The sequence below is a fragment of the Streptococcus sp. SK643 genome, from assembly GCF_000259505.1.
Classification (GTDB): domain Bacteria; phylum Bacillota; class Bacilli; order Lactobacillales; family Streptococcaceae; genus Streptococcus.
Genome location: NZ_AJMM01000019.1, coordinates 55,832 through 171,174 on the forward strand (window position 1 = coordinate 55,832; position 115,343 = coordinate 171,174).

At 38.4% G+C, this 115,343-nt stretch carries 108 protein-coding genes, 1 tRNA gene and 4 pseudogenes (2 of these 113 running past the window's edge); 88 read left to right on the top strand and 25 right to left on the bottom strand.

Going from position 1 to position 115,343, the window contains the following annotated elements:
* From glmU to HMPREF1117_RS07480, 7 genes are all read left to right on the top strand, one after another.
* Positions 1-808, top strand: partial view of a bifunctional UDP-N-acetylglucosamine diphosphorylase/glucosamine-1-phosphate N-acetyltransferase GlmU gene (glmU, locus tag HMPREF1117_RS07450; RefSeq protein WP_000073748.1) — the 3' portion only. 572 nt of this gene lie to the left of the window's left edge; 808 of the gene's 1,380 nt are visible here — the last part of the coding sequence; its start codon lies off the left edge, out of view; its stop codon occupies positions 806-808.
* A gap of 9 nt (positions 809-817) precedes the next feature.
* Positions 818-1,363 carry an NUDIX hydrolase gene (locus HMPREF1117_RS07455; RefSeq protein ID WP_000393821.1) on the top strand — a complete coding sequence of 182 codons (546 nt, stop codon included), beginning with the start codon at positions 818-820 and terminating at the stop codon, positions 1,361-1,363.
* Positions 1,364-1,374: 11 nt separating this feature from the next.
* Positions 1,375-1,689 carry a cell wall synthase accessory phosphoprotein MacP gene (gene macP / locus HMPREF1117_RS07460; protein ID WP_000517858.1) on the top strand — a complete coding sequence of 105 codons (315 nt, stop codon included), beginning with the start codon at positions 1,375-1,377 and terminating at the stop codon, positions 1,687-1,689.
* Positions 1,690-1,702: 13 nt separating this feature from the next.
* Entirely contained in the window at positions 1,703-2,395 is a 693-nt protein-coding gene (locus HMPREF1117_RS07465; protein ID WP_000689797.1) for a 5'-methylthioadenosine/adenosylhomocysteine nucleosidase, read from the top strand.
* Positions 2,396-2,471: 76 nt separating this feature from the next.
* Positions 2,472-2,963 carry a chromosome segregation protein RocS gene (gene rocS / locus HMPREF1117_RS07470; RefSeq protein WP_000021244.1) on the top strand — a complete coding sequence of 164 codons (492 nt, stop codon included), beginning with the start codon at positions 2,472-2,474 and terminating at the stop codon, positions 2,961-2,963.
* A gap of 78 nt (positions 2,964-3,041) precedes the next feature.
* The gene (locus HMPREF1117_RS07475) at positions 3,042-3,632 is read left to right on the top strand and encodes a 3'-5' exonuclease (protein WP_000440289.1); all 591 of its coding nucleotides are present in this window, start codon (positions 3,042-3,044) and stop codon (positions 3,630-3,632) included.
* Between the two features lie 8 nt (positions 3,633-3,640).
* Positions 3,641-5,404, top strand: coding sequence for a glycerophosphoryl diester phosphodiesterase membrane domain-containing protein (locus HMPREF1117_RS07480; RefSeq protein ID WP_000801734.1), 1,764 nt, complete (start codon positions 3,641-3,643; stop codon positions 5,402-5,404).
* A 76-nt stretch (positions 5,405-5,480) separates the two neighbouring features.
* Here HMPREF1117_RS07480 and HMPREF1117_RS07485 read toward each other — a convergent pair whose 3' ends face one another.
* Complete coding sequence (locus HMPREF1117_RS07485; RefSeq protein ID WP_000981525.1) at positions 5,481-5,780, bottom strand: YbaB/EbfC family nucleoid-associated protein; 300 nt, start codon at positions 5,778-5,780, stop codon at positions 5,481-5,483.
* A gap of 184 nt (positions 5,781-5,964) precedes the next feature.
* On the opposite strand from HMPREF1117_RS07485, the pseudogene HMPREF1117_RS11640 reads away from it, so the two are divergent.
* The 23 genes and pseudogenes from HMPREF1117_RS11640 (at position 5,965) to HMPREF1117_RS07600 (ending at position 29,354) form a co-directional block, all read left to right on the top strand.
* A pseudogene (locus HMPREF1117_RS11640) lies at positions 5,965-6,837 on the top strand (EfeM/EfeO family lipoprotein).
* Between the two features lie 5 nt (positions 6,838-6,842).
* Positions 6,843-7,007, top strand: a pseudogene (locus HMPREF1117_RS07500) (twin-arginine translocation signal domain-containing protein); the annotation flags it as partial.
* A 337-nt stretch (positions 7,008-7,344) separates the two neighbouring features.
* Entirely contained in the window at positions 7,345-8,052 is a 708-nt protein-coding gene (locus HMPREF1117_RS07505; protein WP_000638491.1) for an IspD/TarI family cytidylyltransferase, read from the top strand.
* A gap of 4 nt (positions 8,053-8,056) precedes the next feature.
* Positions 8,057-9,079, top strand: coding sequence for a ribitol-5-phosphate dehydrogenase (locus tag HMPREF1117_RS07510; protein WP_000610165.1), 1,023 nt, complete (start codon positions 8,057-8,059; stop codon positions 9,077-9,079).
* A 16-nt stretch (positions 9,080-9,095) separates the two neighbouring features.
* A complete protein-coding gene (locus tag HMPREF1117_RS07515; protein WP_000411196.1) occupies positions 9,096-9,965 on the top strand; it encodes a phosphotransferase family protein in 870 nt (289 codons plus the stop codon).
* Positions 9,955-10,833, top strand: coding sequence for a DMT family transporter (locus tag HMPREF1117_RS07520; protein WP_000791848.1), 879 nt, complete (start codon positions 9,955-9,957; stop codon positions 10,831-10,833). Before HMPREF1117_RS07515 ends, HMPREF1117_RS07520 begins: the two co-directional genes overlap by 11 nt.
* A gap of 11 nt (positions 10,834-10,844) precedes the next feature.
* Positions 10,845-11,534 carry a sugar phosphate nucleotidyltransferase gene (locus tag HMPREF1117_RS07525; protein WP_000643945.1) on the top strand — a complete coding sequence of 230 codons (690 nt, stop codon included), beginning with the start codon at positions 10,845-10,847 and terminating at the stop codon, positions 11,532-11,534.
* Positions 11,535-11,618: 84 nt separating this feature from the next.
* Positions 11,619-12,467 carry a DNA-processing protein DprA gene (gene dprA, locus HMPREF1117_RS07530; protein WP_000705344.1) on the top strand — a complete coding sequence of 283 codons (849 nt, stop codon included), beginning with the start codon at positions 11,619-11,621 and terminating at the stop codon, positions 12,465-12,467.
* Positions 12,468-12,583: 116 nt separating this feature from the next.
* Entirely contained in the window at positions 12,584-14,671 is a 2,088-nt protein-coding gene (gene topA / locus HMPREF1117_RS07535; protein ID WP_000179621.1) for a type I DNA topoisomerase, read from the top strand.
* 106 nt (positions 14,672-14,777) lie between these two features.
* Positions 14,778-15,137, top strand: coding sequence for a YbaN family protein (locus HMPREF1117_RS07540; RefSeq protein WP_001237211.1), 360 nt, complete (start codon positions 14,778-14,780; stop codon positions 15,135-15,137).
* 90 nt (positions 15,138-15,227) lie between these two features.
* Positions 15,228-15,860, top strand: coding sequence for a copper homeostasis protein CutC (locus HMPREF1117_RS07545; RefSeq protein ID WP_000638810.1), 633 nt, complete (start codon positions 15,228-15,230; stop codon positions 15,858-15,860).
* 43 nt (positions 15,861-15,903) lie between these two features.
* On the top strand, positions 15,904-16,560 hold the full coding sequence (locus HMPREF1117_RS07550) for an MmcQ/YjbR family DNA-binding protein (protein ID WP_000461572.1): 657 nt from the start codon (positions 15,904-15,906) through the stop codon (positions 16,558-16,560).
* A gap of 313 nt (positions 16,561-16,873) precedes the next feature.
* A complete protein-coding gene (locus HMPREF1117_RS07555; protein WP_001261086.1) occupies positions 16,874-18,436 on the top strand; it encodes a 2-isopropylmalate synthase in 1,563 nt (520 codons plus the stop codon).
* Between the two features lie 11 nt (positions 18,437-18,447).
* Positions 18,448-19,485, top strand: a complete 1,038-nt coding sequence (leuB, locus tag HMPREF1117_RS07560; protein WP_000162315.1) for a 3-isopropylmalate dehydrogenase — start codon at positions 18,448-18,450, stop codon at positions 19,483-19,485.
* Positions 19,482-19,751, top strand: coding sequence for a DUF1294 domain-containing protein (locus tag HMPREF1117_RS0102180; protein WP_000762440.1), 270 nt, complete (start codon positions 19,482-19,484; stop codon positions 19,749-19,751). Before leuB ends, HMPREF1117_RS0102180 begins: the two co-directional genes overlap by 4 nt.
* Positions 19,752-19,754: 3 nt before the next feature.
* On the top strand, positions 19,755-21,137 hold the full coding sequence (gene leuC / locus HMPREF1117_RS07565; protein ID WP_000907578.1) for a 3-isopropylmalate dehydratase large subunit: 1,383 nt from the start codon (positions 19,755-19,757) through the stop codon (positions 21,135-21,137).
* A gap of 9 nt (positions 21,138-21,146) precedes the next feature.
* Positions 21,147-21,740, top strand: coding sequence for a 3-isopropylmalate dehydratase small subunit (gene leuD / locus HMPREF1117_RS07570; RefSeq protein WP_000410625.1), 594 nt, complete (start codon positions 21,147-21,149; stop codon positions 21,738-21,740).
* Between the two features lie 27 nt (positions 21,741-21,767).
* A complete protein-coding gene (locus HMPREF1117_RS07575; RefSeq protein ID WP_000160514.1) occupies positions 21,768-22,547 on the top strand; it encodes an L-threonylcarbamoyladenylate synthase in 780 nt (259 codons plus the stop codon).
* Positions 22,548-22,746: 199 nt separating this feature from the next.
* On the top strand, positions 22,747-23,733 hold the full coding sequence (locus tag HMPREF1117_RS07580) for a GMP reductase (protein WP_000931138.1): 987 nt from the start codon (positions 22,747-22,749) through the stop codon (positions 23,731-23,733).
* A 66-nt stretch (positions 23,734-23,799) separates the two neighbouring features.
* Positions 23,800-23,871 (top strand) — tRNA-Arg (locus HMPREF1117_RS07585).
* 184 nt (positions 23,872-24,055) lie between these two features.
* Positions 24,056-24,754 (top strand): ribonuclease III, encoded by a 699-nt coding sequence (rnc, locus tag HMPREF1117_RS07590; protein WP_000661492.1) that lies wholly within the window; start codon positions 24,056-24,058, stop codon positions 24,752-24,754.
* Complete coding sequence (gene smc / locus HMPREF1117_RS07595; protein ID WP_000280971.1) at positions 24,745-28,284, top strand: chromosome segregation protein SMC; 3,540 nt, start codon at positions 24,745-24,747, stop codon at positions 28,282-28,284. Before rnc ends, smc begins: the two co-directional genes overlap by 10 nt.
* A gap of 143 nt (positions 28,285-28,427) precedes the next feature.
* Positions 28,428-29,354, top strand: coding sequence for a bifunctional riboflavin kinase/FAD synthetase (locus HMPREF1117_RS07600; RefSeq protein ID WP_000633420.1), 927 nt, complete (start codon positions 28,428-28,430; stop codon positions 29,352-29,354).
* A gap of 72 nt (positions 29,355-29,426) precedes the next feature.
* Here the strand turns inward: HMPREF1117_RS07600 and HMPREF1117_RS07605 are convergent, their stop codons facing one another.
* The 3 genes from HMPREF1117_RS07605 to HMPREF1117_RS12055 are packed head-to-tail and all read right to left on the bottom strand — an operon-like array spanning position 29,427 to position 31,276.
* Positions 29,427-30,242: a TIGR03943 family putative permease subunit gene (locus HMPREF1117_RS07605; RefSeq protein WP_000617855.1), complete on the bottom strand. Its 816-nt coding sequence runs from the start codon at positions 30,240-30,242 to the stop codon at positions 29,427-29,429.
* Positions 30,239-31,144 carry a permease gene (locus tag HMPREF1117_RS07610; protein WP_001019930.1) on the bottom strand — a complete coding sequence of 302 codons (906 nt, stop codon included), beginning with the start codon at positions 31,142-31,144 and terminating at the stop codon, positions 30,239-30,241. Before HMPREF1117_RS07610 ends, HMPREF1117_RS07605 begins: the two co-directional genes overlap by 4 nt.
* A complete protein-coding gene (locus tag HMPREF1117_RS12055; RefSeq protein ID WP_000268683.1) occupies positions 31,145-31,276 on the bottom strand; it encodes an SPJ_0845 family protein in 132 nt (43 codons plus the stop codon).
* A gap of 196 nt (positions 31,277-31,472) precedes the next feature.
* Between HMPREF1117_RS12055 and HMPREF1117_RS07620 the strand changes: the two genes are divergently transcribed.
* The 6 genes from HMPREF1117_RS07620 (at position 31,473) to HMPREF1117_RS07645 (ending at position 42,012) form a co-directional block, all read left to right on the top strand.
* Positions 31,473-35,654, top strand: coding sequence for an NACHT domain-containing protein (locus tag HMPREF1117_RS07620; protein ID WP_000791089.1), 4,182 nt, complete (start codon positions 31,473-31,475; stop codon positions 35,652-35,654).
* 117 nt (positions 35,655-35,771) lie between these two features.
* Positions 35,772-37,901 carry a Tex family protein gene (locus HMPREF1117_RS07625; RefSeq protein WP_000359166.1) on the top strand — a complete coding sequence of 710 codons (2,130 nt, stop codon included), beginning with the start codon at positions 35,772-35,774 and terminating at the stop codon, positions 37,899-37,901.
* Positions 37,888-38,337, top strand: coding sequence for a SprT family protein (locus HMPREF1117_RS07630; protein ID WP_001054535.1), 450 nt, complete (start codon positions 37,888-37,890; stop codon positions 38,335-38,337). Before HMPREF1117_RS07625 ends, HMPREF1117_RS07630 begins: the two co-directional genes overlap by 14 nt.
* A gap of 57 nt (positions 38,338-38,394) precedes the next feature.
* Positions 38,395-38,667: a PspC domain-containing protein gene (locus HMPREF1117_RS07635; RefSeq protein WP_001085041.1), complete on the top strand. Its 273-nt coding sequence runs from the start codon at positions 38,395-38,397 to the stop codon at positions 38,665-38,667.
* Positions 38,668-39,263: 596 nt separating this feature from the next.
* Positions 39,264-40,022, top strand: a complete 759-nt coding sequence (locus tag HMPREF1117_RS07640; protein ID WP_000173374.1) for an ABC transporter ATP-binding protein — start codon at positions 39,264-39,266, stop codon at positions 40,020-40,022.
* 1 nt (position 40,023) lies between these two features.
* Positions 40,024-42,012, top strand: a complete 1,989-nt coding sequence (locus tag HMPREF1117_RS07645; RefSeq protein ID WP_000489413.1) for an ABC transporter permease — start codon at positions 40,024-40,026, stop codon at positions 42,010-42,012.
* A gap of 42 nt (positions 42,013-42,054) precedes the next feature.
* Here HMPREF1117_RS07645 and HMPREF1117_RS07650 read toward each other — a convergent pair whose 3' ends face one another.
* A complete protein-coding gene (locus tag HMPREF1117_RS07650; protein WP_000005262.1) occupies positions 42,055-42,750 on the bottom strand; it encodes a VIT1/CCC1 transporter family protein in 696 nt (231 codons plus the stop codon).
* 209 nt (positions 42,751-42,959) lie between these two features.
* Here HMPREF1117_RS07650 and HMPREF1117_RS07655 point away from each other — a divergent pair, with 209 nt between their 5' ends.
* From HMPREF1117_RS07655 to ftsY, 3 genes are read left to right on the top strand one after another with little or no spacing between them, the layout of a single operon-like run.
* Positions 42,960-43,751: a Cof-type HAD-IIB family hydrolase gene (locus tag HMPREF1117_RS07655; protein ID WP_000594110.1), complete on the top strand. Its 792-nt coding sequence runs from the start codon at positions 42,960-42,962 to the stop codon at positions 43,749-43,751.
* Entirely contained in the window at positions 43,751-44,569 is an 819-nt protein-coding gene (locus HMPREF1117_RS07660) for a Cof-type HAD-IIB family hydrolase (protein WP_000763446.1), read from the top strand. Before HMPREF1117_RS07655 ends, HMPREF1117_RS07660 begins: the two co-directional genes overlap by 1 nt.
* 3 nt (positions 44,570-44,572) lie before the next feature.
* A complete protein-coding gene (gene ftsY, locus HMPREF1117_RS07665) occupies positions 44,573-45,862 on the top strand; it encodes a signal recognition particle-docking protein FtsY (RefSeq protein ID WP_000522304.1) in 1,290 nt (429 codons plus the stop codon).
* A gap of 44 nt (positions 45,863-45,906) precedes the next feature.
* Here the strand turns inward: ftsY and zwf are convergent, their stop codons facing one another.
* The 3 genes from zwf to HMPREF1117_RS07680 all read right to left on the bottom strand — a co-directional run bounded on the left by zwf (position 45,907) and on the right by HMPREF1117_RS07680 (position 50,449).
* The gene (gene zwf / locus HMPREF1117_RS07670; RefSeq protein WP_000096119.1) at positions 45,907-47,394 is read right to left on the bottom strand and encodes a glucose-6-phosphate dehydrogenase; all 1,488 of its coding nucleotides are present in this window, start codon (positions 47,392-47,394) and stop codon (positions 45,907-45,909) included.
* A 149-nt stretch (positions 47,395-47,543) separates the two neighbouring features.
* Positions 47,544-48,284: an amino acid ABC transporter ATP-binding protein gene (locus tag HMPREF1117_RS07675; RefSeq protein ID WP_001096310.1), complete on the bottom strand. Its 741-nt coding sequence runs from the start codon at positions 48,282-48,284 to the stop codon at positions 47,544-47,546.
* Positions 48,284-50,449: an ABC transporter substrate-binding protein/permease gene (locus tag HMPREF1117_RS07680; protein WP_000726278.1), complete on the bottom strand. Its 2,166-nt coding sequence runs from the start codon at positions 50,447-50,449 to the stop codon at positions 48,284-48,286. Before HMPREF1117_RS07680 ends, HMPREF1117_RS07675 begins: the two co-directional genes overlap by 1 nt.
* 173 nt (positions 50,450-50,622) lie before the next feature.
* On the opposite strand from HMPREF1117_RS07680, the gene HMPREF1117_RS07685 reads away from it, so the two are divergent.
* The 5 genes from HMPREF1117_RS07685 (at position 50,623) to HMPREF1117_RS07705 (ending at position 55,676) form a co-directional block, all read left to right on the top strand.
* Entirely contained in the window at positions 50,623-51,576 is a 954-nt protein-coding gene (locus tag HMPREF1117_RS07685; RefSeq protein ID WP_000653471.1) for a CPBP family intramembrane glutamic endopeptidase, read from the top strand.
* A gap of 76 nt (positions 51,577-51,652) precedes the next feature.
* Complete coding sequence (gene uvrB, locus HMPREF1117_RS07690; RefSeq protein ID WP_000610435.1) at positions 51,653-53,641, top strand: excinuclease ABC subunit UvrB; 1,989 nt, start codon at positions 51,653-51,655, stop codon at positions 53,639-53,641.
* 41 nt (positions 53,642-53,682) lie between these two features.
* Positions 53,683-54,552 carry a hypothetical protein gene (locus HMPREF1117_RS07695; RefSeq protein WP_000709955.1) on the top strand — a complete coding sequence of 290 codons (870 nt, stop codon included), beginning with the start codon at positions 53,683-53,685 and terminating at the stop codon, positions 54,550-54,552.
* A gap of 108 nt (positions 54,553-54,660) precedes the next feature.
* Positions 54,661-55,188, top strand: a complete 528-nt coding sequence (locus HMPREF1117_RS07700) for a hypothetical protein (protein ID WP_000681976.1) — start codon at positions 54,661-54,663, stop codon at positions 55,186-55,188.
* 20 nt (positions 55,189-55,208) lie between these two features.
* Positions 55,209-55,676: an 8-oxo-dGTP diphosphatase gene (locus tag HMPREF1117_RS07705; protein ID WP_000091541.1), complete on the top strand. Its 468-nt coding sequence runs from the start codon at positions 55,209-55,211 to the stop codon at positions 55,674-55,676.
* Here HMPREF1117_RS07705 and HMPREF1117_RS07710 read toward each other — a convergent pair.
* Together HMPREF1117_RS07710 and HMPREF1117_RS07715 are read right to left on the bottom strand one after the other, a co-directional pair.
* On the bottom strand, positions 55,673-56,188 hold the full coding sequence (locus HMPREF1117_RS07710; protein ID WP_000164967.1) for a transcription repressor NadR: 516 nt from the start codon (positions 56,186-56,188) through the stop codon (positions 55,673-55,675). The two genes, HMPREF1117_RS07705 and HMPREF1117_RS07710, sit on opposite strands and share 4 nt — an antisense overlap.
* 11 nt (positions 56,189-56,199) lie before the next feature.
* Positions 56,200-56,727, bottom strand: coding sequence for an ECF transporter S component (locus HMPREF1117_RS07715; protein WP_001026215.1), 528 nt, complete (start codon positions 56,725-56,727; stop codon positions 56,200-56,202).
* A 133-nt stretch (positions 56,728-56,860) separates the two neighbouring features.
* Between HMPREF1117_RS07715 and HMPREF1117_RS07720 the strand changes: the two genes are divergently transcribed.
* A complete protein-coding gene (locus HMPREF1117_RS07720; RefSeq protein WP_000478343.1) occupies positions 56,861-57,229 on the top strand; it encodes a hypothetical protein in 369 nt (122 codons plus the stop codon).
* Between the two features lie 40 nt (positions 57,230-57,269).
* Here HMPREF1117_RS07720 and HMPREF1117_RS07725 read toward each other — a convergent pair whose 3' ends face one another.
* The 3 genes from HMPREF1117_RS07725 to coaB are packed head-to-tail and all read right to left on the bottom strand — an operon-like array spanning position 57,270 to position 59,069.
* Complete coding sequence (locus HMPREF1117_RS07725; protein WP_000747415.1) at positions 57,270-57,833, bottom strand: ECF transporter S component; 564 nt, start codon at positions 57,831-57,833, stop codon at positions 57,270-57,272.
* Positions 57,817-58,368, bottom strand: coding sequence for a phosphopantothenoylcysteine decarboxylase (gene coaC / locus HMPREF1117_RS07730; protein ID WP_001284121.1), 552 nt, complete (start codon positions 58,366-58,368; stop codon positions 57,817-57,819). The genes HMPREF1117_RS07725 and coaC overlap by 17 nt, the downstream gene beginning before the upstream one ends.
* An 11-nt stretch (positions 58,369-58,379) precedes the next feature.
* On the bottom strand, positions 58,380-59,069 hold the full coding sequence (gene coaB, locus HMPREF1117_RS07735; protein WP_000699525.1) for a phosphopantothenate--cysteine ligase: 690 nt from the start codon (positions 59,067-59,069) through the stop codon (positions 58,380-58,382).
* Positions 59,070-59,295: 226 nt separating this feature from the next.
* Here coaB and HMPREF1117_RS07740 point away from each other — a divergent pair, with 226 nt between their 5' ends.
* The 3 genes from HMPREF1117_RS07740 (at position 59,296) to radC (ending at position 64,161) form a co-directional block, all read left to right on the top strand.
* Positions 59,296-60,966, top strand: a complete 1,671-nt coding sequence (locus tag HMPREF1117_RS07740; protein ID WP_000845246.1) for a formate--tetrahydrofolate ligase — start codon at positions 59,296-59,298, stop codon at positions 60,964-60,966.
* A gap of 180 nt (positions 60,967-61,146) precedes the next feature.
* Positions 61,147-63,438 (top strand): DNA helicase PcrA, encoded by a 2,292-nt coding sequence (pcrA, locus tag HMPREF1117_RS07745; protein WP_000992894.1) that lies wholly within the window; start codon positions 61,147-61,149, stop codon positions 63,436-63,438.
* 42 nt (positions 63,439-63,480) lie between these two features.
* Positions 63,481-64,161 carry a RadC family protein gene (gene radC / locus HMPREF1117_RS07750; RefSeq protein ID WP_000286950.1) on the top strand — a complete coding sequence of 227 codons (681 nt, stop codon included), beginning with the start codon at positions 63,481-63,483 and terminating at the stop codon, positions 64,159-64,161.
* Here radC and HMPREF1117_RS07755 read toward each other — a convergent pair.
* From HMPREF1117_RS07755 to HMPREF1117_RS07785, 7 genes are all read right to left on the bottom strand, one after another.
* A complete protein-coding gene (locus HMPREF1117_RS07755) occupies positions 64,158-64,847 on the bottom strand; it encodes a gamma-glutamyl-gamma-aminobutyrate hydrolase family protein (RefSeq protein ID WP_000743340.1) in 690 nt (229 codons plus the stop codon). The two genes, radC and HMPREF1117_RS07755, sit on opposite strands and share 4 nt — an antisense overlap.
* Before the next feature lie 17 nt (positions 64,848-64,864).
* Positions 64,865-65,506 carry a redox-sensing transcriptional repressor Rex gene (locus tag HMPREF1117_RS07760; protein ID WP_025171589.1) on the bottom strand — a complete coding sequence of 214 codons (642 nt, stop codon included), beginning with the start codon at positions 65,504-65,506 and terminating at the stop codon, positions 64,865-64,867.
* Between the two features lie 82 nt (positions 65,507-65,588).
* Complete coding sequence (locus tag HMPREF1117_RS07765) at positions 65,589-65,804, bottom strand: DUF4649 family protein (protein ID WP_000462414.1); 216 nt, start codon at positions 65,802-65,804, stop codon at positions 65,589-65,591.
* A gap of 7 nt (positions 65,805-65,811) precedes the next feature.
* The gene (locus tag HMPREF1117_RS07770; protein ID WP_000863537.1) at positions 65,812-66,159 is read right to left on the bottom strand and encodes a DUF1831 domain-containing protein; all 348 of its coding nucleotides are present in this window, start codon (positions 66,157-66,159) and stop codon (positions 65,812-65,814) included.
* A 4-nt stretch (positions 66,160-66,163) separates the two neighbouring features.
* Positions 66,164-67,279, bottom strand: a complete 1,116-nt coding sequence (locus HMPREF1117_RS07775) for a cysteine desulfurase family protein (protein ID WP_000639646.1) — start codon at positions 67,277-67,279, stop codon at positions 66,164-66,166.
* 9 nt (positions 67,280-67,288) lie between these two features.
* Entirely contained in the window at positions 67,289-68,248 is a 960-nt protein-coding gene (locus HMPREF1117_RS07780) for a ribose-phosphate diphosphokinase (protein WP_001280885.1), read from the bottom strand.
* Positions 68,249-68,358: 110 nt separating this feature from the next.
* Positions 68,359-68,928: a CYTH domain-containing protein gene (locus HMPREF1117_RS07785; protein ID WP_000681270.1), complete on the bottom strand. Its 570-nt coding sequence runs from the start codon at positions 68,926-68,928 to the stop codon at positions 68,359-68,361.
* A gap of 126 nt (positions 68,929-69,054) precedes the next feature.
* Between HMPREF1117_RS07785 and HMPREF1117_RS07790 the strand changes: the two genes are divergently transcribed.
* From HMPREF1117_RS07790 to dapA, 6 genes are all read left to right on the top strand, one after another.
* Entirely contained in the window at positions 69,055-69,726 is a 672-nt protein-coding gene (locus tag HMPREF1117_RS07790) for a GTP pyrophosphokinase (protein WP_000151562.1), read from the top strand.
* Positions 69,710-70,528, top strand: a complete 819-nt coding sequence (locus tag HMPREF1117_RS07795) for an NAD kinase (protein WP_000799047.1) — start codon at positions 69,710-69,712, stop codon at positions 70,526-70,528. Before HMPREF1117_RS07790 ends, HMPREF1117_RS07795 begins: the two co-directional genes overlap by 17 nt.
* Positions 70,525-71,421: an RluA family pseudouridine synthase gene (locus HMPREF1117_RS07800; protein ID WP_001210017.1), complete on the top strand. Its 897-nt coding sequence runs from the start codon at positions 70,525-70,527 to the stop codon at positions 71,419-71,421. Before HMPREF1117_RS07795 ends, HMPREF1117_RS07800 begins: the two co-directional genes overlap by 4 nt.
* Positions 71,422-71,467: 46 nt before the next feature.
* Positions 71,468-72,442, top strand: coding sequence for a phosphate acetyltransferase (gene pta, locus HMPREF1117_RS07805; protein WP_000451574.1), 975 nt, complete (start codon positions 71,468-71,470; stop codon positions 72,440-72,442).
* Positions 72,443-72,762: 320 nt separating this feature from the next.
* The gene (locus HMPREF1117_RS07810) at positions 72,763-73,839 is read left to right on the top strand and encodes an aspartate-semialdehyde dehydrogenase (RefSeq protein ID WP_000542458.1); all 1,077 of its coding nucleotides are present in this window, start codon (positions 72,763-72,765) and stop codon (positions 73,837-73,839) included.
* Positions 73,840-73,895: 56 nt separating this feature from the next.
* Positions 73,896-74,831 carry a 4-hydroxy-tetrahydrodipicolinate synthase gene (gene dapA, locus HMPREF1117_RS07815; protein WP_000121623.1) on the top strand — a complete coding sequence of 312 codons (936 nt, stop codon included), beginning with the start codon at positions 73,896-73,898 and terminating at the stop codon, positions 74,829-74,831.
* Positions 74,832-74,874: 43 nt separating this feature from the next.
* Here dapA and mnmE read toward each other — a convergent pair whose 3' ends face one another.
* The gene (gene mnmE, locus HMPREF1117_RS07820; protein WP_000632752.1) at positions 74,875-76,248 is read right to left on the bottom strand and encodes a tRNA uridine-5-carboxymethylaminomethyl(34) synthesis GTPase MnmE; all 1,374 of its coding nucleotides are present in this window, start codon (positions 76,246-76,248) and stop codon (positions 74,875-74,877) included.
* A gap of 131 nt (positions 76,249-76,379) precedes the next feature.
* Positions 76,380-76,562, bottom strand: a complete 183-nt coding sequence (locus HMPREF1117_RS07825) for a 4-oxalocrotonate tautomerase (protein ID WP_001117401.1) — start codon at positions 76,560-76,562, stop codon at positions 76,380-76,382.
* A 123-nt stretch (positions 76,563-76,685) separates the two neighbouring features.
* Between HMPREF1117_RS07825 and HMPREF1117_RS07830 the strand changes: the two genes are divergently transcribed.
* From HMPREF1117_RS07830 to HMPREF1117_RS07865, 8 genes are read left to right on the top strand one after another with little or no spacing between them, the layout of a single operon-like run.
* Positions 76,686-77,276 (top strand): thymidine kinase, encoded by a 591-nt coding sequence (locus tag HMPREF1117_RS07830; protein ID WP_000068119.1) that lies wholly within the window; start codon positions 76,686-76,688, stop codon positions 77,274-77,276.
* Positions 77,273-78,352, top strand: coding sequence for a peptide chain release factor 1 (gene prfA, locus HMPREF1117_RS07835; RefSeq protein WP_001028821.1), 1,080 nt, complete (start codon positions 77,273-77,275; stop codon positions 78,350-78,352). Before HMPREF1117_RS07830 ends, prfA begins: the two co-directional genes overlap by 4 nt.
* Positions 78,352-79,188: a peptide chain release factor N(5)-glutamine methyltransferase gene (prmC, locus tag HMPREF1117_RS07840; RefSeq protein WP_000761861.1), complete on the top strand. Its 837-nt coding sequence runs from the start codon at positions 78,352-78,354 to the stop codon at positions 79,186-79,188. The genes prfA and prmC overlap by 1 nt, the downstream gene beginning before the upstream one ends.
* Positions 79,172-79,774: an L-threonylcarbamoyladenylate synthase gene (locus HMPREF1117_RS07845; protein ID WP_000969304.1), complete on the top strand. Its 603-nt coding sequence runs from the start codon at positions 79,172-79,174 to the stop codon at positions 79,772-79,774. Before prmC ends, HMPREF1117_RS07845 begins: the two co-directional genes overlap by 17 nt.
* A 1-nt stretch (position 79,775) precedes the next feature.
* The gene (locus HMPREF1117_RS07850) at positions 79,776-80,207 is read left to right on the top strand and encodes a GNAT family N-acetyltransferase (RefSeq protein ID WP_000942926.1); all 432 of its coding nucleotides are present in this window, start codon (positions 79,776-79,778) and stop codon (positions 80,205-80,207) included.
* 60 nt (positions 80,208-80,267) lie between these two features.
* Positions 80,268-81,524 (top strand): serine hydroxymethyltransferase, encoded by a 1,257-nt coding sequence (glyA, locus tag HMPREF1117_RS07855; RefSeq protein WP_000575532.1) that lies wholly within the window; start codon positions 80,268-80,270, stop codon positions 81,522-81,524.
* Positions 81,525-81,531: 7 nt separating this feature from the next.
* Entirely contained in the window at positions 81,532-82,506 is a 975-nt protein-coding gene (locus HMPREF1117_RS07860; RefSeq protein WP_007556959.1) for a nucleoid-associated protein, read from the top strand.
* Entirely contained in the window at positions 82,506-83,129 is a 624-nt protein-coding gene (locus HMPREF1117_RS07865; protein WP_025171591.1) for a lysozyme family protein, read from the top strand. Before HMPREF1117_RS07860 ends, HMPREF1117_RS07865 begins: the two co-directional genes overlap by 1 nt.
* 36 nt (positions 83,130-83,165) lie before the next feature.
* Here HMPREF1117_RS07865 and HMPREF1117_RS07870 read toward each other — a convergent pair whose 3' ends face one another.
* Entirely contained in the window at positions 83,166-83,513 is a 348-nt protein-coding gene (locus HMPREF1117_RS07870) for a thiol reductase thioredoxin (RefSeq protein ID WP_000434633.1), read from the bottom strand.
* A 111-nt stretch (positions 83,514-83,624) separates the two neighbouring features.
* The gene (locus HMPREF1117_RS07875) at positions 83,625-85,343 is read right to left on the bottom strand and encodes a phospho-sugar mutase (protein ID WP_000121683.1); all 1,719 of its coding nucleotides are present in this window, start codon (positions 85,341-85,343) and stop codon (positions 83,625-83,627) included.
* Between the two features lie 334 nt (positions 85,344-85,677).
* On the opposite strand from HMPREF1117_RS07875, the gene HMPREF1117_RS07880 reads away from it, so the two are divergent.
* From HMPREF1117_RS07880 to HMPREF1117_RS07935, 12 genes and pseudogenes are all read left to right on the top strand, one after another.
* The gene (locus HMPREF1117_RS07880) at positions 85,678-86,832 is read left to right on the top strand and encodes a DUF4352 domain-containing protein (RefSeq protein ID WP_000722922.1); all 1,155 of its coding nucleotides are present in this window, start codon (positions 85,678-85,680) and stop codon (positions 86,830-86,832) included.
* Positions 86,833-86,909: 77 nt separating this feature from the next.
* Positions 86,910-88,811 carry an ABC-F family ATP-binding cassette domain-containing protein gene (locus tag HMPREF1117_RS07885; protein WP_000584860.1) on the top strand — a complete coding sequence of 634 codons (1,902 nt, stop codon included), beginning with the start codon at positions 86,910-86,912 and terminating at the stop codon, positions 88,809-88,811.
* Between the two features lie 2 nt (positions 88,812-88,813).
* Positions 88,814-89,677 carry an Rgg family transcriptional regulator gene (locus HMPREF1117_RS07890; RefSeq protein ID WP_007556940.1) on the top strand — a complete coding sequence of 288 codons (864 nt, stop codon included), beginning with the start codon at positions 88,814-88,816 and terminating at the stop codon, positions 89,675-89,677.
* Between the two features lie 76 nt (positions 89,678-89,753).
* The gene (locus tag HMPREF1117_RS07895) at positions 89,754-90,932 is read left to right on the top strand and encodes an MFS transporter (RefSeq protein WP_001083009.1); all 1,179 of its coding nucleotides are present in this window, start codon (positions 89,754-89,756) and stop codon (positions 90,930-90,932) included.
* A 91-nt stretch (positions 90,933-91,023) separates the two neighbouring features.
* A complete protein-coding gene (gene ligA, locus HMPREF1117_RS07900; protein WP_001042607.1) occupies positions 91,024-92,982 on the top strand; it encodes an NAD-dependent DNA ligase LigA in 1,959 nt (652 codons plus the stop codon).
* A 65-nt stretch (positions 92,983-93,047) separates the two neighbouring features.
* Positions 93,048-95,327 carry a type I pullulanase gene (gene pulA / locus HMPREF1117_RS07905; protein ID WP_000283087.1) on the top strand — a complete coding sequence of 760 codons (2,280 nt, stop codon included), beginning with the start codon at positions 93,048-93,050 and terminating at the stop codon, positions 95,325-95,327.
* A 320-nt stretch (positions 95,328-95,647) separates the two neighbouring features.
* Positions 95,648-97,576: a 1,4-alpha-glucan branching protein GlgB gene (gene glgB, locus HMPREF1117_RS07910; RefSeq protein ID WP_000370298.1), complete on the top strand. Its 1,929-nt coding sequence runs from the start codon at positions 95,648-95,650 to the stop codon at positions 97,574-97,576.
* Positions 97,566-98,708 (top strand): glucose-1-phosphate adenylyltransferase, encoded by a 1,143-nt coding sequence (locus tag HMPREF1117_RS07915; RefSeq protein WP_000787283.1) that lies wholly within the window; start codon positions 97,566-97,568, stop codon positions 98,706-98,708. Before glgB ends, HMPREF1117_RS07915 begins: the two co-directional genes overlap by 11 nt.
* Complete coding sequence (gene glgD / locus HMPREF1117_RS07920) at positions 98,698-99,837, top strand: glucose-1-phosphate adenylyltransferase subunit GlgD (protein WP_000687042.1); 1,140 nt, start codon at positions 98,698-98,700, stop codon at positions 99,835-99,837. Before HMPREF1117_RS07915 ends, glgD begins: the two co-directional genes overlap by 11 nt.
* Positions 99,834-101,267: a glycogen synthase GlgA gene (gene glgA / locus HMPREF1117_RS07925; protein ID WP_000697283.1), complete on the top strand. Its 1,434-nt coding sequence runs from the start codon at positions 99,834-99,836 to the stop codon at positions 101,265-101,267. Before glgD ends, glgA begins: the two co-directional genes overlap by 4 nt.
* Positions 101,268-101,336: 69 nt before the next feature.
* Positions 101,337-101,969, top strand: a pseudogene (serB, locus tag HMPREF1117_RS07930) (phosphoserine phosphatase SerB); the annotation flags it as partial.
* Between the two features lie 9 nt (positions 101,970-101,978).
* Entirely contained in the window at positions 101,979-103,094 is a 1,116-nt protein-coding gene (locus HMPREF1117_RS07935) for a glycerate kinase (protein ID WP_000706317.1), read from the top strand.
* On the opposite strand, the gene HMPREF1117_RS07940 is transcribed toward HMPREF1117_RS07935, so the two are convergent.
* Complete coding sequence (locus tag HMPREF1117_RS07940; protein ID WP_000131167.1) at positions 103,091-103,537, bottom strand: DUF1694 domain-containing protein; 447 nt, start codon at positions 103,535-103,537, stop codon at positions 103,091-103,093. The genes HMPREF1117_RS07935 and HMPREF1117_RS07940 overlap by 4 nt on opposite strands.
* A gap of 163 nt (positions 103,538-103,700) precedes the next feature.
* On the opposite strand from HMPREF1117_RS07940, the gene eno reads away from it, so the two are divergent.
* The 14 genes and pseudogenes from eno to HMPREF1117_RS07995 all read left to right on the top strand — a co-directional run.
* Entirely contained in the window at positions 103,701-105,005 is a 1,305-nt protein-coding gene (eno, locus tag HMPREF1117_RS07945) for a surface-displayed alpha-enolase (RefSeq protein WP_000022813.1), read from the top strand.
* Positions 105,006-105,379: 374 nt separating this feature from the next.
* Positions 105,380-106,354, top strand: coding sequence for a DUF1002 domain-containing protein (locus tag HMPREF1117_RS07950; protein ID WP_001227553.1), 975 nt, complete (start codon positions 105,380-105,382; stop codon positions 106,352-106,354).
* A gap of 73 nt (positions 106,355-106,427) precedes the next feature.
* Positions 106,428-107,786: a 23S rRNA (uracil(1939)-C(5))-methyltransferase RlmD gene (gene rlmD, locus HMPREF1117_RS07955; RefSeq protein ID WP_007556972.1), complete on the top strand. Its 1,359-nt coding sequence runs from the start codon at positions 106,428-106,430 to the stop codon at positions 107,784-107,786.
* A gap of 402 nt (positions 107,787-108,188) precedes the next feature.
* Entirely contained in the window at positions 108,189-108,806 is a 618-nt protein-coding gene (locus HMPREF1117_RS07960; RefSeq protein WP_001205792.1) for a TetR/AcrR family transcriptional regulator, read from the top strand.
* A gap of 109 nt (positions 108,807-108,915) precedes the next feature.
* Positions 108,916-109,626 (top strand): ABC transporter ATP-binding protein, encoded by a 711-nt coding sequence (locus HMPREF1117_RS07965; RefSeq protein WP_000889774.1) that lies wholly within the window; start codon positions 108,916-108,918, stop codon positions 109,624-109,626.
* A complete protein-coding gene (locus tag HMPREF1117_RS07970; protein WP_000065936.1) occupies positions 109,619-111,178 on the top strand; it encodes a putative ABC transporter permease subunit in 1,560 nt (519 codons plus the stop codon). The genes HMPREF1117_RS07965 and HMPREF1117_RS07970 overlap by 8 nt, the downstream gene beginning before the upstream one ends.
* Positions 111,179-111,196: 18 nt before the next feature.
* On the top strand, positions 111,197-111,418 hold the full coding sequence (locus HMPREF1117_RS0102200; RefSeq protein ID WP_000842301.1) for a DUF1648 domain-containing protein: 222 nt from the start codon (positions 111,197-111,199) through the stop codon (positions 111,416-111,418).
* Complete coding sequence (locus HMPREF1117_RS07975; RefSeq protein WP_231160765.1) at positions 111,384-111,707, top strand: GntR family transcriptional regulator; 324 nt, start codon at positions 111,384-111,386, stop codon at positions 111,705-111,707. Before HMPREF1117_RS0102200 ends, HMPREF1117_RS07975 begins: the two co-directional genes overlap by 35 nt.
* Before the next feature lie 222 nt (positions 111,708-111,929).
* Positions 111,930-112,673: a CPBP family intramembrane glutamic endopeptidase gene (locus HMPREF1117_RS07980; protein ID WP_000569636.1), complete on the top strand. Its 744-nt coding sequence runs from the start codon at positions 111,930-111,932 to the stop codon at positions 112,671-112,673.
* A gap of 286 nt (positions 112,674-112,959) precedes the next feature.
* Complete coding sequence (locus tag HMPREF1117_RS07985) at positions 112,960-113,778, top strand: alpha/beta fold hydrolase (protein WP_000668476.1); 819 nt, start codon at positions 112,960-112,962, stop codon at positions 113,776-113,778.
* The gene (locus HMPREF1117_RS11650) at positions 113,778-113,906 is read left to right on the top strand and encodes a hypothetical protein (RefSeq protein ID WP_000900070.1); all 129 of its coding nucleotides are present in this window, start codon (positions 113,778-113,780) and stop codon (positions 113,904-113,906) included. Before HMPREF1117_RS07985 ends, HMPREF1117_RS11650 begins: the two co-directional genes overlap by 1 nt.
* 104 nt (positions 113,907-114,010) lie before the next feature.
* Complete coding sequence (locus HMPREF1117_RS07990; protein WP_000573113.1) at positions 114,011-114,628, top strand: SAP domain-containing protein; 618 nt, start codon at positions 114,011-114,013, stop codon at positions 114,626-114,628.
* A pseudogene (locus HMPREF1117_RS11655) lies at positions 114,627-114,800 on the top strand (hydrolase); the annotation flags it as partial. The gene HMPREF1117_RS07990 and the pseudogene HMPREF1117_RS11655, both read left to right, overlap by 2 nt.
* A 113-nt stretch (positions 114,801-114,913) precedes the next feature.
* Positions 114,914-115,343 carry the beginning of a diacylglycerol/lipid kinase family protein gene (locus HMPREF1117_RS07995; RefSeq protein ID WP_000710089.1) on the top strand. 455 nt of this gene lie beyond the right edge of the window, so the window shows 430 of its 885 coding nt (coding positions 1-430); it begins with the start codon at positions 114,914-114,916; its stop codon lies beyond the right edge, outside the window.

A 115,343-nucleotide genomic window follows, 5' to 3' on the forward strand; every position in this document is an offset into this window, starting at 1 on the left:
TGCTCAAGGTGAATACTATATTACAGATGTGATTGGTATTTTCCGTGAAGCTGGTGAAAAAGTTGGAGCCTATACCCTCAAAGACTTTGATGAAAGCCTTGGTGTCAATGATCGTGTGGCTCTTGCAACTGCAGAAGCAGTCATGCGTCGCCGTATCAATCAAATGCATATGGTCAATGGTGTTAGTTTTGTCAATCCAGAAGCAACTTATATCGATATTGATGTGGAAATCGCTCCACAAGTCCAACTCGAAGCTAATGTTACCTTAAAAGGACAAACCAAAATTGGTGCTGAAACTGTCTTGACAAATGGTAGCTATGTAGTGGACAGCACTATCGGATCTGGAGCTGTGATAACGAACTCTATGATTGAGGAAAGTAGTGTTGAAGATGGTGTGACTGTCGGCCCTTATGCCCACATTCGACCAGGTTCAAGTCTGGGTGCCCAAGTCCATATCGGTAACTTTGTTGAGGTTAAAGGTTCTTCAATCGGTGACAATACAAAAGCTGGTCATTTAACCTATATCGGAAACTGTGAAGTGGGTAGCAATGTTAATTTCGGTGCAGGGACAATCACTGTAAACTATGATGGGAAAAATAAATACAAGACAGTCATTGGAGACAATGTCTTTGTTGGTTCAAATTCAACCATTATTGCGCCAGTAGAACTAGGTGACAATTCCCTTGTTGGTGCAGGTTCAACCATTACCAAAGACGTACCAGCTGACGCCATTGCTATTGGGCGTGGTCGCCAAGTCAATAAAGATGAATATGCGACTCGCTTGCCACACCATCCTAAGAATCAATAGGAGTTTATCATGGAATTTGAAGAAAAAACCCTTAGTCGAAAAGAAATTTACCAAGGTCCCATTTTCAAACTAGTGCAAGATCAGGTAGAGCTACCTGAGGGCAAGGGAACAGCACAACGAGATTTGATTTTCCACAATGGTGCAGTTTGTGTTTTAGCTGTTACAAACGAAGAAAAGATGATTTTGGTCAAGCAATATCGAAAAGCTATTGAGGCAGTATCCTATGAAATTCCGGCAGGAAAATTGGAAATCGGTGAAAATACAGATCCTATGGCTGCTGCTCTTCGTGAATTGGAGGAAGAAACAGCCTATACCGGCCAGTTAGAACTCTTATATGATTTTTATTCTGCCATTGGCTTTTGTAATGAAAAGTTGAAGCTATATGTAGCAAGTCATTTGACAAAAGTGGAGAATCCTCGTCCCCAAGATGAAGATGAGACCTTGGAAGTTATTGAAGTTAGTCTGGAAGAAGCAAAATCTTTCATTCAAACGGGTCACATCTGTGACGCAAAAACTATTATGGCAGTCCAATACTGGGAATTACAAAAAAACTAAAGGAGGGTCCTATGGGGAAACCTTTATTAACGGATGAAATGATTGAAAAGGCTAATAGAGGAGAAAAAATTTCTGGTCCACCCTTGTTAGACAATGAAGAAACTAAAATTTTATCGACTTCTTCTCGATCTTTTGGTTATGAAAGACCAAAGGGACATGGTTTTAGCCAAGAAACGTTAACGATTGAAGTAGAACCATCTATTCATAAGAGCCGTCGTATCGAAAATACTAAGAGAAATGTTTTTAATTCCAAGTTAAATAAAATCTTATTTACAATTATTTTTCTCTTGATTTTATTAGTGTTAGCCATTAAATATTGGCGTTAGAAAAGGAATTAACATGAAAATTGGAATTATTGCGGCCATGCCTGAAGAACTGATTTACCTTGTCCAGCATTTAGAAAAAGCTCAAGAGGAGCTTGTTTTAGGGAATACCTATCATACTGGTTCAATCTCTTCAGTTGAAGTGGTTTTAGTAGAGAGTGGTATTGGTAAGGTCATGTCTGCTATGAGTGTAGCGATTTTAGCAGATCATTTTCAAGTCGATGCTATTATCAATACAGGTTCTGCAGGGGCAGTAGCAGATGGTATTGCAGTGGGTGATGTGGTCATTGCGGATAAACTTGCTTATCATGATGTTGATGTGACTGCTTTTGGCTATGATTATGGACAAATGGCTCGACAACCTCTTTATTTCGAATCAGACTCAAACTTCATTTCTAAAATAAAAACTAGTTTGTCTCAACTTGAGCAGACTTGGCACCTTGGTTTGATTGCAACAGGGGATAGTTTTATTGCAGGAAATGATAAGATAGAAGAAATCAAATCACATTTTCCAAATGTCTTAGCAGTAGAAATGGAGGGGGCAGCTATCGCTCAGGCGGCTCATTCACTTGACTTACCTTTCTTAGTTATCCGTGCTATGAGCGATAACGCTAACCATGAAGCAAACGTTACTTTTGATGAGTTTATTATTGAGGCGGGACGACGCTCTGCACAAGTACTCTTGGCCTTTTTAAAGGCTTTAGATTAAGTGGAAATTTGACAGTTTTTCTAGCTTATGATAATATTTAAATAACGAAAAGTTAGAAAACGTTTCAGGGGATATTATGAGTATTGAAATGACCGTCAGTGAGATTGCAGAGGTTTTAGGTCTATCTCGCCAAGCAATCAATAATCGTGTCAAGGAATTACCAGAAGAAGACACAGATAAAAATGACAAAGGTGTAACAGTCGTTACCCGTAGTGGCTTGATTAAGCTTGAAGAAATCTATAAAAAAACTATTTTTGAAGATGAACCAGTTAGCGAAGATGTTAAGCAACGGGAACTGATGGAAATTTTAGTCGATGAAAAGAATGCTGAAATCCTTCGTCTCTATGAACAATTAAAAGCCAAGGATCGTCAACTTTCAGAAAAAGATGAGCAAATGCGCATCAAAGACCGTCAAATTGCTGAGAAAGACAAACAACTGGATCAGCAACAACAATTGACTCTTCAAGCCATGAAGGATCAAGAGACTCTGAAGTTAGAGTTAGACCAAGCAAAAGAAGAAGTTCAATCAACTAAGAAAGGCTTTTTTGCTCGTCTATTTGGAGGATAATCGAGGAGCTGTTTAGGTTAATCTTAACCTGATAGCTTCTTTTATTTCTATGATGCATGACCCCAGGAGAAGGATAAAATGGAAAGACTAAAAGATTACATTGCTTTTGATTTAGAATTTAACCAACACGAAGGACAAACACACTTAATTCAGGTATCAGCAGTGCGCTTTCAAGATGGGAAGGAAGTTGCTAGCTATGATTCTTATGTACATACTGAGGTGCCTCTCAAGAGTTTCATTAATGGTTTGACTGGAATTACTGCAGAAACCTTAAAAGATGCTCCATCTGTAGAACAAGTATTGCAGAAATTCCAAGAGTTTGTTGGTTCTTTACCTATTGTAGGTTACAATGCAGCTAAAAGTGATTTGCCTATTTTGTTGGAACATGGAATAGATTATAGTCCACAATACAAGGTGGATCTTTATGATGAGGCCTTTGAACGGAGGAGTTCAGACTTACATGGTATCGCTAATCTTAAACTCCAAACGGTTGCAACTTTTTTAGGTTTTCAAGGTCAGTCACATAATAGTTTAGAAGATGCTCGTATGACGGCGCGTGTTTATGAGTCCTTCCTTGAGTCTGATCAAGCAAAACTCTTATTAGAATCACAAAGTAGCTTATCAAATAATCCTTTTGGTGGATTGGACTTATCACAATTCTTTGATTAGGAGTGCCTATGAAACCAGAAAAACCAAAACTTCTAGGTTTTAAGCAGATTTACTATAACCTAGATAAAATTCTTTTTTTATTTTTCTTAACATTCTTGTTGATAGAGTTTGTTTGGCTACCCTTAAATTCATGGCTTGCAGGACTTTTATTGAGGCAGTCTGGTTATCTTTTTCTTTCGTACAATAATATTTTTGCGATTATTAAAGGCTCTCCCTTGATTAGTTTGGGCTTATTGATTTTGGTGATAATTAATTTGTTGGTTGCTTATTTCCAAATGGGTCTCCTTTTAACCGGAGCTAGACATCTTCTCTATCATGAAAAAAGAACCTTACTCGAATACAGTCATAAGGTCTTTGGTCAAAGTTTTATGATTATGAAAGAAATAACCATTCCCAAGATGACCTTTATTTTCTTTTATGTCATGATGCTCTTTCCCTTTATTAGAAAGATTCTCAAGATTTACTATCTCAATAAAATTGTGATTCCAAAATTTGTTGTTTCTTATGTTGAAGAACGGTATTGGTTGGTCGGTATCATTGTCATTCTTTTGTCGTTGATTATGTTTTACGTCTCGGTACGCTTGATGTTTGCGATACCTCAGCTTCTTTTTGAAAAGAAAACAGTAAGACAAGCAGTTTCTTATAGTATCGAAAAGACAAGGAGACAAAATTGGTTTTATACTTGGAACCTTCTTTGGATTGTGATTAAAACCTATCTGTTTTTCTTTCTCCTTTTAGTGCCAGTTATCCTTAGTCAAACCTTAATGGATGTCCTTACTCAAAGAGAATCCCTGGTTCTTGGAATAATCAACTATGTTTTGATTCGTAATTTTCACTATATGGTTCTGACTTATTTCCTAATCAAGTTTGTTTCTCTGTTAACAGGAGAAGGGCTTGAGATTATTCCTAGGAGAAAAAAAGACCACTGGATGCGATGGGGAGTACTGGGGTGTGCCTGCATCATCTTTTCTATAGAGGGCTATGTTTATCTTGAAGCTCCAGTAGCCCATAAACCTTTGGTTATTTCGCACAGAGGTGTCTCCAATAAAAATGGAGTTCAAAATACAGTCCAATCTTTAGAAAAAACAGCGCAATTGGAACCAGACTTTGTTGAAACCGATGTTCAAGAAACCAAAGACGGACAGTTTGTCATGATGCACGATGCCAATATTTGGGATTTAACAGGTGTGAATGCAAGTTCCCAAGATTTGACCTTGGAAGAATTGACCAAACTTGATATCTCAGAAAATGGGTATCATAGTAAGGTTACAAGTTTTGATGAATATCTTAAAAGAGCCAATGAATTGCATCAAAAACTCTTAATTGAAATAAAGACCAGTAAAAAAGATAAGCCGGATATGATGAAACGTTTCTTAGAAAAGTACGGTGAGACTTTGAAACAAAATGGTCATCAAATTCAATCTTTGGATTATCATATCATTGATCAAGTTCAATCTATTGTCCCTGAAATACCAGCCTACTTTATCCTGCCTTATAATAGTATTTTTCCTAGAACTAATGCTACAGGTTATACGATGGAATATTCAACCTTAGACGAAAATTTTGTCAACAAACTTTGGAATACAGACCAAAAATTGTACGTCTGGACTATTAATAGCTCAGATTCTTTTGATAAATCGATTCATCTAGGAGTAGATGGTATGATAACGGATAATATAGAGCTAGTGCAAGAACTAGTTACGATTGCCCAAGAAGATCCAGAGTATACGGACTTACTCTTAAAGCGGGCCTTAGAGTTTTTTAATTTTTAATAAAATAAAAAGAGGAACAAATGTTCCTCCAAGTTGTAGGCAAGTATCCATTTTGGGTGCTTGCATTTTTTGTTGCCTAGAATGGTAATTTTCCAGCGAAAGCACCCAATTTTTTCTTAGTTGTTTGGTCAATTTCTTCAAGTGCAGCGTTAATAGCTTGAACAGTCATATCAGAAAGAGTTTCGAGGTCTTCTGGATCCACAACTGCAGGGTTGAAGTCGATGCTGACAACCTTTTTATCTCCTGTCAAGGTCGCTTGAACAAGGTCTTGAGCAGATTTACCAACAAACTGCATAGCAGCAAGTTCAGCTTGGCTTTGTTCCATTTGTTTTTGAAGTTTTTGTGCTTGGCGCATCATGTTTTGCATGTTCATCATGGTGATTTTGTTTTCCTTTTCTCTTATTTTCCATATTATTTTATCAATTTTAAGACTAAAAGTCTAATGTTTGTTTAAACTATCACAGATTGAATTTTCAGAAAATTCATTGAAAAATTAGAAATAGCGTGTTTTAATAGAGTGTAAAATTAATTTAGGTTTTCTGAACCGATAGGAGTATACAATGAAAAAACTAGGTTTTGTCCTTTTATCTTCAGCCTTGCTATTGACAGCTTGTGCTACTAACCAAACTAAGCCAAGCAATACGAGTAATTCAGCAAAGGTGACAGCCTTGTCTGAAGACAAGCAAAAAATGCTTGATAAGGCCACTGCTGACTATAAGATTTTTGTGCAAGAGTAAATTGATAAACTGTTGACAGATACGGAAGGTTTTGTCAAACTGTTGAAAGAAGGTAAGTTAGAAGAAGCTAGGAAGGTTTATCCACTGATTCGTATGTCCTATGAGCGTTCAAAACCGATTGCCGAGAGTTTTGCTAAGTCAGATGTCAATATTGACTTCCGTATGGCAGATTATATGGATGAAAACAAGACAGAGGAAGGTTGGTCTGGTTTCCACCGTATCTAACGTATCCTTTGGGAAGACAATATCACTAAAGGAACTGAAAGCTGTGGCGATTAGTTGGTCAATGATATCAAGGAATTGAAAGCCAAGATTGCAACTGTAGATGTGGACTACAAGGTTATGTTGACTGGGGCAGTTGACTTGCTTAATGAAGTGGCAACAAGCAAGATTACAGGTGAAGAGGAAATTTATTCTCATGCAGACTTGTATGACTTTCGTGCCAATATCGAGGGAGTAGAGAAGATTTTCCAACTTTTTAAACATTTACTTGAAAAATCAGACGCTAATCTAGTTAAAGAATTGGAAGCTGATTTCAAATCTGTTAATAGCTTGTTGGACAAACACATGACCGACAAGGAACACTACAAACTCTATACTGATTTGACAAAAGAAGATACTAAAGAATTATCAGAAGCTGTGACAAAGCTTGGTGAACCTCTGTCACAAATGGGTAAATTTCTTAGTGGAGAATAAGAGTCATGACTGATAAAGATGAAAAGTTTTTTGAGAAGAAAATGGACCGTCGAGAATTTCTAAAAAAGGCAGGGTTTGGAGGGGCTAGTTTAGCGCTAGGACTCTCTGGTGCTTCTGCTTTTTTCGCACCTAAGCTAGGAAGTCAGGAAAAAATCTCGTACGGAAATGAAAATCAGGACAAGGAAGACTAGATTTTTTCTCAACCATTTTAGAATACAAAGTTAGGACTTAAATCAGTTCAAGCCGATTTAAGTCCTATTTTTTGTATAGTTGGAATTTTCTTTAAGTTTTTTTTAAGGAAACTATATTATTCTGAAGAACTCTAAAATTTCACAGTCATATCTATGTAATAACGATAGAATTCCTCGTAATTACTGTGATTTGATGGATAAAAACAATAAATGAATTGCTATTCTAGAACGGGAAGTCTGCAATTTTTGTTAGATAGGTCTAGATTGTGGTATAATAGAGAGAAATAGTTTTTTTGTATGATAAAGGAGAAAATAGATGATATATGCTGGAATTCTTGCCGGTGGAACTGGTACGCGCATGGGAATCAGTAATTTACCCAAACAATTTTTAGAGCTAGGTGATCGGCCTATCTTGATTCACACAATTGAAAAATTTGTTTTAGAACCAAGCATTGAAAAAATTGTAGTTGGAGTTCATGGTGATTGGGTTTCTCATGCAGAGGATCTTGTAGATAAATATCTTCCTCTTCATAAGGATCGAATTATCATTACAAAAGGTGGATCTGACCGCAACACAAGTATTGAGAAAATCATTGAAGCCATTGATGATTATCGTCCGCTTACTCCAGACGACATCGTTGTTACCCATGATTCTGTCCGTCCTTTTATCACACTTCGCATGATTCAAGATAATATCAAACTAGCGAAAGAACATGACGCTGTAGATACAGTAGTAGAAGCGGTGGATACTATTGTGGAAAGTACCAATGGTCAATTCATCACAGATATTCCAAATCGTGCACACCTTTATCAAGGCCAAACACCACAGACTTTCCGTTGTTTAGACTTTATGGATTTGTATGGTTCCCTTTCGAATGAAGAAAAAGAAATTCTGACAGATGCTTGTAAGATTTTCGTTATAAAAGGAAGAGATGTAGCCTTGGCTAAGGGTGAATACTCTAATCTTAAAATCACAACTGTAACAGATTTGAAGATTGCTAAAAGTATGATTGAGAAAGACTAGAGAAATGATTAATCAAGTTTATCAACTAACTAAGCCTAAATTTATCAATGTGAAATATCAGGAAGAAGTGATAGATCAGGAAAATCATATCCTTATCCGTCCAAACTATATGGCGGTTTGTCATGCAGATCAGCGTTATTATCAAGGAAAACGTGATCCCAAGATCTTATCTAAAAAACTTCCCATGGCTATGATTCATGAATCCTGTGGAACGGTCATTTCAGATCCAACAGGAACTTACAAGGTTGGACAAAAGGTTGTCATGATTCCTAATCAACCTCCTATGCAAAGCGACAAGGAGTTTTATGAGAACTACATGACAGGAACTTATTTCTTGTCTAGTGGTTATGATGGATTCATGCGAGAATTTGTTTCTCTTCCTAAAGATCGTGTGGTAGCATACAATGATATTGAAGATACTGTTGCAGCTATTACGGAATTTGTAAGTGTTGGTATGCATGCTATGAATAGATTTTTGACTTTAGCTCATAGCAAACGGGAGCGAATCGCCGTCATAGGTGATGGTAGTTTGGCCTTCGTTGTTGCAAATATTATTAACTATACACTTCCAGAAGCAGAGATTATTGTTATTGGTCGTCATTGGGAAAAATTGGAACTCTTCTCGTTTGCGAAAGAGTGCTATATTACAGATATGATTCCTGAGGATTTGACTTTTGACCATGCTTTTGAGTGCTGTGGTGGCGATGGTACTGGACCCGCAATTAATGATTTGATTCGTTATATTCGCCCACAAGGAACTATCCTAATGATGGGAGTCAGTGAATACAAAGTTAATATTAATACACGCGATGCCCTTGAAAAAGGCTTACTCTTAATTGGATCATCACGTTCTGGTCGAATCGATTTTGAAAAAGCTATCCAGATGATGGAAGTTAAGAAATTTGCCAATCGTCTAAAAAATATCCTTTATCTAGAAGAACCTGTAAGAGAAATCAAAGATATTCACCGTGTCTTTGCTACTGATTTAAATACTGCTTTTAAAACAGTATTTAAGTGGGAAGTGTAAGATTTGGAGGTTAATTGTGGAGAAAATCATTAAAGAAAAAATTTCTTCCTTACTTAGTGAAGAAGAGGAAGTCCTCAGTGTTGAACAACTTGGGGGTATGACTAACCAAAACTATTTAGCTATAACAAGCAAGAAGCAGTACATTGTTAAATTTTTTGGTAAGGGAACAGACAAGCTCATCAATCGTCAAGATGAAAAGTATAATCTTGAACTGTTGAAGGATTTAAACCTAGATGTAAAAAATTATCTTTTTGATATTGAAGCTGGTATAAAAGTAAATGAGTATATCGACTCTGCTATTACACTTGATGCAACTTCAATTAAGACAAAATTTGATAAAATTGCTCCTATTTTACAAACTATTCATGCTTCAGGCAAAGAACTAAGAGGAGAATTTGTTCCATTTGAGGAAATCAAAAAATATGAATCCTTAATTGAAGGTAGCCTTCCCTATCCTAATTATGAAGAAGTTAGAAGAAAAGTTTTTTCACTAGAGAAACGCTTAAATGATTTGGGGATTAACAAAAAATCTTGTCATATTGATTTGGTTCCTGAAAACTTTATCGAGTCCCCTCAAGGTCGTTTGTATTTGATTGACTGGGAATATGCCTCTATGAATGATCCTATGTGGGATTTAGCAGCCCTCTTCTTAGAGTCTGATTTCACAAGTCAAGAAGAAGAAACCTTCCTTAGTTATTATGAGAGCAATGAAACCCCCGTATCTCGTGAAAAAATTCGCATTTATAAAATTTTACAAGATACCATTTGGAGTTTGTGGACTGTTTATAAGGAAGAACAAGGGGCTGATTTTGGTGATTATGGAATTGACCGTTATCAAAGAGCGGTTAAAGGTTTAGTATATTATGGAGGAACTGATGAAAAATAAGAATGGTGTTTCTTTTGGTCTTCTTTCAGGTGTTTTCTGGGGGCTAGGACTGACTATTAGTGCAATTATCTTCTCTATTTTTACAGATTTGTCTCCCTTTGTGGTAGCTGCAGCTCATGATTTTTTAACAATCTTTATCTTGTTAGCTTTTCTTTTAATTAGAGAAGGGAAAGTTCGCTTATCAATTTTTACTAACATTCGAAATGTTAGTGTTATAATTGGAGCGCTCTTAGCTGGACCTATTGGAATGCAGGCTAATCTTTATGCAGTTAAATATATAGGTAGTTCCTTAGCTTCTTCAGTTTCAGCCATCTATCCTGCAGTTTCTGTGTTACTAGCCTTCTTCTTTTTAAAGCATAAGATTTCAAAAAATACAGTATTTGGTGTCTTTTTAATCATTGCAGCGATTATTGCCCAGACTTATAAGGTAGAACAAGTGAATTCGTTTTATATTGGAATTCTTTGTGCCTTAGTCTGTGCTATTGCTTGGGGTAGTGAAAGTGTCTTAAGCTCCTTTGCCATGGAAAGTGAATTAAGTGAGATTGAAGCCCTTTTAATCCGGCAAGTAACTTCTTTCTTATCCTATCTAGTAATTGTACTATTCTCTCATCATACATTTGGAGAAGTAGCTAATCTACAATTATTGGGACTAATGCTTGTCTTCGCTACATTCAATATGATTTCTTACTTGGCTTACTATATTGCTATTAATCGTTTGCAACCTGCTAAGGCAACGGGATTGAATGTTAGTTACGTAGTTTGGACAGTATTATTCTCAGCCCTTTTCTTGGGGACACCTCTTGATTGGCTGACAATTATTACATCACTTGTAGTGATAGCTGGTGTTTATATTATTATTAAAGAATAAAGGAGATTCGAGTGAAAGCAATCATTTTAGCGGCGGGATTGGGAACTCGTCTGCGTCCTATGACGGACAATACCCCAAAAGCCTTGGTGAAAGTAAATCAAAAACCCTTAATAGAATATCAGATTGAGTTTCTTAAAGAAAAAGGAATCCATGATATAATTATTGTTGTAGGTTATTTGAAAGAACAATTTGACTATTTGAAAGAAAAGTATGGTGTTCGACTTATCTTTAATGACAAATATGCTGATTATAATAACTTTTATTCTCTTTATATAGTAAAAGAGGAGTTGGCCAATAGTTATGTTATTGATGCTGATAATTATCTTTTTAAGAACATGTTCCGCAATGATTTGACTCGCTCAACATACTTTAGTGTCTATCGTGAAGACTGTACCAATGAATGGTTCTTAGTTTATGGAGATGACTACAAGGTTCAAGATATTATTGTTGATAGCAAAGCTGGTCGTATTTTAAGTGGTGTTTCTTTCTGGGATGAATCGACTGCAGAAAAGATTGTCAGCTTTATCGATAGAGCATACGAAAGCGGTGAATTCGTAGACTTATATTGGGACAATATGGTTAAGGATAATATCAAGGAATTAGATGTCTATGTTGAAGAATTAGAAGGCAATAGCATCTATGAAATCGATAGTGTCAAAGATTACCATAAATTAGAAGAAATTCTAGCAAATGAAAATTAAATTTTTCAGCATCTGACAAAATTGTTGGATGTTTTTATTTTTTTACGAATAAATAAATGAATAGAAAAAGAATTGGAGTAAGTTATGAAAATTACAAACTATGAAATTTATAAATTAAGAAAATCAGGGTTAACTAATCAGCAAATTCTGACTGTCTTAGAATATGGAGAAAGTTTTGATCAGGAACTTTTATTGGGAGACATAGCTGAGGTTTCAGGTTGCCGTAATCCGGCTGTGTTTATGGAACGCTATTTTCAGATAGATGATGCACATCTGGAGAAAGAATTTAATAAATTCCCTTCATTTTCAATTCTTGATGATTGTTACCCTTTTGATTTATGTGAAATATATGATGCACCTGCTCTCTTATTTTATAAAGGAAATCTAGATCTCTTAAAATTACCTAAGGTCGCAGTTGTAGGTAGTAGAGACTGCAGTAGCCAGGGAGCCAAAGCAGTTCAAAAAGTTATTCAGGGATTGGAAAATGAATTGGTTGTTGTTAGTGGTTTAGCCAAGGGAATCGATACAGCTGCTCACATGGCTGCCTTGAAACACGGTGGAAAGACAATAGCAGTCATTGGGACTGGGCTGGATGTTTTTTATCCAAGATCCAACAAACGCTTGCAAGAATATATTGCTAATGATCATTTGATTTTAAGTGAGTATGGACCTAGTGAACAACCTCTTAAATTTCATTTTCCAGCTCGCAACAGAATTATTGCTGGACTCTGTAGAGGTGTCATTGTAGCAGAAGCTAAGATGCGCTCTGGAAGTTTAATAACTTGTGAACGAGCTATGGAAGAAGGAAGAGACGTCTTTGCTATACCTGGTAGCATTTTAGACGGCCGATCAGATGGCTGCCATCATTTAATCCAAGAAGGTGCAAAATTAGTTACTAGTGGGAAAGATGTCCTATCTGAGTTTGAATTTTAAGGATAAAAAGGAAGTTTAAAGAAAGTTTTCTTCTATATATAGGTGCTAAGTCTTGACAGGTTATTAAAAATGGTTTACACTTTATAAAGTTTATTACTTTGAAAAGGTGTGGTAATGTGGCTACGGCAACAAAAAAGAAAAAATCAACAGTTAAGAAAAATTTAGTCATCGTGGAGTCTCCTGCTAAGGCTAAAACGATTGAAAAATATTTAGGTAGAAATTATAAGGTTTTAGCCAGTGTCGGTCATATCCGTGATTTGAAAAAATCAAGCATGTCCGTTGACATTGAAAATAACTATGAACCGCAATATATCAATATTCGTGGGAAAGGTCCTCTGATTAATGATCTAAAAAAAGAAGCTAAAAAAGCTAATAAAGTCTTTCTTGCTAGTGACCCGGATCGTGAAGGAGAAGCAATTTCTTGGCATTTGGCCCATATTCTTGATTTGGATGATAATGATGCAAATCGTGTTGTATTCAATGAAATTACCAAGGATGCCGTTAAAAATGCCTTTAAAGAGCCCCGCAAGATTGATATGAATTTGGTTGATGCCCAACAGGCTCGTCGTGTCTTAGACCGCTTGGTAGGTTATTCCATCTCTCCTATTTTGTGGAAAAAGGTTAAGAAGGGGTTATCAGCTGGGCGCGTGCAGTCAGTTGCCCTCAAGCTTATCATTGATCGAGAGAATGAAATCAATGCCTTTCAACCTGAAGAATATTGGACCATTGATGGGGTTTTTAAAAAGGGAAGCAAGCAATTTCAAGCTTCTTTCTATAGCGTAAATGGCAAGAAGAAAAAATTGACTACTAACGAAGAAGTCAAGGAAGTCTTGTCTCACCTGACTAGTAAGGAATTTACAGTAGATCAGGTAGATAAAAAGGAGCGCAAACGAAATGCTCCACTACCATATACAACGTCTACTATGCAGATGGATGCTGCTAATAAAATCAATTTCCGAACGCGTAAGACCATGATGGTTGCTCAACAGCTATATGAAGGGATTAATATTGGTTCAGGTGTCCAAGGTTTAATCACCTATATGCGTACCGATTCAACTCGTATCAGTCCAGTAGCGCAGAATGAAGCAGCTAGTTTCATTAATGATCGTTTTGGAAGTAAGTATGCTAAGCATGGAAGTAAGGTCAAAAATGCTTCAGGTGCTCAAGATGCCCACGAAGCTATCCGCCCATCAAGTGTCTATCATACTCCAGAAAGTATTGCTAAGTATTTAAATAAAGACCAGCTAAAGCTATACACGCTCATATGGAATCGTTTTGTTGCTAGTCAGATGACAGCTGCTATTTTTGATACAATGGCTGTTAAACTCTCTCAAAATGGTGTGCAGTTTGCTGCCAATGGTAGCCAGGTTAAGTTTGATGGCTATCTTGCTATCTATAATGATTCTGACAAGAATAAGATGTTGCCAGATATGGTTGTTGGAGATGCGGTTAAGCAGGTAAATAGCAGACCAGAACAACATTTTACTCAACCGCCAGCACGTTATTCTGAAGCAACACTAATCAAGACCTTGGAGGAGAATGGAGTTGGACGTCCTTCAACCTATGCACCAACCATTGAAACTATTCAGAAACGTTATTATGTTCGACTTGCAGCCAAACGTTTTGAACCGACAGAGTTGGGAGAAATTGTCAACAAGCTCATCATTGAATATTTCCCTGATATCGTAAACGTGACCTTTACAGCTGAAATGGAAGGTAGACTTGATGATGTCGAGGTCGGAAAAGAGCAGTGGCAACGTGTCATTGATGCCTTTTACAAACCCTTCTCTAAAGAGGTTGCTAAGGCTGAAGAAGAAATGGAAAAAATCCAGATCAAAGATGAACCAGCTGGATTTGACTGTGAAGTGTGTGGTAGTCCAATGGTCATTAAGCTGGGCCGTTTTGGTAAATTCTATGCATGCAGTAATTTCCCAGATTGTCGTCATACACAAGCGATTGTCAAGGAGATTGGTGTTGAGTGTCCAAGCTGTCATCAGGGACAAATCATCGAGCGTAAAACCAAACGTAATCGTATTTTCTATGGATGTAATCGCTATCCAGAATGTGAATTCACCTCTTGGGACAAGCCAGTTGGTCGTGATTGTCCAAAATGTGGTCACTTCCTCATGGAGAAAAAAGTCCGTGGTGGTGGCAAGCAGGTTGTTTGTAGCAAGGGTGATTACGAAGAAGAAAAGATTAAATAAGACGAGAGTCCTGAAAATGAATTTCAGGCTCTTTTTGGGTTAGAACTTGACAAAATTCATCATTGTATGCGAAACTAGAATAAAATTATTGTAATTAGGAGAAGTTATGCGTCTTATCTATTTGATAATTGGTTTTTTATCACTGGCCTTGGCTATTGTTGGGGTGGTTTTACCCTTGTTACCAACAACTCCCTTTCTTTTGTTGTCAATTGCTTGTTTTTCTAAATCTTCTAAACGATTTGAAAATTGGTTATATCACACAAAGTTATACCAAACCTATGTAGCTGATTTTCGCGAGACTAAGTCTATTGCGCGTGAACGTAAGAAAAAGATTATTGTCTCTATCTACATCTTAATGGGAATTTCCATTTATTTTGCTCCTCTCTTACCTGTCAAAATTGGTCTCGGAGCCTTGACCATCTTTATCACTTATTATCTCTTTAAGGTCATTCCGGACAAGGAATAAAAAATAGTAACAATTTTCCTTGATATAAATGAAAGCATATTCACAACAATATGATATAATAAATTTAAAGTAATTTTCAAGGAGAATCAAATGATTTACGAATTTTGTGCTGAAAATGTGACCTTGCTTGAAAAAGCGATGCAGGCTGGAGCTCGTCGAATCGAACTCTGTGACAATCTTGCAGTTGGTGGGACAACACCTAGCTATGGAGTGACTAAGGCAGCAGTTGAATTGGCAGCTAATTACGATACGACCATCATGACCATGATTCGTCCACGTGGTGGTAACTTTGTCTATAATGAACTAGAAATTGCAATTATGCTAGAAGACATTCGTTTGACTGCTCAGGCTGGAAGTCAAGGAGTTGTATTTGGGACTTTAACTGCTGATAAAAAGTTGGATAAGCCTAATCTAGAGAAGTTAATTGTTGCATCAAAAGGAATGGAAATTGTCTTTCACATGGCATTTGATGAATTGAGTGAAGAAGACCAGTTAGAAGCTATTGATTGGCTAAGCCAAGCTGGAGTCACCCGTATCCTGACACGTGCTGGTGTGTCTGGTGACTCTCTAGAGAAACGTTTTGCTCACTATCACAGAATTTTGGAGCATGCTAAAGGTAAAATTGAAATTCTACCAGGTGGGGGGATTGACTTGGACAACCGTCAAACTTTTATCGACCAGTTGGGTGTGACACAATTACACGGAACTAAGGTTGTCTTTTAAAAAATAGAAAGGAACTGCTAGCTTTGGGTAGCAGTTTTCACTTATGTTTGAAATTTTTAAATCCTATCAGTTTAATCAAGAAAAGGCTCATGCTTTTGGTTTTGTAGAAAATAGGGGAGTCTGGACTTATTGTTGCCAGATTTTACAGGGTGACTTTGTCATGACTGTGTCCATTACTGCTGATAATGTGAGTTTTCAAGTCTTTGACCAAGAGACTGCTGACCTCTATCCTCAAGTTCATATGGAAAGCATGAGAGGAAGTTTTGTTGCAAGTGTTCGTGAGGCTTGCCTGGAGATTCTTTACCAAATTCGGAAGGTTTGTTTTGATGTGCAAGATTTTATCTGTCCTCAGACTAAGCGTATCATGGTTCAGGTTCAGGAAAAGTATGGAAACCAGTTGGAGTATCTGTGGGAGAAATCGCCTGATACAGCCGTATTACGTCATAAAGGGAATCAAAAGTGGTACGTCGTCTTGATGAAAATCTCTTGGAATAAGCTGGAAAAGGGCAGAGAAGGACAAGTGGAAGCAGTCAATCTCAAACATGACCAAGTAGCTGATTTGCTTTCACACAAGGGAATTTATCCAGCTTTTCATATGAATAAACGCTACTGGATTAGTGTGGCGCTTGATGATACTTTATCAGATGAAGAAGTACTGAAATTGATAGAAAGAAGCTGGAATTTAACGATTAAAAAATGAAATATTTCAAGCATTCTCAATGATTTTCAATTAGCAAAATATTCTCTACTGAAGAAATTTTCAGAAAATATTGGATTTTTTCTTGACAACCACTTTTGCCTATGCTAAAATACTAAACAAGATATCAAACGAAGGAGAAAGTCAAACATGAGAACAGCTAAGTTTTATCAATTTGCTTTGTTGTTGAGGTACTCGGGCTAGTGCAAAAAGCATTAGTCCTGTTTGGCTTACCAAGCGGGAGTAAATCAACATCTCGCTTGGGTTTCTGAGCGAGATGTTTTTTTACATTCAAATTTGGAAAAGGGGAAATCACATGAGAACAGTTGAATTTTTAGATACTAGCCTTCGAGATGGAGAACAGACACCAGGTGTTAATTTTTCAATCAAGGAAAAAATTGCCATTGCAAGACAGCTGGAGAAATGGGGCATTTCAGCAATTGAAGCTGGTTTTCCGGCAGCGAGTCCTGATTCATTTACAGCAGTGCAGGAGATTGCTAAAGTCTTGAAGAAAACAGCGGTGACTGGTTTGGCACGCTCTGTCAAGTCTGATATTGATGCTTGTTATGAGGCGCTAAAGGATGCCAAGTATCCACAGGTTCACGTCTTTATCGCTACCAGTCCGATTCATCGTAAGTATAAGCTTAATAAGAGCAAGGAAGAGATTTTAGAAGCTATTAAGGAGCATGTTTCTTACGCACGTTCTAAGTTTGGAGTGGTCGAATTCTCTCCAGAGGATGCGACTAGAACAGAGTTGGATTTCCTTTTAGAAGTTGTTCAAACAGCGGTTGATGCAGGGGCGTCTTATATCAATATCCCTGACACGGTTGGATTTACTACGCCAGAAGAGTACGGCGCTATTTTTAAATACCTGATTGAGAATGTTAAGACGGATCGTCAGATTATCTATTCACCTCACTGTCACGATGACCTCGGAATGGCAGTGGCTAACAGCCTTGCTGCTGTCAAGAATGGGGCAGGACGTGTCGAAGGAACTATCAACGGTATTGGTGAGCGAGCTGGCAATGCTGCTTTGGAAGAAATTGCAGTAGCCCTTAATATTCGCCAAGATTATTACCAAGCAGAAACCAGTATTGTCTTAAATGAGACCATCAATACGTCAGAAATGGTTTCTCGCTTCTCAGGAATTCCAGTTCCTAAAAATAAGGCTGTGGTCGGTGGTAATGCCTTCTCTCACGAATCTGGCATTCACCAAGATGGAGTCCTTAAAAATCCTCTTACTTATGAGATCATCACACCTGAACTGGTTGGTGTTAAGAGTAATAGTCTCCCACTTGGAAAATTGTCAGGTCGCCATGCCTTTGTCGAGAAACTAAGAGAATTGGCCCTAGACTTTACAGAAGAGGACATCAAACCACTCTTCGCTAAGTTCAAGGCACTGGCCGACAAGAAACAAGAAATCACAGATGCAGATATTCGTGCTCTGGTAGCTGGAACCATGGTTGAAAATCCAGAAGGCTTCCACTTTGATGATTTACAACTGCAAACCCATGCAGATAATGACATTGAAGCGCTCGTTAGTCTAGCTAATATGGATGGTGAGAAAGTCGAGTTCAATGCGACAGGACAAGGATCTGTTGAGGCTATATTTAATGCTATCGATAAGTTCTTTAATCAATCCGTCCGTTTGGTGTCCTATACCATTGATGCTGTGACAGATGGAATTGATGCCCAGGCTCGGGTCTTGGTCACTGTTGAAAACAGAGATACAGAAACCATCTTTAACGCAGCAGGTCTCGATTTCGATGTGTTGAAAGCTTCGGCTATTGCCTACATCAATGCTAATACCTTTGTTCAAAAAGAGAATGCTGGTGAGATGGGACGTAGCGTTTCCTATCGAGATATGCCTAGCGTGTAAAGGAGAATGCTATGACAAAGAAAATAATAGCTCTAGCAGGGGACGGAATTGGCCCAGAAATCATGGAGGCTGGTTTAGAGGTTCTGGAAGCTCTAGCTGAAAAAACAGGTTTTGACTATGAGATTGACAGAAGACCCTTCGGAGGTGCAGGTATTGATGCTGTGGGGCATCCCTTACCTGATGAAACCCTCAAGGCAAGTAGGGAAGCAGATGCCATTCTCCTAGCGGCTATCGGTAGTCCCGAGTATGATGGCGCAGCTGTTCGGCCTGAACAGGGCTTGCTGGCTCTTCGTAAGGAACTCAATCTCTATGCCAATATTCGCCCTGTTAAAATATTTGAGAGTCTCAAGCATTTGTCACCATTAAAATCAGAACGAATTAATGGTGTAGACTTTGTTGTGGTGCGTGAGTTGACTGGCGGGATTTACTTTGGAGATCATATCCTTGAAGAGTGCAAAGCGCGTGATATTAACGACTATAGCTATGAAGAAATAGAGCGGATTATTCGCAAAGCTTTTGAGATTGCAAGAAATCGGAGAAAAATCCTTACTAGTATCGATAAGCAAAATGTTCTAGCTACATCAAAACTTTGGCGGAAAATAGCTGAGGAAGTCGCTCAGGATTTCCCAGATGTTACCTTGGAACACCAGTTAGTGGACTCAGCTGCCATGCTCATGATTACCAATCCTGCCAAGTTTGATGTCATTGTAACGGAGAATCTTTTTGGAGATATTCTCTCTGATGAATCAAGCGTTCTATCTGGCACACTTGGGGTTATGCCATCAGCCAGTCACTCTGAAAATGGACCAAGTCTCTATGAGCCCATTCACGGTTCAGCGCCTGATATTGCAGGGCAAGGAATTGCCAATCCTATTTCCATGATTTTATCAGTTGCCATGATGTTGAGAGATAGTTTTGGTCGTTATGAGGATGCAGAGCGTGTTGAGCGTGCTGTTGAGGCAAGTTTGGCAGCTGGTGTTTTAACAAGAGATATAGGAGGTCAGGCTTCGACCAAGGAAATGACGGAAGCTATTATTGCAAGATTATGAAGTTAGATGAAAAAATTACTCTAGTCCTCTTGATTTGGAATGTCATGATTTTCTTGATTTATGGCATTGACAAATCCAAGGCAAGGAGAAGAACTTGGCGCATCCCAGAGAAAATCTTACTCATTTTAGCTTTTACTTGTGGTGGTTTTGGAGCTAGGTTTGCAGGAATCATTTTTCACCACAAGACTAGAAAATGGTACTTTAAAACAGTTTGGTTTCTGGGGATGGTGACTACACTAGTAGCCTTATATGTTATTTGGAGGTAATGGATGGCAGGAAAATCAATTTTTGATAAATTATGGGACCGTCATGTCATCACAGGAGAAGAGGGGCAGCCCCAACTCATGTATGTGGACCAGCACTATATTCATGAAGTGACCAGCCCTCAAGCCTTTCAAGGTTTGCGAGATGCAGGTCGCAGATTGAGACGACCAGACTTGACATTTGGAACCTTTGACCACAACGTCCCAACTGTCAATATCTACGATATTCGAGATGTCATTTCCAAGGCTCAAATTGATAAGCTGGCTGAAAATGTTGAGGAGTTTGGAATTGAGCATGCGGCTCACGGTTCTGAAAAACAGGGAATCGTGCACATGGTGGGTCCAGAGACAGGACGGACCCAACCGGGGAAATTCATAGTATGCGGAGATAGCCATACAGCAACCCACGGAGCTTTCGGAGCAATCGCCTTTGGAATTGGGACCAGTGAGGTGGAGCATGTCTTCGCTACCCAGACACTCTGGCAGGTCAAACCCAAGAAAATGCTGGTAGAATTCACTGGTGTTCCTCAAAAAGGAGTTTATTCTAAGGATTATATTCTCTCCTTAATTGCTAAATACGGTGTTGCCTGTGGTGTTGGTTATGTCGTGGAATATCGAGGACAAGCGATTGATGCACTGAGCATGGAAGAGCGAATGACCATCTGCAATATGTCCATCGAGTTTGGTTCTAAGATGGGAATCATGAACCCAGATCAGACGACTTATGACTATCTCAAGGGACGGGAATGTGTTCCAGAGGACTTTGAAGAGGCTGTGGCGGATTGGAAGACCCTTGTCAGTGATGATGATGCCGTTTACGATAAGGTTATCCGGATGGATGTCTCAGACTTGGCTCCTATGGTGACCTGGGGGACCAATCCTGCTATGGGTGTTGACTTTGACAGTAGCTTCCCAGAAATTAAGGATATGAATGATGAGCGAGCCTACAATTACATGGACTTGGCACCAGGTCAAAAGCCAGCGGATATTGAACTAGGCTATATCTTTATCGGTTCTTGTACCAATGCTCGTCTCAGCGATTTGCAACTGGCTGCGAGATTTGTTAAAGGGAAGAAAATAGCACCCAACTTAACGGCTATCGTGGTTCCGGGCTCTCGTCCTGTGAAACGAGCTGCTGAGAAGTTGGGCTTGGACAAGGTTTTCCTAGATGCTGGCTTTGAGTGGAGAGACCCAGGTTGCTCTATGTGCCTAGGGATGAATCCTGACAAGGTTCCAGATGGTGTCCACTGTGCCTCAACCAGCAATCGTAACTTTGAAGATAGACAAGGCTTTGGTGCTAAGACCCATCTCTGCAGTCCAGCCATGGCAGCTGCGGCAGCTATTGCAGGGCGCTTTGTAGATGTTCGGCGAATGCCAGAAGCGCAGTAAGGAGAGGATATGGAGAAATTTACAGTTTATACGGGAACGACCGTTCCTCTTATGAATGATAACATCGATACCGATCAAATCCTTCCCAAGCAGTTTCTTAAGTTAATTGATAAAAAAGGCTTTGGTAAGTACCTCATGTATGCTTGGCGTTATTTGGATGACAAGTATACTGAGGATCCAGACTTTGTCTTTAACCGACCTGAATACCGCAAGGCTAGTATTCTCATCTCAGGGGATAACTTTGGGGCAGGGTCTTCGAGGGAGCATGCAGCTTGGGCTCTAGCGGACTATGGTTTTAAGGTTGTGATTGCAGGATCTTTTGGGGATATTCATTACAATAATGAACTCAATAATGGCATGCTGCCTATTGTTCAGCCCAGAGAGGTTCGAGAGAAACTAGCCCAGCTACAACCAAGTGACCAGGTAACTGTGGACTTGGAACAACAAAAAATCATCTCACCAGTTGGAGAATTCACTTTCGAAATCGATAGCGAATGGAAACATAAACTCTTAAATGGTTTGGATGATATCGGAATTACCTTGCAGTATGAAGATTTGATTGCTGCATATGAAAAACAACGACCAGCCTACTGGCAGGATTAGAAGAAAAATAGAAAAGGAAATAGAACTATGACAAAACACATTCAATGGAACGGAACACTTTCACAAGAAGGCTATGACATTTTAAAAGGTGAGGGCGGATGTATCGTTTGTCCTACAAAAGTTGGTTATATCATCATGACTAGTGACAAGGCTGGTCTTGAACGTAAGTTTGAAGCCAAAGAACGTAACCGTAATAAACCAGGTGTTGTTCTCTGTGGTAGCATGGATGAGCTTCGCGCTTTAGCACAACTCAACCCAGAAATTGAAGGCTTCTACCAAAAACATTGGGATGAAGATATTCTTCTTGGTTGTATCCTTCCTTGGAAACCAGAAGCTTTTGAAAAACTCAAAGCATATGGGGATGGCCGTGAAGAACTGATGACTGATGTGCGTGGTACTAGTTGCTTTGTTATCAAGTTCGGGAAAGCAGGTGAACAATTGGCTGCCAAACTTTGGGAAGAGGGCAAGATGGTCTACGCCTCATCTGCAAACCCATCTGGAAAAGGAAACCGAGGTAAGGTAGAAGGTATCGGAGAACGCATCGAAGGGGCAGTGGATCTTGTTATTGAGGCAGATGACTATGTGGCATCTATCCAGCCTGACAAAACGATTGAAACTCGCTACGAGCAAGGTGTGATGGTCTCTATGGTTGATAAAGACGGTAAACTCATCCCAGAACAAGGAGGAGCACGTTCAACTTCACCAGCTCCAGTGGTTATCCGCAAAGGGCTTGACATTGATAAGATCATGATGCACCTGTCAGACACCTTTAACTCATGGGACTACCGTCAGGGTGAGTATTATTAGGATGTAGAAGAAGTGGGGAGAAAATAATCTCTCCTTTCTTTTGTTTTTAACAAAAGTAAAATCCGAACTATTTATTTTTATTTATAAAAATATTTGACAAAAACTGTACTTTAATTTATAATAAATTAAGGAAACGTCGGAAAAGGCGTAGAGATGCGCAAGCATAGGTAGGTCATTACAAAAGAAACGAGACATCGATATGTTAAATGAATTTCCAATTTTTGATTACGAAGATATTCAGTTGATCCCAAATAAATGTGTCATTAAAAGCCGTGCAGAAGCAGATACAAGAGTGACACTAGGAAATCACACCTTTAAACTACCTGTTGTGCCAGCTAATATGCAGACGATTTTGGATGAAAATGTAGCAGAGCAACTAGCTAAAGGTGGTTACTTCTACATCATGCACCGTTTTGATGAGGAGGGACGTATTCCTTTTATCAAGCGCATGCACGATCAAGGGCTCATCGCATCCATCTCGGTAGGTGTTAAGGGATATGAGTATGATTTCGTTAGTCAGCTCAAGGCTGATGCTCCGGAATATATCACAATTGATATTGCTCACGGTCATGCGGATAGCGTGATTTCTATGATTAAACACATCAAGAAAGAATTGCCAGATACTTTTGTCATTGCTGGTAACGTGGGAACACCAGAAGCTGTACGTGAATTAGAAAATGCTGGTGCGGACGCTACGAAAGTTGGAATTGGTCCTGGTAAGGTTTGTATCACCAAGGTCAAGACTGGTTTTGGGACAGGTGGTTGGCAGTTGGCTGCTCTCCGTTGGTGCGCAAAAGCTGCTCGTAAACCGATCATTGCTGATGGAGGAATTCGTACTCATGGTGATATTGCCAAGTCTATCCGTTTCGGTGCTAGCATGGTTATGATTGGTTCCCTCTTTGCAGGACATATCGAAAGTCCAGGGAAAACAATTGAAGTTGATGGTGAACAATTTAAAGAATACTATGGTTCAGCCTCTCAATATCAAAAAGGTGCATATAAGAATGTTGAAGGTAAGCGTATCTTACTTCCAGCTAAAGGACATTTGCAAGACACTTTAACTGAAATGGAGCAAGATTTGCAAAGTGCGATTTCCTACGCTGGTGGTCGTGAGGTTGCTGACCTCAAACACGTTGATTATGTAATCGTCAAAAACTCAATTTGGAATGGGGATGCTTCCCACTAAGGGAAGACCTTCATTCCGGAAAAAACTTGTTATTAGAGCAAATTTTTGTTATAATGAAACGAGTTTCCACCCTTAGTGTAATGGATATCACGTAAGATTCCGGTTCTTGAGATGGGGGTTCGATTCCCTCAGGGTGGATGTAAACATCCTAACAAAGCCTTTAATAGGGCTTTTTTACTTTATACCGCTCCAAATTTGCCCAGAAAACTGAAAACTTCATTCTAAAGAATGCCCAAATCCTCTCCAGTCCCGTTTTAAAGTGACTCAGGGGGCTTTTTTTGATATAATAAAAAGGACTGTTATCAGTTAGAAAGAGGTTGGTATGAAAGAATTACAAACTGTACTAAAGAACCATTTTGCAATCGAATTTGCAGACAAAAACTTACTGGAGACTGCCTTTACTCATACGAGTTATGCTAATGAGCATCGCCTCTTAAAAATTTCACACAATGAACGCTTGGAATTTTTAGGAGACGCTGTTCTACAGTTATTGATTTCAGAATATCTGTATAAAAAATATCCTAAAAAGCCTGAAGGCGATTTGTCCAAACTCCGTGCCATGATTGTCCGTGAGGAGAGTTTGGCTGGTTTTGCACGTGATTGCCAGTTTGACCAGTTTATCAAGCTGGGTAAGGGGGAAGAAAAGTCTGGTGGACGCAATCGTGACACCATTCTTGGTGATGCCTTTGAAGCCTTTCTTGGTGCCCTTCTTTTGGATAAGGATGTGACCAAGGTCAAGGAATTCATCTATCAAGTCATGATTCCTAAGGTTGAAGCAGGCGAATTTGAGATGATTACAGACTACAAAACCCATCTCCAAGAGTTGCTTCAGGTCAATGGGGATGTCGCTATTCGTTATCAGGTGATTTCTGAAACGGGTCCTGCCCACGATAAGGTCTTTGATGTAGAAGTTCTGGTTGAAGGTAAGAGTATCGGTCAAGGTCATGGTCGCTCAAAAAAACTAGCAGAGCAAGAAGCTGCTAAAAATGCAGTTGAGAAGGGGCTTGATTCATGTATTTAAAGGAAATTGAAATTCAAGGATTCAAGTCGTTTGCTGATAAGACCAAGGTCGTCTTTGACCAAGGTGTGACGGCAGTTGTGGGTCCTAATGGATCTGGAAAGTCGAATATTACAGAAAGTCTACGTTGGGCTTTGGGGGAGTCTAGTGTCAAAAGTCTCCGTGGTGGAAAGATGCCGGATGTTATCTTTGCTGGAACGGAAAGTCGTAAACCCCTCAATTATGCTTCAGTAGTAGTGACTTTGGATAATCAAGATGGATTTATCAAGGATGCTGGTCAAGATATCAAGGTCGAGCGCCATATCTATCGTAGTGGAGATAGTGAATACAAGATTGACGGTAAGAAAGTCCGTCTGCGTGATATTCATGATCTTTTCTTGGATACAGGTTTGGGACGAGATTCCTTCTCTATCATTTCCCAAGGGAAGGTTGAGGAGATTTTTAATTCCAAGCCTGAGGAACGCCGAGCTATTTTTGAAGAAGCTGCTGGAGTTTTAAAATACAAGACTCGCAGAAAAGAAACTGAGAGTAAACTGCAGCAAACTCAGGATAATCTGGATCGTCTAGAAGATATTATCTATGAGTTGGACAATCAAATCAAACCCCTTAAAAAGCAGGCAGAAAATGCTCGTAAATTCCTAGATTTGGATAATCAGCGCAAGGCTATTTATTTAGATGTTCTGGTTGCTCAAATTAAGGAAAATAAGGCTGAACTAGAGTTGACAGAAGAAGAGTTGGCTCAGGTTCAGGAACTCTTGATGAGCTACTACCAAAAGCGTGAAAAATTAGAAGAGGAAAACCAGGATCTCAAGAAGAAACGCCAAGATTTACAGGCTGAAATGGCCAAAGACCAGGCAAGTTTGATGGATTTGACCAGTCTGATTAGTGATTTAGAGAGAAAATTAGCCCTATCTAAACTAGAGTCCGAGCAAATAGCTCTGAATCAACAAGAAGCACAGGTACGCTTGGATTCTTTAGAAGAAAAGAGAATTGCCCTCAGTCAAGAGAGGTCTGTAAAAGAAGCTAATCTAGCTTTATTAGAAGAAAGTTTCGCTGAAAATCATGGAAAACTCAACCGTTTAGAAGCAGAATTACTGGCTTTTTCAGATGATCCAGACCAGATGATTGAGCAATTACGTGATCGCTTTGTGGCCTTCATGCAAGAAGAAGCAGATGTCTCAAACCAGTTGACGCGAATCGAGAATGAACTAGAAAATAGTCGCCAGCTTTCTCAAAAACAAGCAGAGCAGCTTGAAAAATTAAAAGAGCAACTAGATACAGTAAAGGAAAAAGCGAATCAGCAAAAAATAGACTTGGATACAGCCAAGGAGCAGGTTCAGCAATTATTGACGGAGTATCAAGACTGTGCTAAGGAGCAAGAAGAGCAGAAATCTTCCTATCAAACTCAACAAAGTCAACTTTTTGACCGTCTGGATAATCTCAAGAACAAGCAGGCCAGATCCCAAAGTTTGGAAAATATCCTTAGAAATCATAGTAACTTTTATGCAGGTGTTAAGAGTGTTCTCCAAGAAAAGGAGCGTTTGGGAGGGATTATTGGTGCGGTCAGTGAACATTTGACCTTTGATGTTGGTTACCAAACTGCTTTGGAGATTGCTTTGGGAGCAAGCAGCCAGCATATCATCGTAGAGGATGAACAAGCGGCAACCAAGGCCATTGATTTTCTCAAACGTCATAAAGCAGGTCGTGCCACCTTTCTACCTTTGACAACGATTAAGGCTCGGACTATTTCCAGTCAGAATCAAGCTACAATTGCTGCAAGCTCAGGATTTCTCGGTATGGCAGATGACTTGGTGGCTTTTGACAAGAGATTAGAAGCAATTTTCAAAAATTTACTTGCAAGTACAGCTATTTTTGACTCTGTAGAAAATGCGCGTGCTGCCGCTCGTCAAGTACGTTATCAAGTTCGTATAGTTACACTAGATGGGACAGAATTGCGTACAGGTGGTTCCTATGCAGGTGGTGCAAATCGCCAGAATAACAGTATTTTTATCAAGCCCGAGTTGGAACAATTGCAAAAGGAAATTGCTGAGGAAGAAGCAAGTCTTCGTTCAGAAGAAGCGGCTTTGAAGAACTTACAAGATCAGATGGATAGATTGACAGAAAGATTAGAAGCCATCAAATCTCAAGGAGAACAAGCACGGATTCAAGAACAAAGTTTGTCACTTGCTTATCAGCAAACCAGTGAACAACTTGAGGAGTTAGAAACACTATTAAAACTGCAAGAAGAAGAATTGAATCGTCTTTCTGAAGGAGATTGGCAGGCTGATAAAGAAAAATGCCAAGAGCGTCTTGCAGTTATTTCAATTGAAAAAGAGGGGCTGGAAACTGAGATTGAAGAAATCAAGTCTAACAAAAATGCCATTCAAGAACGCTATCAAAACTTGCAAGATCAATTATCACAAGCACGATTACTTAAGACAGAATTGCAAGGTCAAAAGCGTTATGAAATGTCTGACATTGAACGTCTCAGCAAAGAATTGGAAGCTCTTGAATTTGAGCAAGAAGAAATCCAACGTATGCTTCAAGAAAAGGTTGATAATCTAGAAAAAGTAGATACAGAACTGCTTAACCAACAGGTGGAGGAAGCCAAGACTCAGAAAACAGATCTGCAGCAAGGTTTGATTCGCAAGCAGTTTGAGTTGGATGATATTGAAGGTCAATTGGATGATATTGCTAGTCATTTAGACCAAGCTCGCCAGCAAAATGAAGAATGGATTCGTAAACAAACGCGGGCAGAAGCCAAAAAAGAAAAAATTGGCGAAGGCTTGCGTAACCTGCAATCTCAATTGACAGACCAGTATCAAATTAGCTATACAGAGGCTTTAGAGAAGGCACATGAGCTGGAAAATCTCAATCTGGCGGAGCAAGAGGTTAAGGACTTAGAGAAGTCAATTCGAGCTCTTGGGCCAGTTAATCTAGACGCCATTGAGCAATTCGAAGAAGTTCATAACCGCTTGGAATTTTTAAATAGCCAGAGAGATGATATTTTATCTGCTAAAAATTTGCTTCTTGAAACCATTACAGAGATGAATGACGAGGTTAAGGAGCGCTTTAAGTCAACCTTTGAAGCGATTCGAGAGTCCTTTAAAGTGACTTTCAAGCAGATGTTTGGCGGTGGTCAGGCTGATTTGATTTTAACGAATGGAGATCTCTTAACAGCTGGGGTAGAAATTTCTGTCCAACCTCCAGGCAAAAAGATTCAGTCCCTTAATCTTATGAGTGGTGGTGAAAAGGCCTTGTCAGCATTAGCTTTGTTGTTCTCTATTATTCGAGTAAAAACCATTCCTTTTGTCATACTGGATGAGGTAGAGGCGGCACTGGATGAAGCCAATGTCAAGCGTTTTGGGGATTACCTCAACCGCTTTGACAAGGATAGCCAGTTCATTGTAGTAACCCACCGTAAAGGGACTATGGCTGCGGCGGATTCTATCTATGGAGTGACCATGCAAGAATCTGGCGTTTCAAAAATCGTTTCAGTCAAGTTAAAAGATTTAGAAGAAACTAAAAACTAGCAACAAATGAATAGCATCTCTTAAGAGGTGCTATTTTTTAAAACCAACGTCTTGAATTATTTTTTAAGGTCACTTTAGGAGTAAAAAACGATATTTGGGATTTACTTTTAGCGAAAAGGAACTCTCTGTGTTATAATAGTTTCATGATTACAACAATTCCTATTAAGAATGAAAAAGATATCGCAGTACCGGACAAAACGGTCCTTGTTTTAGGCTATTTTGATGGTGTTCATAAAGGCCATCAAAAACTTTTTGAAGTTGCTACTAAGGCATCGATGATGGATTATCTTCCTGTAGTTGTGATGACCTTTACAGAATCACCTAAACTTGCTCTACAGCCCTACCATCCAGATCTTATGTTGCACATTGTTAATCATCAAGAACGTGAGCAGAAGCTGAAGTGGCATGGAGTTGAAGAACTATTTTTGCTTGATTTTAGTAGTAAATTTGCTAGTTTGACTGCCCAAGAGTTTTTTGATACTTATATTAAAGCCTTAAAACCCGCTATTATCGTAGCAGGATTTGATTATACTTTTGGTTCTGACAAGAAAACTGCAGATGATTTGAAGGACTATTTTGATGGTGAAATCATTATTGTTCCTCCTGTAGAGGATGAAAAGGGTAAAATCAGTTCTACTCGTATTCGTCAGGCTATTCTTGATGGAGATGTCAGAGAAGCTGGTCATTTACTTGGGACTCCTCTACCGTCACGTGGAATGGTTGTCCATGGTAATGCTAGAGGACGGACGATTGGTTATCCTACAGCTAATTTGGTCTTGAGAGATAGAACCTATATGCCAGCAGATGGTGTCTATGTTGTTGATATAGAAGTACAACGTCAGAAATATCGTGGGATGGCTAGTGTAGGAAAAAATGTTACCTTTGATGGAGAAGAAGCACGTTTTGAGGTCAATATTTTTGATTTTTCTGATGATATTTATGGTGAGTCAGTGACTGTTTATTGGCTTGACCGTGTCCGTGATATGGTCAAATTTGACTCCGTTGAAGAACTGGTAGACCAACTCCAGAAAGATGAAGAAATTGCTCGCTCCTGGAAAACAGATGACTAGAAGTGTATAGAGCATGATATATGTTTTGCATGATTTTAGCGACAAAAAAGGTAGCCAGTTTGGGCTACTTTTTTAAAATGCTCTATAAACATAAGGATTTTCTGGTTTATCAACTTTTGTAAAGCTTTCAACTTCAAGGGTTGGAAGTTTTTGTTTGAGTTCTTTATGATAATAGTTGACTAGTTTCCCTTTAGCTGTAATCCAAGTGTTATTCTCATATTGTCGGGTATTGCCCTTGGTCAAAAGACCGTAAACACCAGAATCTGCGATACAATGGATAATCCCAAAGCGAAAGAGAAATTGGCTGTTATCATGAATAGGATCTTTATAGACAAAGCCTGTAAATTGGATGGTCCTTCCATCAAATTCATTTGGATAGTCATAGATTGCTTCCATAACCTCCATGTAATTTTCATCAGTGATGAGGATCGTATCTTGTGCTAAATACTTATCTGCTGTAGCTCGCATTTCCTTTTCATAGGCCGATTTTGAGAAATAAGAGCTGGTATCAGGCTTTAAATACTGGCTCTTGGTTCCTTCGCTGGCTTGGATGGCTAGATTAGTGCCATCCGATAAGGGAAAGTGATAGCCTTTAGCGGAAACAGTTTGAGAGTCCAAGCTTACAGTTGGAAAAGTTAGACCGATTATAAGAGGTAGTGAAAGTAAAGCAATACTAGACACATTTGCAAGTGGTGTGGCCAAGTGACTATGAGTCTTAACTTTTTTAAACCAGAGATATAACTGAACTATTGCCAAAATCAGGGATAGGACCATGGAAATGTAGGCCAGATAAGAGTAGTGCATGTTGATGTATTGGTTTAGCTTACCTGTAAGATGGAGATAGAGGGTCAGCCCAAAGTAAGAAATTAAAACTAAAAATCGAATCATAAAAAGACTCCAAGGAAAAGGGAATAGAAAAACACGACTAGACTGACGATGATGATAAAGCGACCTACGAAGGGAGCTTTTAAGTAATTCTTCATCATCAGAAGGTTTTTGACATCTAACATGGGGCCAATCACGAGAAAAGCGACTACAGGAGCAAGTCCAAAACTAGATAGGAGAGAAGCTCCAATAAAAGCATCTGCCTCACTACAAAGGGAGAGCAGGAAGGCCAAAAGCATTAAAAGTGGAATGGCAAGGAGTGGACTGGAACTGATAGATGTTAGAATACGAGTCGGAACATAGACCTGAACAATTGCAGCAAAGAGGCAACCAAAGACCAGATATCGGCCCATATCAAAAAACTCATCGATTGCTTGTACAAAAACTTGAAACACTTTTTTACTAGGACTTAGATGAGAAAAATCATGTTCATGACAAGCCATGCGGTTTTCTTTCTGAATCGGTTCTTTCCAGAAAAATCCTAGAAAAATCCCCAATATCAGAGCTATGAAAATAGAACCTAAAGCTCGTAAAAAAGCAACTTGAAAGGAATTTCCGAAAGCAGAAAAAGTTGCAAAAAGAACGATAGGATTGATAACGGGTGCTGTTACCAGAAAAGGTACTGCAGTATAGCTAGGCACATTCTTTTCCAAAAAACGATTGATAATGGGAACAATTCCACATTCACAAGAAGGGAAAAGAAAGCCAATAAATGTCCCAAAAAAGATTCTCCCCCAACGATTTCGAGGGAGAAGTCCATAAACTTTATCAGGTGTGATATAGACTTCAATCACTCCTGAGAGAATACTTCCGATTAGAACGAAAGGCAAAGCCTCAATGATAATGGAGAGGAAAATGGCTCCAGCTTGAAGCACACTAGAAGGTAATTGATGGAAAATATTCATCTAGTTTTTCTTTTCTTCTTGGGCTTTTTTCTCTTTGTCATCAGGGAATTTGACTTGGTCTAAATCAGGGAGTTTGGCAAATTCCTCAAACATCTTATCTAAATCATCTCGTCTATTAAATTTTACAGCCATGGTTATACCTCATTTCTAAATTATAGTTCTATTATACTATTATTTTGTGGAAAAGGAGGTATTAAACTCGTCTATATTCCTGATTATATCAAAATAGATAGTATTTTAAATTAAATTTATATGACTCATAGGATTTTAATATTATTTATGCTAAAATTAGCATATCTGATAAAATATATTTAGGGTGGTTTTTCTAATGAAAAATAAAATAACTTGGAGTAATTTTGAATCAATACATAGTGATGTAACAAATACTTTTGAACAATTATGTAGGATACTATTTAAAAGGCAATTTTTAGATAATACTTCCGTCTTAACTTCAAGTCCCAATCATCCAGGTGTTGAAGTTTCACCTATTTTTAGTCCTAAAATAGAAAAAACAATTGCCTTCCAGTCAAAATATTTTTCAGGTAAAGTAAATTATTCTCAAATTCAAGAATCAGTAAACAACACTATTGAAAAATATGCTAGTCAACTTGATGTTTTCTATCTATACTGTAACAAGGATTTAACATTAACAAGTCAAAGTTATAAAGGGATTGAGTCAACTTTGAAGAGTGCAGATATTGAACTAAGAGTCATTAGTAATAATGAAATACTAACTCAAGTTGCTCAGTTTAACGATTTACAATCCTTCTATTTTGAGAATCACATAATAACGAGAGATTGGTTTGAAAACTATAATCAATTATCATTTGATTCGTTAGGTATGAGGTATAATCCAAAGTTCAATGTTGAGACTGGAACGGATGAAAAACTTTATCTTTTTACTCGAAATCAAAAAGCTATTGATAAAATCAATAGTAAAAAACTAGAACTCATCAAAGAGCTAGATACGCTCTATAGCTTAAGAGAAAGTAATATAACTTCTAAAATTAAGAAATTTATTGACAGTTTAGAAGATGTAACGGTTGATGATATAGAGAATTATTTAGAGTGGAATGATAAAATTTATCGTAGTTTAGAGTTCGAACTTGAAGAATTGAGTATTAATAGGGAAAAGCTAGAAAATAAAATAGAGTTAGCCAGTGATATGTCTTCAGAGAATCGGAATAGAATATTCAATAAAGTACGTGATATAGAAAGATTAACAAGGTATCTATATTGGATTGGCAGTTCAAATAAAGAGGAGGCTCTCATTAGTGATAAAGTTCTAGTTGTCACTGGTGAAGCAGGTATGGGTAAAAGTCAATTATTTGCAAATTCTGTAAAGGAAACAATGAGTGAGGATGGGTATGCACTTCTTTTGTTAGGCCATCACTATTTATCTAGTAGTGATATTTCTAAACAAATTATGGAGAAATTTGAATTTGATTATGGATTCCGTGAATTCTTAGATATGTTAGATATTCTGGGGGAGATTGAGAATCAGCACATATATATTTTTATTGATGCAATTAATGAGACTCCAAATCGAAGTGTGTGGAAGAATGGATTATCAACGATTATTTCAGAAATATACAGGCGAAAACATATTAAACTTGTACTATCTGTGAGAACAGGATATGAAAAACTCGTTTTTGAAGAAAATATGATAGAACGACTAAAAACTGGTGAACTTTTAAGAATTACGCATCATGGTTTTCAAGATGATTCTGTAGTAGCAATTAAAGAATTTCTAAATTTTCACAATATACCATTTTCGCCATCTGAGTTATTAAACTATGAGATGACAAATCCACTGTTTTTAACTCTATTTTGTAAAACGTACAATGGTGAAGAATTAAATCTTTTTCAAATGTTTGAGCGTTTTATTATTTTAATTGATGAAGAAATTCAGAAAGCCTTAGGTATTCCGGATTCGGGTAAAATATTAAAAAAATTATTATTAGAAATTGCCGAATGTCAACTCAGTAATAGCAATAATTATCTTATTGAGGAAGACCTATTTCAAATAAAATTTTGGTCATATTACGGCATTCAGAATAAATCATACTTTCTTTCTTTTCTCCTGAAATCAGGTTTAATGATTAGTAATGTACGTCAAGATAAAGAAGTGTATTCCTTTGGGTATAATCTATTAGAGGATTATCTTAAAGCTCAAAAGATTATGGAGTTTCCGTTTAATAAGAAAGAATTAGAGTCTTATCTTGAAAAAGAGTTATTGAAAATTGAAAATGGAGAGATTCAGAATGACAATAACATAGATACTTTTTTCTTTGTATCTTGTTTCTATTTTAAAAAATATGATGAAGACTGTATAAAGTTGATTGAAAAGATTTCTAACGAATATGATTGTTATGATTTAGCCAACAGATATTTAAAGAGTTTTTCTTGGCGACCAGTAGATACAGTAAGTAGAGAGCTTTTTAGAAATATTGCAAAAAATTACCCTACAAATTATCAAGATGTTTTCAATATTTTAATCGAAAATGCGATTAAAGAAAACAGTCCTATAAATTCGGAGTACTTACATGAAATTCTTTTTCCTAAGCAGTTAAATAAACGCGATAGTCTTTGGCTACCATTTATAAATAATTTAACAAATGAATATGAGAGAGTTTTTCAATTGATTTGCCTTTTTGATGAAGGTAAATCAATTGATTTCCTTTCGAAAGAGAAAATTAAGTTGCTTTTAATATTGTTCACATGGTTGCTAGCTTCTTCAAATAGAAGGTTACGTGATATAACATCAAAAGCAATGATTGAAATTTTGAAGAATAATTTTGAATTTAGTGAATATCTATTACAAAAATTTGAAACAGTTAATGATCCTTACATTATTCAAAGATTATATGGCATTGTTCTCGGTGCCTGTACGAAAAAAGAAATTCCATATGAAAATGAGTTTCAATCTTTAGCAGAGTTTATCTATTCAAGTATATTTGATAAAGAATTCAACTATCCAGATATTTTACTGAGGGATTATGCAAGATTGATTATTGAAAGATATTTATTTGAATTTCCTAAAAATAGTGCCAAAATAGACCGTTTAAATATAATTCCTCCTTACAATTCTGAGCCGATTCCTATTGTTACTCCTAGCACCTATAGTAGCTCGGATAGTAAAAGAGGAGGCTTTGACAGAATAGATACTTCTATGAGACCAGAAGGTGTCGGTATGTACGGTGATTTTGGAAGATATACTTTCCAATCAGCACTAGATCGGTTCAAGAACGTTGACATTGAGAATCTATATCATTATGCAATGCAATATATTCGAGATGAGTTAGGATATTCAGATGAATTGTTCACTGAATATGACATTTCATGTGGGCACCCTCTTGATAGAGGAAGAAATCACACTATTGAGAGAATTGGAAAGAAATACCAATGGATTGCATTTTATAATATTCTAGCAAGGGTTTCAGATTTTCATAAGTTAAAGGGTTGGAGTAACTCATCTGATGAGGAATATAAAGGTGCTTGGGAACCATATGTTAGAGATTTTGATCCTACTTTAAATTGTCATTTCATGCTTCCTTTAGAATCACTTCCGAAATTCACTATTGAATATAATGAAAACTTTATCGAAGATACAGGAGTTGATAATCAACAAATTAATGAGTGGATTTTACACAAAACAAGTTTGTTTGATATGCCTTTAATTTATAAAGATAATAATGGGACAGAATGGGCATTGCTTTATCAACATAAAGAAATTAAAAACCAAAAAGATGCAGCTTCTGATACATTTTCATGGTTTGGTGAAGGTCATCAGAGAACGTGGAGAATTATTGAAGCATATTTTGTAAAAAATAGTGAATTCGATTCTTTAAAATCTAATTTTGAAAAAAGGGAGATGTTCAAAAATGGAATACAGTCTGAAGCGACCTCTCTATATCATATATATAACAGAGAGTTCCCATGGTCACCAGGTGTGAAAGAAATTGTAGAAGATTCTTGGTTCAACTATAATGTAGAAACTGGTGAGGAGGAAATTAAACGTCAAAAAGTTTTTGATTTCATTCAATCTGGCGAAGAGGTTGAACTTGTTGAAAAAGAAGAGTATTTTACTGTTAAAGTAAAAAAGACACTTGCCAAGCTTTTGCCTGCCCATATTCATTTTTGCTGGGAAGAAGAATATGATGCTTCTAAAAAAGAAACTTTATCATTTGATATTCCTTGTCCAGAGTTGATTGGTAAATTACATTTAGTTCAGAAAAAGTATGATGGATATTATTTTAGTCAAGAGGGAGACTTAGTAGCTTTTGATGGTGAACTAACAAATACTATAAATGGATTGATTATACGAAAAGATTATCTTGACCAATTTTTAAAAGAAAATGATTTAAGTGTATTTTGGAATTTTATTGGAGAAAAACAATACTTTACCAAATCTCCTCGAGACCAATATTATAGTAGATGGAGAGGATTGTTTTGGATGAAAAAAGATTCAATTCAGCATGATATTGAGCTAGTTGATAAAAGTTTTTAAGTTTTGCATTAAAAATGGAAGACTAAAATATAGATATTATAGAAGATTAATCAAGTAAATATAAAAACCGTTTTTAGAGAAGAGACTCTATTGTTTCCCTTGTGGTATAATAGGATTATGGATAAAAAATATTTAAAAATTTCCCAAGATTTGGGTGTGACCTTAAAACAAATTGATACTGTCTTGTCTCTAACAGCTGAAGGGGCTACTATTCCCTTTATTGCGCGTTATAGAAAGGACATGACTGGTAGTCTTGATGAGGTGGCTATTAAAGCCATTATTGACTTAGATAAAACATTGACTAACCTCAATGATCGTAAGGAAGCTGTCCTAGCCAAAATCCAAGAACAAGGCAAGCTGACTAAAGAATTGGAGGAAGCCATCCTTGCTGCTGAAAAATTAGCCGACGTAGAAGAACTTTACTTGCCTTTTAAGGAAAAACGTCGGACTAAGGCAACTATTGCCCGTGAAGCTGGTCTCTTTCCACTTGCTCGCTTAATCTTGCAGAATGTAGCTGACTTAGAGAAAGAGGCTGAAAAGTTCGTCTGTGAAGGATTTGCGACTGGTAAGGAAGCCTTGTCTGGCTCAGTTGATATTTTGGTAGAAGCCTTATCGGAGGATGTTACCTTACGCGCCATGACTTATCAGGAGGTGCTGAGACACTCTAAACTTACTTCTCAAGTCAAGGATGAAAGTCTTGATGAAAAGCAGGTGTTTCAGATTTATTATGATTTTTCAGAGATAGTTGGAAATATGCAAGGCTATCGTACCTTGGCCCTCAATCGTGGGGAGAAGCTAGGTGTCTTGAAGGTCGGTTTTGAACATGCGACGGATCGTATTCTAGCTTTCTTTGCTGCTCGTTTCAAGGTAAAAAATACCTATATTGATGAAGTTGTTCAACAGTCAGTTAAGAAAAAAGTTTTGCCTGCTATCGAGCGCCGTATTCGGACAGAATTAACTGAAAAGGCAGAAGAAGGAGCTATCCAACTCTTTTCTGACAACCTGCGCAATCTCCTCTTGGTTGCTCCATTGAAAGGGCGCGTGGTTCTGGGGTTTGACCCTGCCTTTCGTACAGGTGCCAAGCTAGCTGTCGTGGATGCAACAGGAAAAATGCTGACAACTCAGGTCATTTATCCTGTCAAACCGGCTTCTAGCCGTCAGATTGAAGAAGCCAAAAAAGATTTGTCAGACTTGATTGGACAATATGGTGTAGAGATCATTGCTATTGGTAATGGTACGGCCAGTCGTGAAAGCGAAGCCTTTGTGGCGGAAGTTCTTAAAGAGTTTCCAGAGGTTAGCTATGTCATCGTCAATGAGAGCGGTGCTTCTGTCTATTCTGCTAGTGAATTAGCTCGTCAGGAATTTCCAGAATTAACCGTTGAAAAGCGCTCTGCAATTTCTATCGCCCGTCGCTTGCAAGATCCCCTTGCTGAATTAGTTAAAATTGATCCCAAATCTATTGGGGTAGGGCAGTACCAACACGATGTTAGCCAGAAAAAACTATCTGAAAGTCTAGACTTTGTTGTAGAAACTGTAGTTAACCAAGTCGGTGTCAATATCAATACGGCTAGCCCGGCCCTTCTTTCTCACGTAGCTGGACTCAATAAAACTATCTCTGAAAATATTGTCAAATACCGTGAGGAAGAAGGAAAAATCACTTCACGCGCCCAAATCAAGAAAGTCCCTCGTCTGGGTGCCAAGGCCTTTGAACAGGCAGCTGGTTTCCTTCGAATACCAGAAAGCAGCAATATCCTTGATAATACAGGAGTTCACCCAGAAAATTACGCTGCTGTTAAAGAACTCTTTAAGCGTTTAGATATCAAGGACTTGACTGAAGAAGCTCAAAGTAAACTCAAATCCGTTTCAATAACAGAGATGGCTCAAGAATTGGATCTTGGACAAGAAACCCTCAAAGATATCATTGCTGACCTATTAAAACCAGGTCGTGATTTCCGTGATTCCTTCGATGCGCCTGTGCTTCGCCAAGATGTCCTAGATATCAAGGACTTAGTGGTTGGTCAGAAGCTAGAAGGTGTGGTGCGTAACGTCGTTGATTTCGGTGCCTTCGTTGATATCGGGATTCACGAGGACGGCTTGATTCATATTTCCCACATGAGTCGTAAATTTATCAAACACCCTAGCCAAGTGGTATCAGTTGGTGACTTGGTAACAGTTTGGGTCAAGAAAATCGATACCGAACGGGAAAAAGTCAATCTGTCGCTCCTCGCTCCAAATGAATCTGACTGAGTATGTTCAACTCGTATCGCAAGAGGACTTTGGGAGACATTTTAAACACCAAGCTCAGTGGAATAATCGTTTACGGTCGACAGGTGGTCGATTCTTCCCTAAGGATGGACATTTGGATTTTAACCCCAAAGTCTATCAAGAACTGGGTTTAGATATTTTTCGAAAAATTGTCCGCCATGAGCTCTGCCATTACCATCTTTATTTTGAAGGAAGAGGTTATCAGCATAAGGATCAGGACTTCAAAGAGATTTTAAAAGAAGTAGATGGTTTACGATTTGTACCCAGCTTGCCAAATAGCAACTCCAAACCACTCAAGCTCTATCGTTGCCAATCCTGCCAGCAAAGCTACCAACGAAAGAGGAGAATAGATACCAAACGCTATCGGTGTGGAATCTGTCGTGGTCAATTAATACAAATAAATCAGACTAAGGACTGATGAATCTCAGCTAGTTCCATGATAAACTAAGAAAAACAAATCAAAAGAGGAAATATCATGAACAGTAAATTTTATAAAATGAGACGAAATCGCATGATTTCAGGAGTTCTAGCAGGTCTGTCAGACAAGTGGAACTTTGATGTTACCCTTGTTCGCTTCCTATTTGCAATTTTTACTATTGCAAACTTTGGAGTAGGTGTCATTATCTATGTAATTCTTGCTTCTATTCTCCCAATTAAGGAAGACATTGAAGAGGAAATGTATGGAACAGGTCCACGCAAACGCAAAGAAGCCCAAGCTATTGAAGAAAATGATGGATGGTTTTGGTGAGGTAAATCAATAGGTAACAAAGGTTTTGCTACATGATTATGAATTGAAAGAAGGTAGTAGCATACTTAGGAAATACTTTACAAACTATAAATGGACGGACACATTCTGGATTTTGTTTATTTTGATTGCTAATTTTCTGTCAACCAATAATTACTTATACCACTTAACAAAACAGGATTTTTCTGAAGAAGGTTGTTTATTAGCAATTCCTTTGTTTCTTTTCCACTTTCTCTTCATAGATAAATTTATCATTTCTAGACGTGATAGGAAAGATGATTAACCTCTAACCCTTGTATCTGCAAGGGTTTTCTTCTTGCTTTCTTTTTATGGTAAAATATTTTTAATAAAATATCTACATTTCCCCCAATCTTACAAAAATGTAAGATTAAAGTCTCTTTTGTAAGGTTAGGTTATGGCAAGCGGTCTTTTTTTGATGTAAACTAGACTCATAAAGAACAAAGGAGTAACATCATGAAACAAATCTTACAGAAGAAAACAAGAAAACCAAGCAACAAAGATATCGAGCGAGTTCAGCTGGGATGCGCTATGATGCAAGCAACATTTCATTTGATGGGATATTAAGAAAGGAGATTCTCATGACACTTTTAGATGTAAAACACGTTCAAAAAATTTATAAAACTCGTTTTCAGGGCAACCAAGTAGAAGCTCTCAAGGATATTCACTTTACCGTAGAAAAGGGTGACTACGTTGCCATCATGGGTGAGTCTGGTTCTGGTAAATCAACTCTTCTAAATATCCTAGCTATGCTGGACAAACCAACCCGTGGGCAGGTTTACTTGAATGGAACTGACACCGCAACCATTAAAAACTCACAGGCTTCTAGCTTCCGTCGTGAAAAATTGGGCTTTGTCTTCCAAGACTTTAACTTGCTAGATACTCTGTCTGTTAAGGACAATATCTTGCTTCCACTTGTCTTGTCAAGAAGACCCATTACGGAGATGATGAAGAAATTGGTGGTGACAGCTGAGAATCTGGGTATTAACCAATTACAAGAGAAATACCCTTACGAGATTTCTGGTGGTCAGAAACAGCGTGTAGCAGTAGCACGCGCCATCATCACAGAACCAGAAATTCTTCTTGCGGATGAGCCAACAGGAGCCCTTGATTCCAAGTCCTCTACAGCCTTACTCGATGTATTTGATGAAATCAATGAGCGTGGGCAAACCATCCTCATGGTAACTCACTCAACGGCAGCAGCTAGCAGAGCAAAACGTGTGCTCTTTATCAAAGATGGCATTCTTTACAACCAAATCTACCGTGGAGAAAAGACAGACCGTCAGATGTTTCAAGAAATCTCTGATACCTTGACTGTTATGGCAAGCGAGGTGAATTAGTATGTTTCGATTAACCAATAAGTTAGCGGTATCGAACTTAATTAAAAACCGCAAACTCTACTATCCATTTGCACTGGCTGTTCTCTTGGCAGTCACCGTCACTTATCTCTTTTACTCCCTAACTTTCAATCCTAAGATTACAGAAATTCGTGGAGGGGAATCCATCCAAGCTACTCTAGGATTTGGTATGGTAATTGTCACACTTGCGTCAGCTATTATTGTCCTTTATGCCAATAGTTTTGTCATGAAGAACCGTTCCAAGGAACTGGGGATTTATGGCATGCTGGGTTTGGAGAAGCGCCACCTGATCAGTATGACTTTTAAGGAGTTGGTGCTTTTTGGAATTCTAACTGTTGGAGCAGGTATCGGTATTGGAGCCTTATTTGACAAGTTGATTTTTGCCTTCTTGCTCAAACTGATGAAATTGAAGGTTGAACTGGTCGCCACCTTCCAGATGAAAGTTGTCATTACAGTACTTGTTGTCTTTGGATTGATTTTCCTAGGCCTCATGTTCCTGAATGCCCTTCGAATCGCCCGTATGAATGCCCTCCAGCTTTCTCGTGAAAAAGCTAGTGGTGAGAAAAAAGGACGTTTCCTTCCTCTCCAAACTATTCTTGGTGCGATTAGTTTAGGTATTGGTTATTATCTTGCGCTTACTGTAAAAGATCCTCTTACAGCCCTAACAATCTTCTTCTTAGCTGTTTTGCTGGTTATCTTTGGTACCTATCTATTGTTTAATGCAGGGATTACAGTCTTCCTACAAATCTTAAAGAAAAACAAGAAATACTATTACCAACCAAATAACCTTATCTCAGTGTCTAACTTGATTTTCCGTATGAAGAAAAATGCGGTTGGACTAGCAACTATCGCTATTTTGTCAACAATGGTTTTGGTAACCATGTCAGCAGCGACTAGTATTTTCAATGCCTCAGAAAGCTTTAAAAAAGTTCTAAATCCTCATGATTTTGGGGTTTCAGGGCAAAATGTTGAAAAAGAAGACTTGGACAAGCTCTTGAGCCAGTTTGCAAGTGACAAAGGTTATAAGATTAAAGAGAAAGAAGTGCTTCGTTACACTTACTTTGGTGTTGCGAACCAAGAAGGAACCAAGTTAACCATTTTTCAAAAAGGACAAAATCGTGTCCAACCTACAACTGTTTTCATGGTATTTGACCAAAAAGATTATGAAAACATGACTGGACAAAAACTGTCTCTATCAGGCAATGAGGTCGGACTCTTTGCAAAGAATGAGGGAGTTAAAGGACAGAAAGACTTAACTCTAAACGATCATCAATTTTCTGTAAAAGAAGAATTTACTAAAGATTTCATTGTGAACCATGTTCCAAATCAGTTTAATATTTTGACTGCCGATTACAATTATCTTGTTGTTCCAGATTTACAAGCCTTTTTGAACCAATTCCCAGATTCAGCTATCTATAATCAGTTTTACGGTGGCATGAATGTAAATGCCAGTGAAGAAGAACAACTCAAGGTCGCTGAAGAGTATGAAAAATACCTTATCCAGTTTAATGCTCAATTAAACACTGAAGGTAGCTATGTGTATGGTAGTAATCTATCAGATGCTAGTGCTCAGATGAGTGCCCTCTTTGGTGGTGTCTTCTTTATCGGTATTTTCCTATCCATTATCTTTATGGTCGGAACCGTTCTGGTTATCTACTACAAACAAATTTCTGAAGGTTATGAAGACCGTGAACGTTTTATTATCTTGCAGAAAGTCGGTTTAGATCAAAAGCAAATCAAGCAAACCATCAACAAACAGGTTTTAACTGTTTTCTTCCTTCCTTTGCTCTTTGCCTTTCTACATCTCGCCTTTGCCTACCATATGCTTAGTCTGATTTTAAAAGTGATTGGTGTAATAGATACGACTATGATGTTGACTGTAACCTTGTCTATTTGCGCTATCTTCCTCATCGCCTATGTGCTGATTTTCATGATTACTTCAAGAAGTTATCGTAAGATTGTGCAAATGTAAAAAAAGATACCTCGACTTCAAAATCGAGGTATTTCTTGTGTCTTAAATGCTGAAAAGTTGACCGAGTAGGAAGGTAACTCCCATAGTCAAGAGACCAATAGCGAGGTTTCGAATCATCGCTGTTTTGGTAGGTGCTTTTCCAAGTCTAGCACTTGTGTAGCCAGTCATCAAGAGTGAGAGTCCTACAATCAGGACAGTAGCAGGGATGCGGTAGTCACTTGGGAAAATGGTTACTGAGAGCATTGGAGGCAAACTTCCAAGGAAAAAGGCAACAAAGCTGGAAATGGCAGCGTGCCAAGGATTGGTAAACTCTTCATACTCTATCCCGTATTTTTCCTCTACCAAAGCCTTGAGTGGATTTTTAAGAAAGGCCTTGTTGGTCAAAAGTTGGGCAGAGGTTTCGCATTCTCCATTTTGGATATAGGCGGCATAGAGAGATTTTTTGGCTAGTTCCATATCTTGGTCTAGCAAGACTTGTTCACGCGCAACGGCTGCTTCCTCGGTATCTTTTTGAGTTGAAACGGATACATATTCTCCACCAGCCATTGAAAAGGCACCGGCCAAAATAGCTGCAAAGCCTGATAAAAAAATAATCCAGATATTGCTAGTGGCACTGGCAACCCCGATAACCACACCAGCAATGGAAATAATTCCATCATTGGCACCAAGAACACCCGCACGCAGGATATTTAAACGACCTGCAAAATTTGAATCGATTTCGTGATTTGTTTCTGACATACTATTCTCCTTTTTATCCAGTATAAAGGAAACAAGTAATGAAATCAATCTTTTAAAAGTATCTGAAAAAAGTTGCACGATTTTAATTTTTTAACAGCTTTTGAACAAAATAGATTAGATAGAAAGGCATCCCGTATAGGCTAGAGCCATTTATCCTATTCTATGGTATAATAGAAAATAGATTTAGCTATGGGAGTACAAGTATTTTTATGATTAAATTAGTCGCAACAGATATGGACGGGACTTTTCTTGATGGAGAGGGACGCTATGATATGCAGAGGCTCAAGTCTCTCTTAGCTACCTTTAAAGACAAAGGCATCTACTTTGCCATTGCCTCTGGTCGAGGACTTTTGTCTCTAGAAAAATTATTTGCGGAAGTTCGTGAAGAAGTAATTTTTATTGCAGAAAATGGTAGTTTGGTTGAATTTCAAGGTCAGGACTTGTATGAAGCGACTATGTCTCGTGAGTTTTATTTGACGACTTTTGAAAAGCTGCAAACTTCACCTTATGTAGATATCAATAAATTGCTTTTGACAGGTAAGAAGGGTTCTTATGTGCTAGATACGGTTGAGGAGACTTATTTAAAAGTGAGTCAACACTATAATGAAAATATCCAAAAAGTAGCCAGTCTGGAAGATATCACAGATGACATTTTCAAATTTACAACCAACTTCACAGAAGAAACTCTGGAAGCTGGGGAAGCTTGGGTCAATGAACATGTACCTGGTGTTAAGGCTATGACAACTGGTTTTGAATCCATTGATATTGTGCTGGACTATGTCGATAAGGGAGTAGCCATTGTTGAATTAGCTAAAAAACTTGGTATCACAATGGATCAGGTTATGGCTTTTGGAGACAATCTAAATGACTTGCATATGATGCAGGTTGTAGGACATCCTGTAGCTCCTGAAAATGCACGACCAGAAATTTTAGAATTAGCAGAGATTGTGATTGGTCACCATAAGGACCAGTCGGTTATAGCTTATATGGAGGGCTTATAATGGCAGATATAAAATTGATTGCATTGGACTTGGATGGGACCTTGCTGACTACTGATAAAAGGCTGACGGATCGAACCAAGGCAACCTTGAAAGCTGCGCGTGACCGTGGGATTAAGGTGGTTTTGACAACAGGTCGTCCTCTAAAAGCCATGGATTTCTTTCTTAAAGAATTAGGGACTGACGGTCAGGAAGATGAGTATACGATTACTTTTAATGGTGGATTAGTTCAGAAAAATACAGGCGAAATCCTTGATAAGACAGTTTTTTCATATGATGATGTAGCACGTTTGTATGAGGAAACAGAGAAATTATCACTGCCTCTGGATGCTATTTCAGAAGGAACTGTTTATCAAATTCAATCGGATCAAGAAAGTCTTTATGCCAAATTCAATCCAGCTTTGACCTTTGTTCCAGTAGCCTTTGAAGACCTATCTAGTCAAATGACCTACAATAAATGCGTGACTGCCTTTGCTCAAGAACCCTTGGATGCAGCTATTCAGAAGATTTCTCCAGAATTGTTTGACCAATATGAAATCTTTAAATCACGTGAAATGTTGCTAGAGTGGTCACCAAAGAATGTTCATAAAGCAACAGGTTTGGCAAAACTAATCACCCATCTTGGAATCGACCAAAGTCAAGTCATGGCCTGTGGTGACGAGGCCAATGACCTTTCTATGATTGAATGGGCAGGGCTCGGTGTTGCCATGCAGAATGCTGTTCCTGAAGTTAAGGCAGTCGCAAATGTGGTAACTCCAATGACTAATGATGAGGAAGCTGTCGCTTGGGCTATCGAAGAATATGTGCTAAAGGAGAATTAAGATATGGGATTATTTGACCGTCTATTCGGAAAAAAAGAAGAACCTAAAATTGAAGAAGTTGTAAAAGAAGCTCTAGAAAATCTTGATTTGTCTGAAGATATTGAGCCTACCTTGACAGAAGCTGAGGAAGTTCCTCAGGAAGAAGCCGAGGTTGAAAGTTCTGAAGAAGCTGTGTTTGAAGAAGAGGAAATCCAAGACTCAGTTGAAGAAATTCTGGATTCATACCCAGTTGTAGAGCTTCATAAAGAAGAAATAGAAGCATTTCCAAACTTAGAAGAAGTTCCAGAGGAAGAGAATACTGAGCACGAAGAAGCTGTAGAAGAAAATAGTTCTGAAGTGCTTGAACCAGAAATACTTCAAGTAGAAGAAACTGTTCAGGAAAAATATGATCGCAGTCTTAAGAAAACTCGCACAGGTTTTGGTGCCCGCTTGAACGCCTTCTTTGCTAACTTCCGCTCTGTCGATGAAGAATTCTTCGAAGAACTGGAAGAACTGCTAATCATGAGTGACGTTGGTGTCCAGGTTGCTTCTAACCTAACTGAGGAGCTACGATACGAAGCCAAACTTGAGAATGCCAAGAAACCAGATGCCCTTCGCCGAGTTATAATTGAAAAATTGGTTGAGCTTTATGAAAAGGATGGTAACTACGATGAAAGTATTCATTTCCAAGATGGCTTGACAGTTATGCTCTTTGTTGGAGTTAACGGTGTTGGGAAAACGACTTCCATTGGGAAATTAGCGCATCGCTACAAGCAAGCTGGTAAAAAAGTGATGTTAGTTGCGGCAGATACCTTCCGTGCGGGTGCAGTAGCGCAGCTAGCTGAATGGGGACGCCGTGTGGATGTTCCAGTTGTGACTGGACCTGAAAAAGCTGACCCAGCAAGTGTGGTCTTTGATGGTATGGAACGAGCTGTAGCAGAAGGGATTGATATTCTCATGATTGATACAGCTGGTCGTCTACAAAACAAGGATAATCTCATGGCTGAGTTGGAGAAAATTGGACGCATCATCAAGCGCGTACTACCTGAAGCGCCGCATGAAACTTTCTTGGCTCTTGATGCATCAACTGGTCAAAATGCCCTGGTACAGGCCAAAGAGTTCTCAAAAATCACGCCATTAACTGGAATTGTCTTAACTAAGATTGATGGAACTGCTCGTGGTGGTGTTGTTTTAGCCATCCGTGAAGAACTCAATATTCCAGTTAAGTTGATTGGTTTTGGTGAAAAGATTGATGATATTGGAGAATTTAACTCAGAAAACTTTATGAAGGGTCTCTTGGAAGGCTTAATCTAATCAGAAGCAAAAAATCCTGCAAGTTAGAAACTTGCAGGATTTTTTTACTCTAAACGACCATCTTGACGATAGGCGATGTCTGGTTGCCAAGTCCATTTGGCACCATATTTTTCAAGTAGGTCAAAGCTGGCTTGAGGTCCCATGCTTCCGGCCTTGTAGTCGTGAAGTGGGGCACCATTTTCAGCCCAGAGCTCTTCGATACGGTCAATCAATTTCCATGATGCGCTCACTTCATCCCAGTGACTAAAGTTAGTTGAGTTGTTATTTAAGACATCATAGATTAATTTTTCATATGGTTCTGGAGAAGCACCAGTTGCTGTCGCATCTGTACGGTAATCAAGCGAATTTGGAGCCAAGTTGAATTCTTCACCAACCTCTTTACCATTGAGGCTAAGAGAGAAGCCTTCAGTTGGTTGGATATAGATAGTCAAGACGTTTGGTGCAAGTTCTTGACCAAAAATAGAATCCATCTGTTTAAAAACAATATTGACGTGAGTGCCTTTTTCAGTCATGCGCTTTCCAGTTCGGAAGAAGAATGGTACACCACGGAAACGCTCACTATCAACAAAGAAGGCACCAGATGCAAAGGTTTCAGTTGTTGATTCTGGATTTACATTTGGCTCGCTACGATAAGAGATATATTTCATACCATCAATCTTACCTGAACGGTACTGACCGCGGATAAAGTGTTCTTTAAGTTCTTCATCAGTTGGATGATAGAGGTTTTTAAAGACCTTAATCTTTTCAGCTCGAATCTCATCTTTTGTGAAACTTGCTGGTTTATCCATAGCAAGGAGGGATAGGAGTTGGAGCGTATGGTTTTGAACCATATCACGAAGTGCTCCTGATTCATCATAGTAGCCACCGCGTTCTTCTACACCCAAGCGTTCAGCAAAGGTAATTTGTACATTATCAATATGATCACGATTCCAAACATTTTCAAAAATCATGTTGGCAAAACGAACCGCAAAGATGCTTTGAATCATTTCTTTTCCAAGGTAATGATCAATACGATAGATTTGTTCTTCATCAAATGTTGCTAGAAGCTCTTCATTTAGTTTACTTGCTGAAGGGTAATCTGTACCAAACGGTTTTTCAACAATTAAGCGCTCAAAACCTTTACCATCAACAATGTTTTCAGATTTGAGGTGCTTTGCAATGGTTCCAAAGAACTGAGGAGCCATAGACAAGAAGAAGAGTTTATTGTGCTCAGCTTGGTATTTTTCATTTAAATCTGCTTGTAATTGACGTAAAGCATTATAGTGTTCAGTATCATTGACATCATGACTTTGATAGTAGAAGTGGCTAGCAAATTCTTGGGCCTGTTCGGTACTATCTGCTAAATCAAGGATGGATTCAACAACAACAGATTCAAAATATTCCTTGCTCCATGGACGACGAGCAGTTCCAATGACAGCAAAGTGTTCGGAAAGATTACCTGATTTGTAAAGTCTAAAAAGGGAAGGGTAGAGCTTGCGTTTAGCCAGGTCTCCACTTGCACCGAAAATTGTAACAATAACTTTTGATGACATCTAGCTACCTAATTTCTATTTTTATTCCTAGACGATCTAGGTATGAGGGAACCTCAGTTTCATAAATTTAATTTTATCATAATTTTCAAAAAAATCAAAAATCCAATACGAGATAGAAAAAACTGCAAGGAAATCCTTACAGTTTAGTCTTATACATTTAGAACCTTGTCCAAGAAATCTTTTAGACGCGGGTGTTGAGGGTTATCAAAGATTTGATCAGGAGTGCCGTCTTCTAGGAATTCACCATCCGCAGTAAAGATAACACGGTTAGCGACCTGGCGAGCAAATCCCATTTCATGGGTTACGATAATCATGGTCATGCCTTGTTTTGCCAAATCTTTCATAACGTTAAGAACGTCTCCAACCATTTCTGGGTCAAGGGCAGAAGTTGGTTCATCAAAGAGCATGATGTCTGGATTCATTGCGAGTCCACGAGCGATGGCTACACGTTGCTTTTGACCACCTGATAGGCTATCTGGGTTAGCATTAGCTTTATCTGCTAGCCCAACCTTGTCAAGCAACTCCATTCCCAATTTCTCAGCTTCTTCCTTAGTCAACAACTTGTGCTCAATAGGAGCAAAGGTGATGTTGTCCAGTACAGACATGTGAGGGAAAAGGTTAAAGTGTTGGAAAACCATTCCGATATTTTCACGGACGTGGTCAACATTGGTTGTTTTTTCAGTCAAGTCATAGCCGTTCACAGTGATGTGACCGCTAGTAACTTCTTCTAGAAGATTGAGGCTACGAAGGAAGGTTGATTTACCAGAACCTGAAGGACCGATGATACAAACAACATCTCCTTCATAGAACTTAGTCGTAATTCCTTTTAAAACTTCATTTTTTCCATAATGCTTGTGTAAATCATTTACATCAATTTTTAGTTTTGCCATTAACGAATCCTCTTTTCTAAGCGTTTCGCTAGTCTAGTCAAAAGTGTGATAATTACAAGATAGAAGATAGCAAGGATTGCATACATCTTGAAACTTTGGTAGTTACGGGCGATGATAATCTTACCAGTTTGGAAGAGTTCAACCAAACCGATAGCAGATACGATGGTTGTATCTTTAAGAGCGATAACGAATTGGTTAACAAAGTTTGGCAACATCAACTTAGTTGCTTGTGGCAAGATAATCTTACGCATGGTTTTTCCGTAAGAGATACCAAGACTACGGCTGGCTTCCATTTGACCAACTGGGACGGCCTGGATACCGCCACGAACGATTTCAGCGATATAAGCGGCTGCATTGAGAGAGAGGGCAATGGTTCCAGCTACAAAGTCGTTAATTGGACTTTGTTGACCTGTGATGGATTCGATGAAGTTTGGAATCCCCCAGAAGATAAATGCTGCAAGAATCATCAATGGAATTCCACGGATAACATCAACGAAAATCTCAGCTAGAACACGAAGAGATTTGTATGGACTCACGCTAAACATACCGAAGATAATCCCAATAACAATAGCAATAGCAAATGAGATAAGAGCTAGAGCAAGAGTGATACCAAGCCCGCTAAGGAGTTGTTTGTAGTTATTTTGGAGCAAGCCCCAGATAGTTGTTTCATCAACAGTGCTTGTTGAAGCAGTTGAAGATTCGCTAGCTAGGTATTTATCAAGAATCTTTTGGAATTCACCGTTTGCTTTAAGGTTTGCAAGTCCGTTGTTGAACATTTCAATCAATTCTGGATTTGCTCCTTTTTTAACTGCAAAAGCTGTTTCACCGATTGGAGTTCCAGCGATTGGTGTTTTCAATTTTTGCCCTTGGCTGATAGAATATTTAAGGACAGGCTCATCATCCATGACAGCATCGATAGATCCAGTGTTTAAACTATCATACATTGACGAACCATCAGCGAAGGTTTTGATTCTGTAGCCGTATTTGCTTTGATTTTCTGTTAGGAAGGTTTGAGAAGCAGTTCCGTTTTTAACACCGACTGTCTTTCCTTTTAAATCTTCATAAGAAGCAATATTGCTTGATTCTTTGATACCAAGGATAGTATTAGCAGTGTAGTAGGATTCTGAGAAGTCAAAAGTTGCCTTACGAGCATCAGTGACTGACATACCAGCGATGATACCATCTGCTTGACCAGCTTGAACAGCGCTGATGGCTGCATCAAAACCTGGGTTGGTGATTTCGATTTCAAAACCTTGGTCTTTTGCGATAGCTTTAATCAGTTCCATATCGATACCAGTGTATTGGTTACTTGAATTTTGGAAGACAAAAGGTGCAAAAGATGAATCACTGGCAATGATGTATTTAGCTTTGACTGGAGTTGCTTTTAAACCAGCTGCAGTAGATGTTGTAGGTACTGCTGACGATGATGAAGCAGTCCATTTTTTGATAATCTTATCAAGACTACCATCTTTTTTCATTTCTGCTAATGCTTGGTTAAATTCAGTGACAAGGTGTTCGTATTTACTTCCTTTTTTAACCCCGAAAGCAAAACTTCCAACCGCTTCACCATCCATTTCAATATGGAGGTCTTGACCCTGGTTAATGGCATACTCAATAACAGGTTTGTCATCCATCATAGCGTCAATAGAACCCGCACTTAAGCTGTTATCCATCAAGTCACCAGTATCAAACGTTTTAATGGTAAAACCGTATTTATCCTTGATACTTTCAAGAAAACGTTGGGCAGCAGTTCCGTTTTTGACTCCAACGGTTTTGCCTTTCAGTTGTTCATACTGACTAATCTTATGAGACTTTGTGGTTGCGATGACAACTTTTGTATCATAGTAAGTATCAGACATAGTGAAGACATGTTCACGTTCTTTCGTTTTTGTCATACCTGCCATAATAGCGTCAGCTTGACCTGCTTGGACTGCATTGACCGCCGCATCAAAGCCAGGATAGGACATCTGAATATTCCATCCTTTAATCTCAGCGACTTTGTTGATAATGTCAACATCAATTCCTTTGTAAACTTGATCTGAATCTTTAAACTCAAAAGGTGCATAGGCGGTATCAGAAACAATCTTAATCGTTTCAGCTTTCGCAATACCTAATGAGAAAATTGGAAATAAAATTAGCAAAAAAGCTAGAAATTTTTTCTTCATTTTTAGTCTCCTTTTCCGAATATTTTCTCATTATAGCAAAAAAAATAAAAAAAGGCAAATTTTAGCAAAAATGATGTGAGAAGATATAACATTATTAATTTTGTTTTTGGTTTGATTCCCACAAAAAAAGTGTTAAAATAAAGGTATATAATCTATCAAATGAGGATAAAGTTATGAAAGATAAAAGAATCTTAAAAGACTTTGAAACTTCTAAAATGAGTTTAAATATTTACACAAGTCCCTTGTTAGCTCTATTTTTCGTCTATGTATCTGAGTTCATTGCTTCTCTATTTTTTGGACTTAGTTTTTTAGCATTGATTGGGCTATTTAGCAGTCTTGGTGTAGGTGGTCAAAGAATTGCAGATTTTCTTCAAGCTCTATTTCATAATATCTCTGATAGAGTTAGTGATGTCCATTTAATATTTGAATTACTGTCCTTTGGTTTTATCATCTTAACTGTGTTTAGATGGACTAGAAAAGTTGAAAAAAGACCTATTCGAACCTTGGGATTCTATAAAGAAAATTTTTTAAGTGCCCTATTTAAAGGATACGGTCTTGGATTGTTCCTCTTTATAGTTACTTTAGTTGGACTAGTAGTGTTGGGACAGTATCATTTTGACTCCCTTCACTTGGATACATATTCGCTAGCTTTTACTTTGTTTACAATACCTTTTTGGATTTTACAAGGAACGGCAGAAGAATTGGTTACTCGTGCTTGGTTGATTCCACAACTCGCTAAGAGGACCAATCTCAAAGTCGCTATCGTCATATCTAGTAGTCTTTTTACCTTGCTTCATTTAGGAAATTCAGGTATAACCCCCTTGTCTGCAATGAATCTCTTTTTATTTGGGATTGCCATGGCCCTATATCTTCTCAAAACAGATACTATTTGGGGTATAGGCGGTATCCATGGAGCATGGAATTTTGCGCAGGGCAATCTCTTTGGAATATTAGTTAGTGGTCAGCAGTCAGGAACATCAATCATGGAATTTACCCCACAAGGCAATCAAGACTGGCTATCAGGAGGGTCTTTTGGGATAGAAGGTTCTATCATGACAAGCCTTGTTTTGTTGTTACTGATTGCCTATCTCGCTTATCAATTAAAGAAAGAAAATGAAAGGATGTGACCTCGGTCCGTCCTTTTCTTCGTGAAAATACTACAAGTATGCTAAAATAGGAATAACAAATGGAGAGAGGATTCTTATGATTAATCGCATTACAGATAATCAATTTAAATTAGTATCAAAATATCAACCGTCAGGAGATCAACCACAAGCTATCGAGCAGTTGGTTGACAATATCGAAGGTGGAGAGAAAGCTCAAATATTGATGGGAGCGACTGGTACTGGAAAGACCTATACCATGAGTCAGGTTATTTCTAAAGTCAATAAACCGACTCTGGTCATTGCTCACAATAAGACGCTTGCAGGCCAGCTCTATGGAGAGTTCAAGGAATTTTTCCCTGAAAATGCTGTTGAGTATTTCGTATCCTACTATGATTATTACCAGCCTGAGGCTTATGTACCTTCAAGCGATACCTATATTGAGAAGGATAGTTCTGTAAATGACGAGATTGACAAACTCCGTCACTCAGCGACTTCGGCTCTTTTGGAGCGAAATGATGTTATTGTCGTGGCCTCTGTCTCCTGTATCTATGGTTTGGGTTCTCCCAAGGAATACTCAGACAGCGTTGTTAGTCTACGACCTGGTCTAGAAATTTCTCGTGATAAACTCTTAAATGACTTGGTAGATATCCAGTTTGAGCGAAATGACATTGATTTCCAACGGGGAAGATTTCGTGTTCGTGGGGATGTGGTGGAGATTTTCCCTGCTTCTCGTGATGAGCATGCCTTTCGAGTGGAGTTTTTCGGAGACGAGATTGACCGTATCCGTGAGGTTGAAGCTTTGACTGGTCAGGTATTGGGGGAAGTGGATCATTTGGCAATTTTCCCTGCAACACACTTTGTGACCAATGACGACCATATGGAAGTTGCTATAGCCAAGATTCAGGCGGAGTTGGAAGAGCAGTTAGCAGTCTTTGAAAAAGAAGGTAAATTGCTGGAAGCACAACGCTTGAAACAGCGGACAGAGTATGATATTGAGATGTTACGTGAGATGGGCTATACCAACGGGGTTGAAAATTATTCACGCCACATGGATGGTCGTAGTGAAGGAGAGCCTCCTTATACGCTTCTCGACTTCTTTCCAGATGATTTCTTAATCATGATTGACGAGAGTCACATGACTATGGGGCAAATCAAGGGCATGTACAATGGGGACCGTTCGCGTAAGGAAATGCTGGTTAATTATGGTTTCCGTTTGCCATCAGCATTGGACAATCGACCTTTACGTCGCGAAGAGTTTGAAAGTCATGTGCACCAGATTGTCTACGTTTCAGCAACACCTGGTGACTATGAACATGAACAGACTGAGACAGTGATTGAGCAAATCATTCGACCAACAGGTCTTTTGGATCCTGAAGTGGAAGTCCGTCCGACTATGGGACAAATTGATGACCTCTTAGGTGAAATTAATGCCCGTGTTGAAAAGAACGAACGAACTTTTATTACCACTTTGACCAAGAAAATGGCAGAAGATTTGACGGACTATTTCAAAGAAATGGGTATCAAGGTCAAGTACATGCACTCGGATATCAAGACCTTGGAACGGACGGAGATTATCCGTGACCTGCGCTTGGGTGTCTTTGATGTCTTGGTCGGAATTAACCTGCTCCGTGAAGGGATTGACGTACCTGAAGTGAGTCTCGTAGCCATTCTTGATGCTGACAAGGAAGGTTTTCTTCGTAACGAACGTGGACTCATCCAGACTATTGGACGTGCTGCTCGTAATAGTGAGGGACATGTCATTATGTATGCGGACACTGTGACCCAGTCTATGCAGCGTGCCATGGATGAAACTGCCCGTCGTCGTACAATCCAGATGGCCTATAATGAAGAACACGGTATTGTGCCTCAGACAATCAAGAAAGAAATCCGTGATCTGATTTCTGTAACCAAGGCAGTTGCTAAGGAAGAAGACAAGGAAGTCGATATCAATAGTCTCAACAAACAAGAGCGCAAAGAACTTGTCAAGAAACTAGAAAAACAAATGCAAGAAGCTGTTGAAGTGCTTGACTTTGAACTAGCAGCTCAGACCCGTGATATGATGTTGGAAGTCAAGGCGTTGGATTAGGGGAATGAATTTTAAATGTGTTTAACTAGGAGAATGTAGTAATGAAAAAAGCGTTAGTGTTGAATTTCAGTTTTATCGCAATTATCCTCTCAGCCTGTTTTCTAAGTTTTGTAGTGATTTTAGTAGTTAACTTTCATAATACTTTTTCTGGACCATCTCAATCAGAAATTGAGAGTGTAACAAGAAGAACCTTAAAGTTATATGGTTTCGAAGGAGATGTAAAGGTTACTAAATATTCTAGATACAGATGGCCTTCTGTAGAGTATGAAATTGAATACGATTATAGTGAAGAAGTTAATGGTAGGAGAGTAACTGTTAGTGATAGTTTGATATATGATCCTAAATCTTCCAGAACTTCTAGAAAAACGGAGGAAGAACTAGCCTATGATGGAACTATCAAAACGATGTTACATCAATTTTCACATATAGCAGATCAGATACTCAACCAGAACCCTGTAAGTGTTTCTAATAAAGAAAAAGTAGAGAATTTTTTCAAGCAATATGAAAATCCCAATTTTGAATTCGTGAATAGTTACTGGAGTGTCGATACTGAATCTGACAATATTCAAGACTATTATGCCCTCATCGAAAAGAACCATAGGGAAGGTAAAGCCTTTCAAGGTTTATATGACCTCCCTATTGATGAATTTTTGGAAAAAGGAATTCTTAAAGGAAGTGTTACTTATAAAGACACTGTTTTAGAAGAGGGTGAGAAAGATTATTTTAATGGTGAAGGTGGTCTGACAGAGTTTATCAAAAATGGAATAGATAGCGCAGATCTTGCAGACGCATTTTATGAAATCTCTTATTATTACGCTGGAAAAAGTGGGAAAGGCTATCGGTCTGGTAGCAAGACAACTTTAAAAATTCAAAATCATAAAATGAAGGATTATGGAATTCATAATGACTAAAAACTTTTTCATTAAGTATCTTAGCTCGATATTAATAATGGATTTGGAACAACATACAGTCCATCAATTATTGAAGTATAAACATAAAAAGAAAAGGAGTCATCCATCTTGAAACACTTAACTTTATTTAGAATAGTCTATCTTATTTTACTAGGATTTGTCCTTATCGATTTTTGCCTATCAATATTTGGTTTATCGTTTACTCCCATTCTTTGGGATAGTTGGCTTTTCCTTTTAGTGATTACTCTTTTTATTCGTTTTTGGAGACATCTGGTAATTCTAGACCTTCTCTTTGGAATATTTGGAATACCATTCATTCCCATTATATTTAAAACAGGACAATTTGTACCAGTTATTTTGGTTATCGCGCATATTCTTAGTTATTGTTTCAAGGAACGATACCGTCTCTTTGAAGGAATTCGTAGTGCTATTTGTAGTTTATATATATGGATATTTATGTTTGTTATTTTGGCTTTTATGCCACAAATTCCTCTTCCAATAACACTTGATTTTGAAGTTCGGGAACAAGAAATTGTCATTAAAAAAGGATATTTGCTTCATGAAGTAAATGATTACCACGAGCGAATTAATCCCTTCATTATGAAATCTGAAATTAGCCATGAAAAAGTTATCTAATTTAGAAAGCGAGTAAATTTATGTCCCGTTCTCAATTAACGATTTTAACCAATATCTGTCTGATTGAAGACCTCGAAACGCAGCGCGTGGTGATGCAGTATCGCGCTCCTGAAACCAATCGCTGGTCTGGTTATGCCTTTCCAGGAGGCCATGTAGAAAATGGCGAATCTTTCGCAGAGTCTGTCATTCGTGAAATCTATGAAGAAACAGGGTTGACTATCCAAAATCCTCAACTTGTCGGCATTAAAAATTGGCCACTAGATACAGGTGGGCGCTATATTGTCGTTTGTTATAAGGCGACTGAGTTCTCTGGTACCCTTCGCTCTTCAGATGAAGGAGAAGTTTCTTGGGTGCAAAAAGACCAGATTCCAAACTTGGATCTGGCCTATGATATGTTACCCTTGATGGAGATGATGGAAGCTCCGGACAAATCTGAATTTTTTTACCCTCGCCGTACAGAAGACGATTGGGAAAAGAAAATTTTCTAATCCTTTGCCAAATAACCGAGCTGATCCAAGGCCTCCTCGATATAGTGGAGGTCTTGTTGTGTTTCGGCCTCAACTAGGTGATAATGAATGCCATCTGTCAATTCAGAAATTGGTTTAAAGTCAGCTCTTTCAACTTGTTCTAGAAAGTGTTGGACATCGCGTCGACAGGTCAGTTTAAGCAAGGTTTCGATTTCTCCATATACAGGATGATCAATCAAGATATTTTGAACGCGACCGCCATTATCTACGATAGCAAGTAATTCTCGTCCAATTTCTTCAACTTCATGCTTAACTTTGAAAAGTTTGTGGACGTATGGATTGACATCAACTTGCTTATAGATGTAGCCACGATTGGTTGATAGGATAGGAGCGCCATCGGCTCTCAAAATTGCAATGTCTTGTACAATGACTTGACGTGTGACATGAAAGTGCTCAGCTAATCTTTGGCCATTGAGGGCTTTTGGAGATTCTTTCAAGAGTTGAAGTAGGGCTTGTTTACGATTTTTTGTCATAGAAATTCCTTTTAACGGCGTTTTCGAAGCACTTTAAATACTGCAAGTGCTAATGTATAGTCTACCATACTATGGATAATTGTACCAAATCCAACTAGGACAAAGAGAACATAAAACATATTTGCTACGTTGGTACCAGAAGTTGCGTAAAAAATGACACAGGCTAATACTTCAGCAAGGGCATGAATGATAGCTAAAATAAAGTTGAACATCCAGGAAGATTTTGGTTTATCGAGGGTATCAGGGAATTTTTGTAGATAAAGAGCTCCTAGAGTCCCAAAAAAGATATGGGAAAAAGCCCTAAAAACAATCACCATGGGATAGCCAGCCATCAAAAAACCAAAACTAGAGGCTATAATAACAAAAATTGCCATCAAGGGAGATAAAAACATGGCGATAAAAATAGCAATGTGACTCCCCAAAGTATAAGAAGCAGGTGGAATGATAATCTTAAAAGGCATGACAAGAGGAATTAAAATCGCAATAGCCGTTAATAGGGCTGTCATTGTCATAAATTGTGTTTTTTTCCGTATATTCATAAGAACCTCCATTTATCTGTATATACATAAGTATAGTACAATAAATAGTCAGTTAAGTCAAGATTTAATATTGATTTATAAGATAAATTGGGTTAAAATGTAGTAAAATAGTTGGTTCGTAGGAGATAATGATATGTTTCTTTTTGTTTACCTAGTTGTGGTAATCTTCTCCATTTCAAAACAGCGGAAAAAAGGACGGGTTGTCTCTGGTTGGACTCGTTTTATAGTCTATAGTTTATTTGTTCTATCACTAATCTATCTACTAGCAGGTGTTTTGGCTTTTTCACTTATCATGAATCCCTTAGTAGGTTTTTACTATGTGGGAGTTATAGGAATCATGGTAGAAATTATTTTTTTTGTCAATATGGTGATTTCTTTTGGTTTGATGTTATTGTCAGTAAGTATATATTTGGATAGTAAGAGGAACCAAGAATCAACCCCTCTTTTACATCATTTATTAAGACTTGGTGTTCACATTCTATTGATTATTTACATTTTTTAAAATGAAAACTCCACCTTCAGGACGAAAGTGGAGTTGTTTTTTATTTCTTTAAAGTTTGTAGTCTTGGAACAATCGCTAGGGTTAGAACTGCGGAAATGACTAATTCGGCAATCGAATTTGTTGAGATAACAGTTGCTAGGAGTTTTTGGATATTACCATCAAAAACATTTCCAAAAAGGTAGAAAATTCCACCAAGTACAAAGACTGTGTTGGTAAGTGAACCAAGGGCACCAGCTAAAATCAGACCAGTCTTGTTTTTCATTAGTTTATAGACTAGATAAGGAGTTAAACCAATCAAAATACGTGGGACAATGGCAATCATAGCTGAATAGATGTTCCCGTTCGGTACGAATGGAGAGAAGAGGTAGCTTGTCGGTAGAATCGTAATTGTGTTAACAGTTAAGCTAAGTAACCCCATCAAAAATCCAAGTGTAACTCCAACTCGTGGACCATAAATGATGCTTGCGATAATCACAGGAATGTGAACGAGGGTCGGTTTGATAGGAAATGGGAATAGATTAAATATTAATGAGCTCAAAAAATGAATCACGAGCATGGTTGCAAAAAAGATAGCAATGGGTGCAATATTAGAGCGTTTTTTCATCGAGAGTTTCCTTTATTCTTTCTAAAATAATTGTGAGGTCAGCTAAGGCTCCTCGTCCGTGGTCTCCACAAGCTAGTAGGGATTCCTTTGGAGCAATCAGCTGATAGCCGTGGTTCTCTAATGTTTTCAGATTAGCCTGAGTTGCTGGATGGTCATACATTTTTGTATTCATAGCTGGTGCAATGAGTTTGGGAATATGACTTGGCAAGGCTAGAGCCATACAAGTTACCATGTTGTCCGCAAAGCCGTGGGCTAGTTTTGCAATAGTGTTAGCAGTTGCAGGAGCCACGATAAATAAATCTGCTTTTTTTCCAAGTTCAATATGATTAACCTGATTAGGATAGGGTTCTTTCATGACATCCAAGTGGACGGAGTTCTGTGAGAGTACCTGTAGTGTCAATGGTTGGATAAACTCTGTAGCAGCCTGAGTCATTATGACTGTGATCTGATGACCTTGTTTTTTTAGAGAACTAAGTAAATCTGCCGACTTGTAAGAGGCGATTGAGCCCGTTACAGCCAAGAGAATGTTTGCCATAGCTTTCCTTTCTAAGAATGATAGGCTTGAATTTTTTCAAGGAGGAGTTTTGCAATTTCTTCTTTAGTCTGGACTGTTTGTAGCTGATCTTTTTCAACAAAGATTGCACGATGCTGGTTCTCTGAGATTTGAGTCAGGTCATTTGCGATAATCAAGTCTGCTTGGTTCTTGATAAGACTTTTTCTAGCAATGTCAACCAGATAGTCTTCGTTAACATCAACCAGTAGTTTGAAACCAATCAGATGAATAGCAGGATTCCATTCCTTGACTAGAGAGATGATTTTTGGTGTCTTTTTAAGGAACAAAACCTGAACATCATCAGTTGAAGAAATCTTAGCTTGATGATTCTGCTTGCTTAAAAATTCTTCTAGATTGGGGCTAGCTTGGACTTCTTCAAGCCCTGTCATATAAACGGGAGTGTAGTCAGAAACAGCCATTGAGTGAATCAAGACCTGATAATCCTGAACACGTTCTTGCATTTCCAGTAGAAGGTCCTTGGTATTGTTAATTTCTAGAATATTTAGGTTGGGATGGGCTTTTGGCTTCAAAGCTCGTTTTGTCGTCATTAAACAAACTTCATGCCCTGCAGCAAGCAAAGTTTCTGTGATGATTTTCCCCAAGCGACCTGTAGAATGGTTAGTGATAGAGCGGACGCTATCGATAGCTTCACTGGTACCACCCGAAGTAACTAAAATTTTCATAGCACTATTGTACACAAAAATAAACGGTAAGTAAAATGAAAGTGATAAAAATTTGGTAAAAGGAAAGAATATAGTTTCAAACTATAAAGCCATATAAAATTTAAGAAAGGACTCTAAAAACCTTAAAAACAGGGATATTCACGAACGTTTATAGAGTTTACTTCTATTAAAAATCTGTTTTTTATGTTATAATAAATTATCTTATTAGAGGTTAGAGGAGTTTTGAATGAAAACAGATATTGAAATCGCACAGAGTATTGAGTTGAAACCAATCGTTGATGTTGTAGAGAAACTTGGTATTTCTTACGATGATTTGGAGTTGTATGGAAAGTACAAGGCTAAGCTCAGCTTTGATAAAATTCGTGCAGTTGAGAACAATCCAGTTGGTAAATTGATTTTGGTTACTGCTATCAACCCAACACCTGCAGGTGAAGGAAAATCAACCATTACCATTGGTCTTGCGGATGCCTTGAATAAGATCGGCAAGAAAACCATGATTGCAATCCGCGAACCGTCTCTTGGTCCAGTAATGGGGATTAAGGGTGGTGCTGCTGGTGGTGGGTACGCCCAAGTTCTGCCAATGGAAGACATCAATCTCCACTTTACTGGAGACATGCATGCCATTACAACTGCTAACAATGCGCTTTCTGCCTTGATTGACAATCACTTGCACCAAGGGAATGAGCTAGGAATTGACCAACGTCGTATCCTTTGGAAACGTGTTGTGGATTTGAACGACCGCGCTCTTCGTCATGTGACCGTTGGACTTGGAGGTCCTCTAAACGGAATTCCACGTGAGGATGGTTTTGACATTACCGTCGCTTCTGAAATCATGGCCATTCTTTGCTTGGCAACGGACATTGAGGACTTGAAACGCCGTTTGGCTAATATCGTAATCGGTTATCGCTATGACCGTACGCCAGTTTCTGTTGGCGATTTGCAGGTTGAAGGTGCCTTGGCTTTGATTTTGAAGGATGCGATTAAGCCAAACTTGGTTCAGACAATTTACGGTACACCTGCCTTTGTACACGGTGGTCCATTTGCCAATATCGCTCATGGATGTAACTCTGTCTTGGCAACGACAACAGCCCTTCATTTGGCTGATTACACAGTTACAGAAGCTGGTTTTGGTGCAGACCTTGGTGCCGAGAAATTCCTTGATATCAAGACGCCAAACTTGCCAACATCTCCAGATGCAGTTGTCATTGTTGCAACCCTTCGTGCCCTTAAGATGAATGGTGGTGTGGCTAAAGACGCTCTGACTGAAGAAAACGTAGAAGCTGTTCGTGACGGTTTTGCCAACTTGAAACGCCATGTTGAAAATATCCGTAAATTTGGTGTACCTGCAGTTGTAGCGATTAACGAATTTGTATCTGATACAGAAGCTGAAATTACAGCCTTGAAAGAACTCTGTGCCTCAATTGATGTACCAGTTGAACTAGCAAGTGTCTGGGCTGATGGCGCAGAAGGTGGAGTAGCTCTTGCTGAAACAGTTGTCAAGACTATCGCTGAAAACCCAGCTAACTACAAACGTTTGTATGACAATGATCTTTCTGTTCAAGAAAAGATTGAAAAGATTGTTACTGAAATCTATCGTGGTTCAAAAGTAAACTTCGAGAAGAAAGCTCAAACGCAAATCGCTCAAATTGTTCAAAATGGTTGGGATAAATTGCCAATCTGTATGGCTAAGACTCAGTATAGCTTCTCAGATAATCCTAATGCACTTGGAGCACCAGAAAACTTTGAAATCACCATTCGTGAATTGGTACCAAAATTAGGTGCAGGCTTTATCGTTGCCTTAACTGGTGATGTCATGACCATGCCAGGACTTCCAAAACGACCAGCTGCTCTCAACATGGATGTTGAAAGTGACGGAACTGTACTAGGCTTGTTCTAATAGTCTCTTGAATTTTAATGAGTTTGGAATAGTATCCAGACTCTTTTTTCTTTTTTAAATTTATGGATGTGTCTTCAGCTGATGATCGTGTTTCTTCTAGACGCAGTCAGTCTTGGTAAAGATATTTTGCTTAATTTCTGATATAATAGAAACATTGATTTCAAGAGTAAGGAAGAGAAGATGAACGCATTATTGAATGGAATGAATGACCGTCAGGCTGAGGCGGTACAAACGACAGAAGGACCTCTGTTAATCATGGCGGGTGCCGGGTCAGGTAAGACACGAGTGTTGACCCACCGTATTGCCTATTTGATTGATGAAAAGATGGTCAATCCATGGAATATCTTAGCCATTACCTTTACCAATAAGGCTGCGCGTGAGATGAAGGAGCGTGCCTATGGGCTCAATCCTGCGACTCAGGACTGTTTGATTGCGACCTTCCACTCCATGTGCGTTCGTATTTTGCGTCGCGATGCGGATCATATTGGCTACAACCGTAATTTTACTATTGTCGATCCTGGCGAACAACGAACGCTCATGAAACGCATTCTCAAACAGTTGAACTTGGATCCTAAAAAATGGAATGAACGGAGTATCTTAGGGACTATTTCTAATGCTAAGAATGATTTGATTGATGACGTGGTTTATGCTGCCCAAGCTGGCGATATGTATACGCAAATCGTGGCTCAGTGCTACACTGCTTACCAAAAAGAATTGCGTCAGTCGGAGTCGGTTGACTTTGATGATTTGATCATGTTGACCTTGCGTTTATTTGATCAAAATCCCGATGTCTTGACCTACTACCAGCAGAAGTTTCAGTATATTCATGTGGATGAGTATCAAGATACCAACCATGCCCAGTACCAATTAGTCAAACTCTTAGCTTCGCGCTTTAAAAACATCTGTGTGGTTGGGGATGCGGACCAGTCTATCTACGGCTGGCGTGGTGCTGATATGCAGAATATTTTGGACTTTGAAAAGGATTACCCCCAAGCCAAGGTTGTTTTGTTGGAGGAGAATTACCGTTCAACTAAAACCATTCTGCAAGCGGCCAACGAGGTCATTAAAAACAATAAAAATCGCCGTCCTAAGAATCTCTGGACTCAAAACGCTGATGGGGAGCAAATCGTTTACTATCGTGCTAATGATGAGCTAGATGAGGCTGTGTTTATAGCCAAAACAATTGATGAACTTGGTAGAAATCAAAACTTTCTTCACAAAGACTTTGCAGTTCTCTACCGTACCAATGCCCAATCTCGCACCATTGAAGAAGCACTACTTAAGTCCAATATTCCTTATACCATGGTTGGAGGAACCAAGTTCTACAGCCGTAAGGAAATCCGCGATATTATCGCTTACCTCAACCTCATTGCCAATTTGAGTGACAATATCAGTTTTGAGCGTATCATTAATGAACCTAAGCGTGGTATTGGTCCAGGTACTGTTGAGAAAATCCGTGATTTTGCCAATATGCAAGACATGTCCATGCTGGATGCTTCTGCTAATATCATGTTATCTGGTATCAAGGGTAAAGCAGCCCAGTCTATCTGGGATTTTGCAAATATGATTCTCGATTTGCGAGAACAACTGGATCAATTAAACCTTACAGATTTGGTTGAAGCAGTTATAGAGAAAACAGGTTATGTTGATATTCTTAAGACCCAAGCAACCTTGGAAAGCAAGGCGCGAATTGAAAATATTGAAGAGTTCCTTTCTGTTACGAAAAACTTTGATGATAATCCTGATAGTCAAGAAGATGAAACTGGTTTAGATAAGCTCAGCCGTTTCCTAAATGACTTGGCTTTGATAGCGGATACAGATTCTGGTAGTCAAGAAACATCAGAAGTGACTTTGATGACCTTGCATGCGGCCAAGGGGCTTGAGTTTCCAGTTGTCTTTCTGATTGGGATGGAGGAAAATGTTTTTCCACTGAGCCGAGCAGCTGAAGACCCTGATGAACTAGAAGAAGAACGTCGTTTGGCCTATGTTGGCATCACGCGTGCAGAGAAAATTCTTTATCTGACAAATGCCAACTCCCGTTTACTTTTTGGTCGTACTAGCTACAATCGCCCTACACGTTTTATTAATGAAATTAGCTCTGACTTGCTTGAATACCAAGGTTTAGCTAAACCAGCCAACACTAGCTTTAAGGCATCTTACAGCAGTGGTGGCGTAGCTTTTGGTCAAGGCATGAGCTTATCCCAGGCACTTCAGGATCGTAAACGAAATGCCTCACCAAGAACTATCCAATCAAGCGGTTTGCCTTTTGGACAATTTACTAGTGGAAATCAATCAAAATCCAATGAAACTAGTTGGTCTATTGGAGACATTGCCATCCATAAGAAATGGGGAGAGGGGACAGTTCTTGAAGTTTCTGGTAACGGTGCGACACAGGAATTGAAAATCAATTTTCCTGAAGTGGGTCTTAAAAAATTACTTGCCAGTGTAGCTCCAATTGAGAAAAAAATCTAATTTTCAATCCTTCTCACGAATAATAAACTGAGGAGGATTTTTATGTACAGTATTTCATTTCAAGAAGATTCACTATTACCAAGGGAAAGGCTAGTTAAGGAAGGTGTTGAATCACTCAGCAACCAAGAATTATTAGCTATTTTACTTAGAACCGGGACACGTCAAGTAAGTGTATTTGAAATTGCCCAAAAAGTCTTAAATAGTATCAGTTCCTTAACTGATCTAAAAAAAATGACCCTGCAAGAATTGCAAGGATTGTCAGGAATTGGACGAATAAAGGCTATTGAATTGCAAGCTATGATAGAATTAGGACATCGTATCCATAAAAAAGAAACACTAGAGATGGAATCTATTCTTAGTAGCCAAAAACTTGCTAAAAAAATGCAACAGGAACTGGGAGATAAAAAACAAGAGCACCTAGTGGCGCTCTATCTCAATACTCAAAATCAAATTATTCATCAACAGACGATTTTTATAGGTTCAGCGACTCGTAGTCTGGCAGAACCTAGAGAGATTCTACATTATGCAATCAAGCACATGGCGACATCTGTCATATTGGTACATAATCATCCTTCAGGAGCTGTAGCTCCAAGTCGCAATGATGATCATGTAACCAAACTAGTCAAGGAAGCCTGTGAGCTCATGGGGCTTGTTCTTTTAGATCATCTAATTGTATCTCATTCTGATTACTTTAGTTACCGTGAAAAGACAGATTTAATTTAAAGTTCATTTACGACATAGTCAAAGAGGTTTTTATCTTTGGGACGATTTTCAAATAGAAATTCTGGGTGCCATTGGACACCGAGAAAGGCAACATCATCCGTACTCATGACAGCTTCAATGATACCATCTTTAGGATCATGAGCCGCAATCTTTAAATTTGGTGCTAAATCCTTGATGCTCTGGTGGTGGAAGGAGTTGATATGGGAAATTTCTCCATAGATTTCTCGAAGAACTGTATCAGGTTCTGTCACCAAGCGTTGAGTTGTGTACTCAGCCGAACAATCTTGCCAGTGGTCTTCTATATCTTGATACAGAGTTCCACCCATGGCAACGTTAAAGAGTTGAGTACCACGACAGACAGAGAAAATGGGCTTTTTCTGTTTAATAGCTTCCTTGATGAGGGCTAGTTCGAAGATATCTCTTTGAAGGTGGTAGTCATTGCTATCAATGGTTTTCGGTTCGCCATAGAATTTTGGATCGACATTTTGCCCACCTGTCAAGATGAGCTTGTCAATCAAACTAATATAGTGGATAGCCATTTCTTGATCACCAATCGGTAGGATGATGGGAATCCCTCCAGCGTCTTTAACTCCTTCAACAAAGCCTTTTGCTGCGTAGCTCATCATGATGTCATCATCTGGATGAGTTTTTTCGTTTCCTGTAATCCCAATAACTGGTTTTTTCATAAAATGATGTTCGCTTTCTAATCCTCTTTTCGCATGAAATAGAGGAGAGTTTGGAGTTCACTTGTCAAATCGACATATTGAACGACCACGTCTTTGGGTAAATGCAGATGGACTGGCGAAAAACTGAGAATTCCTTTCACGCCAGCATCCACCAAGAGATTAGCGACCTCTTGTGACTTGACGCTGGGAACGGTCAGGATAGCAGTCTTGACATCAGCATCCTTGATTGTTTCCTTGATTTGAGAAATTCCGTAAATGGGAATCCCGTCAGGAGTTTGGGTACCGACTTCAGGATGGTCATCTAGGTCAAAGGCCATGATAATCTTCATCTTGTTACGCTCGTGGAAGCGGTAGTGGAGAAGGGCATGGCCCATATTACCGATTCCAACCAACATGACATTGGTAATGGAATTATCATTTAATAAATCAGCAAAAAAGTTCATTAGTTTTTTGACATCATAACCAAAACCGCGTCGTCCTAGTTCTCCAAAATAGGAAAAATCACGACGAACGGTTGCAGAATCAATACCAATAGCTTCTGCAATTTGTTTGGAATTTGCACGTTCAATTTTTTCTGCATGAAATCTCTTAAAAATTCTATAGTAGAGAGAGAGTCTTTTTGCTGTTGCTTTTGGAATAGCAGACTGTTTATCTTTCACAAAATCACAACCTTTCTTTTCTTCTATTTTATAGAAAGATTGTGAAAAAATCAACAAAAATGAGAAAAAACTAAGAAAATTCTTAGTTTTGATGTAAAAAATCTGCATTTGATAGAAAACGGTAGAGGTCTCCGACTAGGCCCTGATAAACTTTCTGACCTTTAAAATTCAGAGAAATCACATAAAGTGTATCTGGTAGGGTTACACATCCTGACAAAGCCAGCATGAGAGACTCATGATCTTCATATTTGAGTGTACGCTCTACCTGGTAGCTATCCTTATAGATCAGTTCAAACATCTTAGCTCTATCTTTCTGATTTTGTAAAGACACCACGTTCTACTAAACTATCCATTAGGAAATAAAATTTTTCCTGATGAATGTGGTGGTCTTCTGATTTGAAAATATCAACTAGACGTAGCCCAAACTTGTCAGTGATGTTGATTTTCGCACCTGTTAGTTCTTTGTTAATGATAATTTTAAGTTGGAAACCTTCTCCACTATTTGGAACTTTTTCAAGAAGGCGAGTGAGTTCATAGTTACCAACTTTTGTTTCAAAGAAGGTATTATCTTTGAGTGTGAATTTTTTTACTGATGGACTAATCGTGTAGTCGTAACGACAATTTTTTAACTGAATAGTTTTTTCAAATGCCATGTTGTTAACCTCCGATAATTTCTTTTAAGGATTGTGCTAAGATTTGCATTTCTTCAAGGGTGTTTTGTGGTGAAAGACTGATGCGAACGGATTCCTTCAAACGATCTGAATTTTTGCCGTACATAGCTTCCAGAACATGGCTGGTTTGGACAATACCTGCTGTACAAGCTGATCCAGTAGAAATAGAAATTCCTGCTAAATCTAACCGTAATAGTAAAAGATCATGCTTTTGGCCAGGAAAGCCAATGTTGAGGACATAGGGGAGATGGTTGTTCCCTTTATTGAGGTAGTAATTGGTACCGTTCATCTCAGAGAGAAAAGAGTCTAGTAGTTCTTGTACAAAGCCAATGTTTTCTGTATGCTTTTCTAAGTCTTCTTTTAAGGCTGCAACCATCCCTACTATGGCTGGCAAATTTTCTGTTCCTGCACGTTTTTTCTGTTCTTGATCCCCACCGTGAAGATAGGAGTCAAAGTCCAATGTGGAGGCATAAAGAAAACCAATTCCTTTAGGTCCATGAAATTTATGGGCTGATGCAGTTAGAAAATCAATCCCTAACTCTTCAGGATGAATTAGAAGTTTTCCGATAGCCTGAACCGCATCTACGTGATAGGCTGCAGGATGTTCTTTCAGGATTTGACCAATTTCAGCGATAGGAAGTAAGTTTCCAGTTTCATTATTAGCAAACATGGTAGATACTAAAATTGTATCTTCACGCAAAGCATCTTGGATTTGTTTGGCAGTGATGACTTGATTGATAGGTTGGATAATGGTTACTTCAAACCCAAATTTCTCTACCAAGTAATCGATGGTCTCCAAAACCGCGTGATGTTCGATAGCTGTAGTGATGATGTGTTTTCCCCGTTCTTGTTGGCGAAGGCAATAGCCGATAATAGCAGCATTATTACCTTCAGTTCCTCCAGAAGTGAAAAAAACATGCTGGGGTTTGGTACCTAATAGTTGAGCTAAATCTTGACGAGCCTGACGCAATAATTTATTTGCCTGACGACCATGACAGTGAATACTAGAGGGGTTGCCATAAGTCTCTTGCATGACCTCCGTCATAGCTTTGATAGCAACTGCTGACATGGGAGTCGTTGCAGCATTGTCCAAATAAATCAAAAAATCACCTTATTTCTTTTTGTTGTAGGCAAAGAGTGGGCTGACTGGTTTTCTTTCGTGGATACGGACGATAGCATCACCAATTAACTCACTAGCAGTGATGTAGCATACATTTTTAGGTGTTTTTTCTTTTGTTGCTACTGAATCGGTAACAAGAATTTCTTTAATCTTAGTTTTATCAAGAAGTTCAGCAGCACCTTCAACGAAGAGACCATGACTAGAAACAGCATAAATTTCTGTAGCCCCTTCATGTTCTACGATTTTAGCTGCTTCAGAGAAGGTACGTCCTGTATTTAAAATGTCATCAATCAAGATGGCTTTTTTACCTTCAACATCACCGATAATATAGCCTTCGTTACGAGTTGCATCGTCTTGAGGGTAGTCGATAATAGCGATTGGAGCATCTAAGTATTCAGCCAAACTACGAGCACGTTTAACACCAGAATTTTTAGGGCTAACGACAACAACATCTGAACCTCTTAATCCTTTATCACAGTAGTGTTTAGCAAAGAGAGGAACAGTGTAAAGATTATCTACAGGAATATCAAAGAAACCTTGGACTTGAACTGCGTGTAAGTCGAGGGTAAGGACACGATCTACACCAGCTTTAACCAGCATGTTAGCAACTAGTTTTGCTGTTAATGGTTCTCTAGATGATGCAATTCTATCTTGGCGTGCATAACCAAAATATGGAAGGACAACGTTGATGCTGTGGGCACTTGCTCGAACACAAGCATCTACCATGATTAACAATTCCATAAGGTGGTTGTTAACAGGGAAACTAGTTGATTGGATGATGTAGACATCGTAACCTCGGACACTTTCTTCGATATTTACTTGGATTTCTCCGTCAGAAAACTGACGAGATGATAGTTTACCAAGAGGGACACCTACTGAGTCCGCAATTTTTTGTGCTATCTCTTGGTTAGAGTTAAGTGCGAAAAGTTTCATGTTTTTTTTATCTGACATTTTAGACCATCCTCTGTAAACTTTGCGAATCCTTGTTTTTTGCCTTGCAGTTAAGACATAGGATTCGAGTATTCTTATCTTTTCTATTTTACCAAAAAAAAGAGATTATTTCAGCAATTTTTCATGCTTTTGACAAACCGAACTAATTTTGAAGGTGCCTTTTGGTAAGTGATTTGATTTTCTTCTAAAAATTTTTGAAAATCTATTTTTCCTACTTCATGATTTGTTACTTCGAGTTCTAATTCGTAATCTGTGATATCAAAGTATTGACTCTTATCTAGAGCCATTAAGCCGATTGGGGTTTCCATTTCGTAGCGAAGGGTCATTAAGCACCCAAGTACCTTCCATTGGCTACTTTTAATGCCATGTTTAGCCAGTTCATCAACTACAAGACCTTGTGGAAGTTCTGCCTTATTCAGATAGTTCTCTGCATCTTTTAGATTCAACTTTTGATTAAATTCCATATTACCAACACTTTGAGGGACTTTTAGAGTCAATTCTGCCCAGTCATCAAAGGTACGAATGCGCATGGCAACCTTCTTTTCTCGAAGTTGAAAATCTGGTGTGTCGATGTAGTAATTTTTTTGAAGGACAGGGGTGACGTTCGTAAACTGTTTTAAAAGACGAGAATAGTCATCTATTTTCAATAGTGTTTTCAGTTCAATTTCTAAATGTTTCATTTTTCTTACCTTTTTTTTATCATTGAAAGCGATTTATGATATAATAGCAGTGTATTTATTGTATATGAATCTGGAGAAAAAATCAAAGATATTTTTAAAGGATAATATGAAAATAAGGGAGAATATATGACCATAGAATGGGAAGAATTTTTAGATCCTTACATTCAAGCTGTTGGTGAGTTAAAGATTAAACTTCGAGGTATTCGTAAGCAATATCGCAAGCAAAATAAGCATTCTCCGATTGAGTTTGTTACAGGTAGAGTCAAACCTATTGAGAGTATCAAGGAAAAAATGGCTCGTCGTGGAATTACCTATACGACTTTGGAACATGATTTGCAAGACATCGCTGGCTTACGAGTGATGGTGCAATTTGTTGATGACGTCCAAGAAGTAGTAGCTATTTTACGTAAGCGTCAGGACATGCGTATTGTGCAGGAGAGAGATTATATCAATCATAGAAAGGCTTCCGGATATCGTTCTTATCACGTTGTAGTAGAATACACTGTTGATACGATTAGTGGTGCCAAAACCATTTTAGCAGAAATTCAAATTCGTACTTTGGCAATGAATTTCTGGGCAACGATAGAACATTCTCTCAACTACAAATACCAAGGGGATTTCCCAGAGGAAATAAAGAAGCGACTAGAAATAACTGCTAAGATTGCCCATCAATTGGATGAAGAAATGGGGAAAATTCGTGATGATATCCAGGAAGCGCAAGCTCTTTTTGATCCTCTGAGTAGAAAATTGAATGATGGTGTAGGAAATAGTGACGATACAGATGAAGAATACAGGTAAACGAATTGATCTAATTGCAAATAGAAAACCGCAAAGTCAAAGGGTTTTGTATGAATTGAGAGATCGTTTGAAGAGGCATCAGTTTATACTTAATGATACCAATCCCGATATTGTTATCTCGATTGGAGGAGATGGTATGCTCTTATCAGCCTTTCATAAGTATGAAGACCAGCTGGATAAGGTCCGTTTTATAGGAGTACATACTGGGCATCTAGGCTTTTATACGGATTATCGTGATTTTGAGTTGGATCAGTTGGTGACTAATTTACAACTTGATACGGGAGCTAGGATATCTTATCCTGTTTTAAACGTCAAGATCTTTCTGGAAAATGGAGAGGTCAAGATTCTCAGAGCCCTCAATGAAGCTAGTATCCGTCGGTCAGATAGAACAATGGTAGCAGATATATTCATAAATGGAGTTCACTTTGAACGTTTTCGAGGAGATGGGCTTACAGTTTCAACACCTACTGGTAGTACTGCTTATAACAAATCGCTTGGCGGAGCAGTATTACATCCTACGATTGAAGCTTTGCAGTTGACTGAGATTGCCAGTCTAAATAATCGTGTTTATCGGACCTTAGGTTCGTCAATTATTATTCCTAAAAAAGATAAGATCGAACTTATTCCAACCCGAAATGACTACCATACCATTTCGGTTGATAATAGCATCTATTCATTGCGAAATATAGAAAAAATAGAGTACCAGATTGACCATCATAAAATTCACTTTGTTGCATCTCCTAGCCACACTAGTTTTTGGAATCGTGTGAAAGATGCTTTCATCGGTGAGGTAGATGAATGAGGTTTGAATTTATCGCAGATGAACATGTCAAGGTGAAAACCTTTTTAAAGAAACACGAGGTTTCTAAAGGACTTCTAGCCAAGATTAAGTTTAGAGGTGGGGATATTCAAGTTAATGGCGAGACTCAAAATGCAACTTATCTGTTGGATATTGGAGACCGAGTTACTATTGATATTCCAGCCGAGGAAGGATTTGAAACATTAGAAGCTATCGAGCGTCCACTTGATATTTTATTCGAAGATGATCATTTCTTAATTTTGAATAAACCTTATGGTGTTGCCTCCATTCCAAGTGTCAATCATTCCAACACCATTGCTAACTTTATCAAGGGTTACTACGTTAAGCAAAATTATGAAAACCAGCAGGTACACATTGTAACTAGACTTGATAGAGATACTTCTGGTTTGATGCTCTTTGCTAAGCACGGCTATGCGCATGCTCGCCTAGACAAACAGTTGCAAAAGAAATCCATTGAAAAGCGCTATTATGCTCTGGTTAAAGGTGATGGACACTTGGAACTAGAAGGAGAAATTATTGCTCCGATCGCGCGTGATGAAAATTCGATAATTACGAGACGAGTGGCAAAAGGTGGGAAATATGCTCATACTTCTTACAAGATTGTAGCATCGTATGGTAATATTCACTTGGTTGACATTAGACTCCATACTGGTCGTACTCATCAAATTCGAGTCCATTTTTCCCATATTGGTTTTCCTTTGTTGGGAGATGACTTGTACGGTGGTAGTCTAGATGACGGAATTCAACGCCAGGCTTTACATTGCCATTATTTATCTTTTTATCATCCATTTTTAGAACAGGACTTGCAAATGGAAAGTCCTTTACCGGATGATTTTAGCAATCTTATTAAACAGTTATCAATTAATACTCTCTAGAATCTATTTGGAGTATAATTTATTATTTATTTAAAGGAGAAAACTCATGGAAGTTTTTGAAAGTTTAAAAGCCAACTTAGTTGGCAAAAATGCTCGTATCGTTCTCCCTGAAGGGGAAGAACCACGTATTCTTCAAGCGACTAAACGCTTGGTAAAAGAAACAGAAGTAATTCCTGTTTTGCTTGGTAATCCAGAAAAAATTAAAATTTATCTCGAAATCGAAGGAATTGGGGATGGTTATGAAGTCATCGACCCTCAACACTACGATAAATTTGAAGAAATGGTTGTTGCCTTGGTGGAGCGTCGTAAAGGCAAAATGTCTGAAGAAGAAGCACGCAAAGTTTTGGTTGAAGATGTCAACTACTTTGGTGTTATGTTAGTCTATATGGGATTGGTTGATGGTATGGTATCTGGAGCAATTCACTCAACTGCTTCAACAGTTCGCCCAGCCCTACAAATCATTAAAACTCGACCAAATGTAACACGTACTTCAGGTGCCTTCCTCATGGTTCGTGGTACGGAACGTTACCTATTTGGTGACTGTGCTATCAATATCAATCCTGATGCAGAAGCTTTGGCTGAAATTGCAATCAACTCAGCAATCACAGCTAAGATGTTTGGAATCGAACCTAAAATTGCTATGTTGAGCTACTCTACTAAGGGTTCAGGTTTTGGTGAAAGTGTTGATAAGGTAGTGGAAGCAACGAAAATCGCACATGATTTACGTCCTGACCTCGAAATTGATGGTGAGTTGCAATTTGATGCAGCCTTTGTTCCTGAAACAGCAGCACTTAAAGCTCCAGGAAGTAATGTGGCTGGTCAAGCAAATGTCTTTATATTCCCAGGTATTGAAGCCGGAAATATTGGTTACAAGATGGCTGAGCGTCTTGGAGGGTTTGCAGCTGTTGGTCCTGTATTGCAAGGTTTAAACAAGCCGGTTAACGACCTTTCTCGTGGATGTAATGCTGATGATGTTTATAAGTTGACCCTGATCACAGCAGCCCAAGCAGTTCATCAATAATGATTCAACCTCTTTCAATGGAATCAGGTTGAAAAAATTAATTCTTGACAAAACAGTTTTTATCTAGTAGAATGGTCTATGCGATGAGTCGATAGGTGGTTTTCGGACCACTATTGAGCATAAGGAGGTCATAACGCAGGAGCGGACCTTGATGAGTTGTGTGAACCTGCTCATCACATGAAGATGCCTCTTAATCCCTGGTCTATGACTAGGGATTTTTATTTTCTTAAAATTTATGAAAAAAGGTTTGCAATTCATGGAAAAAGTAGTATAATACATCTATTATAGAAATTTTTAGAAAATTCCGAAAGAGGTTATTTATGGGATATACAGTTGCAGTAGTTGGCGCGACAGGTGCAGTCGGTGCTCAGATGATAAAAATGTTGGAAGAATCATCGCTTCCTATCGATAAAATTCGTTTACTTGCTTCTGCTCGTTCAGCAGGCAAGACTTTGAAATTTAAAGGTCAAGATATTACGATTGAAGAAACGACTGAAACAGCTTTTGAAGGAGTTGATATTGCTCTATTTTCAGCAGGTGGTTCTACATCAGCTAAGTATGCACCATACGCAGTGAAAGCTGGAGCGGTAGTAGTAGATAATACATCTTACTTCCGTCAAAATCCAGATGTTCCTTTGGTTGTACCAGAGGTCAATGCTCATGCACTTGATGCTCACAATGGTATTATTGCCTGCCCTAACTGTTCAACAATTCAAATGATGGTGGCACTTGAGCCAGTTCGCCAAAAATGGGGCTTGGACCGTATCATTGTTTCAACTTACCAAGCAGTTTCAGGTGCTGGTATGGGAGCAATTCTTGAGACACAACGTGAACTTCGTGAAGTCTTGAATGATGGTGTAAACCCACGTGATTTGCATGCGGAAATCTTACCTTCAGGTGGTGACAAGAAACACTATCCTATCGCCTTCAATGCTCTTCCACAAATCGATGTCTTCACTGACAATGATTACACTTACGAAGAGATGAAGATGACTAAGGAAACTAAGAAAATTATGGAAGATGATAGCATTGCAGTATCTGCAACATGTGTGCGTATTCCAGTCTTGTCAGCTCACTCTGAGTCAGTTTACATCGAAACAAAAGAAGTGGCTCCAATCGAAGAAGTAAAAGCAGCTATCGCAGCCTTCCCAGGTGCTGTCCTTGAAGATGATGTTGCTCATCAAATTTATCCGCAAGCCATCAATGCAGTGGGTTCACGTGATACCTTTGTTGGTCGCATCCGTAAAGACTTGGATGCAGAAAAAGGGATCCACATGTGGGTTGTTTCAGATAACCTTCTCAAAGGTGCTGCTTGGAACTCAGTTCAGATTGCAGAAACTTTGCACGAACGTGGCTTAGTTCGTCCAACGGCCGAATTGAAATTTGAATTAAAATAGTCATATTGTTTAGGAGTTCAGATGAACTCCTTCTTTGAAATAGAGAGGTGTTTCTCATGTCTTATCAAGATTTAAAAGAGTGTAAAATCATCACAGCCTTTATTACTCCCTTCCACGAGGATGGTTCCATCAACTTTGATGCCATTCCAGCCTTGATTGAGCATTTATTGGCCCATCATACAGACGGCATTCTTCTTGCAGGGACGACTGCTGAAAGTCCAACCTTGACCCACGATGAAGAGTTGGAACTCTTTGCGGCTGTACAAAAAGTTGTCAATGGACGTGTTCCTTTGATTGCGGGTGTGGGTACCAATGATACGCGTGACTCTATCGAGTTTGTCAAAGAAGTAGCAGAATTTGGTGGTTTTGCTGCTGGGCTTGCTATTGTTCCTTACTACAACAAACCTTCTCAAGAAGGAATGTATCAGCACTTTAAGGCTATTGCAGATGCTTCAGATTTGCCTATTATTATCTATAACATTCCAGGTCGTGTAGTTGTCGAATTAACTCCAGAAACCATGCTTCGTTTGGCTGATCATCCAAATATTATCGGTGTCAAAGAATGTACAAGTTTGGCTAACATGGCTTACTTGATTGAGCACAAGCCTGAAGAGTTTTTGATTTACACTGGTGAAGATGGAGATGCTTTCCATGCCATGAACCTTGGTGCGGACGGGGTTATTTCTGTTGCATCTCATACAAATGGAGATGAAATGCATGAGATGTTTACGGCTATTGAAGGAAGTGATATGAAGAAAGCTGCAGCTATTCAGCGTAAATTCATTCCTAAGGTTAATGCCCTCTTCTCTTATCCAAGTCCTGCTCCAGTTAAAGCTGTTCTTAACTATATGGGATTTGAAGCTGGACCAACTCGTCTACCTCTTGTTCCAGCACCAGAAGAAGATGCCAAACGCATTATTAAGGTTGTCGTAGATGGCGACTATGAAGCGACTAAGGCAACCGTAACAGGTGTCCTAAGACCAGACTATTAATAAAGATAAAATCCATGACCGAATGAAGGATCATGGATTTTTCTTATTTTCCTAAACAGAATTGGCTAAAGAGTTGGGTGATGAGTTCATCTGGAGCAGCATCTCCAGTGATTTCACCGAGAATTTCCCAAGTACGGGTCAAATCTACTTGAAGTAAATCAACTGGCATACCTAGTTCCAAGCCTTCGTTTACAGCTTGTAGACTTTCGACTGCTTTCTCAATCAAGGAAATGTGACGAGCGTTGGATAGGTAGGTCGCATCTTGCTCCACAAGACCTGCATTTTCAAAGAAGAGGTTGTTAATACGTTCCTCAATCTTGTCAATGTTTTGGTTTTTAAGGACTGAAATACGGATGACATTTTCAGGAAGTTCAGAAGTTTCAATTGCTTCAGGCAGGTCGGTTTTATTGAGTAGAATAATGCGGTTAGTATCCTGACTGATTTCTAAGAGTTGTCTGTCTTGAGCAGTCAGTGGCTCGCTAGCATTTAGCACTAGAAGAACTAAGTCGGCTTCCTTAAGAGCTTTTTTAGAGCGTTCAACACCGATTTGTTCAACGAGATCATCCGTTTCACGAATACCAGCTGTATCAATCAATTTTAGGGGAACGCCGTTGATGTTGACGTATTCTTCAATGACATCACGTGTTGTCCCAGCAATATCTGTTACGATAGCCTTGTCTTCGCGTAGGAGATTGTTGAGAAGGCTGGATTTACCAACGTTGGGGCGTCCGATGATAGCTGTTGAAATTCCTTCACGAAGGATTTTACCGCGACGGGCTGTTCTAAGAAGATTGGTTAGTAATTGTTCAAACTCCATTGTCTTTTCACGGACAACAGCAGTAGTAGCTTCCTCAACATCGTCGTACTCAGGATAATCGATATTGACCTCAACTTGGGCAAGTGTATTGAGGATTTCTTGGCGAGTATTATTAATGAGGTCAGAAAGAGAACCATCTAGTTGTTTGACCGCAATGTTCATGGCCTTGTCAGTCTTAGCACGGATGATATCCATCACAGCTTCAGCCTGAGTCAAGTCCACTCGTCCGTTTAGAAAGGCACGTTTGGTAAATTCACCAGGTTCTGCCATGCGAGCCCCTTCACGAATTGCTAGTTGCAATATTTCATTAGTGACTGCAATCCCACCGTGGGTGTTAATCTCGATAATATCCTCACGAGTGAAGGTTTTTGGAGATTTCATGGCCCCGACCATAACTTCATCCATGATTTTACCAGTTAGTGGGTCGACGATATGTCCATAGTTGAGAGTGTGGCTGGCAACCTTGGTTAAGTCTTTTCCTTTGAAAATTTTTTGCGCAATAGCAAAACTGTCTGTTCCACTCAGGCGGACAATACCAATAGCCCCTTCACCAAGTGGAGTAGATATAGCAGCGATGGTATCAAATTCACGTGTAATCATATCTTTTCCTTTAAAAATTATTCTTTTATAAGTTTGTAAATCTATTCTAAAATTGTAACAAATTTGATCTATTTCTTCAATGAATGCTACTTGGAGATTGAAAAAGCCTAAGCAATTCTGCTTAAGCTAGCTTATTTGGTGCGCATTTCCCCTTGTGGGAAGTAAGTTCCTTCAGGCATGTCGTTGATAATGACATGGACAGCAGATTGAGGGGCTCCAGTGTTACGGACAACCGCTTCCGTTACTTCCTTAGCAAGAGCCTTCTTTTGCTCGAGCGTGCGTCCTTCAAATAAATCGATGCGTACAAATGGCATAATGGCTTCCTCCACTAGTTTTTGATTTCTTCTATTTTACCACATTTTGCCGTTTAAAGCTTAAGAAAATTATGATATACTAGAATGTAGCAAAAATTTAGAAATGGACGTGAAGCAAGAAACATGGCACAGTTGTATTATCGTTATGGGACCATGAACTCTGGAAAGACAATCGAGATTCTCAAAGTGGCCTATAACTACGAGGAGCAAGGAAAAGGTGTTGTGATTATGACTTCAGCTCTGGATACCCGTGATGGTGTTGGTTATGTGTCAAGTCGAATCGGTATGAAACGCCCTGCCATTGCGATTGAGGAAACGACTGATATCTTTGGATTTATCCGTGATTTACCAGAAACACCTTACTGTGTTTTGGTAGATGAAGCCCAGTTTCTCAAGCGTCACCATGTTTACGACCTAGCTCGTGTTGTCGATGAATTAGACATTCCAGTCATGGCTTTTGGTTTGAAAAATGATTTTAGAAATGAACTGTTCGAAGGTTCTAAATATCTCTTACTCTTAGCAGATAAGATTGATGAAATTAAGACCATTTGCCAGTACTGTAAGAAAAAAGCGACTATGGTTCTCAGAATCTTAGACGGAAAACCTACCTATGAGGGAGAACAAATCCAAATTGGTGGAAATGAAACCTATATCTCAGTTTGCCGTAAACATTATTTTGCCCCTGAAATCAATAAGGAGAATGAAGAAAAATGAATATCTATGATCAACTACAAGCTGTAGAAGACCGTTATGAAGAATTAGGAGAGTTGCTCAGTGACCCAGATGTGGTTTCGGATACCAAGCGTTTCATGGAGCTTTCAAAAGAAGAGTCTTCAACTCGTGATACAGTAACAGCCTATCGTGAGTACAAACAAGTCCTTCAAAACATCGTTGATGCTGAAGAGATGATTAAAGAATCAAGTGGAGATGCAGACTTGGAAGAAATGGCCAAGCAAGAACTCAAAGACGCCAAGGCTGAAAAGGAAGAATATGAAGAGAAATTAAAGATTTTACTCCTTCCTAAAGATCCGAATGATGATAAGAATATCATTCTTGAAATCCGTGGAGCAGCTGGTGGAGATGAAGCAGCACTTTTCGCTGGAGATTTGTTAACCATGTACCAAAAGTATGCGGAAGCCCAAGGCTGGCGCTTTGAAGTCATGGAGGCTTCTATGAACGGTGTCGGCGGTTTTAAAGAAGTGGTTGCCATGGTTTCAGGTCAGTCTGTTTACTCTAAGCTTAAGTACGAATCTGGTGCCCACCGTGTGCAACGTGTCCCTGTTACAGAAAGCCAAGGCCGTGTCCACACCTCGACAGCGACAGTTTTGGTCATGCCTGAAGTAGAAGAAGTTGAATACGATATTGATCCAAAAGACCTTCGTGTCGACATCTACCATGCCTCTGGTGCTGGTGGACAGAACGTCAATAAGGTTGCGACAGCCGTTCGTATCGTTCACTTACCAACCAATATCAAAGTTGAGATGCAGGAAGAACGTACCCAGCAGAAAAACCGTGAGAAGGCTATGAAGATTATCCGTGCTCGTGTTGCTGACCACTTTGCTCAGATTGCCCAAGACGAACAAGACGCTGAGCGTAAGTCGACAATCGGTACTGGTGACCGTTCAGAACGGATTCGTACTTATAACTTCCCACAAAACCGTGTCACAGACCACCGTATTGGCTTGACCCTCCAAAAACTAGATACCATTTTGTCTGGTAAATTGGATGAAGTTGTGGATGCCTTGGTGCTCTATGACCAAACACAAAAATTAGAAGAATTAAACAAATAATGAAATTAGCTCAATTATTTTCAGATTTTGAAGAAGAGTTGATAAGACAAGGAGAGGAAGCAGAAAGCCTCTCTTTTGTCTATCGTAACCTGAAAAATCTATCTTTTACAGACTTTGTTTTTGCCCTACAGCAAGAGGTAACAGCAGAAGAAAAACAATTTGTAGAGGAAATTTACCAGCAGTTAGCAGCTCATAAACCAGCCCAGTATATCATCGGTCATGCAGATTTCTTTGGAATGCAGTTGAGAGTTGATGAGCGGGTTTTGATTCCTCGTCCAGAGACTGAGGAGTTAGTGGAGCTCATCCTAGCTGACAATCATGAAGAAAATCTCAAGATCTTGGACATCGGTACTGGAAGTGGAGCTATTGCTCTTGCATTAGCAAAAAACAGACCAGCTTGGTCAGTGACAGCAGCAGATATTTCTCAAGAGGCACTTGCCCTTGCATCAGAGAATGCTAAAAATCAAAATCTTCAAATATTTTTTAAAAAATCTGACTGTTTTACAGAGATTTATGAAAAATATGATATAATTGTTTCCAATCCACCCTATATCTCTCGTGCAGATGAGTCAGAGGTCGGTTTGAATGTTTTGCATTCAGAACCTCATCTAGCTCTCTTTGCAGATGAAGATGGTCTAGCTATTTACCGTAGAATTGCGGAAGATGCAAAAGACTATCTCAAAGATGGTGGTAAGATTTACCTTGAAATTGGATACAAGCAAGGTCAAAGTGTTCCCGAACTTTTTAGGAAACATCTTCCTGAAAAAAGAGTTCGAACACTCAAGGACCAATTCGGTCAAGATAGGATGGTTGTAGTTGATGATGGACAGGATTAGACAAGAGTTGGAAAATGGTGGAGCTGTCGTTCTGCCTACAGAGACGGTTTACGGTCTCTTTGCCAAGGCTCTAGACGAAAAAGCAGTTGAACATGTTTACCAACTCAAACGTCGTCCAAGAGATAAGGCGCTTAACCTCAATATCGCCTCTCTAGAGGACATCTTGAACTTTTCTAAGAATCAGCCATCTTATCTGCAAAAACTTGTAGAGACCTTTTTGCCAGGTCCCTTGACCCTTATCCTAGAAGCCAATGACAGAGTTCCTTATTGGGTTAATTCTGGGCTTGCAACGGTGGGATTTCGGATGCCCAGTCACCCTATCACACTGGATTTAATTCGAGAGACAGGTCCCTTGATTGGGCCGTCTGCCAATATCTCAGGTCAGGCAAGTGGCGTGAACTTTGATCAAATTCTGAAGGATTTTGAACAAGAGGTTCTGGGTCTGGAAGACGATGCTTTTCTAACTGGCCAGGATTCAACTATTTTGGATTTGTCTGGAGACAAGGTGAAAATCTTACGCCAAGGGGCCATTATGCGAGAAGCCATTCTTGCTCAGTTGCCAGAGATTTCCTTTGAGGAGGAATGAGATGTTAAGAGATTTGCAAGAAACAGATGTGAAAGCTATATGTGACATCAATCAAGAGGCTTTGGGCTATTCTTTTAGTCTAGAGGAAACGAATAGTCAATTAGCTAGACTATCTCAGGATTCCCATCATTTCTTTCTTGGCTATGAGGATGTAGATAGTCATGTCTTACTTGGTTATGTCCACGCTGAAGTGTACGAATCCCTTTACTCCAAAGCAGGTTTTAATATCTTAGCCTTAGCAGTTACACCTCAAGCGCAAGGTCAAGGTATCGGTAAAAGCTTGTTACAAGGGTTGGAGCAAGAAGCAAAAAGACGTGGTTATGGGTTTATCCGCTTAAACTCTGCCGATCATCGTCTGGGTGCTCATGCATTTTATGAAAAAGTTGGTTATACTTGTGATAAAGTGCAGAAACGATTTATTCGCATCTTTTAGTTTATTTTCTTATTGGAAAAACAAACTAAAGGACCAGTCACACTATAAAGGAGAAGACCTATGATTTTTGACAAAGATGATTTTAAAGCATACGATGCTGATCTCTGGAATGCTATTGCCAAAGAAGAAGAACGCCAACAAAACAACATTGAATTGATTGCTTCGGAAAACGTTGTTTCCAAGGCTGTTATGGCAGCTCAAGGGTCTATCTTGACGAATAAATATGCCGAAGGTTACCCAGGACGCCGTTATTATGGTGGAACTGATGTGGTAGACGTGGTAGAGACTCTAGCCATTGAACGCGCAAAAGAAATTTTCGGTGTGAAATTTGCCAATGTCCAACCTCACTCTGGAAGCCAAGCGAACTGTGCGGCTTACATGGCCTTGATTGAGCCAGGTGATACCGTTATGGGTATGGATTTGGCAGCAGGTGGGCACTTGACTCACGGAGCTCCTGTTAGCTTCTCTGGTCAAACCTACAACTTTGTTTCTTATAGTGTGGATCCTGAAACGGAACTCTTAGACTTTGATGCTATTTTGAAACAAGCCCAAGAAGTAAAACCAAAACTGATCGTAGCTGGTGCTTCAGCCTATTCTCAAATTATCGACTTTTCAAAATTCCGTGAAATCGCTGATGCTGTAGGTGCGAAGCTCATGGTAGATATGGCTCACATTGCTGGTTTGGTTGCTGCTGGTCTTCACCCAAGTCCAGTGCCATACGCTCATATCACTACAACAACGACCCACAAAACCCTTCGTGGACCACGTGGTGGTTTGATTTTGACCAATGATGAAGACTTAGCTAAGAAAATCAATTCAGCTATTTTCCCAGGTATTCAGGGTGGTCCTTTGGAGCATGTTGTTGCTGCTAAGGCAGTTTCCTTCAAAGAAGTATTAGATCCAGCCTTCAAGGAATATGCTGCTAATGTTATCAAGAACAGCAAGGCTATGGCAGCTGTCTTCTTGCAAGATCCTGATTTCCGTATTATTTCTGGTGGGACTGAAAATCACCTCTTCCTAGTGGATGTGACCAAAGTTGTAGAAAACGGCAAAGTTGCTCAAAACTTGCTGGATGAAGTCAATATTACCTTAAATAAAAACTCAATTCCTTACGAAACTTTGTCACCATTTAAGACAAGTGGTATTCGTATCGGAGCAGCAGCCATTACTGCACGTGGATTTGGTGAAGAAGAAAGTCGCAAAGTGGCTGAATTGATCATTAAAACCCTTAAAAATGCAGAAGATGAGGCTGTCTTAGAAGAAGTGAGAAGTGCAGTCAAAGAATTGACAGATGCCTTTCCATTATACGAGGACTAAAAATTTTATGGATATTTATATTAAGAAAGCTATTATTCACCAGTTCAGCCCAGATGATACTGAGCTGTTTCTAGCGGATAAGTTTCTCAATATCACTCCAAAAATCGAAGAATACCTGCGGAAAAAAATTGAACGTGTGTATTCAGATGAAGCCAAGACTGGGATTTTCGAAGAAGAAAATCCCTTCTTCAATCACATCACAAACGATTTATTGGAGACATCAGTAACACTGGCTAATCTCTGGAAAGAGGAGTTCAGTATTTCTGAGAATCTCAAGACCAATGATTTGATTTTTGTGCAATTTTCTAAAGAAGGTGTAGAACATTTTGCTTTCTTGCGAATTGCCCTGCGTGAGACCTTGACCCACCTCGGTGGAGAAGTTGATAATCCAATCAAGCTGACTCAGAATAACCTGCCTGGATTTGGAACGGGTGCTGACGAGGCCTTGGTGGTTAATCTTCAGAGTCGTAAGTATCACCTGATTGAAAAACGAATCAAATACAACGGGACTTTTTTGAACTATTTTTCAGAAAATCTTCTTGCTGTGGCTCCTAAGATTTCTCCCAAGAAATCCATCAAGGAGCTGGAAAAAACGGCCCAGCGAATTGCTGAATCTTTTCACACAGATGATTTTCAATTTCAATCCAAGGTCAAGTCTGCTATTTTCAACAATTTAGAAGAAAGCAATGAGTTGTCACCTGAAAAATTGGCCAATGATCTTTTTGATAACAACCTGACAGCTCGATTAAGCTTTATTGATCAAGTCAAGGAAGCTGTACCAGAGCCTGTTCAATTTGATGAAATTGATGCCAGTCGCCAATTAAAGAAATTTGAAAACCAAAAACTCTCCTTGTCAAATGGAATTGAGCTCATCGTTCCCAATAACGTCTATCAAGACGCCGAGTCTGTTGAGTTTATCCAAAATGATAATGGAACCTACTCTATCTTAATCAAAAATATCGAGGATATACAAAGCAAATAATGTTTAAATTATTACGAAGAGTGCTAGTGCTAGCAGTCTTACTTTTTGTTGGCTATAAAATATACCGTATTCATCAAGATGTTAAGCAAGTGATGACTTACCAAACTTTGGTTAGGGAAATCTTGAGTGAAAAAGATACACCAGCAAATGAAGAGCTTGTGCTCGCTATGATCTACACCGAAACCAAAGGAAAAGAAGGAGATGTCATGCAGTCAAGTGAGTCTGCAACTGGCTCAACAAACTCCATCAACGACAAAGCTATTAGCATTCGTCAAGGAATCCAAACTCTGACAGATAATCTCTATCAGGCACAAAATAAGGGAGTTGATGTTTGGACGGCCGTGCAGGCTTATAATTTTGGACCAACATATATTGATTTTATTGCTCAACATGGTAAGAAAAATACTCTCTCATTAGCAAAACAGTACTCGCGAGAGACAGTTGCTCCCTCACTTGGAAATACCACAGGAAAAACATACAGGTATATCCATCCTATATCTATTCTGCATGGAGCTGAACTTTATGTAAATGGTGGAAATTATTACTATTCTAGACAGGTGCAACTAAATCTTTATATATTGAAATCAATGGTCAAAGTGATGGAAATCATTCCTTTTCTATAGAAAACACAAAAAAGCCACTCATACGAGTGACTTTTTTTATAATCCTGCAAATTCTTTGATTTCTTGAGCTGACATTGAAGAGTCGCAACGGACATTGATTTGTCCATCTGCAACGTGAACAAAGCCTGGTACAGTTGGGATTCCATAGCGTGAGCGGAATGCTTGTAACTCATTGAGTTGGCTTGCTTCTTCACTATTAATGAAGTAGATGTGGGCTTTGGTTTCAGCTACGACACCTGACAATGTAGCAGCAAATTTACGGCAGTAAGGACAAGTTTTGCGACCGATAAAGAAGGTTGCAGTTTCCTTCTTATCAAGAGCTTCTTGCGCACGCGCAACTGTAGTGACTTCAAGGTCTTTGATATTATCTAAAAATTGTTCCATGAGATTACCTCGCTTTCATTGATATGTCTAGTATGCCATAAAGTTTCTAAAATTGCTTAGATTTGATACGAAAAAAAGATGAGATTGGTTGGTCTCATCTTTTATAGTGCCTTATTTTACAAAAGCATTGATTTCTGCTTCGATATTAGCAATCTTAGCTTGTGATTCTTCGTTGGTTTCACCTATAACTGCAATGTAGAACTTAATTTTTGGTTCTGTACCTGAAGGGCGAACGGCAATCCATGAACCATCAGCAAGTGTGTATTTCAAAACATCACTTGGAGGAGTTGTTAAGTTTGTAACAGTACCGTCAGCAGCAGTAGCAGTTTGTGTCTTGAAGTCTTCTACGACAGTGATAGCTGTTGCATTCCATTCTTTTGGTGCATTGTTACGGAATTTAGCCATAATAGCTTTGATTTGCTCCGCTCCATCGACACCAGAAAGAGTAACAGAGATAGTCTTTTCTGCATAGTAGCCGTATTCTTTGTAGATTTCTTCGATTCCATCAGCAAGAGTTAATCCACGTGAACGGTAGTAGGCAGCAAGTTCAGCAACGACTAGAACGGCTTGGATAGCGTCTTTATCACGTACGAATGGTTTAATCAAGTAACCGAAGCTTTCTTCAAATCCCATCATGTAAGTATGATTGTGCTTTTCTTCGAATTCTTGGATTTTTTCAGCGATAAATTTGAAACCAGTCAAGACATTGAACATAGTTGCGTCGTAGCTTTCAGCAATCTTCGTTACCAAGTCAGTTGATACGATTGATTTACATAGGGCTGCGTTTGCAGGAAGAGTTCCAGCGTTTTTGTGGGCTTCCAAGATGTATTTAGCCATGATAGCACCGATTTGGTTACCTGAAAGGTTGAGGTAGCTACCATCTTTTTGTAGAACTTCAACACCAACACGGTCAGCGTCAGGGTCAGTTGCAACAAGAACATCGGCACCAACTTGACGACCAAGTTCTTCAGCAAGGGCGAAGGCTGCTTGGCTTTCTGGGTTTGGAGATTTTACAGTTGAGAAGTCTGGGTCAGCAGTTGCTTGCGCTTCAACGACTTGAACAGAGTCAAATCCTGCTTGGGCAAGAGCACGACGTGCCAACATTTCACCAGTACCATGAAGTGGTGTGTAGACAATCTTCATGTCTTTACCGAATTCTTCAATCAAGTCTGGGTTGATGTTAACATCCTTGACTTCTTTAAGGTATTCTACATCGACAGCCTCGCCGATAACTTCAATCAAACCAGAAGCTTTTTCAGCTTCAACATCAGCAACTTCAACAGCAAATGGATTTTCGATTGCACGGATGTATGTTGTCAAAGCATCCGCATCGTGTGGAGGCATTTGTCCACCATCTTCACCATAAACCTTGTAACCGTTAAATGGTGCAGGGTTGTGGCTAGCAGTAATCATGATACCTGCAAAACAGTTGAGGTGACGAACTGCAAAAGAAAGCTCTGGAGTAGGACGAAGGCTTTCAAATACGTAAGATTTGATACCGTGTTTAGCAAGAACTGCAGCAGATTCAAAGGCAAACTCAGGAGAAAAGTGACGGCTATCATAAGCAATCGCAACACCACGCTCTTTTTCGTTTCCACCTTTTGATTCAATCAAACGTGCCAAACCTTCTGTTGCTTGACGAACAACGTAGATATTGATACGGTTTGTACCCGCACCAATCAAACCACGCATACCTGCAGTACCAAATTCAAGATTTGTATAGAAGGCATCTTCCTTTGTTTTTTCATCCATATTTTCTAAATCTTGACGAAGGTAGTCAGGAAGCTCTGCAAAATCAAGCCATTTTTGATAATTTTCTTGGTAAGACATATTGATTCTCCTTAATAGTTTTTGTTCTCATCGCTTTCATTATATCATGATTTAGTTTTTTAGTAAAACGTTAGCATGAGCGTTACTACTTTAATAAATCATTTTAATTATGATATCTATTAGGTTTATTCTTCAGGTTTTCTATTGTAAAAGCATAGGAAATTGATTTTCAAAAAATACATTTAGTGATTAGTTCGGTATTTCTAATTTGTTTCTAAAAATTTTAGAAATAATTCTATAATTTTTAGATTTTTTTTAAAACGTTCGGTTTCTAATTTGAATGATTTTATATCTATGGTATAATATTACTAATAATAAAAGGAGATATTCTATTATGAAAAAAATTCTTAGCTATTCTGCTTTGCTGTTATCAACATTAGCACTTGTTGCTTGTGGATCATCAAAAAAAGCAAGCGACAATGGTACTGCATCCAACTCCAATTTTGAAGTATCTGTTAAAGATGGGATGTTTGTATTGCCTAAAGACGAAGATTCATCTTCAAGCTATCTTGCTCTTCAAGTAGAAATCAAAAACAATCGTGATAAACAGTTCAGTTTCACTAACCGAGATATCACTCTTTATAATGAAAAAGATGAAAAAGTAGAACCAATTCAAATGTATGAGAGTGATAGTAAAACTAAATTCATGGATTATGGTGATAGTATTTCTAAAGGAAAAAGTGTAGCTGGCTATGTTGTTTATGAAGTTGATAAAAATGCTAAATATGAACTTCATTTTGCACCTAGCTTCTATGAAGACATAAAAGAAACATCTAATAAGAATAATGATGTAGCTATCAAAGTTGATCCAAGTAAGTACGAAGATCATATCGATGAAGCTAAAGAGGTAATGAAAAAGTATGTTGATGCGGTTTACCTTGATGGGGAAAACTCAGGGGGTGGAACAAAACTAAGTACTGCTGATAACAAGGCTAAAGTTGTTGCCCTTGCAGATGATAAAAAATCATCTGATAATGGAGCTGAATTCACTAATGATGTTAAGGCTGATCGGGAAGAATTCATTAAGAAATTTACAGAATCATTCGGAAAAAGTTTTTATAACTACAAACCTTCAGATTCAGAACTTCGCACCTTTGCTGAAGGATATATCAAAGCTAATGCTAAACGAGCAAAGGTAGAATACAAAGTAAAAACTTATTTACCTGATTATGCAGTTATCTATGTAAGACCAGAAACAATTGACTTGGAAAACTTAAATGTTTTTGAACTAAGCCGTAAATTCTACGAAGAAAATAAAGGAAAATATGGTAACTATTCAGAAGCTATGAAAGCTGGTGAGAAATATATTCTAGAAAATGCTCCAAGCCAATTTGAGTCTACTCCTCTAGATACTAGTGATAGTATGAGAAAAGAGGGGTATGAAATTAAAATGAGTAAAAAAGATGGGAAATGGACCATTGACACTTCTTCTAAGAACTATGATTTAAAAGATATGGCTCGCACATTCCGTGGAGGGGTTGGTTATTAATATTAAAAGTTCGAGTTTTAAACTTGAACTTTTTTATTGCATTTGTATTAAATAGAAAAAGATAGTAAAATAGGTTTATGATTATTTTACAAGCTAATAAAATTGAACGTTCTTTTGCAGGAGAGGTTCTTTTTGATAATATCAACCTGCAGGTTGATGAAAGAGATCGGATTGCTCTTGTTGGAAAAAATGGTGCAGGTAAGTCTACTCTTTTGAAGATTTTGGTTGGAGAAGAGGAGCCAACTAGTGGAGAAATCAATAAGAAAAAAGATATTTCTCTATCTTACCTAGCCCAAGACAGCCGTTTTGAGTCTGAAAATACCATCTACGATGAGATGCTTCATGTCTTTGATGACTTGCGTCGAACTGAGAAACAACTTCGTCAGATGGAGTTGGAGATGGGAGAAAAGTCTGGTGATGATTTGGATAAACTGATGTCAGATTACGACCGCTTATCGGAGAATTTTCGCCAAGCAGGGGGCTTCACCTTTGAAGCTGATATACGAGCGATTTTGAATGGATTCAAATTTGATGAGTCTATGTGGCAGATGAAAATTGCCGAGCTTTCTGGTGGTCAAAATACTCGCTTGGCTCTAGCCAAAATGCTCCTTGAAAAGCCCAATCTCTTGGTATTGGACGAGCCAACTAACCACTTGGATATCGAAACTATTGCCTGGCTAGAGAATTACTTGGTAAACTATAGCGGTGCCCTTATTATTGTCAGCCACGACCGTTATTTCTTGGACAAGGTTGCGACGATTACGCTGGATTTGACCAAGCATTCCTTGGATCGCTATGTGGGCAACTACTCTCGTTTTGTCGAATTGAAGGAGCAAAAACTTCTAACTGAAGCCAAAAATTATGAAAAGCAACAGAAGGAAATTGCCGCTCTGGAAGACTTTGTCAATCGCAATCTAGTCCGAGCTTCAACGACCAAACGTGCCCAATCTCGTCGCAAGCAACTGGAAAAAATGGAGCGTTTGGACAAGCCTGAAGCTGGTAAGAAATCAGCCAATATGACCTTCCAGTCTGAGAAAACGTCGGGCAATGTTGTCTTGACTGTTGAAAATACGGCTATTGGTTATGATGGGGAAGTATTGTCAGAGCCTATCAACCTAGACCTTCGTAAGATGAATGCTGTTGCCATCGTTGGTCCAAATGGAATCGGCAAGTCAACCTTTATCAAGTCTATAGTGGATCAAATTCCGCTTATCAAGGGAGAAAAGCGCTTTGGCGCCAATGTTGAGGTTGGTTACTATGACCAGACGCAAAGCAAGCTGACACCAAGTAATACGGTACTGGATGAACTCTGGAATGATTTCAAATTGACACCGGAAGTTGAAATCCGCAACCGTCTTGGGGCCTTCCTTTTCTCAGGAGATGATGTTAAAAAATCAGTCGGTATGCTGTCTGGTGGGGAGAAAGCACGTTTACTTCTTGCTAAACTGTCTATGGAAAACAACAACTTCCTGATTCTGGATGAGCCGACCAACCACTTGGATATTGATAGCAAGGAAGTGCTAGAAAATGCCTTGATTGACTTTGATGGAACCTTACTCTTTGTCAGCCATGACCGTTACTTTATCAATCGTGTGGCAACTCATGTTCTAGAATTGTCTGAGAATGGCTCGACTCTCTACTTGGGAGATTATGACTACTATGTTGATAAAAAGGCTGAAATGGAAGTCAGTCTGACAGAGGAAGCTTTAACCAGCAATCAAGCAAAAGAAGCAAGTCCAGTTAATGACTATCAGGCCCAGAAAGAAAGTCAAAAAGAAGTTCGCAAGCTTATGCGACAAATCGAAAGTCTAGAAGCTGAAATTGAAGAGCTAGAAAGTCAAAGCCAAGCCATTTCTGAACAAATGTTGGAAACCAACGATGCAGGTAAACTCATGGAATTACAGGCTGAACTGGACAAAATCAGTCATCGTCAGGAAGAAGCTATGCTTGAATGGGAAGAATTATCAGAGCAGGTGTGAAGATGGAACATCTTGGAAAGGTATTTCGTGAATTTCGGACAAGCGGAAATTATTCTTTAAAGGAGGCAGCAGGCGAGTCTTGCTCTACCTCTCAATTATCTCGCTTTGAGCTTGGGGAGTCTGATCTAGCAGTCTCACGTTTCTTTGAGATTTTGGATAACATTCATGTTACAATCGAAAATTTCATGGATAAGGCTAGGGATTTCCATAATCATGAACATGTTTCTATGATGGCACAAATTATACCTCTTTACTACTCAAATGATATTGCAGGTTTTCAAAAGCTTCAAAGGGAACAACTTGAAAAGGCTAAGAGTTCGACGAATCCCCTTTATTTTGAGCTGAACTGGATTTTGTTGCAAGGTCTGATTTGTCAAAGAGATGCGACTTATGATATGAAGCAGGATGATTTGGATAAGGTAGCAGATTATCTTTTCAAAACAGAAGAATGGACCATGTATGAGTTGATTCTTTTCGGGAACCTCTATAGTTTCTACGATGTGGACTATGTCACTCGGATTGGTAGAGAAGTGATGGAGAGGGAAGAATTTTATCAAGAAATTGGTCGCCATAGAAAACTGGTCTTGATTTTAGCCCTTAATTGTTACCAGCATTGTTTAGAGCATCTTTCTTTTGAAAATGCAAGTTATTTTGAGACTTATACAGAGAAGATTATTGGTAAAGGGATCAAACTGTATGAGCGTAATATTTTCCATTATCTAAAAGGCTTTTCCTTGTACCAAAAAGGACAGTGTAAAGAAGGGTGTAAGCAGATGCAAGAAGCCATGCATATTTTTGACCTACTATGTCTTCCAGAGCAAGTAGCCTACTATCAGGAACACTACGAGAAATTTGTCAAAGATTAATTTTCCCAAATATGGGAAAAATGAGAAACTCCTCCAAGTTTTGATACAATAGTTTCAAAATTTGAGAGGAGTTTTTATGAATCGATACGCAGTACAGTTGATTAGTCGAGGAGCTATAAACAAGATAGGAAATATGCTCTATGATTATGGAAACAGTGTTTGGTTGGCATCAATGGGAACGATAGGACAGACAGTTCTAGGGATTTATCAGATTTCTGAACTCGTCACATCCATTCTAGTCAATCCCTTTGGTGGAGTTATATCAGACCGTTTTTCTCGTCGTAGGATTTTAATGGCTGCAGACCTTGTTTGTGGAATTCTTTGTCTGGCTATTTCTTTCATAAGGAATGATAGCTGGATGATTGGGGCTTTGATTTTTGCCAACATTGTTCAGGCTATTGCTTTTGCCTTTTCTAGACCTGCAAATAAGGCCATTATCACAGAATTGGTAGAGAAGGATGAACTGGTCCTCTACAATTCTCGTTTGGAGTTGGTCTTGCAGGTTGTCAGTGTGAGTTCCCCTGTACTCTCTTTTCTGGTTTTACAATTTGCAAGTCTCCATCTGACGCTCTTACTAGATGCTTTGACTTTTTTTATAGCATTTGTTCTAGTGGCCTTACTTCCAAAAGAAGAACTAAAGGTTCAAGATAAGAAACCTTTTACTGGGAAAGATATTTTTGCGGATATCAAAGATGGCTTGCACTATATCTGGCATCAAAAAGAGATTTTCTTTCTCCTGTTAGTGGCTTCCAGCGTTAATTTCTTTTTTGCGGCTTTTGAGTTTTTGCTTCCTTTTTCAAATAAACTATATGGAGTAGAAGGAGCTTATGCGACTATCTTAACCATGGGTGCGATTGGTTCAATTATAGGAGCACTGATAGCAAATAAATTTAAATCAAGTATGAATACACTTTTGTTCTTATTGATTTTAACAGGAGTAGGAGTTTTCATGATGGGTTTGCCACTGCCCAATATTTTAACCTTTTCTGGAAACCTGATTTGTGAACTCTTTATGACGATTTTTAATATTCACTTCTTTACACAGGTACAGACCAAGATTGATGGAGAATATCTGGGTAGGGTATTGAGTACCATTTTTACACTGGCAATTCTCTTTATGCCTATTGCGAAAGGTTTGATGACCTTGCTTCCAAGTGTCCATCTTTATTCTTTCTTGATTATTGGACTTGGAGTTGTAGCCTTATCTTTCTTAGCTCTCGGATATGTTCGAACTCATTTTGAAAAAGAGACATAAGTCTGTTTGATTTTAAAAATAAATCCAATCTAAGTATTTTTTCCGCCCTTCTCCATTGTGAGGAGGGCTTGTTTTATGGTAAAATGGTTTTATGAATAAAAGAATGAATGAGTTAGTCGTCTTGCTCAATCGCTATGCGACTGAGTACTATACCAGCGATAATCCGTCGGTTTCAGATAGTGAGTATGACCGCCTTTACCGTGAGTTGGTTGAGTTGGAGGCTGCCTATCCAGATCAAGTATTAGCAGACAGTCCGACTCATCGTGTTGGTGGCAAGGTTTTAGATGGTTTTGAAAAATACAGTCATCAGTATCCTCTTTATAGTTTGCAGGATGCTTTTTCACGTGAGGAGCTTGAAGCTTTTGATGCGCGTGTTCGTAAGGAAGTGGTCCATCCAACCTATATTTGTGAGTTGAAAATCGATGGCTTATCTATCTCTCTTACTTATGAAAAGGGGATTTTGGTTGCTGGGGCAACACGTGGAGATGGTTCTGTTGGTGAAAATATTACAGAAAACCTCAAGCGTGTTAAGGACGTTCCTTTGACCTTGCCAGAAGAACTAGATATCACAGTTCGTGGGGAATGTTATATGCCACGCGCTTCTTTTGACCAGGTTAACCAAGCTCGCCAAGAAAATGGAGAGCCTGAATTTGCCAATCCTCGTAATGCGGCGGCAGGCACACTACGTCAGTTGGATACAGCAGTAGTTGCCAAGCGCAATCTTGCTACCTTTCTCTATCAAGAAGCCAGTCCTTCAACTCGTGACAGCCAAGAAAAGGTTTTGAATCACCTTGAACAACTAGGTTTTGTAGTCAATCCTAAGCGAATCTTGGCTGAAAACATAGATGAAATCTGGAATTTTATCCAAGAAATAGGACAAGAACGTGAAAATCTGCCTTACGATATTGATGGAGTGGTAATCAAGGTCAACGACCTAGCAAGTCAAGAAGAACTTGGATTTACGGTTAAGGCTCCAAAGTGGGCAGTAGCCTACAAGTTTCCTGCTGAGGAAAAAGAAGCTAAACTCTTATCTGTTGATTGGACAGTTGGCCGTACGGGTGTTGTAACCCCGACTGCCAATCTAACACCAGTACAACTAGCTGGTACAACTGTTAGCCGTGCGACTCTACACAATGTGGATTATATTGCTGAAAAAGATATCCGCAAAGATGATACGGTTATCGTTTATAAGGCTGGAGATATTATCCCTGCCGTTTTACGTGTAGTAGAGTCCAAACGGATTTCTGAAGAAAAACTAGATATCCCTACAAACTGTCCAAGTTGTAACTCTGACTTGTTGCACTTTGAAGATGAAGTGGCTCTCCGTTGTATCAATCCGCGTTGTCCTGCCCAAATTATGGAAGGTTTGATTCACTTTGCATCTCGTGATGCCATGAATATTACAGGCCTGGGTCCTTCTATTGTTGAGAAGCTTTATGCGGCTAATCTTGTCAATGATGTGGCAGATATTTACCGTTTGAAAGAAGAAGATTTCCTCCTTTTAGAAGGGGTTAAGGAAAAGTCCGCTGCTAAACTCTATCAAGCCATTCAAGCATCAAAGGAAAACTCTGCTGAGAAACTCTTGTTTGGTTTGGGAATTCGCCATGTAGGAAGCAAGGCCAGTCAGCTCTTACTCCAACATTTCCATTCAATTGAAAATCTGGCTCAGGCAGATCCAGAAGAAGTGGCTAGTATCGAAAGTCTGGGAGGCGTGATTGCCAAGAGTCTTCAGACATTTTTTGCGACAGAAGGCTCAGAAATTCTCCTAAGAGAATTGAAAGAAGCTGGGGTAAATCTGGACTATAAAGGTCAGACTGTAGTGGTAGATGCGACCTTGTCTGGTTTGACCGTTGTATTGACTGGGAAATTGGAACGTCTCAAGCGCTCAGAAGCTAAAAGTAAACTCGAAAGTCTGGGTGCTAAGGTAACAGGCAGTGTTTCTAAAAAGACCGACCTCGTCGTTGCAGGAGCAGATGCTGGAAGTAAACTTCAAAAAGCACAAGAACTTGGTATCGAAGTTCGAGATGAAGCTTGGCTAGAAAGTCTGTAAAGACTAAGATTTAGTATTTTTAAATTTAATCGAAAAATAAGAAAAGAAAGATAAGAAATAAAATTATGTACAACTACCCTATGCGCATTCATTACCATCGTAAAAATGGAGAATACGACACATGTTCTTTTGTCAAAAGTCAAGATCAGAGAATCGATTTATTAACCTATAAGGAAGATTATTTTGGCGCTTTGTTTACTTTTGAACATTCAAGTGAACAGGCTTTAGAAACCTTAAATTTTATTGTTCATACGGGACAAACCAATAAGGAATATTCTATTCGTTTCAACTACTATCCACTTTTGACAGAGGTATGGATTTTAGAGGAAGATGACCGGATTTATTATTCAGAAAATCCAGCTATTGCAAGTCCTGCTTATAAAAATCAAAATCCTTTTGCCTTCGATAAGGCGATTAACAGTGCTAGTTTTGATCATCATTGGGGTTATCAAGGTGAGCTTGGGTGCCAAGTAGAGGACCAAAAATCTACCTTTTCCCTTTGGTCTCCAACAGCAACAGAAGTACAAGTTGTGGTTTATGAATCTACTGCAAATGATGCTCCAATTTGGAAAACATTTGATATGAAGAGAGGCAATAGCTACTCTTATAATCATAAAGATAATACGATTGGAGTTTGGAGTCTAGTTGTTGAGGAAGATTTGACTGGTAAGGCTTATCAGTATCAAGTCCAATTTCCTCATCACCAGACACTGACACGAGATCCTTATACAATTGCGACCAGTCCTGATGGCAAACGTTCAGCTATCATTGGTCATGCTGAGAAGCAGGTAGAAAACTTTGAAGTCAAACATGGAAAAGAAGCCATCTGGCGCTTAGAAAATCCATGTAAGGCAGTTATTTGTGAAATGCACATTCGTGATTTGACCAAATCACCAACCTCAGGTGTGGATGAACATCTTCGAGGAACTTTCTTAGGTGCTGCCCAAACAGGGACTGTCAACCAATACGGACAAGCGACAGCCTTTGATTATATCAAGAGTATGGGTTATAATTATGTGCAACTGCAACCAATTGCAGATCGTCATAAAGAATATGATTCAGAAGGTAATGTGACCTATAACTGGGGTTATGACCCACAAAACTATAATGCACCGGAAACAAGTTTATCAACTAATCCTGATGATCCAGCCCAAGTCATTCGTGATTTGAAGACTATGGTTCAGGCTTATCATGACGCAGGAATTGGTGTCATTATGGACGTTGTCTACAACCACACTTTCTCAGTAGTGGATGCACCTTTCCAAACAACAGTTCCTGATTATTACTATCGAATGAATCCTGATGGTACTTATCAAAATGGAACAGGTGTTGGTAACGAGACAGCAAGTGAACATGAAATGTTCCGTAAGTATATGATTGACTCCCTCATTTACTGGGTTACAGAATACAATATCGATGGTTTCCGTTTTGATTTGATGGGAATTCATGATGTTAAAACCATGCAGATGATTCGTCAGAGTTTGGATGAAATTGACCCTAATATTATCTTATATGGCGAAGGCTGGGACATGGGTACTGGTCTTGCCCCTTATGATAAGGCCAAGAAAGACAATGCTTATCAAATGCCAAATATTGGCTTCTTTAACGACAATCAGCGTGATGCAGTTAAGGGCGGGGAAGTCTATGGTTCTATCAAATCTGGTTTTGTCAGTGGTGCAGCTACCGAGCCTATTCTTGCAAAAGCCATCCTTGGTAGTCGTGAATTAGGATCATATATCCGTCCAAATCAAGTACTCAACTATGTCGAAGCTCATGATAACTACAATCTTCACGACTTGTTAGCAACCCTACATCAGGATCAAAGTTCTGAGCAGATCATGCGTAAGGTAGAGACTGCAACAGCTATGAACTTACTCATGCAAGGCATGGCCTTTATGGAAATTGGTCAAGAATTTGGTCGTACTAAACTTGTTGCGACTGGTCCAAATGGGGAATTAACACACGATGATAGAGAACGTGCTATGAATAGCTACAATGCCCCAGATAAGGTCAATCAAGTTGATTGGGATTTACTAAATGAACGCCAAAATAGTATAGACTTTGTTCGTAAAGTTATTCAGTTAAAAACTCAAACAGATGCCTTTTCTTATCCCACTTATGAAGAAATCTATCACCATGTCTTTGTCCATTCGGCGAATGAACACAGTGGTTGGATTGTATATGAAGTTCATGGAAAAGAGCATTTACTAGTCGTATTCAATGCTAAAGGCAAACCTCAACGTTTTGAAAATGCGGGCAGTTTGCAGCTACTTGTTACAAATACAACTTCCCTCGAAGAAGATATACTTGGTGACATAAGTGTTAGTGTCTTTAAAGTTTTGTAGAATCGATTTACAATTTAAATTCATTTGCGTCGTCTTGTCTCTTAAAAACCATAAAATCAGGAAATTCATTTCCTGGTTTATTTTTTTATTAGAAATTAAATTTTTGTTAGTAAAATAACGAACTTTATGGTAGTATTGTAAAAAAAACATTTCGTTTTCAAAGTGTTTCTGAAAAACACTTGATTTACAAGTGAAGAAATAAGTTAATTTATTGAAGACTTTCAAAATAATTTTAATCTTTCTTAGTAATACACTTGAATCTTTCATAAAAAGGTAGTATAATAAATTTATAGAAAACGCTTACAGAAATAGGAGGATGTATGGATAATAGAGAATCTTTGCGAACCTTTATGACTGGTGAAAACTTTCACCTCCAGCATTATCTGGGAGCACATAAGGAAGAACTAAACGGAGTGCTTGGTTATCGATTTCGTGTGTGGGCACCTAATGCACAAGCAGTCCATTTAGTTGGTGACTTTACCAACTGGGTTGATAATCAAATCGCCATGGAGAGAAATGAGTCTGGTGTTTGGGAGGTCTTTACGAGTCTTGCTCAGGAAGGACAAATTTATAAGTACAACATCACACGTTCGAATGGCCATCAGCTTATGAAGATTGATCCTTTGGCTGTACGGTATGAGGCACGACCTGGTACTGGAGCTATTTTAACAGATATTCCTGAAAAGAAATGGAAGGATGGCCTTTGGTTAGCCCGTAGAAAACGAAATGGGTTTGCACAACGTCCTATTAATATCTACGAAGTTCACGCTGGATCTTGGAAGAGAAATCCTGACGGAAGTCCTTATCGTTTCAGTCAACTAAAAGACGAACTGATTCCTTATTTAGTTGATATGAATTATACACACATAGAATTCATGCCTTTGATGTCCCACCCACTTGGTTTGAGTTGGGGTTATCAGCTAATGGGTTACTTTGCTTTAGAGCATACTTATGGAAGTCCTGAAGAATTTCAAGATTTTGTTGAGGAATGCCATTTAAATAATATCGGAGTTATTGTAGATTGGGTTCCTGGACACTTTACTATTAATGATGATGCCTTAGCATATTATGATGGAACACCAACTTTCGAATACCAAGACCACAATAAGGCTCATAATTATGGTTGGGGAGCTCTCAATTTTGACCTTGGGAAAAATGAAGTCCAGTCCTTCTTGATTTCTAGTATTAAGTTTTGGATTGATTTTTACCATTTGGACGGTATTCGTGTGGATGCAGTCAGCAACATACTCTATCTTGACTATGATGATGCCCCATGGACACCTAATAAAGATGGTGGCAACCTCAACTATGAAGGATATTATTTCCTAAAACGCTTGAATGATGTGATTAAACTTGTTCATCCAGATGTTATGATGATAGCTGAGGAAAGCTCATCAGCTACTCAGATTACTGACACCAAGGATTCAGACGGTCTTGGTTTTGATTACAAATGGAACATGGGTTGGATGAATGATATCCTCCGATTCTACGAAGAAGATCCGATCTATCGTAAATACGACTTTAACCTGGTGACTTTCAGCTTTATGTATGTCTTCAAGGAGAATTATCTCTTACCATTCTCGCACGATGAAGTGGTTCATGGTAAGAAGAGTATGATGCACAAGATGTGGGGAGATCGTTACAATCAATTTGCTGGCTTGCGCAATCTCTACACCTACCAAATTTGTCACCCGGGTAAGAAATTACTCTTCATGGGTAGCGAATATGGCCAATTTCTAGAGTGGAAATCTGAAGAACAGTTGGAATGGTCTAACCTAGAGGATCCAATGAATGCTAAGATGAAGTATTTCACTTCTCAGCTAAACCAGTTTTACAAAGACCATCGCTGTCTGTGGGAAATCGATACCAGCTATGATGGTATAGAAATCATCGATGCAGATAATCGAGACCAGAGTGTTCTGTCCTTCATCCGTAAGGGTAAAAAGGGCGATATGTTAGTCTGTGTCTTTAATATGGCACCTGTTGAACGACAAGATTTTACAATCGGACTTCCTGTTGCAGGGGTTTACGAAGAAGTGTGGAATACTGAGTTAGAAGAGTGGGGCGGTGTCTGGAAAGAACACAATCAAACTGTTCAAACGCAAGAAGGACTATGGAAGGATTATGAGCAGACCTTGACCTTTACCTTACCAGCAATGGGGGCAAGTATTTGGAAAATCAAGAGACGCTTGAAAACTGCTAAAACTATTAAAAATCAAAAACATAAAGGAGTAGAAAATGAAGAATGAAATGTTAGCTTTGATTCTTGCTGGTGGGCAAGGAACTCGTCTTGGGAAACTCACTCAAAGCATTGCTAAACCAGCTGTACAATTTGGTGGGCGCTACCGTATCATTGACTTTGCTCTTTCAAACTGTGCCAACTCAGGCATCAACAATGTTGGAGTCATTACACAGTATCAACCACTTGCTCTTAACAATCATATTGGGAATGGTTCAAGTTGGGGTCTAGATGGTATTAATTCTGGTGTCTCTATCCTTCAACCTTATTCCGCAAGTGAAGGAAATCGTTGGTTTGAAGGAACTAGTCACGCTATTTATCAAAATATCGACTATATCGATAGTGTCAACCCTGAGTATGTCTTGATTCTGTCTGGGGACCACATCTACAAAATGGACTATGATGCTATGCTCCAATCTCATAAGGATAATAATGCCAGCCTGACAGTAGCAGTTCTTGATGTTCCTCTTAAAGAAGCCAGTCGTTTTGGTATCATGAACACAGATGCTAATAATCGTATTGTAGAATTTGAAGAGAAACCAGCCCAACCAAAATCTACCAAAGCCTCTATGGGGATTTACATCTTTGATTGGCAACGTCTCCGCAATATGTTAGTCGCTGCTGAAAAGAGCAATGTCGATATGTCAGACTTCGGTAAGAACGTCATTCCAAATTACCTTGAGTCAGGTGAAAGTGTTTATGCCTACGAATTTAATGGTTATTGGAAAGACGTGGGTACGATTGAGTCACTTTGGGAAGCGAACATGGAGTACATTTCTCCAGAAAATGCCTTGGATAGCCGTAATCGTCAATGGAAGATTTACTCAAGAAACTTGATTTCACCACCAAACTTCCTTGGGGCAAATGCTCATGTGGAAGACTCATTAGTTGTAGACGGATGTTTCGTTGATGGAACGGTTAAACACTCTATCCTTTCAACAGGTGCGCAAGTTCGCGAAGGGGCAGAAGTTGTTGATTCAGTTATCATGAGTGGAGCCATTATTGGACACGGAGCTAAAATCAAACGTGCCATTATTGGTGAAGGTGCAGTTATTTCTGATGGTGTTGAAATTGATGGAACAGAAGAAGTACAAGTTGTAGGATATAATGAAGTAGTGGGGGTAGCAACAGATGAAGATTGATAAATATTCTGCCATTTTAGGAAACACAGTTGGTTTTCACGATATGTCGACACTGACAGACAACCGTCCAGTAGCTAGTTTGCCATTCGGTGGAAAATATCGCTTGATTGACTTCCCTTTGTCAAGCCTTGCTAACGCTGGTGTTCGTAGTATTTTTGGTATTTTCCAACAAGATAATATTAGTTCAGTTTTTGACCATATCCGTTCAGGTCGTGAGTGGGGACTATCAACACTTCTTAGCCACTATTATCTAGGAATTTATAACTCTCGTGTAGAAAGTAGTACAGTTGGGAAAGAGTATTATCAACAACTCCTTACTTACCTCAAGCGTTCAGGTTCAAACCAAACTGTTTCCCTCAACTGTGATCTCTTGATTAACATTGATTTGAATCAAGTTTTCCACCTTCATAATACAACAAAGAGTCCGATCACAGTTGTTTATAAGAAACTTCCTAAGAAAGATATTTCAGATGTAAATGCTATTTTAGAAATTGATGAAACAGACCATGTACGTTCTCATAAACTATTTGATAGTAAATCCAAAGATGAACTCTTCAACATGTCTACAGACATCTTTGTGATTGATACTCCATGGTTGATTGAACGTTTAGAAGAAGAAGCTAAAAAAGAACATCCAGAAAAATTACGTTATGTTCTGCGTGATTTAGCTGCAAGTGCTGGTGCATTTGCTTACGAATATACCGGCTATCTAGCTAACATTCACTCTGTTCAGTCCTACTATCAAGCGAATATAGATATGCTAGAATCTCAAAAGTTCTATTCTCTCTTTACACCTAATCAAAAAATCTATACAAAAGTTAAGAATGAAGAACCAACTTATTACGCTACCACCTCTAAAGTAAGCACATCTCAGTTTGCTTCTGGTAGTATTATTGAAGGTGAAATCAAACACTCAGTCCTTTCACGTAATATTCATGTTTATAAAGATAGCTTGGTAAAAGATAGTATCTTATTCCCTCGAGTTGTGGTAGGCCAAGGTGCTCAAGTCGAATATGCTATCCTAGACAAGGGTGTTGAAGTTGCTGAAGGTGTGATTATTCGAGGAACTGAAGAACATCCCGTTGTTGTGAAGAAAGGTACGAAAGTTACAGAGGACATTCTTTCATGAAAATTTTATTTGTAGCAGCCGAAGGAGCTCCCTTTTCAAAAACAGGTGGATTGGGAGACGTCATTGGCGCTCTTCCAAAATCACTAGTAAAAGCGGGACATGAAGTTGCAGTCATCCTACCTTACTATGATATGGTAGAGGCTAAGTTCGGAGATCAGATTGAAGATGTTCTCCATTTTGAGGTGAGAGTTGGGTGGAGAAGCCAGTACTGTGGTATTAAAAAAACGGTCTTAAATGGTGTCACTTTCTACTTTATCGATAATCAATATTATTTCTTCCGTGGTCATGTTTATGGAGATTTTGATGACGGTGAACGCTTTGCTTTCTTCCAATTAGCTGCCTTAGAAGCTATGGAAAGAGTCGACTTTATTCCAGATTTACTCCATGTGCATGATTACCATACAGCTATGATTCCTTTCTTGTTAAAAGAAAAGTACAACTGGATTCAAGCATACAGAGATATCAAAACTGTATTAACTATTCATAACTTGGAGTTCCAAGGTCAGTTTTCTGAAGGTATGCTCTGGGATCTATTCGGAGTTGGCTTTGAACGTTATGCGGATGGAACTCTGCGGTGGAAAGACTGCCTCAACTGGATGAAGGCTGGTATTCTTTACGCAGACCGTGTATCAACCGTTTCCCCTAGTTATGCTCATGAAATTATGACAAGTCAATTTGGTTGTGGTTTAGATCAAATTCTTCGTATGGAATCAGGTAAAGTATCTGGTATCGTGAATGGAATTGATACGGATATTTATAATCCGGAAACTGATGCTCTATTGGACTATCATTTTAATAAAGAAGATTTGACAGGAAAGGCTCAAAACAAGGCAAAATTGCAAGAAAGAGTTGGATTAACAGTTCGCGCAGATGTTCCATTAGTTGGAATAGTTTCTCGTTTAACACGTCAAAAAGGATTTGACATCGTTGTTGAGAGCTTGCATCAATTCCTGCAAGAAGATGTGCAAATTGTTCTTTTGGGAACTGGAGATCCAGCATTTGAACAAGCGTTTTCTTGGTTTGCGCAAGTTTATCCAGAAAAACTTTCTGCCAATATTACCTTTGATGTCAAGCTAGCTCAGGAAATCTATTCAGCCTGTGATCTTTTCCTAATGCCAAGTCGTTTTGAACCATGTGGGCTATCTCAAATGATGGCTATGCGTTATGGAACCTTACCGTTGGTACATGAAGTTGGAGGTCTTAGAGATACTGTTCAAGCCTTTAATCCAATTGAAGGTAGTGGTACAGGGTTTAGTTTTGATAATTTGTCACCATATTGGTTAAATTGGACTTTCCTAACAGCTTTGGAAGTTTATAAGAATCAACCTGATGTATGGCGTAAATTACAAAATCAAGCCATGGAATGTGATTTTTCATGGGATACAGCTTGTAATTCTTATCTTGACCTCTACCACAATTTAGTAAATTAACAGATAAAATCGTATGAATACTTCATACGATTTTTGAGCTATTCTTAAAGGAGAAATGATGAATCACGTAAAGGGTTTTGTGTTCTTGATGTTGATGGTACCCTGATAGAAGAGGAAGTTATTGATCTCTTAGGTAGAGAAGCAAACTGTGAGGAGAAAATTACTCAAATTACAAGACGTGCTATGAGTGGTGAATTGGATTTTGCTACTAGTTTAAAAGAGAGAGTTGCTTTATTAGAAGGACTCCCGATCACAGTTTTTGAGAAAGTTTTGCAAAGTATTCATTTATCGAAAAATGCCAAAGAATTTATCTCTATTTTGCAAAATAATGGGATTCCTGTTGGCCTCGTATCCGGTGGATTTAGTCCAGTAGTTGAGAGTTTCGCAAAGTCACTAGATGTTCATTATTTCCATGCAAATCAATTAGAAATAAAGGATGGTATTTTAACAGGACATTTAGTAGGGAAAATTGTTACACCTCAGGTCAAACAAGCTATTCTTGAAAAATGGAGAAATCAATTAAATCTTTCTAAAGAAAAAACAATCGCAATTGGAGATGGAGCAAATGATTTGTTTATGTTAAAAACAGCAGGATTAGGAATAGGATTTTGTGCCAAAGAAGTCGTAAAAAAAGAAATAGCTTGCCATGTAGATAAGAGGGATTTCTTTGAAGTCTTACCTTTAATTGACTTTTTAAAATGAGGTGAAAGTATGAAAATTGTAATTGCTCCTGATTCTTTTAAAGAATGTTTAAGGGCTGATCAGGTTGCTAAAGCATTCCAAAGAGGATTTGAACAAGCGATATCTCATGTTGATTGCTTGCTCTGTCCAGTTGGAGATGGTGGTGAAGGCACGATAAGTGCTATTGGTCAGTCGCTCAATTTAGAAGAAAAATTTCAAGAAGTAACGGGACCTTTTGGTCAAAAGCTAGCCATGCCTTACTTCTTAAAAGGGGAAACGGCTCTCTTTGAAGTAGCTGATTTAATTGGTCTAGGGCAGATACCACTAGAAAAGAGAAATCCCTTGAAAATACAAACTCGTGGTATCGGGGAGTTAATCCGTTACCTTACTGAACAAGGTATTAAAAAAATTTATGTAGGTGTAGGTGGCACTGCTAGTAATGATGGTGGAATTGGGATTGCTGCTGGTTTGGGTTATCAGTTCTATGATAAGAACGGAATGGAATTATCGGGAACAGGGGAAACATTACTGGTCTTAGACTCTGTATCAAATGAAATAGCTTTTAAAATACCTGATGATGTTGAGATTCGTATCCTAGCGGATGTGAAAAGTCCTTTATGTGGACATGAGGGTGCCACTTACACATTTGGAAAACAGAAGGGGCTTGAGTATCATTTGTTTAAACCCGTCGATTTAGCAATTCAGAGTTTTTATGAGAAAAATGCTCCTATGACACTTAAGCTTCAAGGAGCAGGAGCTGGTGGAGGTATTGCTGCAGGTCTATGTACTTTTGCTCAAGCTCGTATCGTTTCTGGAATTGACACTTGCTTGGATTTGATAGACTTTGATAAAAAAGTGGCAGATGCAGACTTAGTCATCGTAGGAGAAGGCAGACTGGATTGTCAAAGTTTGATAGGAAAGGCACCGATTGGTGTAGCAAAAAGAACCCCTGCCGGAGTTCCTGTTATTGCTATTTGTGGCAGTCTATCAGAGGATTTACCTCCCCTACCATTTGAAAATATCTTAGCAGCTTTTTCAATATTAGAGAAAAGTGAACCACTTGAAGATAGTTTAAACAATGCAAGTCGGTATTTAGAGAACACTGCTGCAAATATAGGTCGCTTGTTGAACCTTGGAAAAATTTAACCAAACCATTTCTTCCAGATAGATTTTTTTGTTGATTCTTCCTTTTGATCTTCCCAGAGATTTGAAAATGTAACCTTGAGATTTTTTTCATTAATTTGAGTAACATGATCAGTATGGAAAATCAGTCCAAAAGGAGAAGAAGTAAGATCATCAGAGACTATAGTCGCCTGACAATCTGCTTCTTTAGCCTGTTTCAGATAAAAAACTTGTTTGTCAAATTCTATTTTAGGATTAATTTTTAGAAAAAGAGGCTGCTCTTGCTCTTGGAAACTTTCTAAAATAGAAAGAAAACCTTTTTGAAATTCTGGACTATTGGCTGTCTCTATATCAGCAAAACCAAGAACTCTTTCTTCAAATGTTCCGAGATACCGACGTTGTTCATCGGGGTTTAACTTAGCTCCACCATGAGCTTTTTCTAATAGTTGTGTTGATAAATCTGTCATGAAAATAGTATATCATAAAAGCAACTAGAAAAGACAAATAAGAAAGCGATTACTTTATAAAGTTAAGGAAAATTTGCACAAAGATGACGTTTTTTCTTGAAAAACGCTTATTTTTAAGGTATCATAGAGGTGTAAAATAATTTAACTCAAAGGAGAGTAAAAAATGTCAATTATTACTGATGTTTACGCTCGCGAAGTCCTAGACTCACGCGGTAACCCAACACTTGAAGTAGAAGTTTACACTGAATCAGGTGCTTTCGGACGTGGTATGGTTCCATCAGGAGCTTCTACTGGTGAACACGAAGCAGTTGAACTTCGCGACGGTGACAAATCTCGTTACGGTGGTCTTGGTACACAAAAAGCTGTTGACAACGTAAACAACATCATTGCTGAAGCTATTATCGGCTACGATGTACGTGATCAACAAGCTATCGACCGTGCTATGATTGCTCTTGACGGTACTCCTAACAAAGGTAAATTGGGTGCGAACGCAATCCTTGGTGTGTCTATTGCTGTAGCTCGTGCTGCTGCTGACTACCTTGAAATCCCACTTTACAGCTACCTTGGTGGATTCAACACTAAAGTTCTTCCAACTCCAATGATGAACATCATCAACGGTGGTTCTCACTCTGACGCTCCAATCGCTTTCCAAGAGTTCATGATCTTGCCAGTTGGTGCTCCAACATTCAAAGAAGCTCTTCGTTACGGTGCTGAAATCTTCCACGCTCTTAAGAAAATCCTTAAATCACGTGGATTGGAAACTGCCGTAGGTGACGAAGGTGGATTCGCTCCTCGTTTCGAAGGAACTGAAGACGGTGTTGAAACTATCCTTGCTGCGATCGAAGCTGCTGGATATGTTCCAGGTAAAGACGTATTTATCGGATTTGACTGTGCCTCATCAGAATTCTACGATAAAGAACGTAAAGTTTACGACTACACTAAATTTGAAGGTGAAGGCGCTGCTGTTCGTACATCTGCAGAACAAATCGACTACCTTGAAGAATTGGTTAACAAATACCCAATCATCACTATCGAAGATGGTATGGATGAAAACGACTGGGATGGTTGGAAAGCTCTTACTGAACGTCTTGGTAAGAAAGTTCAATTGGTTGGTGACGATTTCTTCGTAACAAACACTGACTACCTTGCACGTGGTATCCAAGAAGGTGCTGCTAACTCAATCCTTATCAAAGTTAACCAAATCGGTACTCTTACTGAAACTTTCGAAGCTATTGAAATGGCTAAAGAAGCTGGTTACACTGCCGTTGTATCACACCGTTCAGGTGAAACTGAAGATTCAACAATCGCTGACATCGCAGTTGCAACTAACGCAGGACAAATCAAGACTGGTTCACTTTCACGTACAGACCGTATCGCTAAATACAACCAATTGCTTCGCATCGAAGATCAACTTGGTGAAGTAGCTGAATACCGTGGATTGAAATCATTCTACAACCTTAAAAAATAAAATAGTTCAGTGAACTATTTTATCCCGAACCTTGAAATTCAAAAGTTCGGCTGTTGATTTGACAACGTTTCTAGCCCCTCGGATTTTATCCGAAGGGCTTTTTTTCTGTTCAGGGGGCAAAACTATTATCTATTTTGGAGACTTATTTTAAAATTAACTTGGGGTTTTTAAAACTATTTATATTTGATAGGTAAAATCGAAGGGTCAAAGAAAATAGTTTACACTAAGAAACGAATTTGAGTAAACAGTATGAATTCTAATCCCAAAATTCTGCTGAAAAAAGTTTATTAAACCTCATTTTAGAATGAAAGTTAATTATAAGTTTTCTTTAAGTTACTTATATTACTCTAGATATGTAAAGGAGGGAATCCCCCATGAGAAAGAAAATCTTTCTGACAAGTGTTGCAGTTTTGTTGGCTTTTACAGCTATATCTAGTGTCCATGCAGCAACTGACGTCCAAAAAGTAATTGATGAAACCTATGTTCAACCAGAATATGTTCTTGGTTCTTCCCTAAATGAAGAACAGAAAAATCAAACATTGAAAAAACTAGGCTATAATTCTTCAACAGATACCAAAGAACTCAAAACAATGACGCCTAATATCTATTCGAAAATTATGAATGTAGCCAATGATTCAAGCCTTCAACTATTTTCATCAGCTAAGATTCAAAAGCTTGGTGACAAATCTCCACTAGAGGTCAAAATCGAGACTCCTGAAAATATTACAAAAGTGACCCAGGATATGTATCGAAATGCAGCTGTTACCTTAGGTGTCGAGCATGCCAAAATAACTGTAGCAGCTCCAATTCCCGTAACAGGTGAGAGCGCTCTTGCTGGGATTTACTACTCTCTAGAAGCTAATGGTGCAAAGGTACCACAAGCTAACAAAGACCTGGCGCAAGAAGAGCTCAAAGCCTTATCTGATATTAATGCTGAAAACAAGGATAAGAATGGTTTTGATGCCAATAAACTAAACGTTGCACTAGCTGATATCAAGTCAGGCCTTGCCAAAGCAAAAGAATCTAAGGGAACTCTGACAGAGGAAGATGTTCGTAAAATTGTTGAAGATATCCTAAAAAACTATAAATTAGATCAGGTTATAACAGGAAACCAGGTCAATATTATCATTAATTTTGCTTTAAACCTTTCAAAGAGTGATATTCTCAGTAATGCTGATTTTACTAAAACCCTAAATGACCTCAAACAAAGTATTGTATCTCAAGCTGGAGATAGTTTTAAAAATATCAACCTTAACTTTGATACTGATAAGGCGCTAGAGGACGGCGGTAATTTCTTAAGCTCCCTCTGGCAAACCATTGTCAACTTCTTTAAGAGTTTTGGTTCTTAAGAAATTTCATGGTATAATAGATGGTAACCGTAACGTTGCCGTCTTTTTTGTTGGCCAAATAGAAAGTGAAAATATGTTAAAGAAAAATGATATTGTAGAAGTTGAAATAGTTGATTTGACTCATGAAGGAGCAGGAGTTGCTAAGGTAGATGGTTTGGTATTTTTTGTGGAAAATGCCTTACCAACTGAAAAAATCCTTATGCGAGTCCTCAAGGTCAATAAAAAGATTGGTTTTGGGAAAGTGGAAGAATACCTTGTACAATCTCCATATCGTAATCAAGATCTGGATTTAGCTTACCTGCGTTCAGGGATTGCAGATTTAGGTCATCTTGCCTATCCAGAACAGCTCAAGTTTAAAACTAAGCAAGTCAAGGACAGTCTATACAAGATGGCTGGTATATCTGATATTGAAGTAGCAGAAACGTTTGGTATGGAAAATCCAGTCAAGTACCGTAATAAGGCGCAGGTGCCTGTTCGTCGTGTTAATGCTATCTTAGAAACAGGATTTTTCCGTAAGAATTCCCACGATCTCATGCCTCTCGAAGATTTCTTTATCCAAGATCCTGTGATTGATGAGGTAGTTGTAGCCCTACGCGACTTGCTCCGCCGTTATGATTTGAAACCTTATGATGAAAAGGAACAAGCTGGCTTGATTCGGAATCTTGTGGTGCGTCGTGGCCACTATTCAGGTCAAATCATGGTTATTTTGGTGACAACTCGTCCGAAGATTTTTCGTGTAGAGCAAGTGATTGAACAAATCATCAAGCAGTTCCCAGAGATTGTGTCTGTTATGCAAAATATCAATGACCAGAACACTAATGCTATTTTTGGTAAGGATTGGCGCATCCTTTATGGACAAGATTTTATTACTGACCAGATGTTGGGGAATGACTACCAAATCTCTGGACCAGCCTTTTACCAAGTCAATACAGAAATGGCTGAAAAACTTTATCAAACAGCCATTGACTTTGCTGCATTAAAATCAGATGATGTGGTCATTGATGCCTATTCTGGTATTGGGACGATTGGCCTCTCTGTTGCGAAACATGTCAAGGAAGTCTACGGTGTTGAAGTCATTCCAGAAGCGGTTGAGAATAGTAAGAAGAATGCCCAACTGAACAATATTTCAAACGCCCACTATGTCTGTGACACAGCTGAAAATGCCATGAAGAATTGGACCAAAGATGGGATTCAACCAAGTCTTATCCTAGTGGACCCACCAAGAAAAGGACTCACAGAAAGCTTTATCAAAGCAAGCGCTCAAACAGGAGCTAACCGCATCGCCTATATCTCATGCAATGTCGCAACTATGGCGCGTGATATCAAACTCTACCAAGAGTTAGGATATGAATTGAAGAAAGTTCAGCCGGTTGATCTTTTTCCTCAAACTCACCACGTGGAGTGTGTAAGCTTGTTGGAGAAACGTAGTTAATCCTCAAAAGGTTCCCCAAACCTTTTGAGTCCCACAAACGCATCACGTTGAGGCGGTATCACTGCTTGTACGAGCTGAGGCATCAGCGAAGTAGAAGTAGATGTTCCGCCCATGAGATAGCTATCGTAGAGTAAGGAGTTTACGACGAAACGATACGGTAACAGCGAACCGCTGAGTGTGTAAGTTTGCTAGTGAAACGAAGTTAATCCTCAAAAGATTCACTGAATCTTTTGACCCCGCAGACGCATCACGCTGAGGCAGTATCACTGCTTGTACGAGCTTAGAAAAAAATGTTGACGAAAAATCCTTGGTGTCAAGGATTTTTTGGTATCCTCAAAAAGGTAATTTTATAATTGACAATTTGTCAGTAAGATAGTATAATTTATAATCAGGAGGAATAAAATGCGAGATGTAAAAGATCCGGAAATTCGACGGGCTGAAATTATGGATGCTGCTATGCTCCTCTTTATGGAGAAAGGATATGCGAACACAACAACTCAGGATATAGTCGATAAGGTAAATATATCACGAGGTTTGTTATACTATCACTTTAAGAACAAAGAAGATATTCTGTATTGTCTTGTGGAACGTTATTCAGAGAAATTATTGAGAGATATTTATGTGATTGTCAATGATGACGACAAAACTGCTATTGAAAAAATAAGAGCCTTTATAGATGCCACAATAATCTCTACAGATAACGTTTCAGCGGAAGGAACTGAGTTACAAAAGACGGTTGATCTTGAAGAAAATCGTTATATGTTAGATAAGTTATCTCATAAGCTCATTGAAAAACTGACTATATATTTTGATAGGATAATAAATCAAGGCATCTCAGAAAAAGTATTTTCTGTAAAATATCCATCAGAAACAGCAGAATTTCTGATGACAGCCTATGTTTTTGTTTCAAATAACATAGGTATAATAACTTCAAAGAAAGAACCTGTCAAAGATTACTTGAATGCATTTAAGATAATGCTGGAACAAAATCTAAATACAAAAGGACTCTTTAGCAATTAAAAAAAGATAGAATGTTTGTAAAGAGAACCATGTACCGATAGCTAAATCAAAACAAGCTATCGGTATTATTTCAAAATATAACTGACAAATTGTCAATGGAGACAAAAATATGTTAGAGATAAAGAATTTTAGTAAAAGTTATGGGGATAAGAAGGTTGTGGATAACCTATCTATTTCAGTACAGCCTGGAGATATTTATGGTTTTATTGGAGCAAATGGTGCAGGAAAAACGTCAACGATAAAGGCAGTTGTCGGTATCCATGATTTTGAAGACGGAAGTATAATTATCAACGGTCATTCTATTAAAGAAGAACCTGTTATTTGTAAAAAAATGATGGCGTATATCCCAGATAATCCAGATTTGTATGAACATATGACAGGATTTCAATATATTGATTTCATTGCTGACTTGTTTGAAATTCCTACAGAAATACGCAGGGAGAGAATCCAAAAATACGGTGATTTATTTGATATGACTGAGCATCTTTCAGGGATCATTTCCTCATATTCACATGGAATGAAGCAACGAACAGTCATTATTTCTGCACTTGTACATTCTCCCAAACTGTTGATTTTAGATGAACCTTTTGTTGGGCTAGATCCCAAAGCAACTTTCCTACTAAAGAAAATTATGCATGAGTGTGTTTCAGATGGAGGTGCTATTTTCTTTTCAACCCATGTATTGGATGTTGCGGAAAAATTATGTAATAAGATTGCCATTATCAAAAATGGAAAGTTAATTGCAAGTGGCAATACAGGAGACGTCAAAGGTGATGAATCATTGGAGGCATTTTTCATGGAGGTGCAGGACAATGAGTAACATTTGGATACTGCTCAAAGCGCAATTGATTAATTTCTTTCCTATGAACGAGATTAGAGATTCAGGAAATAAAAAACAAAGTTCAATGGCTATTGCGAGTTTTGGCATAATAACTCTTTCCTTATTTTGCTTTGTTTATAATATACTAACAGCGAAAACATTAGTACACGTCGGACAGCAGGACTTGATACCGGCATATATGGTCTCTGTATCAAGTTTTTCAATATTATTTTTGACTGTCTTTTATTCGAATGGCATTTTATTTGGCAGTCGAGATATGGAAATTCTCCTATCCTTACCTGTTAAAAGTTCGTATATTATCACCAGCAAGTTCATGTTTATGTACTTATTGAATTTTTTATTAGGCTTGATGTTTATGCTTCCGGGTGGAATTGTATGGGGCTTGAACGGAAGTTTAAACCTCCTACAGATTATATTGTATTTTACTTCTATAATTTTTGCCCCTTTGATCCCCATGTGTATAGCAGCATGCATGGGACTCATTATTGTTGTCGCTTCATCTTCTTTTAAAAGGAAAAATGTAATCTCTCTTATTTTTTCATTTGCGATGTTAGGGATAATTGGATATTTTGCATTATCAGCTTTGCAATCAGGTGTTGAAAGTAGTATTGGGGTTACTCTGGCTAAGCAAATTACTGGACTGTATCCAATTTCTAGACTATTTATGTCATACTACAATTTTCCAATGTACTATGGGATGGGATTTTATATAGTTCTTTCAATAGTCGTCTTTTATCTATTTGTCAAAATTGCTTCGTTGAAGTATGAACTACTTAATACACTTGCCAATACGAAATCTAGATATGCTAATGACAAAGTATCTTATGAAAGAAAATCGGTATTTTTTTCCTTGTATCAAAAAGAGCTTGGACGATTTTTAAGTTCTTATATGGCAGTCTTGAATGCTGGGCTTGGAGTGATTCTTTTATGTGTCTTTAGTATATTTTTCCTGTTTAATTCTGTAGGGCAAATAGGAAATTCTGCAGGAATTGAAAATATAAATGAGTATCTTTCAAACTTAGCTCCCGTCTTTATTGCATCTATGCTTTCACTCAGTTGTTCAGCAGCTTCATCTATATCTTTAGAGGGTAAAAATATTTGGATTTTGAAAAGTTCTCCGATTGAAGTGAAAAAGATTTTAAATGCTAAGATAGCTGTCAACCTTACACTTCATTTGATTGGATATATGATTTCTGTATCTGTATTTATGCTGAAACTTGATATGAATCCTATTCAAGTTATGAATCTAGTTATTGTTCCCATATGTTACTCCTTTTTTATAACTGTAATCGGAATCGCATTAAATAAAAAATATCCTAACTATGATTGGGACAGTGAGATGATAGTTGTCAAACAAAGTCTTCCTGTTATTGTAACTGGAATTATTGGTATGATTGCACTTATTACGCCACTTTTGCTTAATTGGCTGTTTAATATTCCGATTATATTTGTTTTACAGGTAGTATCAGTAGTTTTATTGGTTATTACAATGGGTGTTTATTTAACAATAAGCAAGTCAAATTTTATCTAGTTAAAGGAGAAAAATAAGATGAAAAGCAGACTGATAAAAGATATTGTGGTGTTATTAGTAATGCTAGCTATAATAGTTGTTATTACCAGATTTCTCCCCGAAAAAGTTCTGATTCATTTCAATGCAAAAGGAGAAGTAGATAAGTTTGCAAATAAATACTATCTTCTACTAGCTACAGTCATCCCCTATTCTGCATATTGGAAGTTTGTTAGGCAAAGTGATAATAAAAAGATTAAATGAAACACCATCTATATTTACATTACAGATTGCATCAAAATTAAGAACGACTATTTTAAGAGGTGATTATGCACCTGAACAACAAATTCCTTCAATAAGGAGATTAGCAGAAAACGAGAAGTGTAATCCGGCAACTGTCCAAAAAGCAATGAAAGTTCTCGAAGAACAGAATTTGGTTATTAGCTGTGGAACATTAGGATATTTTGTCATAGCAAGCGAGCAAGAAATAAAGGAGTTAAGATATCAAGAATCTAACAAGCTAGTGAAAATTTTGTTTGAAAAACTTGGTTAGCTAGGCTTTTCAGAAGATGAGATTGTCAATTTATTTTTTAGAAAAGATGCTTAGAAGAAGTTGAATGGAAATTTATTAGGATCATTTGTGAAAGTATAGAAAAGCCTTGATTGTAAGGCTTTTTTGTGTTTTTATGATAGAATATAGGTAGTTATAATCGAGAGCAACTAAGAAGCAGTAAAAAAATATTAAACGTAGAATAATCAAGATTAGGAAGATAAAATGATAGAAATTGACAAAAAGAATTTAAAAAATTATCTTTATTTTACATTTGGAATTACTTATATAGCTTGGGGGCTTCTTGCCATATTTACTCAATCTCATATTTTGGGATTAGAAACATTTATAGGGAGAATGTTACATATAGTAGGTGCACTTGGACCAGCTATTGCAAGTGGCTTTTATTTGAAAAGGAATAATATAAAATTTAAACATTTTGTATTTAATAAAAGAAAAAATAGTAGTATTTATTTCATTATTCATTTGTTAGCAATTTTGATACTATTTTCTGTATCTTCCTTAGAATTAAATGGAGTATCAATTTATCTGATGCCTTTATTCTTTATACAACTAATTTTTTTTGGTGGTGGACATGAAGAATTAGGATGGAGAGGAATATTACAGCCATTACTTGATAAAAAATATACTTATTGGCAATCTAATTTGATTGTAGGATCAATTTGGGGAATATGGCATCTGCCTTTATGGTTTATAGTTGGAGAAAGTCATCAAGGATTTCCTTTTATTTTATTTTTTATATATACATTATTTTTAAGTTTTGTTTTAGGTCTTCTTTACCGTCAAACGAAATCTGTGGGGTACTGTCTATTATTTCACGCGTTTGCAAATTTGTTAAATCTCTATTTTGTATTAAAAATTAATGTTATTTTTATTATCATTTTTGTTGGTTATTTAATTTATACTATATTAGCTAGTAATAGAATTAGTAAGGAAACAACATTTTAAAATTTAGATCAGCATATCCATTATTGAAGGTAACAATCGGTCTATCTAGATAATCGATGTTAAAGAATTTTCTGTTGTAATTTCAAGTGGAATGATGAATGTCGTTTCTTTTGGAACTGGCGAAAATCTTTCCGTTCCACAATGTCATTTTAAAATGATTTTTACTGCCTTTCGTTTATTAGTATAAAAGAAAAATATTATCTCATGTTGAGGCAGTATCACTGCTTGTACAAGCTGATTGAACAAGGATGTAGCTAGGGAAAGTCATACAGTAAGGAGTTTAAACATGAAATTCCATGAATTTGGTAATAAGAATTTACCTCCTATCTTACTAATACACGGTGGCGGCAGTTCTTGGTGGAATTATCTTCGTCAAGCACGTATCTTGTCAGAAAAATACCGTATTATTCTACCCACTTTGAATGGTCACGGCGAAGAATATCAACTTGATTATGTTTCTACTGAAGATTCTGCTTTGGAGATTCTAGACTATATCAAAGCAAACTGTGGTGGGAAATTATTTGCAATCGGTGGTGTTTCACTTGGTGGTCAAATTGCCATCGAGCTTTTATCTTTAGATAGTGAAATTGCTGAGAAGGCCATCATAGACGGAAGCCTCTGTATTCCTCAACCAAGGTTAGCTAAAATCAGCATCTTTCTAGTGTCTCTATTTGGTAAACTGATGTTCAATAAATTCTCTTGCAAACTTCAGTTAAGCATGATGAACAAACTCTATCCTAAACTGGCTTATCCAGAGGAAATTAAATCTTATTATTTGGAGGATCTGCCAAGGACGCCTGTTAAAACATTGGTGACCATTTACAAAACCTATATGGGGCATTACAAGCTGAAAGATATGATTTCTGCCAGCAAAGCTCAAGTTCTGTATATCTATGGTGAAAAAGAATTGAACTATGTGAAAGAATCAGTGAAATTATTTCATCAGCTACATTCAAATACAATTTTGTATGAAGCAAAAGGTTATAATCACGGTTATTTATCATCTTACCTACATCAGGAGTGGATTGATTTAGTTGAGCCATTTTTAAAGAGCAATCCATTGGGAATGTGTAATAAATCTGATATGTCACAAGGAGGAATCTGATGCTAGGAGCAATTGTTGGAGATATTGTCGGTTCTGTTTACGAATGGAACAATATCAAAATAAAAGACTTTCCTTTATTTCGTAAGGACTGCTTTTTCACGGATGATACGGTAAGTCCGAACTGTTGAATGTGTAAGCTTGTTAGTGAAACGTAGCTAATCCTCAAAATAAAGAAACTAAAACTCCATTATTTTGAGATGACAACCTAAATTGGTTTTAAGGAGGTATTATATTGATAGAAAGCAGACTTGAGTTTGATAAAATCACATCCTTTGATGAATTTAATAAATACTATTGGTATCGTGATGAACTTTCACAACTATGTAAATCATTAGGATTAGAATATAGAGGTACCAAACAAGAACTCAATTATATTATTGAGCAGTACTTTAAGGGTAATTTGATTAAAAAATCATCAATAAAAAGGAAAAAGAAACAAGTAGAAGTCCTTACCTTAAATACGCCCTTACTTGAATGTGGATTCTCCTTTAATACACACTTTAGAGAATATTTTTCAACTTTAACAGATGTTTCGCCATTTAAATTTACTGCTGATATGGCTACAGCTTGGAGAAAAGTAAAAAGAGAAAATGATTTGAGTTTTACAATCCAAGATATGCTAAAAGTCTATTATGGAAATTCAGACTATGCCAAGTATGATCATTCGGTTTGTCAATGGAATCAATTTTTAAAGGATTTCTGTGCAGACGAAAATAGTCTTAACTATTCAAACAAGTTAAAAGTAGCTTCTATTCTTTGGAAAGAAGTTAGGAATTCAAGTAATAAAAAAATTTATTCAAAGAATCTTTTAACTAAATATGCTGATAAAATAAAAGAGTATAGTAAGTAGAAACCCCATCTCACTTGGTGGCGACAGTGATACTCTCGCTGCAATCACTGGCAGCATAGCCGAGGCAGCTTACGGAATTCCTGATTGGATAAAGGATAAGGCCTATTCTTACTTGGATGAACCCTTAAAGGATGTAGTCATTAGATGGGAAAATAGAAGAAAAGCGTATTAATATCCAGTACGTCAAAGTTCTCTTTTATGAGTTTTCATTATATAATAGCATTATATGTAATGGTAAATGCAGCTACGCTAACATTTCTATTTAAAAATTAAGGAGTATTATCAATGAAAAAAGCAATGTTAATTATCAACCCTACTTCTGGTGGCGAGAAGGCTTTGGATTACAAAGAAAAGTTAGAGAATAAAGCCAAAGAATTCTTTGAACAAGTAGATACTAAAATCACTGAAAAAGCGCTAGATGCTACAAATTTCGCTTCAGAAGCTTCAGAAGAAGGCTATGAAGCTGTAGTAGTTTTTGGGGGAGATGGTACCGTTAATGAAGTCATTTCTGGTATTGCTGAAAAGGACTATGTTCCTAAACTTGGGATTATCCCAGGAGGTACTGGTAACTTAATTACCAAGCTTTTGGAAATCAATCAAGACATCGATGGCGCTATTGATGAACTGGATTTTGATTTAACCAATAAGATTGATATCGGTAAAGCAAATGACAATTATTTTGGTTATATCTTTAGTATCGGTTCACTTCCTGAGG

Coding starts and splice junctions, on each gene's coding strand:
- HMPREF1117_RS07710 (WP_000164967.1), bottom strand. CDS start 56,188: ATGACAAAAAATCGTAAACAAGCCCTACTTCAACTCTTGAAAGAATCT.
- radC (WP_000286950.1), top strand. CDS start 63,481: ATGTACAGTATTTCATTTCAAGAAGATTCACTATTACCAAGGGAAAGG.
- HMPREF1117_RS07550 (WP_000461572.1), top strand. CDS start 15,904: ATGTTTGAAATTTTTAAATCCTATCAGTTTAATCAAGAAAAGGCTCAT.
- HMPREF1117_RS07915 (WP_000787283.1), top strand. CDS start 97,566: ATGAAGAATGAAATGTTAGCTTTGATTCTTGCTGGTGGGCAAGGAACT.
- HMPREF1117_RS07950 (WP_001227553.1), top strand. CDS start 105,380: ATGAGAAAGAAAATCTTTCTGACAAGTGTTGCAGTTTTGTTGGCTTTT.
- HMPREF1117_RS07660 (WP_000763446.1), top strand. CDS start 43,751: ATGGCAGATATAAAATTGATTGCATTGGACTTGGATGGGACCTTGCTG.
- HMPREF1117_RS07675 (WP_001096310.1), bottom strand. CDS start 48,284: ATGGCAAAACTAAAAATTGATGTAAATGATTTACACAAGCATTATGGA.
- HMPREF1117_RS07455 (WP_000393821.1), top strand. CDS start 818: ATGGAATTTGAAGAAAAAACCCTTAGTCGAAAAGAAATTTACCAAGGT.
- HMPREF1117_RS07935 (WP_000706317.1), top strand. CDS start 101,979: ATGAAAATTGTAATTGCTCCTGATTCTTTTAAAGAATGTTTAAGGGCT.
- HMPREF1117_RS07800 (WP_001210017.1), top strand. CDS start 70,525: ATGAGGTTTGAATTTATCGCAGATGAACATGTCAAGGTGAAAACCTTT.
- HMPREF1117_RS07705 (WP_000091541.1), top strand. CDS start 55,209: ATGTCCCGTTCTCAATTAACGATTTTAACCAATATCTGTCTGATTGAA.
- prfA (WP_001028821.1), top strand. CDS start 77,273: ATGAATATCTATGATCAACTACAAGCTGTAGAAGACCGTTATGAAGAA.
- HMPREF1117_RS07720 (WP_000478343.1), top strand. CDS start 56,861: ATGTTTCTTTTTGTTTACCTAGTTGTGGTAATCTTCTCCATTTCAAAA.
- HMPREF1117_RS07845 (WP_000969304.1), top strand. CDS start 79,172: ATGATGGACAGGATTAGACAAGAGTTGGAAAATGGTGGAGCTGTCGTT.
- ftsY (WP_000522304.1), top strand. CDS start 44,573: ATGGGATTATTTGACCGTCTATTCGGAAAAAAAGAAGAACCTAAAATT.
- HMPREF1117_RS07575 (WP_000160514.1), top strand. CDS start 21,768: ATGACAAAACACATTCAATGGAACGGAACACTTTCACAAGAAGGCTAT.
- HMPREF1117_RS0102180 (WP_000762440.1), top strand. CDS start 19,482: ATGAAGTTAGATGAAAAAATTACTCTAGTCCTCTTGATTTGGAATGTC.
- HMPREF1117_RS07985 (WP_000668476.1), top strand. CDS start 112,960: ATGAAATTCCATGAATTTGGTAATAAGAATTTACCTCCTATCTTACTA.
- coaB (WP_000699525.1), bottom strand. CDS start 59,069: ATGAAAATTTTAGTTACTTCGGGTGGTACCAGTGAAGCTATCGATAGC.
- smc (WP_000280971.1), top strand. CDS start 24,745: ATGTATTTAAAGGAAATTGAAATTCAAGGATTCAAGTCGTTTGCTGAT.
- rnc (WP_000661492.1), top strand. CDS start 24,056: ATGAAAGAATTACAAACTGTACTAAAGAACCATTTTGCAATCGAATTT.
- HMPREF1117_RS07605 (WP_000617855.1), bottom strand. CDS start 30,242: ATGATTCGATTTTTAGTTTTAATTTCTTACTTTGGGCTGACCCTCTAT.
- glgB (WP_000370298.1), top strand. CDS start 95,648: ATGGATAATAGAGAATCTTTGCGAACCTTTATGACTGGTGAAAACTTT.
- HMPREF1117_RS07830 (WP_000068119.1), top strand. CDS start 76,686: ATGGCACAGTTGTATTATCGTTATGGGACCATGAACTCTGGAAAGACA.
- HMPREF1117_RS07940 (WP_000131167.1), bottom strand. CDS start 103,537: ATGACAGATTTATCAACACAACTATTAGAAAAAGCTCATGGTGGAGCT.
- HMPREF1117_RS07465 (WP_000689797.1), top strand. CDS start 1,703: ATGAAAATTGGAATTATTGCGGCCATGCCTGAAGAACTGATTTACCTT.
- HMPREF1117_RS07580 (WP_000931138.1), top strand. CDS start 22,747: ATGTTAAATGAATTTCCAATTTTTGATTACGAAGATATTCAGTTGATC.
- HMPREF1117_RS0102200 (WP_000842301.1), top strand. CDS start 111,197: ATGAAAAGCAGACTGATAAAAGATATTGTGGTGTTATTAGTAATGCTA.
- HMPREF1117_RS07505 (WP_000638491.1), top strand. CDS start 7,345: ATGATATATGCTGGAATTCTTGCCGGTGGAACTGGTACGCGCATGGGA.
- HMPREF1117_RS07655 (WP_000594110.1), top strand. CDS start 42,960: ATGATTAAATTAGTCGCAACAGATATGGACGGGACTTTTCTTGATGGA.
- HMPREF1117_RS07645 (WP_000489413.1), top strand. CDS start 40,024: ATGTTTCGATTAACCAATAAGTTAGCGGTATCGAACTTAATTAAAAAC.
- HMPREF1117_RS07540 (WP_001237211.1), top strand. CDS start 14,778: ATGCGTCTTATCTATTTGATAATTGGTTTTTTATCACTGGCCTTGGCT.
- HMPREF1117_RS07795 (WP_000799047.1), top strand. CDS start 69,710: ATGAAGAATACAGGTAAACGAATTGATCTAATTGCAAATAGAAAACCG.
- glyA (WP_000575532.1), top strand. CDS start 80,268: ATGATTTTTGACAAAGATGATTTTAAAGCATACGATGCTGATCTCTGG.
- coaC (WP_001284121.1), bottom strand. CDS start 58,368: ATGGCAAACATTCTCTTGGCTGTAACGGGCTCAATCGCCTCTTACAAG.
- HMPREF1117_RS07825 (WP_001117401.1), bottom strand. CDS start 76,562: ATGCCATTTGTACGCATCGATTTATTTGAAGGACGCACGCTCGAGCAA.
- HMPREF1117_RS11650 (WP_000900070.1), top strand. CDS start 113,778: ATGCTAGGAGCAATTGTTGGAGATATTGTCGGTTCTGTTTACGAATGG.
- HMPREF1117_RS07630 (WP_001054535.1), top strand. CDS start 37,888: ATGAATCTGACTGAGTATGTTCAACTCGTATCGCAAGAGGACTTTGGG.
- mnmE (WP_000632752.1), bottom strand. CDS start 76,248: ATGATTACACGTGAATTTGATACCATCGCTGCTATATCTACTCCACTT.
- HMPREF1117_RS07780 (WP_001280885.1), bottom strand. CDS start 68,248: ATGTCAGATAAAAAAAACATGAAACTTTTCGCACTTAACTCTAACCAA.
- HMPREF1117_RS07475 (WP_000440289.1), top strand. CDS start 3,042: ATGGAAAGACTAAAAGATTACATTGCTTTTGATTTAGAATTTAACCAA.
- eno (WP_000022813.1), top strand. CDS start 103,701: ATGTCAATTATTACTGATGTTTACGCTCGCGAAGTCCTAGACTCACGC.
- HMPREF1117_RS07875 (WP_000121683.1), bottom strand. CDS start 85,343: ATGTCTTACCAAGAAAATTATCAAAAATGGCTTGATTTTGCAGAGCTT.
- rocS (WP_000021244.1), top strand. CDS start 2,472: ATGAGTATTGAAATGACCGTCAGTGAGATTGCAGAGGTTTTAGGTCTA.
- HMPREF1117_RS07865 (WP_025171591.1), top strand. CDS start 82,506: ATGTTTAAATTATTACGAAGAGTGCTAGTGCTAGCAGTCTTACTTTTT.
- leuD (WP_000410625.1), top strand. CDS start 21,147: ATGGAGAAATTTACAGTTTATACGGGAACGACCGTTCCTCTTATGAAT.
- HMPREF1117_RS07755 (WP_000743340.1), bottom strand. CDS start 64,847: ATGAAAAAACCAGTTATTGGGATTACAGGAAACGAAAAAACTCATCCA.
- HMPREF1117_RS07685 (WP_000653471.1), top strand. CDS start 50,623: ATGAAAGATAAAAGAATCTTAAAAGACTTTGAAACTTCTAAAATGAGT.
- macP (WP_000517858.1), top strand. CDS start 1,375: ATGGGGAAACCTTTATTAACGGATGAAATGATTGAAAAGGCTAATAGA.
- ligA (WP_001042607.1), top strand. CDS start 91,024: ATGAATAAAAGAATGAATGAGTTAGTCGTCTTGCTCAATCGCTATGCG.
- HMPREF1117_RS07610 (WP_001019930.1), bottom strand. CDS start 31,144: ATGAATATTTTCCATCAATTACCTTCTAGTGTGCTTCAAGCTGGAGCC.
- HMPREF1117_RS07485 (WP_000981525.1), bottom strand. CDS start 5,780: ATGATGAACATGCAAAACATGATGCGCCAAGCACAAAAACTTCAAAAA.
- HMPREF1117_RS07880 (WP_000722922.1), top strand. CDS start 85,678: ATGAAAAAAATTCTTAGCTATTCTGCTTTGCTGTTATCAACATTAGCA.
- HMPREF1117_RS07715 (WP_001026215.1), bottom strand. CDS start 56,727: ATGAATATACGGAAAAAAACACAATTTATGACAATGACAGCCCTATTA.
- HMPREF1117_RS12055 (WP_000268683.1), bottom strand. CDS start 31,276: ATGGCTGTAAAATTTAATAGACGAGATGATTTAGATAAGATGTTTGAG.
- leuC (WP_000907578.1), top strand. CDS start 19,755: ATGGCAGGAAAATCAATTTTTGATAAATTATGGGACCGTCATGTCATC.
- HMPREF1117_RS07635 (WP_001085041.1), top strand. CDS start 38,395: ATGAACAGTAAATTTTATAAAATGAGACGAAATCGCATGATTTCAGGA.
- HMPREF1117_RS07965 (WP_000889774.1), top strand. CDS start 108,916: ATGTTAGAGATAAAGAATTTTAGTAAAAGTTATGGGGATAAGAAGGTT.
- HMPREF1117_RS07555 (WP_001261086.1), top strand. CDS start 16,874: ATGAGAACAGTTGAATTTTTAGATACTAGCCTTCGAGATGGAGAACAG.
- HMPREF1117_RS07725 (WP_000747415.1), bottom strand. CDS start 57,833: ATGAAAAAACGCTCTAATATTGCACCCATTGCTATCTTTTTTGCAACC.
- HMPREF1117_RS07620 (WP_000791089.1), top strand. CDS start 31,473: ATGAAAAATAAAATAACTTGGAGTAATTTTGAATCAATACATAGTGAT.
- HMPREF1117_RS07510 (WP_000610165.1), top strand. CDS start 8,057: ATGATTAATCAAGTTTATCAACTAACTAAGCCTAAATTTATCAATGTG.
- HMPREF1117_RS07600 (WP_000633420.1), top strand. CDS start 28,428: ATGATTACAACAATTCCTATTAAGAATGAAAAAGATATCGCAGTACCG.
- HMPREF1117_RS07960 (WP_001205792.1), top strand. CDS start 108,189: ATGCGAGATGTAAAAGATCCGGAAATTCGACGGGCTGAAATTATGGAT.
- HMPREF1117_RS07640 (WP_000173374.1), top strand. CDS start 39,264: ATGACACTTTTAGATGTAAAACACGTTCAAAAAATTTATAAAACTCGT.
- leuB (WP_000162315.1), top strand. CDS start 18,448: ATGACAAAGAAAATAATAGCTCTAGCAGGGGACGGAATTGGCCCAGAA.
- glgA (WP_000697283.1), top strand. CDS start 99,834: ATGAAAATTTTATTTGTAGCAGCCGAAGGAGCTCCCTTTTCAAAAACA.
- HMPREF1117_RS07545 (WP_000638810.1), top strand. CDS start 15,228: ATGATTTACGAATTTTGTGCTGAAAATGTGACCTTGCTTGAAAAAGCG.
- HMPREF1117_RS07650 (WP_000005262.1), bottom strand. CDS start 42,750: ATGTCAGAAACAAATCACGAAATCGATTCAAATTTTGCAGGTCGTTTA.
- HMPREF1117_RS07810 (WP_000542458.1), top strand. CDS start 72,763: ATGGGATATACAGTTGCAGTAGTTGGCGCGACAGGTGCAGTCGGTGCT.
- prmC (WP_000761861.1), top strand. CDS start 78,352: ATGAAATTAGCTCAATTATTTTCAGATTTTGAAGAAGAGTTGATAAGA.
- HMPREF1117_RS07885 (WP_000584860.1), top strand. CDS start 86,910: ATGATTATTTTACAAGCTAATAAAATTGAACGTTCTTTTGCAGGAGAG.
- HMPREF1117_RS07790 (WP_000151562.1), top strand. CDS start 69,055: ATGACCATAGAATGGGAAGAATTTTTAGATCCTTACATTCAAGCTGTT.
- HMPREF1117_RS07520 (WP_000791848.1), top strand. CDS start 9,955: ATGAAAAATAAGAATGGTGTTTCTTTTGGTCTTCTTTCAGGTGTTTTC.
- HMPREF1117_RS07770 (WP_000863537.1), bottom strand. CDS start 66,159: ATGGCATTTGAAAAAACTATTCAGTTAAAAAATTGTCGTTACGACTAC.
- HMPREF1117_RS07895 (WP_001083009.1), top strand. CDS start 89,754: ATGAATCGATACGCAGTACAGTTGATTAGTCGAGGAGCTATAAACAAG.
- pcrA (WP_000992894.1), top strand. CDS start 61,147: ATGAACGCATTATTGAATGGAATGAATGACCGTCAGGCTGAGGCGGTA.
- HMPREF1117_RS07480 (WP_000801734.1), top strand. CDS start 3,641: ATGAAACCAGAAAAACCAAAACTTCTAGGTTTTAAGCAGATTTACTAT.
- HMPREF1117_RS07870 (WP_000434633.1), bottom strand. CDS start 83,513: ATGGAACAATTTTTAGATAATATCAAAGACCTTGAAGTCACTACAGTT.
- pta (WP_000451574.1), top strand. CDS start 71,468: ATGGAAGTTTTTGAAAGTTTAAAAGCCAACTTAGTTGGCAAAAATGCT.
- rlmD (WP_007556972.1), top strand. CDS start 106,428: ATGTTAAAGAAAAATGATATTGTAGAAGTTGAAATAGTTGATTTGACT.
- HMPREF1117_RS07980 (WP_000569636.1), top strand. CDS start 111,930: ATGATAGAAATTGACAAAAAGAATTTAAAAAATTATCTTTATTTTACA.
- HMPREF1117_RS07765 (WP_000462414.1), bottom strand. CDS start 65,804: ATGTTTGAACTGATCTATAAGGATAGCTACCAGGTAGAGCGTACACTC.
- HMPREF1117_RS07625 (WP_000359166.1), top strand. CDS start 35,772: ATGGATAAAAAATATTTAAAAATTTCCCAAGATTTGGGTGTGACCTTA.
- dapA (WP_000121623.1), top strand. CDS start 73,896: ATGTCTTATCAAGATTTAAAAGAGTGTAAAATCATCACAGCCTTTATT.
- pulA (WP_000283087.1), top strand. CDS start 93,048: ATGTACAACTACCCTATGCGCATTCATTACCATCGTAAAAATGGAGAA.
- zwf (WP_000096119.1), bottom strand. CDS start 47,394: ATGTCATCAAAAGTTATTGTTACAATTTTCGGTGCAAGTGGAGACCTG.
- dprA (WP_000705344.1), top strand. CDS start 11,619: ATGAAAATTACAAACTATGAAATTTATAAATTAAGAAAATCAGGGTTA.
- HMPREF1117_RS07785 (WP_000681270.1), bottom strand. CDS start 68,928: ATGAAACATTTAGAAATTGAACTGAAAACACTATTGAAAATAGATGAC.
- HMPREF1117_RS07970 (WP_000065936.1), top strand. CDS start 109,619: ATGAGTAACATTTGGATACTGCTCAAAGCGCAATTGATTAATTTCTTT.
- uvrB (WP_000610435.1), top strand. CDS start 51,653: ATGATTAATCGCATTACAGATAATCAATTTAAATTAGTATCAAAATAT.
- HMPREF1117_RS07890 (WP_007556940.1), top strand. CDS start 88,814: ATGGAACATCTTGGAAAGGTATTTCGTGAATTTCGGACAAGCGGAAAT.
- HMPREF1117_RS07740 (WP_000845246.1), top strand. CDS start 59,296: ATGAAAACAGATATTGAAATCGCACAGAGTATTGAGTTGAAACCAATC.
- HMPREF1117_RS07850 (WP_000942926.1), top strand. CDS start 79,776: ATGTTAAGAGATTTGCAAGAAACAGATGTGAAAGCTATATGTGACATC.
- HMPREF1117_RS07695 (WP_000709955.1), top strand. CDS start 53,683: ATGAAAAAAGCGTTAGTGTTGAATTTCAGTTTTATCGCAATTATCCTC.
- glgD (WP_000687042.1), top strand. CDS start 98,698: ATGAAGATTGATAAATATTCTGCCATTTTAGGAAACACAGTTGGTTTT.
- HMPREF1117_RS07680 (WP_000726278.1), bottom strand. CDS start 50,449: ATGAAGAAAAAATTTCTAGCTTTTTTGCTAATTTTATTTCCAATTTTC.
- HMPREF1117_RS07860 (WP_007556959.1), top strand. CDS start 81,532: ATGGATATTTATATTAAGAAAGCTATTATTCACCAGTTCAGCCCAGAT.